General features: G+C 70.1%; 113 protein-coding genes and 1 other RNA gene (1 of these 114 running past the window's edge). 60 read left to right on the top strand and 54 right to left on the bottom strand.

Translation table 11 applies throughout. The features are described 5' to 3' along the window. Both ABE438_RS09460 and ABE438_RS09465 read left to right on the top strand, forming a co-directional pair. On the top strand, nucleotides 1-478 hold a 478-nt coding region (locus ABE438_RS09460), incomplete at its 5' end, for a DNA translocase FtsK (protein ID WP_346502358.1). A gap of 81 nt (nucleotides 479-559) precedes the next feature. Continuing rightward, nucleotides 560-2,023, top strand: coding sequence for an amidase family protein (locus ABE438_RS09465; RefSeq protein ID WP_346502359.1), 1,464 nt, complete (start codon nucleotides 560-562; stop codon nucleotides 2,021-2,023). 3 nt (nucleotides 2,024-2,026) lie between these two features. Here the strand turns inward: ABE438_RS09465 and ABE438_RS09470 are convergent, their stop codons facing one another. After that, nucleotides 2,027-2,551 (bottom strand): RING finger protein, encoded by a 525-nt coding sequence (locus ABE438_RS09470; protein WP_346502604.1) that lies wholly within the window; start codon nucleotides 2,549-2,551, stop codon nucleotides 2,027-2,029. Nucleotides 2,552-2,734: 183 nt separating this feature from the next. Between ABE438_RS09470 and ABE438_RS09475 the strand changes: the two genes are divergently transcribed. The 3 genes from ABE438_RS09475 to ABE438_RS09485 all read left to right on the top strand — a co-directional run bounded on the left by ABE438_RS09475 (nucleotide 2,735) and on the right by ABE438_RS09485 (nucleotide 5,440). Then, nucleotides 2,735-4,111, top strand: coding sequence for an aminotransferase (locus ABE438_RS09475; protein WP_346502360.1), 1,377 nt, complete (start codon nucleotides 2,735-2,737; stop codon nucleotides 4,109-4,111). Nucleotides 4,112-4,318: 207 nt separating this feature from the next. Next, complete coding sequence (locus tag ABE438_RS09480; protein ID WP_346502361.1) at nucleotides 4,319-4,516, top strand: hypothetical protein; 198 nt, start codon at nucleotides 4,319-4,321, stop codon at nucleotides 4,514-4,516. A gap of 30 nt (nucleotides 4,517-4,546) precedes the next feature. Continuing rightward, nucleotides 4,547-5,440 (top strand): metallophosphoesterase, encoded by an 894-nt coding sequence (locus ABE438_RS09485; protein ID WP_346502362.1) that lies wholly within the window; start codon nucleotides 4,547-4,549, stop codon nucleotides 5,438-5,440. Between the two features lie 74 nt (nucleotides 5,441-5,514). On the opposite strand, the gene ABE438_RS09490 is transcribed toward ABE438_RS09485, so the two are convergent. Further along, entirely contained in the window at nucleotides 5,515-6,111 is a 597-nt protein-coding gene (locus ABE438_RS09490; protein ID WP_346502363.1) for a L,D-transpeptidase, read from the bottom strand. Between the two features lie 241 nt (nucleotides 6,112-6,352). On the opposite strand from ABE438_RS09490, the gene ABE438_RS09495 reads away from it, so the two are divergent. Next, nucleotides 6,353-7,282 carry a histone deacetylase family protein gene (locus ABE438_RS09495; protein ID WP_346502364.1) on the top strand — a complete coding sequence of 310 codons (930 nt, stop codon included), beginning with the start codon at nucleotides 6,353-6,355 and terminating at the stop codon, nucleotides 7,280-7,282. 70 nt (nucleotides 7,283-7,352) lie between these two features. Here the strand turns inward: ABE438_RS09495 and ribB are convergent, their stop codons facing one another. Further along, entirely contained in the window at nucleotides 7,353-8,633 is a 1,281-nt protein-coding gene (ribB, locus tag ABE438_RS09500; RefSeq protein WP_346502365.1) for a 3,4-dihydroxy-2-butanone-4-phosphate synthase, read from the bottom strand. Between the two features lie 117 nt (nucleotides 8,634-8,750). After that, the gene (gene aroC / locus ABE438_RS09505) at nucleotides 8,751-9,869 is read right to left on the bottom strand and encodes a chorismate synthase (RefSeq protein ID WP_346502366.1); all 1,119 of its coding nucleotides are present in this window, start codon (nucleotides 9,867-9,869) and stop codon (nucleotides 8,751-8,753) included. A 390-nt stretch (nucleotides 9,870-10,259) separates the two neighbouring features. Here aroC and ABE438_RS09510 point away from each other — a divergent pair, with 390 nt between their 5' ends. After that, a complete protein-coding gene (locus tag ABE438_RS09510) occupies nucleotides 10,260-11,078 on the top strand; it encodes a pseudouridine synthase (RefSeq protein WP_346502367.1) in 819 nt (272 codons plus the stop codon). 63 nt (nucleotides 11,079-11,141) lie between these two features. On the opposite strand, the gene ABE438_RS09515 is transcribed toward ABE438_RS09510, so the two are convergent. Both ABE438_RS09515 and ABE438_RS09520 read right to left on the bottom strand, forming a co-directional pair. Beyond that, a complete protein-coding gene (locus ABE438_RS09515; RefSeq protein WP_346502368.1) occupies nucleotides 11,142-15,155 on the bottom strand; it encodes a Pls/PosA family non-ribosomal peptide synthetase in 4,014 nt (1,337 codons plus the stop codon). A gap of 248 nt (nucleotides 15,156-15,403) precedes the next feature. Continuing rightward, the gene (locus ABE438_RS09520) at nucleotides 15,404-16,000 is read right to left on the bottom strand and encodes a histidine phosphatase family protein (protein WP_346502369.1); all 597 of its coding nucleotides are present in this window, start codon (nucleotides 15,998-16,000) and stop codon (nucleotides 15,404-15,406) included. A gap of 138 nt (nucleotides 16,001-16,138) precedes the next feature. Between ABE438_RS09520 and folP the strand changes: the two genes are divergently transcribed. Genes folP through folK form a run of 3 tightly spaced genes read left to right on the top strand, consistent with a single transcriptional unit; the run spans nucleotide 16,139 to nucleotide 17,851 of the window. Further along, a complete protein-coding gene (folP, locus tag ABE438_RS09525) occupies nucleotides 16,139-16,972 on the top strand; it encodes a dihydropteroate synthase (protein ID WP_346502370.1) in 834 nt (277 codons plus the stop codon). Then, on the top strand, nucleotides 16,969-17,343 hold the full coding sequence (gene folB, locus ABE438_RS09530; RefSeq protein WP_346502371.1) for a dihydroneopterin aldolase: 375 nt from the start codon (nucleotides 16,969-16,971) through the stop codon (nucleotides 17,341-17,343). The genes folP and folB overlap by 4 nt, the downstream gene beginning before the upstream one ends. Further along, nucleotides 17,333-17,851 carry a 2-amino-4-hydroxy-6-hydroxymethyldihydropteridine diphosphokinase gene (gene folK, locus ABE438_RS09535; protein ID WP_346502372.1) on the top strand — a complete coding sequence of 173 codons (519 nt, stop codon included), beginning with the start codon at nucleotides 17,333-17,335 and terminating at the stop codon, nucleotides 17,849-17,851. The genes folB and folK overlap by 11 nt, the downstream gene beginning before the upstream one ends. A gap of 90 nt (nucleotides 17,852-17,941) precedes the next feature. Here the strand turns inward: folK and fabI are convergent, their stop codons facing one another. The 3 genes from fabI to ABE438_RS09550 all read right to left on the bottom strand — a co-directional run bounded on the left by fabI (nucleotide 17,942) and on the right by ABE438_RS09550 (nucleotide 20,311). Further along, entirely contained in the window at nucleotides 17,942-18,781 is an 840-nt protein-coding gene (fabI, locus tag ABE438_RS09540) for an enoyl-ACP reductase FabI (protein ID WP_346502373.1), read from the bottom strand. Between the two features lie 95 nt (nucleotides 18,782-18,876). Beyond that, nucleotides 18,877-19,800, bottom strand: a complete 924-nt coding sequence (locus tag ABE438_RS09545; RefSeq protein ID WP_346502374.1) for a J domain-containing protein — start codon at nucleotides 19,798-19,800, stop codon at nucleotides 18,877-18,879. Nucleotides 19,801-19,891: 91 nt separating this feature from the next. Next, nucleotides 19,892-20,311, bottom strand: a complete 420-nt coding sequence (locus ABE438_RS09550) for an RT0821/Lpp0805 family surface protein (protein WP_346502375.1) — start codon at nucleotides 20,309-20,311, stop codon at nucleotides 19,892-19,894. Nucleotides 20,312-20,496: 185 nt separating this feature from the next. On the opposite strand from ABE438_RS09550, the gene pdxH reads away from it, so the two are divergent. The 8 genes from pdxH to ABE438_RS09590 all read left to right on the top strand — a co-directional run bounded on the left by pdxH (nucleotide 20,497) and on the right by ABE438_RS09590 (nucleotide 25,596). Then, nucleotides 20,497-21,111: a pyridoxamine 5'-phosphate oxidase gene (pdxH, locus tag ABE438_RS09555; protein WP_346502376.1), complete on the top strand. Its 615-nt coding sequence runs from the start codon at nucleotides 20,497-20,499 to the stop codon at nucleotides 21,109-21,111. A gap of 26 nt (nucleotides 21,112-21,137) precedes the next feature. Continuing rightward, a complete protein-coding gene (locus tag ABE438_RS09560) occupies nucleotides 21,138-21,914 on the top strand; it encodes an SDR family NAD(P)-dependent oxidoreductase (protein WP_346502377.1) in 777 nt (258 codons plus the stop codon). Further along, nucleotides 21,911-22,393 carry an NUDIX hydrolase gene (locus tag ABE438_RS09565; protein ID WP_346502378.1) on the top strand — a complete coding sequence of 161 codons (483 nt, stop codon included), beginning with the start codon at nucleotides 21,911-21,913 and terminating at the stop codon, nucleotides 22,391-22,393. Before ABE438_RS09560 ends, ABE438_RS09565 begins: the two co-directional genes overlap by 4 nt. Beyond that, nucleotides 22,390-22,821 carry a TIGR02301 family protein gene (locus tag ABE438_RS09570; RefSeq protein WP_346502379.1) on the top strand — a complete coding sequence of 144 codons (432 nt, stop codon included), beginning with the start codon at nucleotides 22,390-22,392 and terminating at the stop codon, nucleotides 22,819-22,821. The genes ABE438_RS09565 and ABE438_RS09570 overlap by 4 nt, the downstream gene beginning before the upstream one ends. 161 nt (nucleotides 22,822-22,982) lie before the next feature. Beyond that, entirely contained in the window at nucleotides 22,983-23,252 is a 270-nt protein-coding gene (locus tag ABE438_RS09575; protein WP_346502380.1) for a hypothetical protein, read from the top strand. Between the two features lie 216 nt (nucleotides 23,253-23,468). Continuing rightward, complete coding sequence (ygfZ, locus tag ABE438_RS09580; protein ID WP_346502381.1) at nucleotides 23,469-24,356, top strand: CAF17-like 4Fe-4S cluster assembly/insertion protein YgfZ; 888 nt, start codon at nucleotides 23,469-23,471, stop codon at nucleotides 24,354-24,356. Beyond that, a complete protein-coding gene (locus ABE438_RS09585; RefSeq protein WP_346502382.1) occupies nucleotides 24,353-24,991 on the top strand; it encodes a DNA-3-methyladenine glycosylase I in 639 nt (212 codons plus the stop codon). The genes ygfZ and ABE438_RS09585 overlap by 4 nt, the downstream gene beginning before the upstream one ends. A 38-nt stretch (nucleotides 24,992-25,029) precedes the next feature. Next, a complete protein-coding gene (locus ABE438_RS09590; RefSeq protein ID WP_346502383.1) occupies nucleotides 25,030-25,596 on the top strand; it encodes an HD family hydrolase in 567 nt (188 codons plus the stop codon). Nucleotides 25,597-25,653: 57 nt separating this feature from the next. Here ABE438_RS09590 and ABE438_RS09595 read toward each other — a convergent pair whose 3' ends face one another. Beyond that, nucleotides 25,654-25,941: an SH3 domain-containing protein gene (locus ABE438_RS09595; protein WP_346502384.1), complete on the bottom strand. Its 288-nt coding sequence runs from the start codon at nucleotides 25,939-25,941 to the stop codon at nucleotides 25,654-25,656. A gap of 214 nt (nucleotides 25,942-26,155) precedes the next feature. On the opposite strand from ABE438_RS09595, the gene ABE438_RS09600 reads away from it, so the two are divergent. The 5 genes from ABE438_RS09600 (at nucleotide 26,156) to ABE438_RS09620 (ending at nucleotide 31,378) form a co-directional block, all read left to right on the top strand. Beyond that, nucleotides 26,156-26,842 carry an OmpW/AlkL family protein gene (locus tag ABE438_RS09600; protein ID WP_346502385.1) on the top strand — a complete coding sequence of 229 codons (687 nt, stop codon included), beginning with the start codon at nucleotides 26,156-26,158 and terminating at the stop codon, nucleotides 26,840-26,842. Between the two features lie 183 nt (nucleotides 26,843-27,025). Beyond that, nucleotides 27,026-28,624 carry a malate synthase A gene (gene aceB, locus ABE438_RS09605; protein ID WP_346502386.1) on the top strand — a complete coding sequence of 533 codons (1,599 nt, stop codon included), beginning with the start codon at nucleotides 27,026-27,028 and terminating at the stop codon, nucleotides 28,622-28,624. Nucleotides 28,625-28,738: 114 nt separating this feature from the next. Next, a complete protein-coding gene (locus ABE438_RS09610) occupies nucleotides 28,739-29,791 on the top strand; it encodes a DUF3616 domain-containing protein (RefSeq protein ID WP_346502387.1) in 1,053 nt (350 codons plus the stop codon). After that, nucleotides 29,791-30,363: an NUDIX hydrolase gene (locus tag ABE438_RS09615; protein ID WP_346502388.1), complete on the top strand. Its 573-nt coding sequence runs from the start codon at nucleotides 29,791-29,793 to the stop codon at nucleotides 30,361-30,363. The genes ABE438_RS09610 and ABE438_RS09615 overlap by 1 nt, the downstream gene beginning before the upstream one ends. A 124-nt stretch (nucleotides 30,364-30,487) precedes the next feature. Beyond that, complete coding sequence (locus ABE438_RS09620; protein WP_346502389.1) at nucleotides 30,488-31,378, top strand: hypothetical protein; 891 nt, start codon at nucleotides 30,488-30,490, stop codon at nucleotides 31,376-31,378. An 11-nt stretch (nucleotides 31,379-31,389) separates the two neighbouring features. Here the strand turns inward: ABE438_RS09620 and gpmI are convergent, their stop codons facing one another. Together gpmI and ABE438_RS09630 are read right to left on the bottom strand one after the other, a co-directional pair. Continuing rightward, a complete protein-coding gene (gpmI, locus tag ABE438_RS09625) occupies nucleotides 31,390-32,904 on the bottom strand; it encodes a 2,3-bisphosphoglycerate-independent phosphoglycerate mutase (protein WP_346502390.1) in 1,515 nt (504 codons plus the stop codon). A 103-nt stretch (nucleotides 32,905-33,007) separates the two neighbouring features. Next, nucleotides 33,008-33,775, bottom strand: coding sequence for a glucose 1-dehydrogenase (locus ABE438_RS09630; protein WP_346502391.1), 768 nt, complete (start codon nucleotides 33,773-33,775; stop codon nucleotides 33,008-33,010). Between the two features lie 171 nt (nucleotides 33,776-33,946). On the opposite strand from ABE438_RS09630, the gene ABE438_RS09635 reads away from it, so the two are divergent. From ABE438_RS09635 to ABE438_RS09650, 4 genes are all read left to right on the top strand, one after another. Beyond that, complete coding sequence (locus tag ABE438_RS09635) at nucleotides 33,947-34,984, top strand: L-idonate 5-dehydrogenase (RefSeq protein WP_346502392.1); 1,038 nt, start codon at nucleotides 33,947-33,949, stop codon at nucleotides 34,982-34,984. 55 nt (nucleotides 34,985-35,039) lie between these two features. Beyond that, the gene (locus ABE438_RS09640; protein ID WP_346502393.1) at nucleotides 35,040-35,450 is read left to right on the top strand and encodes a low affinity iron permease family protein; all 411 of its coding nucleotides are present in this window, start codon (nucleotides 35,040-35,042) and stop codon (nucleotides 35,448-35,450) included. A gap of 121 nt (nucleotides 35,451-35,571) precedes the next feature. Then, nucleotides 35,572-37,245, top strand: coding sequence for a formate--tetrahydrofolate ligase (locus ABE438_RS09645; protein WP_346502394.1), 1,674 nt, complete (start codon nucleotides 35,572-35,574; stop codon nucleotides 37,243-37,245). A 106-nt stretch (nucleotides 37,246-37,351) separates the two neighbouring features. Next, nucleotides 37,352-39,106 (top strand): sensor domain-containing diguanylate cyclase, encoded by a 1,755-nt coding sequence (locus tag ABE438_RS09650; RefSeq protein WP_346502395.1) that lies wholly within the window; start codon nucleotides 37,352-37,354, stop codon nucleotides 39,104-39,106. A gap of 48 nt (nucleotides 39,107-39,154) precedes the next feature. On the opposite strand, the gene ABE438_RS09655 is transcribed toward ABE438_RS09650, so the two are convergent. From ABE438_RS09655 to ybgC, 15 genes are all read right to left on the bottom strand, one after another. After that, nucleotides 39,155-40,279, bottom strand: coding sequence for an S-(hydroxymethyl)glutathione dehydrogenase/class III alcohol dehydrogenase (locus ABE438_RS09655; RefSeq protein ID WP_346502396.1), 1,125 nt, complete (start codon nucleotides 40,277-40,279; stop codon nucleotides 39,155-39,157). A 37-nt stretch (nucleotides 40,280-40,316) separates the two neighbouring features. Next, nucleotides 40,317-40,601 (bottom strand): metal/formaldehyde-sensitive transcriptional repressor, encoded by a 285-nt coding sequence (locus ABE438_RS09660; RefSeq protein ID WP_346502397.1) that lies wholly within the window; start codon nucleotides 40,599-40,601, stop codon nucleotides 40,317-40,319. Between the two features lie 120 nt (nucleotides 40,602-40,721). Continuing rightward, nucleotides 40,722-41,639, bottom strand: coding sequence for an outer membrane protein (locus tag ABE438_RS09665; RefSeq protein WP_346502398.1), 918 nt, complete (start codon nucleotides 41,637-41,639; stop codon nucleotides 40,722-40,724). Between the two features lie 277 nt (nucleotides 41,640-41,916). Continuing rightward, nucleotides 41,917-43,260, bottom strand: coding sequence for a phosphoglucosamine mutase (gene glmM, locus ABE438_RS09670; RefSeq protein WP_346502399.1), 1,344 nt, complete (start codon nucleotides 43,258-43,260; stop codon nucleotides 41,917-41,919). A 306-nt stretch (nucleotides 43,261-43,566) separates the two neighbouring features. Then, entirely contained in the window at nucleotides 43,567-45,492 is a 1,926-nt protein-coding gene (gene ftsH / locus ABE438_RS09675) for an ATP-dependent zinc metalloprotease FtsH (RefSeq protein ID WP_346502400.1), read from the bottom strand. A gap of 60 nt (nucleotides 45,493-45,552) precedes the next feature. After that, nucleotides 45,553-46,668 carry a tRNA lysidine(34) synthetase TilS gene (gene tilS / locus ABE438_RS09680; protein WP_346502401.1) on the bottom strand — a complete coding sequence of 372 codons (1,116 nt, stop codon included), beginning with the start codon at nucleotides 46,666-46,668 and terminating at the stop codon, nucleotides 45,553-45,555. Then, nucleotides 46,665-47,561, bottom strand: coding sequence for a tol-pal system protein YbgF (ybgF, locus tag ABE438_RS09685; RefSeq protein ID WP_465248597.1), 897 nt, complete (start codon nucleotides 47,559-47,561; stop codon nucleotides 46,665-46,667). Before ybgF ends, tilS begins: the two co-directional genes overlap by 4 nt. 151 nt (nucleotides 47,562-47,712) lie before the next feature. Beyond that, nucleotides 47,713-48,219 (bottom strand): peptidoglycan-associated lipoprotein Pal, encoded by a 507-nt coding sequence (pal, locus tag ABE438_RS09690; RefSeq protein WP_346502403.1) that lies wholly within the window; start codon nucleotides 48,217-48,219, stop codon nucleotides 47,713-47,715. A 192-nt stretch (nucleotides 48,220-48,411) separates the two neighbouring features. Further along, on the bottom strand, nucleotides 48,412-49,770 hold the full coding sequence (tolB, locus tag ABE438_RS09695; RefSeq protein ID WP_465248593.1) for a Tol-Pal system beta propeller repeat protein TolB: 1,359 nt from the start codon (nucleotides 49,768-49,770) through the stop codon (nucleotides 48,412-48,414). Between the two features lie 5 nt (nucleotides 49,771-49,775). Then, nucleotides 49,776-50,918: a cell envelope integrity protein TolA gene (gene tolA, locus ABE438_RS09700; RefSeq protein ID WP_346502404.1), complete on the bottom strand. Its 1,143-nt coding sequence runs from the start codon at nucleotides 50,916-50,918 to the stop codon at nucleotides 49,776-49,778. A 22-nt stretch (nucleotides 50,919-50,940) separates the two neighbouring features. Next, a complete protein-coding gene (tolR, locus tag ABE438_RS09705) occupies nucleotides 50,941-51,390 on the bottom strand; it encodes a protein TolR (protein WP_346502405.1) in 450 nt (149 codons plus the stop codon). A 13-nt stretch (nucleotides 51,391-51,403) separates the two neighbouring features. Beyond that, nucleotides 51,404-52,117 carry a protein TolQ gene (gene tolQ / locus ABE438_RS09710; protein WP_346502406.1) on the bottom strand — a complete coding sequence of 238 codons (714 nt, stop codon included), beginning with the start codon at nucleotides 52,115-52,117 and terminating at the stop codon, nucleotides 51,404-51,406. A 410-nt stretch (nucleotides 52,118-52,527) separates the two neighbouring features. Further along, the gene (locus ABE438_RS09715; RefSeq protein ID WP_346502407.1) at nucleotides 52,528-52,968 is read right to left on the bottom strand and encodes a DUF2852 domain-containing protein; all 441 of its coding nucleotides are present in this window, start codon (nucleotides 52,966-52,968) and stop codon (nucleotides 52,528-52,530) included. A gap of 110 nt (nucleotides 52,969-53,078) precedes the next feature. Continuing rightward, on the bottom strand, nucleotides 53,079-53,708 hold the full coding sequence (locus ABE438_RS09720; protein ID WP_346502408.1) for a TetR/AcrR family transcriptional regulator: 630 nt from the start codon (nucleotides 53,706-53,708) through the stop codon (nucleotides 53,079-53,081). Nucleotides 53,709-53,733: 25 nt separating this feature from the next. After that, entirely contained in the window at nucleotides 53,734-54,138 is a 405-nt protein-coding gene (ybgC, locus tag ABE438_RS09725; protein ID WP_346502409.1) for a tol-pal system-associated acyl-CoA thioesterase, read from the bottom strand. 134 nt (nucleotides 54,139-54,272) lie between these two features. Between ybgC and ABE438_RS09730 the strand changes: the two genes are divergently transcribed. Then, nucleotides 54,273-54,491: a hypothetical protein gene (locus ABE438_RS09730; protein ID WP_346502410.1), complete on the top strand. Its 219-nt coding sequence runs from the start codon at nucleotides 54,273-54,275 to the stop codon at nucleotides 54,489-54,491. Between the two features lie 66 nt (nucleotides 54,492-54,557). Here ABE438_RS09730 and ABE438_RS09735 read toward each other — a convergent pair whose 3' ends face one another. The 4 genes from ABE438_RS09735 to ruvA all read right to left on the bottom strand — a co-directional run bounded on the left by ABE438_RS09735 (nucleotide 54,558) and on the right by ruvA (nucleotide 57,283). Then, nucleotides 54,558-55,070: a YqhG/Tai3 family protein gene (locus ABE438_RS09735; RefSeq protein ID WP_346502411.1), complete on the bottom strand. Its 513-nt coding sequence runs from the start codon at nucleotides 55,068-55,070 to the stop codon at nucleotides 54,558-54,560. A gap of 67 nt (nucleotides 55,071-55,137) precedes the next feature. Continuing rightward, nucleotides 55,138-56,160: a Holliday junction branch migration DNA helicase RuvB gene (gene ruvB, locus ABE438_RS09740; protein WP_346502606.1), complete on the bottom strand. Its 1,023-nt coding sequence runs from the start codon at nucleotides 56,158-56,160 to the stop codon at nucleotides 55,138-55,140. Nucleotides 56,161-56,183: 23 nt separating this feature from the next. Continuing rightward, a complete protein-coding gene (locus tag ABE438_RS09745) occupies nucleotides 56,184-56,669 on the bottom strand; it encodes a GNAT family N-acetyltransferase (RefSeq protein ID WP_346502412.1) in 486 nt (161 codons plus the stop codon). Next, complete coding sequence (gene ruvA, locus ABE438_RS09750) at nucleotides 56,666-57,283, bottom strand: Holliday junction branch migration protein RuvA (protein WP_346502413.1); 618 nt, start codon at nucleotides 57,281-57,283, stop codon at nucleotides 56,666-56,668. The genes ABE438_RS09745 and ruvA overlap by 4 nt, the downstream gene beginning before the upstream one ends. A gap of 88 nt (nucleotides 57,284-57,371) precedes the next feature. On the opposite strand from ruvA, the gene ABE438_RS09755 reads away from it, so the two are divergent. Then, a complete protein-coding gene (locus ABE438_RS09755) occupies nucleotides 57,372-58,583 on the top strand; it encodes an NAD(P)/FAD-dependent oxidoreductase (RefSeq protein ID WP_346502414.1) in 1,212 nt (403 codons plus the stop codon). Here the strand turns inward: ABE438_RS09755 and ruvC are convergent. Then, nucleotides 58,565-59,083 carry a crossover junction endodeoxyribonuclease RuvC gene (ruvC, locus tag ABE438_RS09760; protein WP_346502415.1) on the bottom strand — a complete coding sequence of 173 codons (519 nt, stop codon included), beginning with the start codon at nucleotides 59,081-59,083 and terminating at the stop codon, nucleotides 58,565-58,567. The two genes, ABE438_RS09755 and ruvC, sit on opposite strands and share 19 nt — an antisense overlap. Nucleotides 59,084-59,210: 127 nt before the next feature. On the opposite strand from ruvC, the gene ABE438_RS09765 reads away from it, so the two are divergent. Continuing rightward, nucleotides 59,211-59,990, top strand: coding sequence for a sulfite exporter TauE/SafE family protein (locus tag ABE438_RS09765; RefSeq protein ID WP_346502416.1), 780 nt, complete (start codon nucleotides 59,211-59,213; stop codon nucleotides 59,988-59,990). Nucleotides 59,991-60,052: 62 nt separating this feature from the next. Here the strand turns inward: ABE438_RS09765 and ABE438_RS09770 are convergent, their stop codons facing one another. Further along, nucleotides 60,053-60,799, bottom strand: a complete 747-nt coding sequence (locus ABE438_RS09770) for a YebC/PmpR family DNA-binding transcriptional regulator (RefSeq protein WP_346502417.1) — start codon at nucleotides 60,797-60,799, stop codon at nucleotides 60,053-60,055. Nucleotides 60,800-60,974: 175 nt separating this feature from the next. Here ABE438_RS09770 and ABE438_RS09775 point away from each other — a divergent pair, with 175 nt between their 5' ends. After that, complete coding sequence (locus ABE438_RS09775) at nucleotides 60,975-62,327, top strand: globin-coupled sensor protein (protein WP_346502418.1); 1,353 nt, start codon at nucleotides 60,975-60,977, stop codon at nucleotides 62,325-62,327. Between the two features lie 114 nt (nucleotides 62,328-62,441). Here the strand turns inward: ABE438_RS09775 and fba are convergent, their stop codons facing one another. The 6 genes from fba to tkt all read right to left on the bottom strand — a co-directional run bounded on the left by fba (nucleotide 62,442) and on the right by tkt (nucleotide 68,718). After that, nucleotides 62,442-63,509, bottom strand: a complete 1,068-nt coding sequence (gene fba / locus ABE438_RS09780; RefSeq protein WP_346502419.1) for a class II fructose-bisphosphate aldolase — start codon at nucleotides 63,507-63,509, stop codon at nucleotides 62,442-62,444. 129 nt (nucleotides 63,510-63,638) lie between these two features. Next, the gene (locus tag ABE438_RS09785) at nucleotides 63,639-63,830 is read right to left on the bottom strand and encodes a hypothetical protein (RefSeq protein ID WP_346502420.1); all 192 of its coding nucleotides are present in this window, start codon (nucleotides 63,828-63,830) and stop codon (nucleotides 63,639-63,641) included. Then, on the bottom strand, nucleotides 63,827-65,020 hold the full coding sequence (locus ABE438_RS09790) for a phosphoglycerate kinase (RefSeq protein ID WP_346502421.1): 1,194 nt from the start codon (nucleotides 65,018-65,020) through the stop codon (nucleotides 63,827-63,829). Before ABE438_RS09790 ends, ABE438_RS09785 begins: the two co-directional genes overlap by 4 nt. Before the next feature lie 38 nt (nucleotides 65,021-65,058). Beyond that, entirely contained in the window at nucleotides 65,059-65,535 is a 477-nt protein-coding gene (locus ABE438_RS09795) for a hypothetical protein (RefSeq protein ID WP_346502422.1), read from the bottom strand. 71 nt (nucleotides 65,536-65,606) lie between these two features. Continuing rightward, the gene (gene gap, locus ABE438_RS09800) at nucleotides 65,607-66,617 is read right to left on the bottom strand and encodes a type I glyceraldehyde-3-phosphate dehydrogenase (protein WP_346502423.1); all 1,011 of its coding nucleotides are present in this window, start codon (nucleotides 66,615-66,617) and stop codon (nucleotides 65,607-65,609) included. A 97-nt stretch (nucleotides 66,618-66,714) separates the two neighbouring features. Further along, a complete protein-coding gene (gene tkt / locus ABE438_RS09805) occupies nucleotides 66,715-68,718 on the bottom strand; it encodes a transketolase (RefSeq protein ID WP_346502424.1) in 2,004 nt (667 codons plus the stop codon). 260 nt (nucleotides 68,719-68,978) lie between these two features. On the opposite strand from tkt, the gene ABE438_RS09810 reads away from it, so the two are divergent. The 16 genes from ABE438_RS09810 to ABE438_RS09885 all read left to right on the top strand — a co-directional run bounded on the left by ABE438_RS09810 (nucleotide 68,979) and on the right by ABE438_RS09885 (nucleotide 82,209). Continuing rightward, nucleotides 68,979-69,275 (top strand): DUF4164 domain-containing protein, encoded by a 297-nt coding sequence (locus ABE438_RS09810; RefSeq protein ID WP_346502425.1) that lies wholly within the window; start codon nucleotides 68,979-68,981, stop codon nucleotides 69,273-69,275. 15 nt (nucleotides 69,276-69,290) lie between these two features. Then, the gene (locus tag ABE438_RS09815; protein ID WP_346502426.1) at nucleotides 69,291-69,659 is read left to right on the top strand and encodes a cell division protein ZapA; all 369 of its coding nucleotides are present in this window, start codon (nucleotides 69,291-69,293) and stop codon (nucleotides 69,657-69,659) included. Further along, nucleotides 69,656-70,456, top strand: a complete 801-nt coding sequence (locus ABE438_RS09820; RefSeq protein ID WP_346502427.1) for an alpha/beta fold hydrolase — start codon at nucleotides 69,656-69,658, stop codon at nucleotides 70,454-70,456. Before ABE438_RS09815 ends, ABE438_RS09820 begins: the two co-directional genes overlap by 4 nt. After that, nucleotides 70,453-71,517 carry a D-alanine--D-alanine ligase family protein gene (locus tag ABE438_RS09825; protein WP_346502428.1) on the top strand — a complete coding sequence of 355 codons (1,065 nt, stop codon included), beginning with the start codon at nucleotides 70,453-70,455 and terminating at the stop codon, nucleotides 71,515-71,517. Before ABE438_RS09820 ends, ABE438_RS09825 begins: the two co-directional genes overlap by 4 nt. An 82-nt stretch (nucleotides 71,518-71,599) precedes the next feature. Beyond that, nucleotides 71,600-71,756, top strand: a non-coding RNA gene (gene ssrS / locus ABE438_RS09830) — 6S RNA. A gap of 6 nt (nucleotides 71,757-71,762) precedes the next feature. Continuing rightward, nucleotides 71,763-72,356: a 5-formyltetrahydrofolate cyclo-ligase gene (locus tag ABE438_RS09835; RefSeq protein WP_346502429.1), complete on the top strand. Its 594-nt coding sequence runs from the start codon at nucleotides 71,763-71,765 to the stop codon at nucleotides 72,354-72,356. Between the two features lie 74 nt (nucleotides 72,357-72,430). After that, the gene (locus ABE438_RS09840; RefSeq protein ID WP_346502430.1) at nucleotides 72,431-73,264 is read left to right on the top strand and encodes a TIGR00282 family metallophosphoesterase; all 834 of its coding nucleotides are present in this window, start codon (nucleotides 72,431-72,433) and stop codon (nucleotides 73,262-73,264) included. Beyond that, nucleotides 73,264-74,418: a benzoate/H(+) symporter BenE family transporter gene (locus ABE438_RS09845; RefSeq protein ID WP_346502431.1), complete on the top strand. Its 1,155-nt coding sequence runs from the start codon at nucleotides 73,264-73,266 to the stop codon at nucleotides 74,416-74,418. Before ABE438_RS09840 ends, ABE438_RS09845 begins: the two co-directional genes overlap by 1 nt. After that, entirely contained in the window at nucleotides 74,415-75,071 is a 657-nt protein-coding gene (locus ABE438_RS09850; protein ID WP_346502432.1) for a thiamine phosphate synthase, read from the top strand. The genes ABE438_RS09845 and ABE438_RS09850 overlap by 4 nt, the downstream gene beginning before the upstream one ends. Next, entirely contained in the window at nucleotides 75,068-75,991 is a 924-nt protein-coding gene (locus ABE438_RS09855) for a tetratricopeptide repeat protein (RefSeq protein WP_346502433.1), read from the top strand. The genes ABE438_RS09850 and ABE438_RS09855 overlap by 4 nt, the downstream gene beginning before the upstream one ends. Nucleotides 75,992-76,098: 107 nt before the next feature. Continuing rightward, nucleotides 76,099-76,887 carry an inositol monophosphatase family protein gene (locus ABE438_RS09860; protein WP_346502434.1) on the top strand — a complete coding sequence of 263 codons (789 nt, stop codon included), beginning with the start codon at nucleotides 76,099-76,101 and terminating at the stop codon, nucleotides 76,885-76,887. Between the two features lie 86 nt (nucleotides 76,888-76,973). Next, entirely contained in the window at nucleotides 76,974-77,990 is a 1,017-nt protein-coding gene (locus ABE438_RS09865; RefSeq protein WP_346502435.1) for a flagellar motor protein MotA, read from the top strand. Nucleotides 77,991-78,040: 50 nt separating this feature from the next. Further along, nucleotides 78,041-79,057 carry a peptidoglycan -binding protein gene (locus ABE438_RS09870; RefSeq protein WP_346502436.1) on the top strand — a complete coding sequence of 339 codons (1,017 nt, stop codon included), beginning with the start codon at nucleotides 78,041-78,043 and terminating at the stop codon, nucleotides 79,055-79,057. A 149-nt stretch (nucleotides 79,058-79,206) separates the two neighbouring features. Beyond that, complete coding sequence (locus ABE438_RS09875) at nucleotides 79,207-79,950, top strand: glucosamine-6-phosphate deaminase (RefSeq protein ID WP_346502437.1); 744 nt, start codon at nucleotides 79,207-79,209, stop codon at nucleotides 79,948-79,950. 5 nt (nucleotides 79,951-79,955) lie between these two features. Further along, entirely contained in the window at nucleotides 79,956-80,978 is a 1,023-nt protein-coding gene (locus ABE438_RS09880; protein ID WP_346502438.1) for an N-acetylglucosamine-6-phosphate deacetylase, read from the top strand. A gap of 40 nt (nucleotides 80,979-81,018) precedes the next feature. Then, nucleotides 81,019-82,209: an ABC transporter substrate-binding protein gene (locus ABE438_RS09885; RefSeq protein WP_346502439.1), complete on the top strand. Its 1,191-nt coding sequence runs from the start codon at nucleotides 81,019-81,021 to the stop codon at nucleotides 82,207-82,209. Nucleotides 82,210-82,267: 58 nt separating this feature from the next. Here ABE438_RS09885 and ABE438_RS09890 read toward each other — a convergent pair whose 3' ends face one another. Next, a complete protein-coding gene (locus ABE438_RS09890) occupies nucleotides 82,268-84,055 on the bottom strand; it encodes an ABC transporter transmembrane domain-containing protein (RefSeq protein ID WP_346502440.1) in 1,788 nt (595 codons plus the stop codon). A 146-nt stretch (nucleotides 84,056-84,201) separates the two neighbouring features. On the opposite strand from ABE438_RS09890, the gene rpmE reads away from it, so the two are divergent. Next, a complete protein-coding gene (gene rpmE, locus ABE438_RS09895; protein WP_346502441.1) occupies nucleotides 84,202-84,435 on the top strand; it encodes a 50S ribosomal protein L31 in 234 nt (77 codons plus the stop codon). Between the two features lie 146 nt (nucleotides 84,436-84,581). On the opposite strand, the gene rcdA is transcribed toward rpmE, so the two are convergent. Together rcdA and ABE438_RS09905 are read right to left on the bottom strand one after the other, a co-directional pair. Continuing rightward, a complete protein-coding gene (gene rcdA, locus ABE438_RS09900) occupies nucleotides 84,582-85,109 on the bottom strand; it encodes a protease adaptor protein RcdA (RefSeq protein ID WP_346502442.1) in 528 nt (175 codons plus the stop codon). A 352-nt stretch (nucleotides 85,110-85,461) separates the two neighbouring features. Then, entirely contained in the window at nucleotides 85,462-85,662 is a 201-nt protein-coding gene (locus tag ABE438_RS09905) for a DUF1192 domain-containing protein (RefSeq protein WP_346502443.1), read from the bottom strand. 94 nt (nucleotides 85,663-85,756) lie between these two features. Here ABE438_RS09905 and ABE438_RS09910 point away from each other — a divergent pair, with 94 nt between their 5' ends. Continuing rightward, nucleotides 85,757-86,767, top strand: coding sequence for an NAD(P)H-quinone oxidoreductase (locus ABE438_RS09910; RefSeq protein WP_346502444.1), 1,011 nt, complete (start codon nucleotides 85,757-85,759; stop codon nucleotides 86,765-86,767). A 183-nt stretch (nucleotides 86,768-86,950) separates the two neighbouring features. Next, the gene (locus ABE438_RS09915; protein WP_346502445.1) at nucleotides 86,951-87,682 is read left to right on the top strand and encodes a DUF1013 domain-containing protein; all 732 of its coding nucleotides are present in this window, start codon (nucleotides 86,951-86,953) and stop codon (nucleotides 87,680-87,682) included. Between the two features lie 102 nt (nucleotides 87,683-87,784). Here ABE438_RS09915 and ABE438_RS09920 read toward each other — a convergent pair whose 3' ends face one another. Continuing rightward, on the bottom strand, nucleotides 87,785-89,737 hold the full coding sequence (locus ABE438_RS09920) for a propionyl-CoA synthetase (RefSeq protein ID WP_346502446.1): 1,953 nt from the start codon (nucleotides 89,735-89,737) through the stop codon (nucleotides 87,785-87,787). 260 nt (nucleotides 89,738-89,997) lie between these two features. On the opposite strand from ABE438_RS09920, the gene ABE438_RS09925 reads away from it, so the two are divergent. Together ABE438_RS09925 and ABE438_RS09930 are read left to right on the top strand one after the other, a co-directional pair. Beyond that, the gene (locus tag ABE438_RS09925; RefSeq protein ID WP_346502447.1) at nucleotides 89,998-90,753 is read left to right on the top strand and encodes a sulfite exporter TauE/SafE family protein; all 756 of its coding nucleotides are present in this window, start codon (nucleotides 89,998-90,000) and stop codon (nucleotides 90,751-90,753) included. 102 nt (nucleotides 90,754-90,855) lie between these two features. Further along, nucleotides 90,856-92,484 carry an acyl-CoA synthetase gene (locus ABE438_RS09930; protein ID WP_346502448.1) on the top strand — a complete coding sequence of 543 codons (1,629 nt, stop codon included), beginning with the start codon at nucleotides 90,856-90,858 and terminating at the stop codon, nucleotides 92,482-92,484. Between the two features lie 3 nt (nucleotides 92,485-92,487). Here the strand turns inward: ABE438_RS09930 and ABE438_RS09935 are convergent, their stop codons facing one another. Both ABE438_RS09935 and ABE438_RS09940 read right to left on the bottom strand, forming a co-directional pair. After that, nucleotides 92,488-93,387, bottom strand: a complete 900-nt coding sequence (locus ABE438_RS09935; protein WP_346502449.1) for a sensor domain-containing diguanylate cyclase — start codon at nucleotides 93,385-93,387, stop codon at nucleotides 92,488-92,490. 151 nt (nucleotides 93,388-93,538) lie between these two features. Continuing rightward, on the bottom strand, nucleotides 93,539-93,727 hold the full coding sequence (locus tag ABE438_RS09940) for a YdcH family protein (protein WP_346502450.1): 189 nt from the start codon (nucleotides 93,725-93,727) through the stop codon (nucleotides 93,539-93,541). Between the two features lie 230 nt (nucleotides 93,728-93,957). Between ABE438_RS09940 and ABE438_RS09945 the strand changes: the two genes are divergently transcribed. The 5 genes from ABE438_RS09945 (at nucleotide 93,958) to ABE438_RS09965 (ending at nucleotide 97,328) form a co-directional block, all read left to right on the top strand. Further along, a complete protein-coding gene (locus tag ABE438_RS09945) occupies nucleotides 93,958-94,176 on the top strand; it encodes a YdcH family protein (RefSeq protein WP_346502451.1) in 219 nt (72 codons plus the stop codon). 115 nt (nucleotides 94,177-94,291) lie between these two features. Next, nucleotides 94,292-94,789: a 5-(carboxyamino)imidazole ribonucleotide mutase gene (gene purE / locus ABE438_RS09950; RefSeq protein ID WP_346502452.1), complete on the top strand. Its 498-nt coding sequence runs from the start codon at nucleotides 94,292-94,294 to the stop codon at nucleotides 94,787-94,789. After that, nucleotides 94,786-95,883 carry a 5-(carboxyamino)imidazole ribonucleotide synthase gene (locus ABE438_RS09955; protein WP_346502453.1) on the top strand — a complete coding sequence of 366 codons (1,098 nt, stop codon included), beginning with the start codon at nucleotides 94,786-94,788 and terminating at the stop codon, nucleotides 95,881-95,883. The genes purE and ABE438_RS09955 overlap by 4 nt, the downstream gene beginning before the upstream one ends. Nucleotides 95,884-96,047: 164 nt before the next feature. Further along, on the top strand, nucleotides 96,048-96,281 hold the full coding sequence (rpsU, locus tag ABE438_RS09960) for a 30S ribosomal protein S21 (RefSeq protein WP_346502454.1): 234 nt from the start codon (nucleotides 96,048-96,050) through the stop codon (nucleotides 96,279-96,281). Nucleotides 96,282-96,479: 198 nt separating this feature from the next. After that, nucleotides 96,480-97,328 (top strand): tetratricopeptide repeat protein, encoded by an 849-nt coding sequence (locus ABE438_RS09965; RefSeq protein WP_346502455.1) that lies wholly within the window; start codon nucleotides 96,480-96,482, stop codon nucleotides 97,326-97,328. 258 nt (nucleotides 97,329-97,586) lie between these two features. Here ABE438_RS09965 and ABE438_RS09970 read toward each other — a convergent pair whose 3' ends face one another. Genes ABE438_RS09970 through ABE438_RS09985 form a run of 4 tightly spaced genes read right to left on the bottom strand, consistent with a single transcriptional unit; the run spans nucleotide 97,587 to nucleotide 100,921 of the window. Beyond that, nucleotides 97,587-98,993: an NAD(P)(+) transhydrogenase (Re/Si-specific) subunit beta gene (locus ABE438_RS09970; protein WP_346502456.1), complete on the bottom strand. Its 1,407-nt coding sequence runs from the start codon at nucleotides 98,991-98,993 to the stop codon at nucleotides 97,587-97,589. 7 nt (nucleotides 98,994-99,000) lie between these two features. Next, nucleotides 99,001-99,432: an NAD(P) transhydrogenase subunit alpha part 2 gene (locus ABE438_RS09975; RefSeq protein WP_346502457.1), complete on the bottom strand. Its 432-nt coding sequence runs from the start codon at nucleotides 99,430-99,432 to the stop codon at nucleotides 99,001-99,003. A 24-nt stretch (nucleotides 99,433-99,456) separates the two neighbouring features. Then, a complete protein-coding gene (locus ABE438_RS09980; protein ID WP_346502458.1) occupies nucleotides 99,457-100,596 on the bottom strand; it encodes a Re/Si-specific NAD(P)(+) transhydrogenase subunit alpha in 1,140 nt (379 codons plus the stop codon). 40 nt (nucleotides 100,597-100,636) lie between these two features. Further along, complete coding sequence (locus tag ABE438_RS09985; RefSeq protein ID WP_346502459.1) at nucleotides 100,637-100,921, bottom strand: aa3-type cytochrome c oxidase subunit IV; 285 nt, start codon at nucleotides 100,919-100,921, stop codon at nucleotides 100,637-100,639. A 334-nt stretch (nucleotides 100,922-101,255) separates the two neighbouring features. On the opposite strand from ABE438_RS09985, the gene ABE438_RS09990 reads away from it, so the two are divergent. Next, nucleotides 101,256-101,651 carry a hypothetical protein gene (locus ABE438_RS09990; RefSeq protein WP_346502460.1) on the top strand — a complete coding sequence of 132 codons (396 nt, stop codon included), beginning with the start codon at nucleotides 101,256-101,258 and terminating at the stop codon, nucleotides 101,649-101,651. Between the two features lie 44 nt (nucleotides 101,652-101,695). Here the strand turns inward: ABE438_RS09990 and ABE438_RS09995 are convergent, their stop codons facing one another. From ABE438_RS09995 to argH, 5 genes are all read right to left on the bottom strand, one after another. Further along, complete coding sequence (locus tag ABE438_RS09995; protein ID WP_346502461.1) at nucleotides 101,696-103,054, bottom strand: ABC1 kinase family protein; 1,359 nt, start codon at nucleotides 103,052-103,054, stop codon at nucleotides 101,696-101,698. A 168-nt stretch (nucleotides 103,055-103,222) separates the two neighbouring features. Next, entirely contained in the window at nucleotides 103,223-104,053 is an 831-nt protein-coding gene (locus tag ABE438_RS10000) for an ABC transporter substrate-binding protein (RefSeq protein WP_346502462.1), read from the bottom strand. Between the two features lie 41 nt (nucleotides 104,054-104,094). Beyond that, nucleotides 104,095-104,868 carry an amino acid ABC transporter ATP-binding protein gene (locus ABE438_RS10005; RefSeq protein WP_346502463.1) on the bottom strand — a complete coding sequence of 258 codons (774 nt, stop codon included), beginning with the start codon at nucleotides 104,866-104,868 and terminating at the stop codon, nucleotides 104,095-104,097. Next, complete coding sequence (locus ABE438_RS10010) at nucleotides 104,865-105,758, bottom strand: amino acid ABC transporter permease (protein ID WP_346502464.1); 894 nt, start codon at nucleotides 105,756-105,758, stop codon at nucleotides 104,865-104,867. The genes ABE438_RS10005 and ABE438_RS10010 overlap by 4 nt, the downstream gene beginning before the upstream one ends. After that, nucleotides 105,755-107,170, bottom strand: a complete 1,416-nt coding sequence (argH, locus tag ABE438_RS10015; RefSeq protein WP_346502465.1) for an argininosuccinate lyase — start codon at nucleotides 107,168-107,170, stop codon at nucleotides 105,755-105,757. Before argH ends, ABE438_RS10010 begins: the two co-directional genes overlap by 4 nt. 87 nt (nucleotides 107,171-107,257) lie before the next feature. On the opposite strand from argH, the gene ABE438_RS10020 reads away from it, so the two are divergent. Then, entirely contained in the window at nucleotides 107,258-108,187 is a 930-nt protein-coding gene (locus tag ABE438_RS10020; RefSeq protein ID WP_346502466.1) for a LysR family transcriptional regulator, read from the top strand. A 97-nt stretch (nucleotides 108,188-108,284) separates the two neighbouring features. Beyond that, nucleotides 108,285-108,362, top strand: partial view of a dTDP-4-dehydrorhamnose reductase gene (gene rfbD, locus ABE438_RS10025; protein WP_346502467.1) — the beginning only. It continues 816 nt past the right edge of the window; the window shows 78 of its 894 coding nt (coding positions 1-78); the start codon lies at nucleotides 108,285-108,287; its stop codon lies off the right edge, out of view.

Genomic DNA, 108,362 nt, shown 5'->3' on the forward strand with positions numbered 1-108,362 from the left:
CAAGATCGACAGCCGCACCATCCTGGGCGAGATGGGCGCCGAGCAGCTGCTCGGCCAGGGCGACATGCTCTACATGGCCGGCGGCGGGCGCATCACCCGCGTGCACGGGCCGTTCGTCTCCGACGCCGAGGTCGAGAAGGTGGTGGCCCATCTCAAGACGCAAGGCCGGCCGGACTATCTCGAGGCGGTCACCGCCGAGGAGGATGAGGGCGGCGAGGCGGAGGACGGCGCGGTGTTCGACAAGAGCGCCATGGGCCAGGCCGACAGCGACGATCCCTACGAGCAGGCCGTCGCGGTGGTCCTGCGCGACCGCAAGGCCTCGACCTCCTACATCCAGCGCCGCCTCCAGATCGGCTACAACCGCGCCGCCTCGATCATGGAGCGCATGGAGACCGAGGGCATCGTCGGACCCGCCAACCACGCCGGCAAACGCGAAATCCTCGTCGAGGCCGGGGCGCCGCGCGAGGACCAGGACTGATCGGGAGCCGGCGGGGCTGGCGTTTCGGAGCCGGATGGGCATGCTCGTCAGGTTCCGCCCGCCCAGCCTATGGACGACCGCATGGCCCCGATCGACCTGACCGCCTCCGCCACCAGCCTGCGTGATGGCCTCGCGGCCCGCCGCTTCAGCGCCCGCGACCTGCTGGAAGCGAGCCTCGCCCGCGTCGATGCGCTCAATCCGGCGCTGAACGCCATCGTCGCCGAGGACCGCAGCGCGGCGCGCGCCGCCGCCGACGAGGCCGACCGCCGCATCGCCGCCGGCAGCGCCCGCCCGCTCGAAGGTCTGCCCGTCACCGTCAAGGACGCCTTCGACGTCGCCGGCCTGCCCTCCTCGGGCGGGCTCCCGGCCTATCGCGAACGCGTACCGGGGGAGGACGCCGCCCCCGTCGCCAGGTTGCGCGCTGCCGGCGCGGTGATCTTCGGCAAGACCATGGTCCCGGTCTTTTCCGGCGACTTCCAGAGCTACAACCCGGCGCATGGCGTCGCCAACAATCCCTGGAACCCGGCCTATTCGCCGGGCGGCTCCTCCGGCGGCGCCGCCTGCGCCGTCGCCACGGGGATGAGCGCTTTCGAACTCGGCTCCGATCTCGGCTCCTCGATCCGCTGGCCGGCCCAGGCCTGCGGCGTCTTCGGGCTCAAGACCAGCTGGGGCCTGGTCTCGACCTGGGGCTCGGTGCCGCCGCCGCCGGAGCGCCGCACCCCGCGCAATGCCGACCTGATGGTGGCCGGGCCGATCGCCCGCTCCGCCGCCGATCTCGACCTGCTCCTGCCGATCCTCGCCGGCCCGCGCAGCGCGAGCCAGCCCGGCCCGGCACTCGCCGCCCCGCGCCGCACCACGCCGGAGGGCCTGCGCGTCGCGGTCTGGCTCGACGAGCCGCGCGCGCCCGTCACCGCGGAGGTCTCGAAGGCGGTGCGCGACGCGGCCCGCCTGCTGGCCGAGGCAGGGGCCACGGTCGACGAGCGCGCCCGGCCGGGCTTCCGCTTCGATGAGGCCTTCGAGGTCTTCGCCCTGCTGAACCATGCCGTCGTCGCCTACGGCCTGCCGCCGAAGGTCCGCGCTCGCATCCAGGCCCAGGCCGCCAACTTCGCCCCCGGCGACCTGTCGCACCAGGCCCTGCAGGCGCGCGGCGCGCGGATGACGCCCGGCCTCTACCAGTCGCTGCAGCAGCGCCGGCTGGCGCTGAAGCGGCAATGGCAGCGCTTCTTCACCTCCCATGACGTGCTGCTCTGCCCGCCGGCACCGGTCGGCGCGCTGAAGCACGACCATCTGCCGGACTTCCACGCGCGCCGCCTCAACATCGACGGCACGCCGCGCCCCTATCTCGACTTCCTGCGCTGGGCGAGCCTGGCGACCGGCACCGACCTGCCGGCGGCGGTCGCGCCGGTCGGGTTGTCGGAAGCCGGCCTGCCGCTCGGCGTGCAGATCATCGCCCCACTCAGCGAGGACCGCACCGCGATCGCTGTCGCCGCCATGCTGGAGCGCCTGGGCGGCGGCTATCGCGTGCCGCCTGCGGTGACGGGGTGAGGGTCACGCCGCGAGCTTGACCACCGTCATGCGCAGGCGGCCGCCGGCCGGCTCCTCGCGCAGCGCCAGACGGTCAGCCGGGCCGATCATGCCGAGCTGGACCTCGTGGTCCGGCAGCAGCGCGGTCGCGAGCCGGTTGACGAAGACGATCACCGGCCGGTTGCCGGCCTGGGCCCAGCGCCGCAATTGCGACTGGTAGGGCTCCTTGCGCCAGGCCTGCGCCGCGCCCGGATCGGCCTGGAGGAAGATCCAGCCAGTGCCGGGGTCCATGGTCAGCACGAAGCGCGCCTTGTCCGGCTTCCACTCCGGGCCGAGGAAGCCCTGCGTCATCCAGAGGCAGAAGAAGGCGCGGCAATGCGCGGGCCGTGTCTCGTGGATGGCGCAGCCGCGTCCCGGCAGGCAGTGCCGGCACCAGCTGCCGGCGACGCTCTCCACCGCCGGCACGTCGTAGACCTTGCAGCACAGCGTGCAGCTGCCGCAGTCGCGCCCCGGCGCCGGCCGGTTCACCATGGAGGCGGGATCGATCATCATGCGTTTCCCGACGGCACGGCGCACCGCGCCCGACGCTCCACGATGCCCAGCCGTTTCGACGAGTTCAAGACTGCGCCCGTCCCGCGCCGCGCTCAGGGCGCCTGCGCGCTAAAGTCGCTCAGCAGGCGGGGCCGGCGCAGGCTATGGTCGGGCGACCAAGCCTCTCAAGCGGAGCCCCCAATGCTCACCAATCTCGCCGTTCGCGACATCGAGACCCTGATCCACCCCTATACCAACCTCGCCACCCATCGCGAGGTCGGCCCGCTGGTGCTCGAGCGCGGCAAGGGCGTGTTCGTCTACGACGTCGCCGGCAAGGACTATATCGAGGGCATGGCCGGCCTGTGGTGCACCTCGCTCGGCTATTCCAACGACGAGCTCTGCGACGTCGCCTACGAGCAGATGAAGAAGCTGCCCTTCACCCATATCTTCTCCGGCCGCAGCCATGATCCGGCGATCGAGCTGGCCGAGAAGCTGAAGGAGATCGCGCCGATCCCGATCTCGAAGGTGTTCTACGGCTCCGCCGGCTCCGACGCGAACGACACCCAGGTCAAGCTGGTCTGGTACATGAACAACGCGCTCGGCCGGCCGCAGAAGAAGAAGATCATCTCGCGGATCAAGGGCTATCACGGCGTCACCGTCGCCTCGGCCTCGCTGACCGGCCTGCCGGCGAACCACACCGATTTCGACCTGCCGATCGCCGGCATCCTCCACACCGCCTGCCCCTATCACTACCGTTTCGCCGAGGCCGGCGAGACCGAGCTCGCCTTCTCGGCCCGCCTCGCCGCCGAGCTCGACGCGCTGATCCAGCGCGAGGGGCCGGACACGGTCGCCGCCTTCATCGCAGAGCCGGTGATGGGCGCCGGCGGCGCGATCACCCCGCCGGAAGGCTATTTCGAGGCGATCAACGCCGTCCTCGCCAAATACGACATCCTGTTCATCGCCGACGAGGTCATTACCGGCTTCGGGCGCACCGGCGAGATGTTCGGCACCACCACCTACGGGCTGAACGCCGACACGCTCTCCTGCGCCAAGGCGCTGACCTCGGCCTATTTCCCGCTCTCGGCGGTGCTGGTGAACGAGCCGGTCTACGAGGTGCTGGTCGACCAGAGCCGCAAGATCGGTACCTTCGGCCACGGCAACACCTATGCCGGGCATCCGGTCGGCTGCGCCATCGCGGTTAAGACGCTGGAGATCTACCAGCGCGACCGCATCGTCGAGCGCGTCCGCCAGGTCTCGCCGCGCTTCCTCGCCCGCCTGACCAAGCTGATGGAGCACCCGCTCGTCGGCGAGGCGCGCGGCGTCGGCCTGATCGGCGGCCTCGAGCTGGTGGCCGACAAGGCGACCAAGCAGGCCTTCGACGCCAAGAAGGCGGTGGCGGCCAAGTCGGTGCACTTCGCTCAGGAGGAAGGCGTCATCCTGCGCGCCATGGGCGGCGACCGCGTCGCCTTCTGCCCGCCGCTGATCATCTCCGAGGCGGAGATCGACGAGATGTTCGACCGCTATGAGCGCGCGCTCGCCAAGACCCTGGACTGGGTCAAGGCCGAGGGGCTGATCTGAGCCCGGCCGGCAGAGGGGAACGGTTCGGTGGCGGTTTTGCGGGGAGCCCTCGCGAAATCGCCACAGAGCTTGCCAAGGCCCCGTCATGGCGACGAAATCGTCATGAGAATTCCTTGATGCCGCCGCCGGCAGGACCCGATCGGCTGCGACATTGCTCCTCGCCGGCAGCCAGGAACTGCCGGCGCCCCCGAACCGGAACCGAGTATCATGTTCCCCAGCCAGCAGCGTCAGACCCCGCATCGCCACGCCAGCTTCCACGACGCCAGCGCACGCGAGGCCTATGCAGCCCGTTTTCGCCCGATCGCGATTCCCGCGGTCGCCGCGGGAACCCGTTTCAGCGCTCAGGCGTTGGTCAAGCAGCACAGGGACGTTCCGGCGATCCTGCGCCATGGTTCGGAAGATTGACGAGACCCGGACCTCCTATCGAGACCCTCCATGCTTGACCGGCGAAGAGTCCTAACGGCTCTCGCCGGTCTTTTTCTGTCCGCCTTCAGCGCGGGCGGTTATGGCTACGCCATCGAGGCGACGCGTCAGGAGGTGACGCGCTACCGGCTGCGGCCGGCGAACTGGCCTGCCGGCCGGTCGCTGCGGCTAGCGGTGATCTCCGACCTGCATATCGGCGGGCCGCATGTCCCACTTTCACGCGTCACCGAGATCGTCGCCCAGACCAACAGCCTCGCACCCGACCTCGTGCTGCTGCTCGGCGACTTCATCGCCAGCCGCGACAAGCATCCCGACGATCCGCGCCCGCAGGACTGGGCGGCCGAACTGGCGCGGCTGACGGCCCGCGACGGCGTCTATGCTGTGCTCGGCAATCACGACTGGTGGCATGACGAGCGCGCCCAGCGCGAGCGCCGCGGGCCGACCGAGGTCGCGCTGGTGCTCGAGGCTGCCGGCATTCCCGTGCTGGAGAACCAGGTGCGCCGGCTCGAGACCGCGGCCGGGCCGCTCTGGCTCGCCGGTCTCGGCGACCAGCTCGCCGTCCTGCACCCGCCCCGCGGCACGCGGCGCGGCATCGACGATCTCGCCGGCACGCTCGCCCAGGTCGCGGATGACGGCGCCCCGCTGATCCTGATGGCGCATGAGCCGGATGTGTTCGCACGCGTGCCCTCGCGCGTCTCGCTGACGCTCTCGGGCCACACCCATGCCGGGCAGGTCAGGCTGTTCGGATGGTCGCCGCTGGTGCCGTCGCATTTCGGCAACCGCTACGCCTACGGCCATGTCCGGGAAGACGGGCGCGACCTGATCGTTTCGGCCGGGATCGGCACGAGCAAGCTGCCGATCAGACTCGGCGCGCCGCCGGAGATCGTGCTGGTCGAGCTGGGCTGACAGCGCCCCGGCGACGGCCGCCGGGGAAGCGGGCGTCGTGCGGGGCGCTACGACGCGTCAGGCGCGCGTAATCCTCAGCGGACGATGACGCGGCCGCCGGTGGGAGCGCGATTGTAGAGGTCGATCACGTCGATATTGCGCATCCGGATGCAGCCCGACGAGGCCGAGCGGCCGATGGTCTCCGGCTCGTTGGTGCCGTGGATGCGATAGAGCGTGTCTCGGCCGTTCTGGTAGAGATAGAGCGCGCGGGCGCCGAGCGGGTTGTTCGGCCCGCCTTCCATGCCGCCGGCGACCGGCTTCAGATGCGGCCAGCGCGCCACCATCTCGGCCGGCGGCGTCCAGCGCGGCCACTCGGCCTTGCGCTGCATCACCGCCTCGCCGGTCCAGCCATAGGCTTCCTCACCGGTGGCGACGCCGTAGCGGATGGCCTTCTTGTTCGGCAGGACGAAGTAGAGGAACTTCTCCTTGGTATCGACGACGATCGTGCCCGGCGCCTCGCCGGTCGGATCGGTAATCTCATAGGGAAGATGCGTGAGATGGGTCTCGAATTTCGGGACCAGTGCCATGTATTCGGCGTCGCGCGCCGAGACGTTGGGCGCCGCCAGCGACTTGTACTGGCAACCACCGAGCACGGCCGCAAGGCCGACGACGACAAGCAGGGACCGTATCATGACTTGCACCGTAAACGCCCGGGGGATTGGCGTCCGTTATGATGAATGCAACGTTAAGATTCGGTGACCCGCCGTTCGCCCGCCGGATCGGAATCTGCCCGAAGATGTACGGCTCAACCCGGACACAGGCAACGAAGTTCCGGGATTTCGCGGCGAAAACGCTTCTTGTTGCAGCGCAGTGACAATATGGTCACGCTTGACGGAGCGGCATTCGAATGACGCCCATTGCGAGGACTGCGCCTTGACCACCCTGCTGATCAGCCACCCGAGCAGCCTCGAGCACCAGACGCCGGAAGGCCATCCGGAACGGCCCGACCGGATCCGCGCCGTCGAGGCCGCGCTGGAGGACGAGCGCTTCGCCCTGCTCCAGCGGGTCGAGGCGCCGGAGGCCACCCTCGCCCAGGCCGAGCTCTGTCATCCGGCCCACTACGTCGCCGCGATCGCAGCCGCCTCCCCCGCAGAGGGGCTGGTCGGCATCGACGCCGACACCACCATGTCGCCAGGCACGCTCTCGGCTGCGCTGCACGGGGTCGGCGGGGCGATCCATGCCGTCGACGAGGTGATGGCAGGGCGCGCCGCCAACGCCTTCTGCGCCCTGCGCCCGCCCGGGCACCATGCCGAGCGCGAGCGCGCCATGGGCTTCTGCTTCTTCAACAATGCGGCGATCGCGGCCCGCCACGCCCAGCGCGCCCACGGCGCCGGCCGCGTCGCGGTCATCGACTGGGACGTGCATCACGGCAACGGCACCCAGGACATCTTCTGGAACGACCCGAGCGTGCTCTACGCCTCGTTGCACGAGATGCCGCTCTATCCCGGTACGGGCGCGCCGTCCGAGCGCGGCGAGCACGACACCATCGTCAATGTCGCGCTGCGCGCCGGCGACGGCTCCGAGGCGTTCCGCGAGGCCTTCGACATCGCGGTGCTGCCGCGCATCGCCAGCTTCGCACCGGAGCTGATCGTGATCTCGGCCGGGTTCGACGCGCATTGGCGCGACCCGCTCGCCAATCTCAAACTGCGCGAATCGGATTTCGCCTGGGCGACGCGGGCGCTGATGGAACTGGCCGACCGCCATGCCGGCGGCCGCCTCGTCTCCATTCTCGAAGGCGGCTACGACCTCGAGGGCTTGGCCAAGTCGACCGCCGCCCATGTCGGGGCGCTGATGCGGGGCTGAGCCCCGATCGCGCCGCCGCATCGCTGCGACGTGCTGGACGCGCCTCTGCGCAGGGGCGCGTCGGCCGCGCTCACTCCAGCGGCTCGGTCCCGGCGATCTCGATGCCGAAGCCCGACAGGCCGACATAGGCCCGCGTCGAGGAGGCGAGGTTGACGATCGAAGAGATCCCGAGATCGCGCAGGATCTGCGCGCCGAGGCCGACCTCGCGCCATTGCTGGCTGCGCAGCGAATCCGAGCCGTCCTCGACGCTCTTGATCGGCACGCCGGCCGAGCCGTCGCGCAGATAGACCAGCACGCCGCGGCCCTCCTGCTGGAAGCGGCGCAGCGCGCACTGGATCGAGCCGGCACCGCCGAGCACGTCGGCCACGACATTGGCCCGATGCAGCCGCGCCGGCACCTTCTCGCCGTCGCCGACCCGGCCCATCACAAAGGCGAAGTGCTGCGTGTCGTCGAAGGGCGTGACGTAGACATGCCCGGTCATCTCGCCGAACTCGGTGGCGATCGGGAAGGAGTGCACGCGCTCGACCAGCTTCTCGCGGGCCTGGCGATAGGCGATCAGGTCAGCGACCGTGATCTGCTTGAGGCCGTGCTTCTGCGCGAAGGCGGCGATCTGCGCGCCCTTCATCACCGTGCCGTCGTCATTGGCGAGTTCGCAGATCACGCCGACCGGCGGCAGGGCGGCGAGCTTGCAGAGATCGACCGCCGCCTCGGTATGGCCCGAGCGCATCAGCACGCCGCCATCCTTGGCGATCAGCGGGAAGACGTGGCCGGGACGGACGAAATCGCCGGCGCCCATATTGCCGTTGGCGAGCGCGCGCACGGTGTTGCAGCGCTGCTCGGCCGAGATGCCGGTGGTCAGCCCGTGCTTGACGTCGACGGTGACGGTGAAGGCCGTGCCGAGCGGCGCGTCGTTGGAAGGCACCATCGGGTCGAGCCGCAGGCGGCGGGCCTCGTCGCCGGTCAGCGGCGCGCAGACGATGCCGCAGGTGTTGCGGATGATGAAGGCCATCTTCTCCGGTGTGCAGAGCGAGGCGGCGATGATGAGATCGCCCTCGTTCTCGCGGTCGTCATCATCGGTGACGATGACGATCTCGCCACGCGCGAAGGCATCAATGGTCTCGGCGACGTTGCTCATGCTCATGGCGGCCTCGCGCGGGCCCTGCAGGCCCAAAAAATCGTTGGGAGTGACGGCTCCGCCCGTGGCGGCGGCGATGCGCTCGGCGCTCTCGCGCGAGATCCAGACCTCGGGATCGTTGCAGAGCGCCGTGACGCTGGCCGGCGACAGGCCGACGCTGCGCGCAAAAGCGCTGCGGGCGGTGTTGGTCTGCTTGAGCCAGGCGTCGAGCTTCATGGCCGTAAAGCTAATACGCCGGAGCTTCATCCGCAACGAAGAAGGCGCGCGATTTCAGCAATACTGAAATTCATTCTTCGCAACACCACGGCCGGCGCGCGCCGCGCCGGCGCCGCCTCAGCCCGAGAAGGGCCAGCGCGGCTCGCCGCAGCCCTGCTGGCCGCGATGGCGCAGATACTGGTCGGCCAGCACGCAGGCGACCATCGCCTCGCCGACCGGCACTGCGCGGATGCCGACGCAGGGGTCGTGGCGGCCCTTGGTGAACATCTCCGCCTCGCCGCCGGTGCGGGTCACGGTGGCGCGCGGCGTCAGGATCGAGGAGGTCGGCTTCACCGCGAAGCGCGCGACGATCGGCTGGCCGGTCGAGATGCCGCCGAGCACGCCGCCGGCATGGTTGGAGAGGAAGAGCGGGCGGCCGTCATTGCCGGTGCGCATCTCGTCGGCATTGGCCTCGCCCGTCAGTTCGGCCGCGCCGAAGCCGTCGCCGATCTCGACGCCCTTGACCGCGTTGATGCTCATCAGCGCCGCGGCGATCTCGGTGTCGAGCTTGCCGTAGATCGGGGCGCCAAGCCCCGCCGGCACGCCCTCGGCCACGATCTCCAGCACCGCGCCGATCGAGGAGCCTGACTTGCGGATGCCGTCGAGATAGTCGGCGAAGCGCTCGGCCGCCTTGGCGTCCGGGCAGAAGAAGGGATTGCGCGCGACCTCGTCCCAGTCCCAGTTGGCGCGGTCGATGCGGTGCGGCCCCATCTGGACCAGCGCGCCGCGCACCACCATGCCCGGCACGACCTTGCGGGCGATGGCGCCGGCCGCGACGCGCATCGCCGTCTCGCGCGCCGAGGACCGCCCGCCGCCGCGATAGTCGCGGATGCCGTATTTCGCCTCATAGGCGAAGTCGGCATGGCCGGGCCGGTACTTGTCGCGGATCTCGGAATAGTCCTTCGAGCGCTGGTCGACATTGTCGATCAGCAGGCCGATCGGCGTGCCGGTGGTGACCTGCCCGCCGCTGCGCTCGTCGGCGAACACGCCGGAGACGATGCGGACGCTGTCGGGCTCCTGCCGCTGCGTGGTGTAGCGCGACTGGCCCGGCCGGCGCCGGTCGAGCTCGCGCTGGATCTCCGCCTCGGTCAGCGGGATCAGCGAGGGGCAGCCGTCGATGACGCAGCCGATCGCCGGTCCGTGGCTCTCGCCGAAGGTGGTCACGCGGAAGAGATGGCCGAAGGTGTTGTGAGACATGGTCGCCCGGTCGTTGCTCCCACGGCTCATAAGCCGGATCCGCCCGGCGCGAAACCCTGGCGTGCCGCACAGGCGATTGACAGGAGCGCGTGCCGCGCGCTTCTGGGCGCCATGACGGGCAGCAACATCTGCAGCATGAGCTGCGGCATCGCCGCGGCGGCGCGCACCTGGCGCCCCGGGAGCGTCATCATCGCGGGCGGCTAGCCCCGAACCCGCCCGCGCGGCGCGTTCGGGGACGGCCCGGACCGGCCGCGGTGCCACCGGCGCCCGAAGGTTCACCCCGCCGGCTGCACGATGCCGGGCTCGCCCCGAGCCCCGTCGCGGTCCGTAACCGACCACAGGCCCGCTGCTTTGCGACCATCGTCGCGCGCCGGCCCGGACGTCCCTGCCATGACCCGATCCCGTGCGCCCGCCCCGGCGCCCGTCAGCCTCGCGCGTGCCCTTTCGAAGCTCGGCTACTGCTCGCGCACCCAGGCGGAAGCGCTGGTGCTCGCCGGCCGCGTCGCGCTCGACGGCCGCATCGTCCGCAATCCCACCCACCGCATCGCGATGGAGCGCGCCCGCATCGCGGTCGACGGCGAGCCGGTCGGCGCCGGGCAGCGCCTCTATCTCATGCTGAACAAACCGCGCGGCCTCGTCACCACCCGCGACGATCCCGAGGGACGCGAGACGGTCTATGCCTGCCTGGCGGGGCTGGAGCTGCCCTTCGTCGCGCCGGTCGGCCGGCTCGACAAGGCGAGCGAGGGCCTGTTGCTGATGAGCAATGACAGCCGCTGGGCGCAGCACATCCTCGACCCAGCCTCCGGCATCGAGAAGACGTATCACGTCCAGATCGACCGGCTGCCGGACGAGGCCTTCCTGGCGCGGCTGCGGGCGGGCGCGGTCGATGGCGACGAGACGCTGACCACGCGCGCCGCGACGCTTCTGCGCGCGGGCGAGCGCAACGCCTGGATCGAGATGGTGATCGACGAGGGCCGCAACCGCCAGATCCGCCGCATCGTCGAGGCGGCCGGCGCCGGCGTGCTGCGGCTCGTGCGGGTCGGCATCGGCGGCCTCGCCCTCGGCGACCTGCCGAAGGGCGCGGTGCGCCCGCTCACGCCGCAGGAGGTGGCGCTGCCGCTCGCCAACGCGCGCTGCGGCCCGGTCCAGCGCCAGCGGCCCACCCCACGGGCCACGGGAGGCGCGAAGCGGGTTCATCCGGCGGCGTAAAAGCCGCGCCCCGCAGGCGGCCGTCGTCACGGGCGCGGGCCCGCGACGACGAAAGGGCCGGTGTCAGTGGCCGGCGGCGGCGGGCACGGCCGGCGCGCCTTCCCAGCGCGTATTGGCCGGCAGGTTCTCGCCCTTCATGATGACGGTGAGCAGGCCAATCTGCGCATGGTCGCCAACATGGGTGTCGTAGAGCACGGTCGCCCCCGCCCCGACGCAGACGCCGCGGCCGAGATTGACCCGCCCGACCTTCATCACCCGGTCCTCGTAGAGATGGGTCTGCAGCGCCGAATGGGCGTTGATCTGGCAGAAATCGCCGACCTTCACGCAGTCGAACTCGGTGATGTCGGTGGAGTCCATCCAGACCCCCTCGCCGAACTTCGCCCCGAACAGGCGCAGGAACCAGGGCAGGAAGGGCGTGCCGCGCAGGTAGTCGAGCAGCACCTTGCCGCCGAGACCCCAGTAGAGCACCGCGACCGCCTCGGTCCGCATCGCCCACCACGACCACATCGGCTTCATCACCGGCTTGTAGACGCCCATCAGCATCCACTTCATCAGCGCGCAGATCAGCGCCTGCAGCACCGCGATGACCACCGCGCAGGCCATGAAGGCGAGCAGCAGCCCACTCCAGTCGCGATCGAAGATCTTCTGCTGCAGCACCAGGTCGACGGCGAGCGTGCCGAAGGTAATGAACAGCATCGCCGGGAAGGAGGTGTGCAGCGCCTCGAAGACGCCGCGCCCGAACTGCTTGCCGAAGGAGGGCTTGTAGGTCCAGTCTGCCCCGAGATCGACCTTCTGGCGCGTCGGCAGCCGGATCGGCGGCGAGCCGAACCAGGTGTCGCCCGGCTGCATCTCGGCGCTCGCCGGCGGCTTCGACTTGATGCCGATCAGCACGCGGTCGGGAATGACCGTGCCCGGTGGCACCACGGCGTCGTTGCCGACGAAGACCTGGTCGCCCGTGCGGGTCATGTCGAGGCGCATATAGCCGCGGCGCATGTCCTCGTCGCCGAAGATCACCTCGTCGGCGATGAAGTTGCCGGCGCCGATGCCCGTGACGTCGTAGCGGCCGGACAGGTTGGTCGAGATCTCCGAGCCCTTGCCGATACCAGCGCCCATCATCCGGTACCAGAAGCGCATATAGATCGTGGCGAACAGCGAGGAGAGCGTCTCTAGCGTCACCTCGGTCGCCAGCGCCACCGTCCATTTGCGAGCGTAGAAGCCGGAATGGATCGAGTAGGAGCCCGAATTGACCCGCGGCAGGATGATCCAGCGCAGGGCCGCGATCAGGAACACCGTCAGCGAGATCAGCCCGATCGCCGTCGGCCAGGTCAGCAGCGGCAGGTACCAGTGGTAGCTGATCTCCGACCAGCCGGCGATCCAGTTGTCGATATTGTCGAACAGCCAGAAGGCCGGGAAGATCGGCAGCAGGCTGATCGGCGGCAGCAGGATCAGCATCAGCACGTAGAAGGCGGTCATCGCGCTGCGGCGCGCGCCGCCCGCCTGCGCCTGCGGCGGCAGCGTCTCCAGGTCGACCATGCCGATCTTGCGGGCCGGCGAGCCGTCCCAGATCTCGGCCTCGCCGATCGTCTGCCCGGCCGGGATCGCGGTCAGGTCGCCGATCTCGGCATGGTCGGCGACGGTGCAGCCATGGCCGAACACCACCGAGGAGCCGGCATAGACGTCCTTGCCGATGCTGATCCGGCCGATCACCAGATTGGCGCCGATCGCCTCGGCATTGGCGAAGGTGGTCTTGGAGCCCAGCGTCGTGCCGTCGCCGATCTCGATCAGGTCGACAGCGCCGGCCTCGTAGTCGGAGATGATGACGTCGCGGCCGACCTTGGCGCCGAGCAGGCGCCAGTAGACCCGCATCACCGGCGAGCCCTGCAGCCATTTGATGTGGACGAGGCCCGCGACGCGCGAGGCGAACCACCAGCGGAAATAATAGACGCCCCAGAGCGGGTAGACGCCGGGCTTGGTCCGGCCCAGGACCAGCCATTTCAGGCCGATCGAGATGAAGCCGGTGCTGATGGTGATCGCGACATAGATGCCGAGCAGGGCGAAGACCTGCCCCATGGTCGAGAGATCCTCGCCCGAGAGCAGCATGTAGCTGACGAAGATGCCGAGCCACTGCGCCGTCGACAGGCCGATGATGATCGGCAGGACGGCGGCCTGCGCCAGCCCGCAGAGGAAGCGGCGTAGCAGCGGCGGCGGCGTGAAGGACAAATCCTCCGCCTCGCGCACGCCGCGCGAATCCAGCAGCGCTGCCATGCCGCGCAGCGTGCGCGCGCCATAAACGTCCTGCAGCGTGATGCCGGCATAGGCCGGGGTCTCGCGCACGATCGAGATGAAGCGTGCCGCCAGCAGCGAATGCCCGCCGAGATCGACGAAGAAATCCGCCTCGAAGGGCAGCGCCTGGGCGCCGAGCACGCGCTTGGCCGCGGCGAGCAGCGCGGCCTCTGTGTCGTTGCGCGGCGGCTCCTGCTCCCCGCTCGCCGCCGGCGCGGTCAGCGGCGCCGCCTTGAGCATCTTGCGGTCGACCTTGCCGGACACCATGCGCGGCAACGCGCCGATCGGCTCGAAATGCGCCGGGATCATGTAGGGCGGCAGCTTCTCGCGCAGCGAGGCGCGCAGCACGCTGCCCTCGACCGCCACGCCGGGCTCGCCGACGAAGAAGGCCACCAGCCGCTCGATGCCGTCGTCGCTGCGCAGCACCACGGCCGCTTGGCCGATGCCGGCCTCGTCGGAGAGCGCGGTCTCGATCTCGCCGAGCTCGACGCGGAAGCCGCGGATCTTCACCTGGTCGTCGATGCGGCCGTGGAAGACGATGTTGCCGTCGCCATCGATGCTGACCGCGTCGCCCGAGCGGTAGAGCACCGGGTCGTCGCCGGCGCCGCCGAACGGGTTGGCGATGAACTTCTCGGCCGTCAGCTCCGGGCGCAGGTGGTAGCCCTTGGCCACGCCGGGGCCGCCGATCAGCAGCTCGCCCTGCTGGCCGGGCGCCACCGGCTGTAGCGCCTCGTCGACGACATAGGCGGTGTAGTTCGGGATCGGCCGGCCGATCGTCACGGTCCGGCCCGGCTCGACCTCGGCCGCGGTGGCGACCACCGTCGCCTCGGTCGGGCCGTAGGTGTTGAGGATGCGCCGGCCCGGCCGCGACCATTTCTGCACGGTGGCCGGCGGCAGCGCCTCGCCGCCGAGCAGGATCAGCCGGAGCGAGGGCACGTCGGCCGGCAGGATGCCGAGCAGCGTCGGCACCGTGTCGATCACGGTGACGCCGGCCTCGGCCAGGATCGCGGGGAGCTTTTCCGCGTCGCCCATCATCTCGGGCGTGGCGACGAACAGCGTCGCGCCGACGAGATAAGGCGTCCAGATCTCCTCCATCGACAGGTCGAAGGCGACGGAGGCGCCCTGGAAGACCACGTCCTCCGGCGCCATGCCGTAGAGCGCGTTCCCGGCGCGCAGGAAATGGCAGATGTTGCGATGGCTGATGACGATGGCCTTCGGCACGCCCGTCGAGCCGGAGGTGTAGATCAGATAGGCGGGATGGTCCTGCGTCAGCCCAGGAGCCCGCGCCGGCAGCGCCTCGCCGCCCGCGCCGGCGGCCTGCAGCTCGGCAGATGCCCACAGCGTGCGGCCGGTGGCGCTTGCCTTCGGCTTCCAGTCCTCGCGCGTCACCAGCCCCTTGGCGGAAGCGTCGTCGAGGCAGGTCGCGACGCGCTCGACCGGCGCCTCGGCGTCGAAGGGCAGCCAGGCCGCGCCCGAGAGCGTGATCGCGATCTGCGCGACCAGGAGCTCGATGCCGCGCGGCATCCAGAGCCCGACCATGTCGCCCGGCCCGACGCCGGCCTTGACCAGCCCGCGCGCCTGCGCCTGCGCCTGCGCCCAGACCTCGGCATAGCTCGGCCGCTGCGCACCGGAGATCATCGCCGGATGGTCGGGCCGGAGCGCGACGGTGGCGGCGAACAGCTCGGCCAGGACCTCGTCGCGAAGCAGTTCGGGACGCTTCTCTCCCGCCAGCATGACGGAAGACGGTGCGCCGGCAGCGGGCACACCCGCAGTCACTGTGCTCAATTCGTTCATCTTGCCCTGCCGTGGCCCGGAACCCGGGACGCCGTCGCATTCTTGGGCGATGGCGACGTCCTGGCTCGGAAGCCACATTCCATGCCGGGCCACCGCCTCCCCGCGACGTCGCGCCCGCTCGACTCGCGTCCACGTACCCGCAGCCGCGCGGGAAACTTATAGGACGGCTATATTGTCAAGATGTGACTGAACCGGCGCTGAACGGCAAGTGCCGAGCCGTTTGCGGGGACCGCTTCAAGCCGCCGCAGTCACATCCAGCTCGCCTTGGAGCCCTCGACCACGAGAATCTTGCCCTGCCAGATCTCGACCTTGGCGGCCTCGGCCGGGGAAACCGCGCCGATCAGCGCCAGCACGGCGCGCGCGACGCCGCCATGGCTCACCATCACCGTGTCGGGCGCCATCGCCGCGAGCGCCGGGCCGATGCGGTCGGCCAGCATGCGGTAGCTCTCGCCGCCGGGCGGGACGAAGCCCCATTTGTCCTTCTCACGGGCCTGCGCCAGCTCGCGCTCGCTCTTGCGGATCTCGCGCCAGGTGAAGCCTTCCCACTCGCCGAAGGTCAGCTCGCGCAGGCGGTGATCGGTGGCGTAGTCCGCGACCGGCAGGGCGAGCTCGCGGCGCAGGATCGTCATCGTCTCCTGGGCGCGCTGCATCGGCGAGCAGACATAGTCCAGCGTGGCGAAGCCGGGCGCGATCTCGCGCAGCCGCCGTCCGGCCTCCTCCGCCTGCATGCGGCCGAGCGCGTTCAGTGGAATGTCCTTGCCGCCCTGGAGCCGCCCCTCGCGGTTCCAGTCGGTTTCGCCATGGCGGACGAGGAAGAGGCGCGCGGGAATCGTGAACGTCGTCATGGCTCCAAGCTCATGCACGCTGGCCGCCGGAGCGTCAAAGCCGCAAGCCGCTACGGAGGGCTCGCCGCGGCAACCCGGCTTTCCCTGTGGCCGCGCCGCCACGGCCTGTGTAAGACGCGCTGTCGAAACGAGTTCGCCATGCACGCCACCCTCACCCTGCCCGACGGCCGCACACTGCCGCTCGGGCCGCGACCGCTCCTGATGGGCGTGGTCAACGTCACGCCGGATTCCTTCTCGGATGGCGGGCTGTTCGCCGAGGCGGGCAAGGCCGTGGCGCATGCGCTGGCCCTGGCCGGCGAAGGCGCCGACATCGTCGATATCGGCGGAGAATCGACCAGGCCCGGCCATGCCCCGCTCGACGCGGAGGCGGAAGCCGCGCGCGTTCTGCCGGTGATCCGCGGCACGCTCTCCGGCAGCACCGTCCCGGTCTCGATCGACAGCTACAAGTCTGAGGTCGCGCGCGCCGCCCTCGCCGCCGGTGCCGCCATCGTCAACGATGTCTGGGGCTGCCAGCGCGACCCGGCGATCGCCGCCGTCGCGGCCGAGCATGGCGCGCCGATGATCCTGATGCACAACCGCGAGACGGCGGATGCCGGGCTCGACATCCTTGCCGAGGTGCTGCGCTTCCTCGAGCGCTCGCTCGCCATCGCGACCTCGGCCGGCGTGCCGCGTGCGCAGATCGTCGTCGATCCCGGCATCGGCTTCGGCAAGACGCCGGAGCAGAACCTGCTGCTGATCGACCGGCTCGACCGGCTGCGCGACGCGCTCGGCTGCCCGGTGCTGCTCGGCGCCTCGCGCAAGTCGACGCTGGGCCTGATCACCGGCAAGACCGTCCCCGCCGAGCGGCTGGCCGCCAGCCTGTCGGCGCATCTCTACGGGGTGATGCGCGGTGCCGCCATCATCCGCGCCCATGATGTCGACGCCCATCTCGACGCGTTGAAGGTCTGGGCCGCCATCGGAGCAAGGCCATGAGCGCCACCGGACAGATCTTCATCGAGGCGCTCGACCTCTACGCCTATCACGGCCATTTCGCCGAGGAGGGCCGGCTCGGCCAGCGTTTCTCGATGGATCTGGTGCTCGATTGCGACCTGCGCGCCTCGTCGGTCAGCGACGATCTCGAGGATACGGTCGACTATGGCGCGGTGGTCGCCCTGGTCAGCAAGGTGTTCTCAGCCAGGCGCTTCCGCCTGCTCGAGGCGGCGGCGCGCGCCCTCGCCGACGCCATCCTCGAGGCCTATCCCAAGGTGACGCGCGTCGGCGTCACCCTGCGCAAGCCGGCCCCGCCCATTCCGGGACGGATGGAATCGGTCGGCATCCGGCTGGACTTCACCCGTGAGCGCTGAGGCGGCGCTCGGCCTCGGCGGCAATCTCGGGGACCCGGTCGCAGCCTTCGCCACGGCGCTGCGGCGCCTCGGCGCGACGCCGGGCGTCGCCTTGCGCGCGCGCTCCTCGGTCTGGCGCACCGCCCCCTGGGGCGTCGAGGACCAGCCTGAGTTCCGCAACATGGCGGTTCTGGTCGAGACCACGCTGCCGGCCGAGGAACTGCTGGCGCTGTGCCTGGCGATCGAGCGTGAAGGCGGCCGCGAGCGCCGGGAGCGCTGGGGCCCGCGCACCCTCGACATCGACATCCTCACCTTTGGCGACGCCGCCATTGACCGGCCGGGCCTGCAGATCCCACATCCGCGCATCGCCGAGCGCGCCTTCGTGCTGGCGCCGCTGGCCGAGATCGCGCCCCGAACCGCGATCGGCGGCCGCGCGGTCGCCGATCTGCTGGCTACGCTGGCGGATGCCGAGGTCCGCCGCGACGCAGACGAGACCGCGCGCCTCGCGACGCTGCTCGCCGGCGCCTGAACGGCGAAGGCCGGAGACGGTCTCCCGCCCCCGGCCTCGCGATCTGTCAGAGACCGTCGATGATCGCCGCCGGCCGGGCCGCGTCGCGGCTCACTCGCCCTTGTCGAGGGTGATGTCCGGGGCGGTCGGCACCTTCATGCCGACGACATGGTAGCCGGCATCGACATGCATGATCTCGCCGGTGATGCCGCGCGACATGTCGGAGACGAGGAAGACCGCGGTCTCGCCGACCTCCTCGATGGTGACGGTGCGGCGCAGCGGCGAGTTGTACTCGTTCCAGCGCAGGATGTAGCGGAAATCGCCGATGCCCGAGGCGGCGAGCGTCTTGATCGGGCCGGCCGAGATCGCGTTGACGCGGATCTTCGAGGGGCCGAGATCGGCGGCGAGATATTGCACGCTCGACTCCAGCGCCGCCTTGGCCACGCCCATGACGTTGTAGTGCGGCATCCACTTCTCGGCGCCGTAATAGGTCAGCGTCAGCAGCGAGCCGCCATCCGGCATCAGCTTCTCGGCGCGCTGGGTGATCGCCGTGAAGGAATAGCAGGAGATCAGCAGCGACTTGGTGAAGTTGCCCTCGGTCGTCTCGACATAGCGGCCGGTCAACTCGTCCTTGTCGGAGAAGGCGATGCAGTGGACGACGAAGTCGAGCTTGCCCCAGAGCTTCTCGATCTCGGCGAAGACCGCGTCGATCGAGGCCGGGTCGGTGACGTCGCAATGGCCGACCAGATGCCCGCCGAGCTGCTTGGCGAGCGGCTCGACGCGCTTGCGCAGCGCGTCGCCCTGATAGGTGAACGCCAGTTCGGCGCCGGCATCCGCGGCGGCCTTGGCGATGCCCCAGGCGATCGAGCGGTTGTTGGCGACGCCCATGACGAGGCCGCGCTTGCCCTTGAGGAGATTGGCGGTGTGGGCGGCGCTGCTGGAATCAGGCATCGGAGACCTTCGAACTGGACGAACCGGCGGGAGGGGCCGGAGGGTCTCTTAGCCGAGGCTGCGAAGCTGTGGAAGCCCGCCCGCCGGATTCCTGTTCAGCCCGCCCGCGCCTTCATCAGCGCGGTCAGTTCGGCGTCCTCGGCGGGCATCTCGATGTCGAGCGCGACGAAGAGGTCGCCATGGCCGTCCTTCTTGCCGGTCGGCAGGCCCTTGCCGCGCAGCCGGAACTGCCGCGTCGTGCCCGTCAGCGGCGGCACCTTCATCTCCACCGCGCCCGACAGCGTCGGCACATGGATCGCCCCGCCAAGCACGGCGGTGGCCAGCGGCACCGCCACCCTTGCACGCAGATCGCTGCCGTCGACGGTGAAGCGCGGATCGGGCCTGACCTTGATCGTCATCAGCACGTCGCCGGCCTCGCCGGTCAGCGGATGCAGCTGGCCGAGGCCGCGCAGGCGCATCACCTTGCCGTCGGCGACGCCCTCGGGGATCGTCACCTCGATCTCGCGTCCGCCCGGCAGCTTGACCCGGCGCGTACCGCCATTGGCCGCCTCGGCAAGCGTGACCTCGAGCGTGAACTGCTGCTCGGGCGGCTTGGCCGACTGGTTGGGGCGCTGGCGCCCGCCGCGCCGCGCCGCATCGCCGAACAGCGAGCCGAAGATGTCGGCCGGATCGAAACCCGCCTCCGGCCCGCCGCCGCGGCCGAAGGGCGAGCCGCCCATGTCGAAATGGTATTCGTGGCTGCCCTGTCGCGCCCCGCCGCGCCCGGCGCCCATGCCCTCGAAGCCCGAGAAGCGCGGCTTGCCCTCGGCGTCGATCTCGCCGCGGTCGAACTGCTTGCGCTTCTGCTCGTCGCCGAGCACCTCATAGGCGGTATTCAGCTCGGCGAACCTGTCCTGGGCCTTGGGATCGCCCTGGTTGCGGTCGGGGTGCAAGTCCTTGGCGCAGCGGCGATAGGCCTTCTTGATCTCGGCCTCGCTGGCCGATTTCGCCACACCCAGAACCTGATACGGATCACGCATTCGAAAACCCCGGAAGCATTCCCGGCCCCGTCTGCCCGGAGCCGCCTCCTAGATGGGATGACTGTGGCCTGTTCGCAACAGGCGATCGGGCTCAGCTTTCGCCTTTCCAGGGCTTTGCGTCGCGGATCGACCACTCGCCGCCGGAAGGCCGGCAGGCCGTGCCCTGGAGCCTGACCGGGCCGCTCTGCAGCGCCATCGAGGCCAGGAAGGCCCGGCAGATCTCGTCTTCCTTGAGGAAGGGCCCGCCGACCGGGGTGAAGCGACCCTTCATGCCGCTCTGGGCATTGTCCCAGGAGACCGGCGCGCCATTGCCCTGCGGATCGAGCGCCAGTGCCAGCGCGCCGGAAGCCCTGCGGACATCCTCCGGGCCGAGATCCGGCGCCAGCCCGCCGAGCCCGCCCTCACCAAGACCGCCCGCGCCAAGCCCGCTGCGCGCCGGCAGCACCGAGGCGGTGGTCATCGCGACCTCGTCCTCGGCCTTGCTGGACAGGCCCATGATCGGGAAGGACATGGAGCATCCGCCCGCGGCCAGCCCGCACAGCACCACCGCTGCGAGCGATGTGCGGCGCGCGGCGGTGCCCGCGGCTTCGAGGCTCTGGCTCGCTGGCTCGCAGGCTCTATATATGACTGCCGACTCCAACCACATGACGGATCGCGCTCGCCCGACGCTTCCTGAAACTTCAAAGGACTAAGCACGTGAACCCGTTAACGAGCGGTGACTTCACCGAGGCCGAGGAGCCCTTCGCGCTGTTCGGAACCTGGCTGGAAGAGGCGAAGGCGTCGGAGCCGAACGACCCGAACGGCATGGCGCTCTCGACCGTGGACGCCGACGGCATGCCGAATTCCCGCATGGTCCTGCTCAAGGATTTCGATGCGGACGGCTTCGTGTTCTACACCAACACCCAGAGCCAGAAGGGCCAGGAGCTGCTCGGCCAGGGCAAGGCCGCGGCGCTGTTCCACTGGAAGAGCCTGCGCCGGCAGGTGCGGGTGCGCGGCCCGGTCTCGCTGGTCAGCGACGCCGAGGCGGACGCCTATTTCCGCTCCCGCCCGCGCGACAGCCGCATCGGCGCCTGGGCCTCGCAGCAGTCGCGCCCTTTGGAGAGCAAATACGCGCTGGAGAAGGCGGTGGCGAGCTATGCGCTGAAGTTCGGCGTCGGCGAGGTGCCGCGCCCGCCCCATTGGACCGGCTTCCGCATCGCGCCGGTCTATATCGAGTTCTGGCGCGACGGCGCCTTCCGCCTGCACGACCGCATCGTCTTCCGGCGCCCCTCCCCCGAGGGCGACTGGACCCGGACGCGGCTCTATCCCTGACGCCCCTTCGAGGACACAACGCCGCCATGGCCATGCCGACATTCGATTTCCCCGCGACGGAGCCCGGCAAACGGCCCGTCATGCTGCTGACCGGCGCCAGCCGCGGCATCGGGCACGCCACGGTGATGCAGTTCGCCATGGCGGGCTGGCGCATCCTGTCCTGCTCGCGGCAGGCCTTCTCCGACAAGTGCCCCTGGCCCTCGGGCGCCGACGATCACGTCCAGATCGATCTCGGCGACCCCGAGGACACGATGCGCGGCATCGCCGAGATCAAGAAAAGGCTGGCGGCCGAGGGCGGCAAGCTGCACGCGCTGGTCAACAATGCCGGCATCTCGCCCAAGGGCAGGGAGGGCGCCCGTCTCGGCGCCGCCACGACCTCGTTCAACGACTGGCACAAGGTCTTCCAGGTCAACTTCTTCGCGCCGATCATGCTGGCGCGCGGCCTGCTCGACGAATTGACCGCGGCGAAGGGCACCATCGTCAACGTCACCTCGATCGCCGGCTCGCGCGTGCACCCGTTCGCGGGCGCGGCCTACGCCACCTCCAAGGCGGCGCTCGCCAGCCTGACCCGCGAGATGGCGGCGGATTTCGGCCCTCTCGGCGTGCGCGTCAACGCGATCTCGCCCGGCGAGATCGACACCGCCATCCTCTCCCCCGGCACCGACAAGATCGTCGAGAAGCTGCCGCTGCAGCGGCTCGGCCGCACCGAGGAGGTCGCCAAGGCGATCTATTTCCTCTGCACCGACGCTTCGAGCTACGTCACCGGCGCCGAGCTCCACATCAATGGCGGGCAACACGTGTGAGCGGCGAGGGCGGCCGGGTCATCCGCTTCCCCCACCCGGCGCGGAAGCTGGCGCGGCCGGTGCTGGCCGCCTCGCTCGCCGTCTTCCGTGACGGCAAGGTGCTGCTCGCGACCCGCACCAGCCCCCCGGCCGACCGGCTCTGGTCGCTGCCGGGCGGCAAGGTCGAGGCCGGCGAGAGCCTGGAGGACGCGGCCCTGCGTGAACTGGCGGAGGAGGTCGGCGTCAGCGCCCGCATCGTCGGCTTCAACCGCCATGTCGAGATCGTCGGCCGCGATGCCGGCGGCACGGTCACGCATCATTTCGTCGTCGCCTCCTTCGTCGGGCAATGGCTCTCGGGCGAGCCACGTCCCGGCCCGGAGGCGGGCGAGGTGATGTGGGCGGACCCGCTCAGGCTCGGCGGCCTGCCAACGACGCGCGAGCTCGGCGACGTGCTGCGCCGCGCCGCGGCGATCGCGGCCGAAGCGGCGGCCCTGCCATGAGGCGCGCCATCGCCCTGTTCGTCCTGGCGACGCTGGTCGGGGGCACGCCCGCCCTCGCCCAGCAGCGGCCGGCGAGCCCGCCCGCGCAGAAGCCCGCCGAGGCGACGGCCGAGCCGGAGGCGCCCGCCCCGCCCTACGAGCCGCAATTGCTGTCGCTGGCCGAGCTGATGGGCTCGCTGTCCTATCTGCGCACGCTGTGCGGGGCGCGTGAGGCCGAGGACTGGCGCGAGCGGATGGCGGCGCTGCTGGAGGCGGAGGGGCGCAGCCCCACTCGCAAGGCCCGGCTGAGCGGCGCCTACAACCGGGGCTTTCGCGCCTATGCCGCGACGCACCGCGTCTGCGGCGAGGGCAGCCGCGAGGCTGCGGCACGGCTGGCGCGCGAGGGCGAGGTGCTGGCGCGGGCGCTGGCGGGGCGCTTCGGCGGCTGATCCGGCCGGTTGCGCCGAATTATCCCCCGGCCGTTAACCTTTCTTAAAGACCATGATGGCGCGCCCGGAACTGCCGCCTTATGGTTTCCGACAGATCACCGGGATGGTCGTGTTTCACGTCGATCCCGCCCTGTCCGCCAGCGCCCGAGTTGTCCGTTTTCATGTCCGTTCTCTCCGACGATCTGCCGCTCGATCCGACGCTCGCCGAAGATGTCCGTGACGCGCGTCGCGTGGCCTATTGCTATATCGAGGACGCCTTCACCGAGGCGCAGCAGGACGGGCTCGATTCCGACGCGCTCGCCCATGCCGCCCTGTTCGCGGCGATGCGGACGCTGGTGGAGACCTATGGCGAGGACGCGACTGCCGTCTTCGCCGAGGGCCTGGCCGAGAAGATCCGCACCGGCACCTTCTCCACCGGTACCCGCCACTGAGGCGCACCGCCTGACGGGCCGCCTCGCGGCCGAGTTCCCCGAAGCTGCCACCCCGGCCGGCACCCGTTTTCCGGGCGAGCGGTTGAGCCGGCGCGCGAAGCCTCCTATAGCGTCGGGCCGCGATACGGGCCGGGCTTGCCGGCCCCCGTCGATGCGCGGACCATCCCCTCCGGCGGCGGCCAGCAGCTCCGCCGGCCGACAACGGAAGAGGCCCCCATGCCGGCAGCGAGACTGGTCGACCGTGGCGTGATTCGGGTCGGCGGCGCGGATGCCCGCGACTTCCTGCAGAACCTCGTCACCAACGAGATGTCCGAGGTCACGGCCACTCGCGCAGGCTATGGCGGGCTCCTGACACCGCAGGGCAAGATCATCGGCGATTTTCTGGTGGTCGCCGTGCCCGATGAGGAGGGCGGCGGCTTCTTGCTCGACTGCCAGCTGCTGCGTGTGCCCGACCTGATGAAACGCCTGAAGCTCTACAAGCTGCGCGCCAAGCTGACGCTCGACGATCTGATCGAGGCGACCGCCGTGCTCGCCAGCGACGACGGCGCCCCGCTGCCGGCCGATGCCGGCGTGGTCTATGCCGATCCGCGCCTGCCGGCGCTGGGCGAGCGTGCCATCTGCGATCGCGACGGCGTCGAGGAGATTGCCACCGGCAGCGCCGACGCCTATCACGCCCGGCGCATCGCCCTCGGCATCCCGGATGGCGGACGCGATTTCCTCTATGACGACACCTTCCCGCACGAGGCGCTGTTCGACCAGCTCGGCGGCGTCTCGTTCAAGAAGGGCTGCTATATCGGCCAGGAGGTCGTCTCGCGCATGCAGCACCGCGGCACGGCCCGCACCCGCATCGTGCCGATCGTCTTCCCCGAGGGGCTCCACCCGGAAGACGGGATCGAGGCCAGCGCCGGCGGCAAGACGCTCGGTCGCGTCGGCGGCTGCGCCGGCGGCCGGGCGCTCGCCATGCTGCGGCTCGACCGCGTCGCCGACGCCATCGCGGCCGGGCAGACGCTGGATGCCGGCGGCATCGCCTTCACCCTGGCCGAGAAGCCCGGCTTCCTGCGCTTCCCCTATCCGGGCGAGGCCGGCTTCGGGGAGCGCGCATGAGCGGGCGCAACATGAGCGGGCGCGAGGCCATTCCCGGCCCGGACGGGCGCTATCGCTGCATCTGGCCGGGCACCGACCCGCTCTACCTCGCCTATCACGACGAGGAATGGGGCGTGCCCGAATATGATTCGCGCGCGCTCTGGGAGAAGCTGATCCTCGACGGCTTCCAGGCCGGGCTCTCCTGGATCACCATCCTGCGCAAGCGCGACGCCTTCCGCAGCGGCTTCGCCGGCTTCGATCCGGAGGCCGTCGCCCGCTTCGGCGAGGAGGACGTCGCCCGCCTGCTCGCCGATGCCGGCATCGTGCGCCATCGCGGCAAGATCGAGGGCACAATCCGCAATGCGCAGGCCTATCTGCGCATCAGCGAGAAGGAGCCCTTCGCCGACTTCCTCTGGCGGCGGCTCGACGGGCGCGTGCTGCAGAACGGCTTCCGCACCCATGAGGAGGTCCCGGCCGAGACGGCGCTGTCCAAGGCGATCTCCAAGGACCTCAAGACGGCCGGCTTCACCTTCTGCGGGCCGACGATCGTCTACGCCTTCATGCAGGCCTGCGGGCTGATCAACGACCACCTCGCCGGCTGCTTCCGCTTCGAGGAATGCCGGGTGCTGGCGCGCGATACGCGGCCCGGCGGCTGATGGCCCGCCCGCCTGCCCCGCCCCGGGCCTGGCAGCGCATGCTGTCCGGCCGCCGGCTCGACCTGCTCGATCCTTCCCCGCTCGACGTCGAGATCGAGGACATTGCGCACGGGCTCGCCCGCGTGGCGCGCTGGAACGGCCAGACCCGCGGCGCCCATTCCTTCTCGGTGGCGCAGCACTCGCTGCTGGTCGAGGCGATCGCCGCTCATCTCAACCCGGACTGGCCGGCCGGCTGGCGGCTGATGGCGCTGCTGCACGACGCCCCGGAATATGTGATCGGCGACATGATCTCGCCGTTCAAGGCGGTGATGGGCGACGCCTACAAGGGCGTCGAGACCAGGCTGCTGGCGGCGATCCATCTGCGCTTCGGCCTGCCGCCCGCGCCGCCGGCGCTGCAGAAGCGCAAGACCAAGCAAGCCGACATGATCGCGGCCTTCCTCGAGGCGACCGAGCTCGCCGGCTTCGCCCGCGAGGAGGCGCTGCGCTTCTTCGGACGCCCGCAGCCACTGCCGCGTCCGGTGCTGGCCCTGGTCGAGCCGCTGCCGACGCAGGCCGCCGAGGCCGCCTTCATCGCCCGTTTCGAGGCGCTCTCCGCGGCCGCCTGAGCCTGCCAAACCGGGCGCCGGCCGGCATGGCGCCCGCGGCCTCTCAGCGGCCGCGGCTCAGTAGCAGGAGATGAATTCGCGATAGACCCAGCCGACGATATGGGCCGAGCCGCGCGGGCTGATCAGCACCCAGGGCCGGCCGCGCTCGTCATGGCCGCTGTTGACCACGCGCACGCCGGCGCCGTTGCGGACGCGGCCGATGATGTCGCCGTTCGGCGTCTCGCGGATGTTGAGCGGCGTGCCGGTCGGGTCGGTGACGGCGCAGCGGTTCTGGGCCAGCGCGGGCGAAGCGGTGAGGCCCGTCAGCACAAGGGCGGCGAGGAGCGCCGGGCGGGTGGCGGTCATGGAATGGTCCTTCGATCGGCGCCGGAACGCGCCTTTCCACGCCATGTCCGGGTCAGGCCGGTTTTCGCCACGCCACTGTCACAGGAATGCCACGGTCGCGCCCGCGCTACGGCGACGGGCCGCTTGTTTGATCCAGGTCAAAGTCGCGCCCCTGCGCGCCATGGTGGAAAGGCCGCGTACCGCCGCTGCGGCCTCTCGCTCAGGAATCACTTCGATGACGCGCAACCTTGCCCTCGCCCCGCTCGCCGCCCTGCTGCTGGGCACGACGGTGCTCGGTGCCGCCGCCGCCGACCTCCCCTCCCGCAAGGGTGCGCCGCTGGCGCCGGTGGTCGACATCTGGAACCCCTGGATGATCCGCGGCCGCGCGCTCGTCGTCGTCCCGCAGGAGCAGGCCAAGCTGCGCGCCGGCGGCGCCCCGATCGTCGGCGGCGACGTCAGCATCTCGACCTCGGTCGTCCCCGAGCTCGACATCACCTACTTCTTCACCAAGAACTTCGCCGCCGAGCTCATCCTCGGCGTGACCCCGCACAATGTGAAGGGCGCGGGCGCCCTCGCCGGCGCCAAGATCGGCTCGGCCTGGCTGCTGCCGCCGACCCTGACCCTGCAGTACCATTTCGACCCGATCGGCGCGTTCAAGCCCTATGTCGGCGCCGGCGTGAACTACACCGTCTTCTTCAACGAGAAGGCCAAGGGCGGCTTCACCAGCTTCGATCTGAAGGACTCGTTCGGCCTCGCCCTGCAGGCCGGCGTCGACATCATGCTGGACCGCCATTGGGGCATCAACTTCGACGTGAAGAAGATCTTCCTGGAGCCCAAGGTGAAGGTGAACAATGGCGCCGTGACCGGCAAGGTCCGCATCGATCCCTGGATCTTCGCGACCGGCGTCACCTACAAGTTCTGATCGCGCGTTTCGCGCATCCGGCCCCTTTGCGGGTCGCCGAACCGATCATGCCGTCGCCGCGAGGCGGTGGCATGATTGTTTCCGGATTGGAACAGGTCCTCGGACATCCACTCGTCTTCCGGATAAAATCCTGAGCGGGCAGAGTACCTCCGGCATCGCAGATGCGTTCAGGAGGAAACCGACATGTCCAGCCTCACCCCGCCCGCCGGCGTCGTGGTCAAGGGCGCGCTCGCCGCCCGCTATGACGAGATCCTGACGCCCGAGGCGCTGGCCTTCGTCGCCGAGCTGCATCGCCGCTTCAACGAGACCCGCAAGCGCCTGCTGGCGCTGCGTGTCGAGCGGCAGAAGCGCTTCGACGGCGGCGAGACACCCGACTTCCTGGCCGAGACCCGCCATATCCGCGAAGGCGACTGGACCGTCGCGCCGATCCCGGCCGACCTGCAGGACCGCCGCGTCGAGATCACCGGTCCCGTCGACCGCAAGATGATCATCAACGCGCTGAACTCGGGCGCCAAGGTGTTCATGGCCGATTTCGAGGACGCCTCCTCGCCGGTCTGGTCCAACATGATGGACGGCCAGCTCAACCTGAAGGACCGCTGGGCCGGCACGATCGACTTCACCGACCCGGTCAGCGGCAAGGCCTATGCGATCAAGGACAAGCCCGCCGTCCTGATCATCCGTCCGCGCGGTTGGCACCTGCCGGAGCGTCACATCCTGATCGACGGCGAGGAGGCCTCCGGCTCCCTGGTCGATTTCGGCCTCTACCTCTTCCACAACGCCAAGGCGGCGCTGGCGCAGGGCTCGGGCCCCTATTTCTACCTGCCGAAGCTGGAGAGCCATCTCGAGGCGCGGCTGTGGAACGACGTCTTCGTCGCGGCGCAGGACGCGCTCGGCCTGAAGCGCGGCACCATCAAGGTCACGGTGCTGATCGAGACCCTGCCGGCCGCCTTCGAGATGGACGAGATCCTCTACGAACTGCGCGAGCACATCGCCGGGCTGAATTGCGGCCGCTGGGACTACATCTTCTCCTTCATCAAGAAGCTGGCCCGCAACAAGGCCTATGTCCTGCCCGACCGCTCGCAGGTCGTGATGAGCAAGGCCTTCCTGCGTGCCTATTCGCTGCTGCTGATCAAGACCTGCCATCGCCGCGGCGCCTTCGCCATGGGCGGCATGGCGGCGCAGATCCCGGTAAAGAACAATCCCGAGGCCAACGCCGCCGCCTTCGCCAAGGTCAAGGCGGACAAGGAGCGCGAGGCCGGCGACGGCCATGACGGCACCTGGGTCGCCCATCCCGACCTCGTCCCGGTCGCGATGGAGGTGTTCGACCGGCTGATGCCGCAGCCGAACCAGCTCGGCAAGCTGCGCGAGGACGTGCAGGTGGGCCGCGAAAACCTGCTCGAAGTGCACGAGGGCACCCGCACCGAGGAGGGCTTCCGCGAGAACATCCGCGTCGGCGTCCAGTATATCGAGGCCTGGCTGCGCGGCCGGGGCGCGGTGCCGATCTACAACATGATGGAGGACGCGGCGACCGCCGAGATCAGCCGCGCCCAGATCTGGCAGTTCGTCCAGTACGGCGTCACGCTGGAGGGCGGCGTCACGGCCGATGCCGCGCTGTTCCGGCGCTGCCTGCCGCAGGAGATGGAGCGCGTGCGCGGCGAGCTTGGGGCAGAAGCCTACGACAAGGGCCGCTTCCCGGAGGCGATCGCGCTGTTCGAGGCGCTCTCGCTGGCGCCGCGCTTCGAGGAGTTCCTGACGGTCCCGGCCTACGCCAAGCTGGCCTGACCTGCCCCTCCGTCACGCATGCGAGCGGGCGTCGCCTCAAGGCGGCGCCCGCTTCGCTTTGACATCGGCCCGGCGGCGCCGCTTAATCCGGCGCAGCCCCCACCCGGAATCGCCATGTCGCCCCGCCTGATCGCCCTTCTGCTCGCCTCGGTCCTGCCCGCTTTGCCGGCCGCGGCCGAGACCCTGACGCCCTATCAGCGCCTGCGCGCCGATGGCGACTTCTCGGGCAGCAAGGCGGGCGGCAAGCCGGCGGTCGATCTCAGCGGCCTGGCCTGCATGCCGGCGGCCACCGGTACGCTGCGCTGCCTCGTCATCAACGACGAGGGCTCCTTCGCCCAGTTCGCCAGCATCGCCGAGAACCGGGTCAAGCCCGGCGCCACGGTGCCGCTGATCGGCGACGAGGCCTCGGATGCGACGCTCGGCACCCCGCCGCGCGATCTCTGCCGCGCGCCCGGCCCCTTCGCCGAATTCGACGGCGAGGCGGTCACCTATGCCGAGGGCGCCTTCTACATCGCCGGCTCGCACGGCTGCTCGCGCCGCAAGGGCGAGTTCCGGCTCTCCGCCTTCCATCTCGCCAGGCTCAAGGTCGACGAGGCCGGCGCGCCCTCCGGCAAGGTCGAGCTGACCTACCGGCTCAGCGACGTTCTGCGCCGTGCCGACGAGGTCTCGGGCTATTTCGGCAAGGATCTCGACGGCGAGAACGGCCTCAATGTCGAGGGGGTCGCCGTCACCGGCGCCACGCTCTGGGCCGGGCTGCGCGCGCCCTCCCTGACCGACCGGGCCTATCTCGTCGGCGCCCCGGTCGAGGCGCTGTTCGCGCCCGGCAAGGCGGCCGCCACGGTGATGCCGACGGTGCTCGCCATTCCCGCCGGCAAGGACCGCGGCGTGCGCGATCTCGCAGCGCTGCGCGACGGCCGGCTGCTGGCGCTGGTCGGGCCGAGCCAGGAACAGGCGCAGCCCTACGCGCTGCTGCTGGTCGATCCCGCCCGGCCGACCGGCTCGCGCCTGCTTGGCACCCTGCCCTCCCGCCCCGGCCACAAGGCCGAGGCCGTCACCATTCTCGGCCAGCGCGGCAGCAGGCTCGACGTGATCGTCGGCTATGACGGCGCCCGCAATGGCGGGTTCGAGCATTATCGCATCCCGCTGCCGGAGGCGGCCGCCCGCTGATGAGCACCGCCTTCCCAGCCCGGCTCGAGACCGCGGTCTCGCGCTATCTCGCCGAGGTCGCGACGCCGCGCCGCGAGCATCTCTCGCTGCTGCGCTGGCAGATGGCGCAGGGCCATGTGCTCGACAGCCGCGAGACCTTCCCCGGCCACGTCACCACCAGCGCCTTCGTGCTCTCGCCCGACCATGCGCAGGTGCTGCTGATCGACCATGTCGTGATCGGCCGCTGGCTGCAGCCCGGCGGCCATTACGAACCGGCCGAGGCCTTCCACCTTTCGGCCGCGCGCGAGGCGGTGGAGGAGACCGGCGTGGCGGGCCTTCGGCTGCATCCCTGGCATGCCGGGCAGGACCTGCCCTTCGCCATCGACAGCCACGACGTGCCCGGCAAGCCGGCGCGCGGCGAGCCGGCGCATGTCCATCACGACCTGCAATATCTCTTCCTCGCCGACCCCGCCCTGCCGCTGGTGGCGCAGGAGGAGGAGGTTCACGCCGCGGCCTGGACAGAGCTCTCCGCGCTGGCCGAGATCGCGCCGGTCGCCTTCGCCCGGCTGGCCGGCGTCACCCCGCCCGGCTGAACCGCTATTGCGGCGCCGCAACACCGCGGCGCAATGCGCGGCGAGCGCCACGCGCCCCCTGCCCAAATCGCCTGAAGCGGCGCAGTCTGCCGCGGCTCGCAACCGCATGCCGCGCAGGTGGCCGATGGCGCCGAACCACGTTGTCCCGATCCTGGCCGCCCTGGCCTGGCTCTCGCCCGCTGTCGCCGCCGACCCGCCCTCTCCTTCCCCCGCGCCGCAGGCCGCCTCGGCCTGCACCGAAAGCGCCGGCATCCCGACCGACGCCTTCGGCTTCACCAGCGGCTCGGACGTCGCCGTCAAGGGCTCCTTCGGCACCAGCCTGAGCTATGGCGGCGGCTTCGGCGCCCGCGACGGCCGCATGCCGCTCCACGCGCTGCAGTTGCAAGGCTCATATGGGCTGGCGCCCTGCCTCGAGATCGGCCCCTATCTGCTCGGCGGCCATGCCGGCGGGCGCATTGCCGGCGCCGGGATCGACGCGACCAGCGGCGGCGCCGGGATCGAGATGAAGTACCGGCTGCTCGGCCGCGACCTCCACGGCATCGGCCTCACCGCCGTGGTCGATCCGAGCGTCACCCGCACCGACCCGTCGGGCGCGGTGCCCTTCACCGGCTACAATACGGGGCTTCGCCTCTATGCCGACGCGGCGCTGCTGCCCGGCCGGCTCTTCGCCGCGCTCAACCTCTCGCAGGATCTGAGCTGGACCGGCCCCTCGCCCTATCTGCGCTCCTCGACGCTGACGCTGGGCGGCTCGCTCGCCTGGCAGGTCGCGGACGGGCTCTATCTCAGCGCCGAGGCGCGCCATCAGCGCCGCTACGCCACGCTCGGATTCGACAAGGAGGTCGGCCATGCCAGCTTCGCCGGGCCGGGCGTGTTCTGGCAGGCGACGCAGGCGCTCGCGCTCTCGGCCGCCTACAATGTGCAGCTCGCCGGCCACGCCAGGGGCGTGCCCGGCCGCATCGATGTCAGCAATTTCAGCCAGCACCTCGTCAAGGTGAAGGCGGCCTACGGCTTCTGAGCGCGGCGCCTTCAGCGCAGCAGCGAGGTTCCCGTCATCTCCGCCGGCTGGTCGATGCCGAGCAGCGCCAGCAGCGTCGGCGCGACATCGGCGAGGCGGCCCTCCGCCAGCGCCGTCGCGCCGCTGCCGATCACCATGGCCGGCACCGGGAAGGTGGTGTGGGCGGTATGGGGATTGCCGGTCACCGGATCGGTCATCAGCTCGCAATTGCCGTGGTCGGCGGTGACGAACAGCGCGCCGCCCTTGGCCAGGATCGCCTCGGCGATGGCGCCGAGCCCGGCATCGACGGTCTCGACCGCCTTGATCGCGGCCGCAAGCACGCCGGTATGGCCGACCATGTCGGGATTGGCGAAGTTCAGCACGACCAGGTCGTAGCGCCCGCTCTCGACCGCCTCGACCACCTTGCGGGTCAGCTCCGGCGCGGACATTTCAGGCTGGAGATCATAGGTCGCGACCTTGGGCGAAGGCGTCATGCTGCGCTCCTCGCCGGCGAAGGGCTCCTCGCGCCCGCCATTGAAGAAATAGGTGACGTGCGGGTACTTCTCGGTCTCGGCGAAGCGGATCTGCGCCAGCCCGGCCTTGGACACCGTCTCGCCGAGGCCGTTGGCCAGGCTCTGCGGCGCGAACAGCGCCGGCATCACGCGATCGAGCTCGGAGCTGTAGGAGGTCATGCCCACAGCCGCGACGAGCTTAGGCCGCCGCGGGCGCGCGAAGCCGCTGAAGGCGTCGAACAGCAGCGGCGCCAGGATCTCGCGGATGCGGTCGGCGCGAAAATTGAAGCTCAAGAGCCCGTCGCCGTCGCGCATGCCGGCATAGCCGCCGGTCACCGCCGGCTTGATGAACTCGTCGCCGATGTCCGCCGCATAGGCCGCCTCGATCGCGGAGGCCGCGCTCGGCATCGCCGGCCCCTCGCCCAGCGCCAGCGCCCGCCAGGCCAGTTCCACCCGCTCCCAGCGGTTGTCGCGGTCCATGGCGTAGTAGCGGCCGCTCAGGGTCGCGATGCGCGCGCCCTGCGGCAGTGCCGCCTCGAGCGCGGCGACATAGTCCGCGCCCGAGCGCGGCGGCGTATCGCGCCCGTCGGTGAAGACATGGACGGCGACCGGGATGCCGGCCTCCGTCACCAGCCGCGCCAGCGCGACCGCATGGTCCTGATGGGCGTGGACGCCGCCGGGCGAGACCAGGCCGAGCAGATGGCAGGTGCCGCCGCTCGCCCTCAACGCGTCGATCAGCCCGCTTCCTGCCAGCGCCTGGCGCAGCGTGCCGTCGATGATCGCCTGGTTGATGCGCGGCAGGTCCTGCATCACCACGCGGCCGGCGCCGAGATTGAGATGGCCGACCTCGGAATTGCCCATCTGCCCCTCGGGCAGGCCGACATCGAGCCCGGAGGTGCGCAGGAAGGCATGCGGGCTCGAGGCCCAGAACCGGTCGAAATTCGGGGTATTCGCCAGCCGGACGGCGTTGCTGGTCCGCTCGTCGCGCCAGCCCCAGCCATCGAGGATCATCAGCATGACGGGGCGGCTCGGCATCGGTCTGTCCTCGGGCGGGCGTGAACTGCCGCAGCAGATATCACGCCCGGCCCAGCCAAGGCGAGCGCAGCCTTGGTCAGGCTGCCCCGCCTCGCGCGCCGCGTCAGACGACGGCGGTCATGCCGCCATCGACCATCAGCAGATGGCCGTTGACGTAGTTCGAGGCCTCCGAGGACAGGAAGATCGCCGCGCCCGCCAGTTCCTTGGTCTCGCCCCAGCGCCCGGCCGGCGCGCGGCTCTTCACCCAGCTGGAGAAGGCCTCGTCGGCGATCAGCGCCTTGTTCAGCTCGGTGGCGAAATAGCCCGGCCCGATGGCGTTGACCTGGATGTTGTGCTTGCCGAGCTCGGCGGCGACGCCCTGCGTCATCAGCGCGACGGCCCCCTTCGAGGCGGCATAGGGCACGATGCTCGGCCGGCCGAGCTTGCTCTGCACCGAACCGATATTGACGATCTTGCCGCGGGCGCGCGGCACCATGCGCTTCGCCACGGCCTGCGTCACATAGAAGACCGAGTGCAGGTTGGTCGCCATCAGCGCGTGCCAGTCCTCGACGGGGAAGTCGACGAAGGCGTTGCGCTTCTGCGTGCCGGCATTGTTGATCAGGATGTCGATCGGGCCGATCTCGGCCTCGATGCGCGCCACCCCGGCCTCGACGGCCGCCTGGTCGGTGACGTCGAAGGCGGCGACCGAGGCCTTGAGGCCCTCGGCGGCCAGCGCCGCGCGGGCCTTGTCCAGCTTGCCGGCATCGCGCCCATTGAGCACGAGATGCGCACCGGCGGCCGCCAGCCCTTCCGCGATGGCGAGCCCGATGCCCTGGCCGGAGCCGGTCACCAGCGCGATCCTGCCGTCGAGCTTGAACAGATTGAGCGACATCCTATCCTCCCGGTCGCGATGAGCCTCGCCAGCGCCCCGCTTCACCGGCATGGCGCGCGTGAGGCTTTGCAGGTCTCGGGGGCTTGGGCAAGCCCTTTAAAACGATTAGACAACTGCGATGAAGAGACACCGCGCCGGCTTCTCGCCGGGCGGCTTCCGGGAGAACAACGCATGCGCGCCGTCGTCATCCATGCCGAGAAGGACCTGCGGGTCGAGGAGATGGCCGTGCCGGATCTCGGCCCGCTCGACGTGCGCGTGCGCATGAAGGCCGGCGGCATCTGCGGCTCGGACCTGCATTACTACCTGCATGGCGGCTTCGGCACGATCCGGGTGCGCGAGCCGATGGTGCTCGGCCACGAGATCGCCGGCATCGTCGAGGCGGTCGGCGCCGAGGTCTCGCGCGTCGCGCCGGGCGATCTCGTCGCAGTCAATCCCAGCCGCGCCTGCGGCCAGTGCCGCTACTGCCAGAGCGGGCAGCAGCAGCACTGCACCGACATGCTGTTCTACGGCAGCGCCATGCGCTTCCCCCATGTGCAGGGCGGCTTCCGCCAGCAGCTGGTGATCGAGGAACGCCAGGCGGTGAAGCTGCCGAACGCGGTCGGCGCGGCGCAGGCCGCCTTCTGCGAGCCCTTCGCGGTCTGCCTGCACGCGGTGAAGCGCGCCGGCGCGCTGCTCGGCCGCAGGGTGCTGGTCACCGGCTCGGGCCCGATCGGCGTGCTGACCGTGGTGGCGGCGCGCGCCGCCGGCGCCGCCGAGATCGTGGTGACCGACGTCGCTGACGGCCCGCTGCCGACCGCGCTGGCGATGGGCGCGACCGCGGCGATCAACGTGATGGCCGAGCCCGAGCGGCTGAAGGCGGAGTACGGCGCCGAGAAGGGCAGCTTCGACGTAATGTTCGAATGCTCCGGCAACCAGCACGCGCTGACCGGCGCCTTCGACGCGCTGCGCCCCGGCGCGGTGATCGTGCAGATCGGGATGGGCGGCAACTTCACCATCCCGATGAACGTGGTCGTCGCCAAGGAATTCGACCTGCGCGGCTCCTTCCGCTTCCACGAGGAGTTCGCCTGGGCCGCCAGCCTGATCGGCTCCGGCCGCGTCGATCTCTCGCCGCTGCTGACCGCGACCTTCCCGATCGAGCAGGCGGTCGAGGCCTTCGACCTCGCCGCCGACAAGTCGCGCGCCATGAAGGTGCAGCTCTCCTTCGACTGAGCCGGAACGGCTTCGCCCCTGCCCGGTTGATCCCCGCATCTCACGGGGATCGACCATGGCATCCGCAAGCATCCTGTCCTCCGGCAAGCGCTCGCTCTTCACCCGCCTGTCGCAGGCGACGGCGCGCTGGGCCGGCAAGCCGCAGACCTTCTTCATCGCGCTCGGCGCCATCGTGCTCTGGGCCTTGTCGGGGCCGTTCTTCGGCTTCAACGACACCTGGCAGCTGGTGATCAACACCTCGACGACCATCGTCACCTTCCTGATGGTCTTCATCATCCAGAACAGCCAGAACCGCGACACGGCGGCCATGCAGATCAAGCTCGACGAGCTGATCGACAAGGTCGAGCACGCGCGCGAGGAACTGCTCGACCTTGAGGAGCTCGACGAGGAGGATCTCGAGCGCATCCGCCAGGAATTCGAGGCGCTGGCCCGCAAGGCCCGCGAGAGAGCGAGCCGCCCCGGTTGAGCCGATCGGCGCCGGGGATGGCGGCGCGCCCCCGGCTGGCGATCCGCGCGATTTTCTGCAAACTGTCGCCGAGGGGTGCGACCGGCAGGACGTCCCGCAGAACAGACAAGCGAGGGGCGGCATGCCGACCGATATCGAGATCGCCCGCGCGGCGACGCTGAAGCCTGTTGCGCTCGTCTCCGTCGAGGCCGGCATTCCCGAGGACGCCCTCCAACCCTATGGCAAGCATGTCGCCAAGGTCGCGACCGACGCGATCCCCGGTTTCGCCGAGCGTCCCGACGGCAAGCTGATCCTCGTCACCGCCATCAGCCCGACGCCGGCCGGCGAAGGCAAGACCACCACCACCGTCGGCCTCGGCGACGGGCTGCGGCGCAGCGGGCGGCGCACCATGATCGCGCTGCGCGAGCCCTCGCTCGGCCCCTGCTTCGGGCAGAAGGGCGGCGCCGCCGGCGGCGGCCACGCCCAGGTCGTGCCGATGGAGCAGATCAACCTGCACTTCACCGGCGACTTCCACGCCATCACCAGCGCCCACAACCTGCTCGCGGCGATGGTCGATAACCACATCTACTGGGGCAACGCGCTCGATCTCGACACGCGCCATGTCAGCTGGCGCCGCGTGCTCGACATGAACGACCGGGCGCTGCGCGCCATCGTCTCCTCTCTCGGCGGCCCCGGCAACGGCTTCCCGCGCGAGGACGGCTTCGACATCACCGTCGCCTCCGAGGTGATGGCCATCCTCTGCCTCGCCTCGGATGCGCGCGACCTCGAGGAGCGCCTCGGCCGCATCGTCGTCGGCCGCACGCGCGACAAGCGCCCCGTCACCGCAGCCGAGCTCAAGGCGCACGGCGCGATGAGCGTGCTGCTGCGCGACGCGCTGATGCCCAATCTGGTCCAGACGCTGGAAGGCACGCCCGCCTTCGTCCATGGCGGCCCCTTCGCCAACATCGCCCATGGCTGCAATTCGGTGATCGCGACGCGCGCCGCGCTCAAGCTCGCCGACTACGTCGTCACCGAAGCCGGCTTCGGCGCCGATCTCGGAGCCGAGAAGTTCTTCGACATCAAGTGCCGCAAGGCCGGGCTGAAGCCGGCGGCCGCCGTCGTCGTCGCCACCGTCCGCGCCCTGAAGATGCATGGCGGCGTCGCCCGCGACGCGCTCGGCACCGAGAATCTGGCGGCCCTGCGCGAAGGCCTCGCCAACCTCTCGCGCCATGTCGCCAATATCCGCAAGTTCGGCGTGCCGCCCATCGTCGCCATCAACCATTTCGCCGGCGACACCGAGGCCGAGCACGCGCTGATCCGCGAGCATTGCCGCACCCAGCTCGGCGTCGAGGCGGTGATCTGCCGCCACTGGGCCGAGGGCGGCGCCGGCACGCAGGAACTGGCCGAGCGGGTCGCCGCGCTGGCCGATGGCGACGAGGCCGATTTCCGCCCGCTCTATCCCGACGCCATGCCGCTGCGCGAGAAGATCGAGACCGTCGCCCGCGAGATCTACGGCGCCGCCGGCATCGCAGCCGACGGGCGCATCGCGTCGCGGCTCGCGGAGCTGGAAGCCGCCGGCCATGGCACGCTGCCGGTCTGCATCGCCAAGACGCAGTACTCGTTCTCGGCCGACCCGGCCCTGCGCGGCGCCCCGAGCGGCCATGTCGTGCCGGTGCGCGAATTGCGGCTCTCGGCCGGCGCGGGCTTCGTCGTCGCCATCTGCGGGGACATCATGACCATGCCGGGCCTGCCGCGGCATCCGGCGGCAGAGCGCATCCACATCGACGCGGCCGGCCATGTCGAGGGGCTGTTCTGAACATGCATCAAGCGGATTGCGGCGCGCGTAACCTGCTGTAAACCGTCTGATCCCACGGTGTTTCGCTGCGCGCGCCGATGGAGAGGGCGCCGCCGGAGACTGGACGATGCGATTGCTGACGGCCTGGCGGGAATCCGGCCTCAAGGTGCGGGTGCTCGTGTTCGTCACCGCCGCCATGCTGGCGATCGCCGTCCCCGCCTCCGGCATCTTCATGTGGATCGTCGACCGGACGGTGGTGAAGCTCGGCACGCTCTTCGCCGAAAAGCAGATCCTGTTCGACCGCTTCCGCGGGCTGGAGGCGCTGATGCGCGAGGTCTCGCTGGCCGAGACGGTGGCACGCGCGCCCGCCATCATCGAATGGGCGCAGGACGAGACGGACCCGGAGAAGGCGCGCCGCGGCCTCGCCGAGCTCGAGCACTATCGGCTCTCCTTCACCGATCGCAGCTATTTCGTCGTGCTCGACAAAAGCGCGAACTATTATTTCAACGACCGCAGCAACGCCTATGAGAAGGAGCGGCTGCGCTACACCCTCTCCCCCGACGATCCCAAGGACGCCTGGTACTACAAGACCCGCGCGCTCGGCTCCGGCTGCCATCTCAACGTCAACCGCGACGAGGTGCTCAACGTCACCAAGGTCTGGATCAACTGCATCATCAGCAAGGACGGCGTCACGCTCGGCGTGATCGGCACCGGCGTCGACTTGACCCAGTTCATCCGCGAGGTGGTCGAGTTCCCGCAGACCGGCGTGCAGAGCATGTTCGTCGACCTGCAGGGCGCCATCCAGGCCCATCGCGACCCGCGCGTCGTAGACTTCCACAGCCTCACCAAGGAGATCTCCAGCAAGCGCACCATCTTCCGCCTGCTGGAGAAGGACGCCGACCGCACCGCCATGGCGGAGATGATGCGCAAGGTCGCGACCGGCGAGCCGCTGGTGCTCTCGCGCTTCATGACGCTGAACGGCAAGGAGGTGCTGATCGGCGTCGGCTTCCTCGACCGGCTCGGCTGGTTCAACGTCACGGTGATGGACATCGACGCCATCATCGACCGCCGACTGTTCGCGCCGATCGCCGGGCTGATGGTGGCGATCCTGCTGGCCATGGCGCTCCTGATGACCATCCTGTTCAAGCGCCATGTCCTCGACCGGCTGAAGCGGGTCGAGCGCGGCGTCGAGCGGGTGCGGGCCGGCGAGTTCGGCGCGATCGAGGCCGAGGTCGGCAATGACGAGATCGCCCGGCTGTCGCGCTCCTTCCGCGACATGGCCGACGCCGTCGGCGACAATACGGTGCGGCTGGAGACCATGGTCCGCGAGCGCACCGAGAAGCTCGAGCGCCTGGCGCAATACGACCCGCTGACCTCGGTGCTCAACCGGCGCGGCTTCGAGGAGGCCTATCTGCGCGAGCGCAACCGCGCCCAGCGCGAGGGCCGCCGCTGCGGCCTCATCCTGGTCGATCTCGACCGCTTCAAGGCGATCAACGACGAGTTCGGCCATCACGCCGGCGACGAGGTACTGATCGCCTGCGCCCGGCGGATGCAGTCCTCGCTGCGCGGGCACGACGCCTGCGCCCGCTGGGGCGGCGACGAATTCATCGTGATGATCGCCGATTGCGACCAGGCGGCGCTGGAAGCCGCCTCGGCCCGGATCCTCGGCCTGATCCGCGGCACGCCGATCGCGCTCAGCGATGGGCGGGCGGTGGCGATGACCGTGAGCCTCGGCGGGGCGCTGGCCGGCCCGCAGGAGGACATCGACGAGGTGACCCTGAACGCCGACGCCGCCCTCTACCAGATCAAGCGCAGCGGCCGCGACGGCTACGCCCTGCACGATCCCGAACGCGCAGCGGCGCGGGTGGTGCGCGCGGACTGAGCCGCCCGGCGGCTGGAACGGGGGCGCCGGAGCGCCCCCGAAGGCCGGTCAGTAGACCACGACCGACCGGATCGACTTGCCCTCGTGCATCAGGTCGAAGCCGTGATTGATCTCGTCGAGCGAAAGCTTGTGGGTGATCAGGTCGTCTATGTTGATCTTCCCCTCCATGTACCAGTCGACGATCTTCGGCACGTCGGTGCGCCCGCGCGCGCCGCCGAAGGCCGTGCCCTTCCAGACGCGGCCGGTGACGAGCTGGAACGGGCGGGTGGCGATCTCCTTGCCGGCCTCGGCGACGCCGATGACGATCGACTCGCCCCAGCCGCGATGGCAGCATTCCAGCGCCTGGCGCATGACGTCGGTATTGCCGGTGGCGTCGAAGGAGAAGTCGGCGCCGCCGCCGGTCAGGTCGACGATGGCCTGCACGACCTTGTCGTTGCCGATCTCCTTCGGATTGACGAAGTCGGTCATGCCGAACTTGCGCGCCATCTCCTGCTTAGCCGGGTTGATATCGACGCCGATGATCTTGTCGGCGCCGACCATGCGCGCACCCTGGATCACGTTGAGGCCGATGCCGCCGAGCCCGAAGACCACGACATTCGCGCCCGGCCAGACCTTGGCGGTGTAGATCACCGCGCCGATCCCGGTGGTCACGCCGCAGCCGATATAGCAGATCTTGTCGAAGGGCGCGTCCTCGCGGACCTTGGCCAGCGCGATCTCGGGCAGGACCGTGAAGTTCGCGAAGGTCGAGCAGCCCATGTAGTGGAAGATCGTGCCGTCGCCCTGGACGCCGTCGCAGGAGAAGCGCGAGGTACCGTCCGGCATCAGGCCCTGGCCCTGCGTGGCGCGGATCGAGGTGCACAGATTGGTCCGGCGCGACAGGCAGGATTTACAGCTGCGGCATTCGGGCGTGTAGAGCGGGATGACGTGGTCGCCCGGCTTCAGCGAGGTGACGCCGGCGCCGACCTCGCGCACGATGCCGGCGCCCTCATGGCCGAGGATGGCCGGGAACTTGCCCTCGGAATCCAGCCCCGACAGCGTATAGGCGTCGGTGTGGCAGATGCCGGTCGCCATCACCTCGACCAGGACCTCGCCGGCCTTCGGCCCGCCGATCTCGATCGTCTCGATGGTGAGCGGCTTGCCGGCCTCCCAGGCTACGGCTGCGCGCGTCTTCATGTCTGTCCTCCTTGAAAACGATGTCGGGTCCGCGCGCCTATTTGAGATAGGTGCGCAGCATGCGGATGAGTTCGTCGAGATCGTCGCCGCGGTCGCGGTCCTGGGGCCCCGGCCCGCCGGCCGCCCCGAAGGTCTCGCGCAGATGGCCTTCGAACACCTCGGCCATCAGCCCGTTCGTCGCCCCGCGCAGCGCCGCGATCTGCTGCAGCAGCGCGCCGCAATCGGTGCCGGCCTCGACTGCGCGCTCCAGCGCCTCCGCCTGCCCCCTGATCCGGCGCAGGCGCGAAATGGCACGCTTCTTCTCGTCGGGCGTGTGCGGCATGGCTCACCCTTAGGGTACTAGAGGGGAGTATGTCAATTACGGATCGGCCGGGGCCCAGAACGCGAAAGCCCGCGCCTGCCGGAGCAGACGCGGGCTTTCGATGTTGGAAGAGGACTGCGCTCAGTACTTGCGGATCACGTGCGGGGCCGGCTCGTAGGCCACCGGCTGCTCCTTCACGCCGCAGCAGTTCGGATCGTTGAAGTTCCAGCGCATGCCGATGCGGAAGTCATGGCTGTCGATGCGCTTGAAGCGCACCGCCGAGCTCGGGTTGACCAGCGCGCCGGCGGCACCGTTGAGGCCGATCGTCGGGCCGTCGCCCATGTTGAGATAGCGATAGCCGACATCGAGCTTCAGGCTCGAGGTCACGTCGTAGGAGACGCCCGCCATCAGCGCCCAGGCCAGGTTGGTCTTGCTGGCCGAGTCGCCATAGGCATAGGAGATGTTGTCGAACTGCTGGCCGGCCGGACGGTTCAGGCCCGTATCGGTGAATCCGTTGATGCGGTGATTGGCGAAGCCGATGCCCGCGCCGAGATAGGGCGTCAGGCAGTTCCAGGTGCCGAGATCGACATAGGCGTTCACCAGGCCGACGAAGGTCGCGATGTCGGCGCGGTAGTTGTTGATCTGCTGGACCGGGAGGCCGCCGACACCGAGGTACTCGACATGGTCGCGGCCGTTGAACGCGGCCCCGCGATACTCGCCGGTGACGTCGACGCGGAACCAGCTGTTGAACTGGTAGCCCACGCCGAGGCCGGCGAAGGTGGCGACGCTGCGCTGCGGGGCGACCGTGCGGAACGAGGTGACGCTGGCCAGCACCGCCGGGTTGACCCCGTTCACGGTCACGTCGAGCTTGTCATAGGACTGCGCACCGACGCCGACATCGCCGCGCAGATACCAGCCTCCCCCGACGGCGCCGCGCAGGGCGACCGGCTCGGGCGGCGGAGGCGGCGGCGGTGCGACGGGGAAATCCGCGGCCTTGGCGGCAGTGAAAGCGCCCACGGCCATGGCGCTGGCGAGCGCGAGGGTTTTCAGGCTGCCCATGGCAGTGTCCTTCGTTCAGTGCGCGAAACGAGACGCAGCCCGCGCGAGTTACTGTCGAAGGAACTCTGCCAGTCAGGGGTTAAACGACACTTAACCCTAACGGCTAACCTTATTTTTTGTTGAACGGGCGCGCCGCCGGCAAGATGGGATGCCCATCCGACGACCGCCGGACGTTAGGGCAGAGCCGAGGGCCGGGAGGCCGCGCAGACCGGCCTCGGCTGCGGCGACGTTGGCGGAGAGCGGACAGGCGCGCCGCAGTACCGGCGCGCCTCCGGCGTCAGGCGGCGGCCTTGGCGACGGCCGCGACGACCTCGTCCACGGCACGCAGGACGATATCGTGATCATCACCCTCGGCCATGACGCGGATGACCGGCTCGGTCCCGGAGGGCCGGATCACCAGGCGCCCGCCATCGCCGAGCATCTGGCGGGCGGCCTCGATCGCGCTGATCACCGGCTTCTCCTCGAGCGGACGGCCGGCCTTGTAGCGCACGTTCTTGAGGATCTGCGGCAGCGGCTCGAAGCAGTGGCAGACCTCGGAGACCGGCCGCTCCTTGCGCTTGACCACCGCCAGCAGCTGCAGCGCCGCCACCAGCCCGTCGCCGGTGGTGGCGTAGTCGGAGAGGATGATGTGGCCGGACTGCTCGCCGCCGAGGTTGAAGCCGTTGGCGCGCATGTGCTCGAGCACATAGCGATCGCCGACCGCGGTGCGCGCCAGCGACAGGCCGAGCCCGCCGAGGAAGCGCTCCAGGCCGAGATTGGACATCACGGTCGCGACGATGCCGGGCGCCGAGAGCAACCCGTCCTCGTGCCAGCTGCGGGCGATCACCGCCATGAGCTGGTCGCCGTCGACCACCTGCCCATTCTCGTCGACGATCAAAACGCGGTCGGCGTCGCCATCGAGCGCGATGCCGATATCGGCGCGCAGCTCGCGCACCTTCTGGCTCAGCGCCTCCGGCCGGGTCGAGCCGACGTCGCGGTTGATGTTGAAGCCGTCGGGCTCGACGCCGATCGCGATCACCTCGGCGCCGAGTTCCCACAGCGCCTCGGGCGCGACCTTGTAGGCGGCGCCATTGGCGCAATCGACGACGATGCGCAGGCCTTCGAGGCTGAGATTGCGCGGCAGGGTGCGCTTGGCGAACTCGATATAGCGCGCATCGGCGCTCTCGATGCGCTTGGCCCGGCCGAGCATCGCCGAGCCCGAAAGCTGCTTGCCGAGATCGGAATCGATCAGCCGCGTGATCTCGGTCTCGACCTCGTCGCTGAGCTTGTAGCCGTCCGGGCCGAACAGCTTGATGCCGTTGTCCTCGTAAGGGTTGTGCGAGGCCGAGATCATCACGCCGAGATCGGCGCGCATCGAGCGCGTCAGCATCGCCACCGCCGGCGTCGGCATCGGGCCGAGCAGCAGCACGTCCATGCCGACCGAGGTGAAGCCAGCCACCAGCGCGTTCTCGATCATGTAGCCCGACAGACGGGTATCCTTGCCGATCACCACCCGGTGGCGGTGGTCGCCGCGCCGGAAGGCGATGCCGGTCGCCTGACCGACGCGCAGGGCGAGATCGGGCGTGATGACGCCATTGGCGCGCCCGCGGATACCATCGGTGCCGAAATACTTGCGTGTCATGCGCTGGTCGTCGTCCCTGCCCCGGCTCGCTGCCGCCGGACGCTCTTACAGCGTCGCGCCCGGCTGAGCTTCTCACAAATTATGTCGAAGCATATCCGCATGCGGGTGGACAAGCCGTTTGCGCGCGCGGCGGTGGCAGAACGGCAGCTGCGCCGAAGCCGCACGGCGCGGACGCTCCTCGACGGCATCGCCCGCCTGACGCATCGCCAGCGGCGGCGAGCGGCGGGCTCCCCAGTGCAACTGCGCCACCACCCACGAAAAAGGGCGGCCGCGAGGCCGCCCTGATCCGATCGATACGCGCCCGGCTCAGGCCTGGGGCTGGGGCTCCAGCCCGGCATCGGGCTCGTCGCGCTTGCGGCCCTTGCCGGCGCTCGGCACGGCGGGACCACGCGGGGCGTGCGGGGTGTCGTCGGCGTCGCGCTGCGGCTTCTTGCCGGCGATCAGGTCGCGGATCTCGTCACCCGTCAGCGTCTCGTATTCGAGCAGCGCCTCGGCGACCATGACGAACTCGTCATGGTGCTTCGTGATGATCTCCTTGGCGTCGAGATAGCCTTGGTTGACCAGGCGGCGCACCTCGCTGTCGATCTTCTGCGCCGTCGCCTCGGAGAGGCTCTGGCTGCGGCCCATCGACATGCCGAGGAAGACCTCCTCCTGATTATCGCCATAGGCGACGAGGCCGAGCTCCTCGGAATAGCCCATCTGGGTGACCATGGCCTTGGCCATCTTGGTCGCCTGCTGGATGTCGCCCGTGGCGCCGGAGGTGATGTTCTCCTTGCCGAAGGTCAGCTCCTCGGCGACGCGCCCGCCCATGGCGACCGCGAGCTGGGAGGTGAACTCCTTGAACTTCATCGAGTAGCGGTCGCCCTCGGGCAGGAACTTGACCATGCCGAGCGCGCGGCCGCGCGGGATGATCGTCGCCTTGTGCACCGGCACGCCGGCCGGGACGTAGAGGCCGACGATGGCGTGGCCGGCCTCGTGATAGGCGGTCAGCTTCTTCTCCTCCTCCGACATGGCCATGGACTTGCGCTCGGCGCCCATCATGACCTTGTCCTTGGCGTCCTCGAATTCGAGATGCGTCACCATGCGCTTGCCGCGGCGGGCGGCGAGCAGCGCGGCCTCGTTCACGAGGTTCATCAGGTCCGCGCCGGAGAAGCCGGGCGTGCCGCGGGCGAGAATGCGCAGATCGACATCCGGCGCCAGCGGCACCTTGCGGACATGGACGCGCAGGATCTTCTCGCGGCCGGCGACGTCGGGGTTTGGCACCACGATCTGCCGGTCGAAGCGGCCCGGGCGCAGCAGCGCGGGGTCGAGCACGTCGGGGCGGTTGGTGGCGGCGATGATGATCACGCCCTCGTTGGCCTCGAAGCCGTCCATCTCGACGAGCAGCTGGTTCAGCGTCTGCTCGCGCTCGTCATTGCCGCCGCCGAGGCCGGCGCCGCGATGACGGCCGACCGCGTCGATCTCGTCGATGAAGATGATGCAGGGCGCGTTCTTCTTGGCCTGCTCGAACATGTCGCGCACGCGGCTGGCGCCGACTCCGACGAACATCTCGACGAAGTCGGAGCCCGAAATCGTGAAGAACGGCACGTTCGCCTCGCCCGCGACGGCCCGCGCCGTCAGGGTCTTGCCGGTGCCGGGCGGGCCGACCAGCAGCACGCCGCGCGGAATGCGCCCGCCCAGCCGCTGGAACTTCTGCGGATCGCGCAGGAACTCGACGATCTCCTGCAGGTCTTCCTTGGCCTCATCGATGCCGGCGACGTCCTCGAAGGTGACGCGGCCATGCGCCTCGGTCAAAAGCTTCGCCTTGGACTTGCCGAAGCCCATCGCCCGGCCGGCGCCGTTCTGCATCTGGCGGGACATGAAGATCCACAGGCCGATGAAGATCACGAAGGGCAGCGAATTGACCAGCAGCGCCATGAACCACGGCGTGCCTTCGGACGGCGCGCGGGCCGAGACCTGCACGCCCTTCTGGGCCAGCGTCTTCAGCAGCGCCGGGTCGCCATATGGCGCATAGGTCACGAAGCTGCGCCCGTCGGTGAAGGTGCCGGAGATCTCCTGTCCGGCGACCACCACGCTGGTGATACGGCCGGCATCGGACTCGTTGATCAGCTGGCTGTAGGGGATCTCGTTGGTGCTGGCGCGCTGGCTCGGGCTCTGGAACAGCGTGACCAGTGCGAGCACCAGCAGGAAGATCACCACCCAGAGGGCGAAATTGCGGAAATTCGGATTCATCAGGGTTCCGATCCGCCCGCCAGCGGAGATGCGGCGAGCCTGTGATAATCAGGGTCTAATCTAGGTGGCTGACAGGTCGTTGCCAAGGGAAGCCTTGCGCGACCTCGCGTCCCGCCCCGGCTTCTTCCCGTCAGGGTGAACGCCTCTGCGTCGCTGCGGCTCGGCGCCGACGACGAGGCGCCCCTGCCGGGAGAGACCGAGCATCAGGCCGCCCAGCGTCCGCCGCAGGGACCTCCCCTGCCGCGCCGCTTCGGCGAGCGCCAGCGCGCAGGCCTCCAGCCGCGCCAGCCGCGCCGGCGCCGCCGTCTCCTCATCCCCGTCAGCGAGAACATGACCGAGCAGGCGGATCACGATCTCGTCCGGCTCGGCGGCGAGTGCGGCCATGTCGACGATACGCTCCGCGCCACGAGGCGCGCACAGCCGCGGCAGCAGCACGGCGACCCGCTGCTCCAGCGCGGCATCGGCCCGCGCGAGCCGGCCGGCCAGCGTCGCGAGCCGGCCCGCGGTCAAACCCTCGCGGGCCAGCAACGGCGTCAGGGCCCGCCAACGCACCCGGGCGAAGCGCGGATCGTCATTCGATGGATCGCGCGCAGAGGGCAGCCCGCGCGCCGCGCAACTCGCGACCAGCCGCGCCTTGGCGATGCCGAGCAGCGGCCGCAGAATGGTGACACCGTCGCGCCGGCTGCATGCACGCATGCCCGCGAGGCCCGCCGGCCCCGACCCGGCAGCCATGCGCATGAGCAGCGTCTCGGCCTGGTCGTCCAGCGTATGCGCCGTCACCAGCGCCGCCCCGCCGAGGGCGCGCGCCGTCTCGGCGAGCAGCGCGTAGCGGGCCTGGCGCGCCCGCGCCTGCAGCGCCGTATCGACCGGGCCATCGGCCTGCCAGCGCAGGATGCGGTGCGGCAAGCCGAGCCGGGCGCAGAGCGCGGCGACGGCCACCGCCTCCTCGGCGGCTTCCGGGCGCAGCCCATGATCGACGGTCGCGGCATGGAGCAGCGGGCGCCCCTGCCCTGCCACCGCCCATTCGGCGAGAAGGGCGAGCAACGCGACGGAATCCGGGCCGCCCGACACCGCGACGAGGAGGCTCGGCTCGGCCGCGAGCGATGCGAACAGGATTTCAGCCTCGGCGGCCGTGAGGGCGCCGGCCGAAGCAGCCGGACGCAGCTGCGCGCTCAAGCGCAGCGGGCGCGGCGCTGTTCGCGCAGGAGGCTCTGACGCACGGAGCTCGAGGCCGCGGGATAATCCGAGCCGAGCTTGGCGAAGGTGGCGCAGGCTTGGTCGCGCGCGCCGAGGCCGTTCAGCGACATGCCGAGCTTCAGCATGCTGTCGGCGCCCTTGCCGGCCTTGGGATAGTCACGGCTGATCCGCAGGAACTGCTCGGCCGCCTCGCGGTAGAGCTGGCGCTGGAAATAGCTCTCGCCGAGCCAGAAGGTGGCGTCGGGCGCCAGCCGGTCGCGCGGATAGCTCTGCAGGAACTGGCGGAAGCCCATCTCGGCCTGCTCGTATTCCTTGCGTACGACATGGGCGTAAGCGGCGTCGTAGATGGCGCGCGGAGAGGCGGCCTGCCCCGTCGCGGCGACGCTGGGCCCGGCCTGGGCAGCCGGCGGCAGCGCCCCCTGCGGCACGGCGCGCCCGACACCGGAGATGTCGAGCGGGCCCTGCCCAGGTGTCGGATTGCCGGAGAACTCGTCGTCGATGATCTGGCCGATCTGCCCCATCTGGCGCGGCGCACCGGGCGAACCCGGCTGCATGGCCGGGTCCGAGAGTTCGCTGCGGCGATCGCGCGCCGGCTGGCGCGGCGGAGCGGCCGGCGCGGCGCCGGGCTTGCCGCCCTGCTCCGACAGCCGGAACTCGACGTTCTCCTGGAACTTGCGCAGCTGGTCGGTCAGCCGGCGGTTCTCGAACTGCAGCTGCTCGATCTGGCCCGAGAGCTGGCGCAGCTGGTTCTCCAGCCGCGTGGTCCTGACCAGCAGGTCGGCCGCGTCCTGCGCGGCCACCGGCGGCGCGCCCAGCGCCAGCGCGGCGAACGCCACGCCGAACCCCAGCCCGAGCACCTTCCGTTTCAACAGCGAAACGCCCATCGCAAACACCGTCATCGTTCGAGACACCGCATCCTGTTCGTCATCGAGCCTACCATGGCGCGCCGACGCGGCCAAAATGTGAAAGGGCCGGCGCCGCGGCAGCGGCACCGGCCCGTCTTGGGCGGGCGGGTCGCCGTGATCAGACGCCGCCGGCGCCGTCGAGTACGGTGACCGCGCGGCGGTTCTGCGACCAGCACGAGATGTCGTTGCAGACCGCGACCGGGCGCTCCTTGCCATAGGAGATGGTGCGCATGCGGTTCGCCGGCACGCCGCGCGAGGCGAGGTAGTCGCGGACGGTCTGGGCGCGGCGGGCGCCGAGCGAGAAGTTGTATTCGCGGGTGCCGCGCTCGTCCGCATGCCCCTCGATCGTGAAGGTGTAGCGCGGATAGCGGCCCAGCCACTGCGACTGCTTGTCGAGCGTGGCGACGGCGGTCGGCGTCAGGTCGGTCGAGTCGGTCTCGAAGAAGACGCGATCGCCGACGTTCACGACGAAGTCCTGGGCCGTGCCGGGCGTGGCGGCACCGCCGGCGCCGAAGCCGCTGGCGTTCTGGTCGTTGGTCTTGGCGCAGGCGCCCAGCGCGAGCGCCCCGACCAGGGCGAAGGCGAAGCGGGCTGGACGAGCGCTGGCGGCGAAGGACGCGAGCATGTGAAATCTCCGGGCTGTCGAACGCGGGGCGTGCCCTGTACCGGCGACGCGCGTTCGAGCATCAATGATGTGTCAACCTAAACGAGACCTTGCCAAATCAAGTCGAAATGGCGGCATTGCGGCGCATGGTTAACGAATTGTGGCGGAGGCCCGCATTCCCGCGAGCGTTGCGGGAATGCCACAGCCACACGGTCAGCGCGCCGCCGTCAGCAGCGGCGACCAGGTCGGGTCCGAGGCGAAGTTCGGCGTCGGCACCGGCACCTCGACGCGCCCCGTGACGTCGACCATGTAGAGCTTGCCGCCCGACTGCCCGCCCGGATCGCGGAAGAACATGATGTACTGGCCGTTCGGGGCCCAGTTCGGCGCCTCGTTGTGGAAGCCCTCGGTCAGGATGCGCTCGCCCGAGCCGTCCGGCTTCATCACGCCGATCGAGAAGGCGCCGCCGCCCTGGCGGGTGAAGGCGATCAGGTCGCCGCGCGGCGACCAGGTCGGCTGCGAATAGGAACCCTGGCCGAAGGAGATGCGCTGCCCCTCCCCGCCGCCGGCGCCCATCAGATAGAGCTGCTGCGAGCCGCCGCGATCGCTCTCGAAGACGATTTGCGTCCCGTCGGGCGAGAAGGAGGGCGAGGTGTCGATCGCCGGCGTCGAGGTCAGCCGCGTCGTGGTGCGCGAGCCGATGTCGATCAGGTAGAGATTGGCGTTGCCGCCCTGCTGCAGGCTGAGCGCGATGCGCGCACCGTTCGGCGAAAACCGCGGGCTCGAGGTCATGTCGGGGAAGTTGCCGACGACCTGGCGCTGGCCGGTCTCGATGTTGAGCACATGCACGCGCGGCTGCTCGCCGGTGCGCTGCGCCATGTAGGTGACCTCCTGCGCCACCGGCGAATAGCGCGGCGTCACCACCGAGACCTCGCCCGCGGTCAGATAGCGCACATTGGCGCCGTCCTGGTCCATGATGGCGAGGCGCTTGCGGCGGTTCTCCTTCGGCCCCGACTCGTCGACGAAGACGACGCGCGTGTCGAAGAAGCCGCCGAAGCCGGTGACCTTGCTGAACACCGCGTCCGAGATGATGTGGCCGACGCGGCGCGAATTGTTCGGATCGGTGAAGTATTGCTGCCCGTCGATCTGCTGGCCGGCCAGCACGTCCCAGAGCCGGAACTCGGCGCGCAGCCGGCCGCCATCGCGCGAGACGCGGCCGGTGACCAGCGCCTGCACGCCCGCCGCCCTCCAGGCGTCGAATTGCGGAGCCGCGTCGAAAGGCGGGTTCTTCTCGGGATGGCGCGCCTTCTCGATCGGCAGGAAATAGCCGCAGCGCTTGAGATTGTTGGCGATGATGCCCGAGACGACGCTGCCGGACTCGCCGGCGAAATCGGCGATGGCGATCGGCATGGGCTGGAAGGTGCCGCGGCGCAGGTCGATCACCAGCTCGGAGCGGGCGGCCGGCACCATCAGCGTCGGCGCGGCGAGCGCGGCGCCGCCGAGCGCGAGCAGATGGCGGCGGGTCGGCGTGGCAAGCAGCGGCCGGCGGGCGGAAATCGCGGGAATTCTGTCCATGGCGGTCACAGTACGTCCCTGGCATCGAAATTGACGATGACGTCGCGCCAATCGTCGTAATAGGCGGCGAACTGCGCGGGAATGCGCAGCGGCGAGCAGAGCCGGGTTGCCGTCAGCGCCGAGTTGGCGGCGACGCGGAAGAGCGGGTCCGACGAGGAGTTGGTGACGCTGGCCTGGCCGACGAGCGAGCCGTCGGTGTCGAGGCGCATGCGGACCTGCGGCACGATCGGCCGCGGCGCGTTCTGCAGGGCGATCGGCACGCTCCAGCACTTGTGGAGCTGTTCCTCGATGATGCCGATCAGCTGGGCGCGCAGCGAGGGCGAGAGCTTCTGCGAGGAGCCGGTGCGCGTACCCAGCGAGGCGGTGCGGTTGGGCTGCGGCGCGCTGGAGCCGGTGGAGCGCGCCTGCTCCTTGGACTGCAGCAGCTTCTCGATATCGTTGGCGTTGAAGTTCTTGGCGAGTTCGGCCTCGCGCTTGGCCTTGGCTTCCGCCTCGCGCTTCGCCTTGGCCTCGGCGGCGATCTTGGCCTTCTGCTCGGCCTCGGCCTTGGCGCGGGCTTCCGCCTGCGCCTTCTCCTTGGCGGCCTTGGCGGCTTCCACCTTGGCGCGCGCCTCGGCTTCCGCCTTCGCCTTGGCGGCGGCCTTGGCCTCTTCCTCGGCCTGCTTGGCCTTGCTCTCGCGCTCGGCCTCGTCGGCCAGGCGCGCCAGCTCCTCGCGGCGTTCCTGTTCGGCCTTCTGCGCCGCCGCCTCGGCCCGCTTCGCCTGGGCGGCGGTGTCGGCCGGCGGGGTCGGACGCGGCGTCGGCCGGGCCGGCGGCATCGGCGCGGCGGCGTTCTCCTCGGCGACCTTGAGCTCGGCCGGGCGCGTCGGCGGGGCCGGCGTGTCCTGCTTCTCCTCGCCGGGCTCCTTGCGCTCGACCACTTCCGACTGGCGCTCGGCGCGCGGCACCGGCTGCTCCTGGACCTTCTCGGCCTTGCGCTCGCCGCGCGTCACCTGGTTAATCGCGGAGGGATCCACCACCTCGACCGCGATGGTCTCGATATGCTCCGGCAGGGGCGTCGTCGACGAGAACGCCACCAGCCCCGCGACCAGGAAGGTCACGTGGCCGAGGGCGGAAATCGCCAGACCCGGTTCGGAACGCGAGATCATCACCGCGACGCGATCCTCTCGTTCAACGCGAATTGGGCTCTGTCACCAGGGCCACGCGCTTGAACCCGGCGCTGGTGATGGTCGCCATCACGGAGGCGACGCGGCCATAGTCGACCTGCTTGTGACCGCGCACATAGATGCGCTCGTCGAAGCCCTGGGCCGCGATGGCCTGCAGCTTCTGCACGAGGTCGGGCTCCAGCGTCGGCTGGTCCTGCAGGAAGATCTGGCCCTTATCGTCGATGGCGATGGTGATCGGCTTCTGGTCGACATTGATCGGCTTGGCGCCGGTCTGCGGCAGATCGATCGGAACGCCCGTCGCCAGCAGCGGCGCGGCCACCATGAAGATGATGAGCAGCACCAGCATGACGTCGATGAACGGCGTCATGTTGATCTCGGCGATGGCGCCGTGGCGGCGGCTGCGCCGCCCGCGGCGTCCCCCGGCCTTGGCGCCGGATGCGACTGACATGCCCATGCTGCGACGCCCCTTACGCGGCCAGCCGCTCGTCGATCTGCCGCGACAGGATCGCGGAGAACTCGTCGGCAAAGGCTTCGAGGCGGCCCTGGGCCTTGGCGACTTCGGCCTGCAGCTTGTTGTAGGCCATCAGGGCGGGAATCGCGGCGAACAGGCCGATCGCGGTGGCGAACAGCGCCTCGGCGATGCCGGGGGCGACGACGGCCAGCGAGGAATTCTTGGAGACCGCGATGGCGGTGAAGGAGTGCATGATGCCCCAGACCGTGCCGAACAGGCCGATGAAGGGCGCCGCCGACGCCACCGTCGACAGCACGAGCAGCTTGGATTCGAGCCGCTCGGTCTCACGCTGGATGGTGACGTCGAGCACCTTGTCGATGCGCTGGGACAGGCTGGCGACCGAGCGGCCGCCATTCTCGAAGGAGCGCTTCCACTCGCGCATCGCCGCGACGAAAATGGCCGCCATGTCGTTCACCGGGCGGTTGGACAGCTCGCGATAGAGTTCCTCCAGCGAGCGACCCGACCAGAACACCTCCTCGAAGGCATCCATGTCGCGGCGGGTGCGCCGATAGAGCAGGGTCTTGTCGACGATGATGGACCAGCACCAGACGGATGCGCCGAGCAGGCCGAGCATGACGATCTTCACGACGATGTGAGCGTGCCAGAACAGGGTCCAGAACGACATGTCGATCTGCGGCGCAGCCTGCGCGATCTCCGCAGCGGGGTTCATCCTCACATCCTTCTGCCTGACCGGTGCGAACACATCCGGTGTCCGCACAGCCAACTGGGCGCGACGTGAGGTCACGTCGCTGCCCGATCTGCGCTCCGGGGATATGCCGAGGCCATCAATCACCCCTGATTCCGGCGAAAGATGGGCCGAACGGCGTCTGTTCGGTGCGCCAAAGGCCCCGTTTCCGCTTAAGGCCCCGTGAAGGTTAACGACCTGCGTGGTTAATATCCCGTTATGGCAATGCTGCCCTGCAGCAGAGTCGTGGCGGCAGGGTCCTCGCGAACAGCGCAGGTCGCAGGCGGCCGTGCCGACCGGCGACTCAGGGGCGGACCCGGAAACGCAAACGGCCCGCCTCCGGAGGGAGGCGGGCCGCCGCGGTCGTCACGGCAGGCGCCGGGTCGGCTGGTGTCTCAGGCGCTGGTCGCGGTCTCGGCCACGTCGCCGCCGCGGCGGCGATCGTTCATGAACTGGTCGAACTCGGCCTTGTCGCGGGCCATGCGCAGCCGCTCCAGGAAGTCGCGGAACTCGCGCTGCTCGTCCTCGAGCCGGCGCAGCGTCTCCTCGCGGTACTCGTCGAAGGCGCGGTTGCCGCTCGAGGGCGGGCCGCCCCAGCGGCCGAAGCCGCGCGGCTCGCCGCCCATGCGCTCGCGCAGGCGGTCCATCTTCTCCTGCAGGCGGCTCATCTTGTGCTCGTAGCGGCCAGCGCCGCCCATTCCGCATGCCATGCGTCCGGATCCCCACATAAAGGCCAGGGTCGCCAGACCCAGCGGCCACCACAGGATGAAGCCCAGCACCGCGAAGGCAAGCCAGGCCCCTTTTCCATATTCGTCAAGCTTCATCACGATCGGCATCGACGCCCTCGCTCGGTTCAGGTGCCACATCCCAGTTCGCGACCATGTCAATGTTAGTCACATTCACATAGCTAGGAGCGGCTGGTTTCGCTGTCAAGATGGGGAGGCATTCAGTCCCTGACCAGACCCAGGCCCTGCAGATAGATCAGCATGTTGGCCTCCAGCAGCTCGGCCGAAGACATCGGCAGCACGCGGCGCCCGCCATCGGCGCGCTCGAACAGGCTGGCGATGCCATGGGCGCTGGCCCAGGCATGCAGCGCCACCATCAGCGCCGGCGGCCGACGCTCCGCGGGCAGCGTGCCGATCAGCACCTCGGCGGCATGGCGCAGCACCTGGAAGCTGCGATCGGCGGCGAGGCGCAGCGCGGGCGCGGCCTCCATCGGCACGCCGGCCTCGAACATCGCGGAGTAATAGGCCGGCTCCTCGCGGGCGAAGGCGATATAGGCCTGTCCCATGCGCCGGAACGCCTCCCAGGGCTTGGGCCGGCCATCGTCCCAGGCCTTCTGCAGCGCCGCTTCAAAAGCGCCGAAGCCGCGCGTCGCCACATCGGCCATCAATTCGGTCTTGTCGCGGTAATGGCGGTAGGGCGCGGTAGGGCTGACCCCGGCCAGGCGCGCAGCTTCCGCGACGGTGAAGCCGCTCGGCCCCTTCTGGGAGATCAGGTGGAGCGCGGCGCGCACCAGCTCCTCCTTGAGGTTGCCGTGATGATAGCCGCGCCGTTCGCCGTCGAAAGGTCTCATGTGAGGATCGCTAACATGCCGGCGATCAGCTCTCCAGCCCGAGCCGCTGGCGCAGCCCGTCCGGAATCCGCCGCGGCCGGCCGCCGCCGACGCAGGCGACGGTCACGGCGGCGGTCACCAGCACCTCCTCGCCGCGCAGCACGCGCTGGGCGAGCTCCATGGTGGCGCCGCGCGCCAGCGTCGCCGTGGTCTCGATGGTGAGCAGGTCGTCCATCACCGCCGGGCGCAGATAGTCGATCGCCATCCGCCGCACCGCGAAGCCGAGCGCGTCGGCGCCGTCGAACAGCTCGCGCTGGGCGATGCCGAGCGCGCGGATCAGCTCGGTGCGCCCGCGCTCCATGAAGCGCAGATAGGAGGCGTGATAGACCACGCCGGAAAAGTCGGTGTCCTCGTAATAGACGCGGACGGAGATGCGGTGCGTGTCGGCCATGTCGGCTCCCGGGCAGGCGGCGGCGCCGCGCTGTGTAGCCCGCCCGCCGCCATCCGAACAACCGCCGCTACACCTCCCGCTACGGAACACGCGCGCTCTTCGCCGGTTGAAACCGCGAGAGGAGACGAAACACGATGAAGAAACTGAAGCAGGCGACCCAGCTCGAGAAGGCCCGCCGGGCCCTCAAGATGAAGCAGGCGGCCGAGGCCGAGACCCAGGCCGAGATCCCCGAAAGCCGCACGCCCAACGAGGGCATGCAGCCCAATCCCAACGAGAAGACCGCGCCCTCCGGCGCCCTCGACCATGCCGGCCAGCATCCGGCGATGCAGCGCGCCAAGTTCGCCCGGCAGTGACGCTCATGATGACGGACCGCGCGGCCCGCCTATCCCCTGGAGAGGGCGGCTGCGCCGGCCGGAGCGTCAGCGCTTGCAGGGCTTGTGCATGAAGGAGCCGCAATCATAGGGCTGCGACAGGTCGCGGCGGATGCTGTCCTTGCCGGTGCCGATATCGTCGATGCGCCAGCCGGCCTCGTCGACCAGGCTGAACACCACCGAGACCGGCTTGCCGAAGCTGACGAAGCGCGCCGTCACCTGCGCCTTGCCGGCGGCCGGTGCGCGCGTCACCGCGAGCTTGAGGTTCTTTACCTCGCCATCCTGCCGCTGGATGAAGGGGTCGGCACCGATATGGCCCATCTCGCCGCTCTCGTCCTGGTAGAGGTCGTCGCGGGCGAACAGCTCCGCGAGCCCCTTGCTCATCAGCGCGTCGCGATGCGGCGGGCGCCAGGGCGGCTCGCCGCCGCCGTCCAGCGTCTTGCGCGTGATCTCATAGGCCTTGCGCACGGTCGCGTCCGGCGTCGGCTCGGCCGCGCCTGCGGCGCTTGCTGCGAACAGCAGAGCGCCAGCGAGCAGCGCCGGCGAAACAGGCGATCTCATCGCAATCCCTCCATGGACCCGGTCTCGACAGCAGCCAGCTTGTCGGCGTCAGGGCGCGTCTCCGCTGTCAGTCGCCCGGCTCGTCGGCGAAGAGGCCGAACTGCCCGGCTTCGCGCGACGGTTCAGGCAGGCCGAGATGGCGGAAGGCGTGCGGCGTCAGCAGGCGCCCGCGCGGCGTGCGCTGGATGAAGCCCTGCTGGAGCAGGAAGGGCTCGATGATCTCCTCGATCGCGTCGCGCGGCTCCGACAGCGAGGCGGCGATCGTCTCGATCCCCACCGGGCCGCCGCCGAATTTCAGCGCCACGCTGGTGAGATAGCGCCGGTCCATCTGGTCGAGGCCGATTCCGTCGACGTCGAGCAGGCCGAGCGCCTTGTCGGCGACCTTGCGCGTCACGATGGCGTCGCCGTCGACGATGGCGAAGTCGCGCACCCGTCTCAGCAAGCGCCCCGCGATACGCGGCGTCCCGCGCGAACGGCGGGCGATCTCGTTGGCGCCGTCATCCGACATCGGCACGCCGAGCACGCGGGCGCCGCGCGCCACGATGCCCTGCAACTCCTCCACCGTGTAGAACTGCAGCCGGATCGGGATGCCGAAGCGGTCGCGCAGCGGCGTGGTCAGCAGGCCGGCACGCGTCGTCGCCCCGACCAGGGTGAACTTGGGCAAGTCGATCTTGACCGAGCGCGCCGCCGGGCCCTCGCCGATGATCAGGTCGAGCTGGTAGTCCTCCATCGCCGGATAGAGGATTTCCTCGACCGCCGGGTTCAGCCGGTGGATCTCGTCGATGAAGAGCACGTCTCGCTCTTCGAGATTGGTGAGTTGGGCTGCGAGGTCGCCGGCCTTGGCGATCACCGGCCCCGAGGTCGAACGGAAGCTGACGCCGAGCTCGCGCGCCACGATCTGCGCCAGCGTTGTCTTGCCGAGGCCGGGCGGGCCGACGAACAGCACATGGTCGAGCGCGTCGCCGCGGCTCTTGGCGGCATTGATGAAGACCTGAAGATTGGCGCGTGCCGCCGCCTGGCCGGTGAAGTCGGCGAGCGAAAGCGGCCGCAGCGAGACGTCGCCATCGTCCTCCCGCTTCTCCGCCGTCATCAGACCCGCCCGCTTCGGCTCGCTCACAACCCGATCTCCAGCTCCAGCGCGTCGCGCACCGGGATGTCCTGATAGCCCGTCTTGATGATCGTCGGAATCACCGATCGGTAGGTGTCGATCGCCTCGACATAGAGCGCCGAGAAGCGGAAGCCCTGCTTCTGGTAAAAGGCGAGCCCCGGCATGTTGTCGTTGGTCAGCATCGCCCGCAGCTTGCGGGCACCGCTGCGGCGCGCGGCGATCTTCACCTGCTCGAGCAGCCGGACGGCCGCGCCCTGGCCTTCGGTGAGCGCATGCAGGGCGCAGAGCACGGCGATCTCGCCATCGGGCGACCAGCTCGCCGCCGCGAGCAGCCTGCCCTCCGCCGAGAACAGGCCGAGCAGGGGCAGCTCGGCGCAGTCATACAGGCGCAGCCCGATCATCATGCGATGCGAGCCCCATTGCCGCATCATCACGGCGAGGAACGCATCCTTGTCGACGATCTCGCGGACCTGCTCGTCGTCCCGCGTCATTTCGCGAGTTCCTTGAGCCCCTGCCTGATCAGCTGCGCCGTGCCTGCCGTGTCGCCCAGTTCGCGCGAGGCGGCGGCGACCGCGGCCACGGCCTGCGCCTGCGGATAGCCGAGATTGACCAGGGCGGAGACCGCGTCGGCCACCGGCTGCGGCAGGCGCTTGTCCTCCAGCGCCCCCGCGAGCTGCGCCACACCGGGATCGACATGGCCGAAGGCCGGCGCCTTGTCCTTGAGCTCGGCGCAGATGCGCTGGGCGAGCTTGGGGCCGACGCCCGGCGCGCGCGCCACGGCCGCCTTGTCGCCGCTGGAGATCGCGGTGGCCAGCGCCGCCGGCTCCAGCGTCGAGAGGATCGCCAGCGCCACCTTGGCCCCGACGCCCTGCACCATCTGCATCATGCGGAACCAGTCGCGCTCGACATCCGAGAGGAAGCCGTAGAGGCGGATGGCGTCCTCGCGGACATGGGTCTCGATCGAGAGCGACGCCGCCTCCCCGATCGCCGGCAGGCGCTGCAGCGTCCGCGACGAGCACTGCACGACATAGCCGACGCCCTGGACGTCGACGATGACGAAGTCCTCGCCATAGGAATCGATGAGGCCCTTGAGCTTTCCGATCATGCACGACTGATAGCATGGTTGCGGCGCCGTCATCAGGCGGATCAAACCCGCGGGCCGCGCGTTCTCCACCGCGAATGGGGGGAGCATCATGCTGACCAGACGACGCGACCTGCGCACGGGGCGCAGCCCGTGGCAGGACAGGCGCCTGCCCGCGATCGAAACCACGCGACTGAGCGACAAGGCCGAGGCCGACGTCGTGGTGATCGGCGCCGGGATTTCCGGCGCGATGGTCGCCGACGCGCTCAGCGACGCCGGGCTCTCCGTGCTGATCGTCGACCGCCGCGGCCCGGTGAAGGGCTCGACGGTGGCGAGCACCGCCCTGCTGCAATACGAGATCGACCAGCCGCTGACCCTGCTCTCCCGCCAGATCGGTGAGGCCGATGCGGTCCGCGCCTGGCGCCGCTCGCGGCTAGCGCTGGACGGACTCGGCGCCCGCATCCGCGATCTCGGCCTCAGCCCGATGCGCCCGCGCGACTCGCTCTACCTCGCAGGCGACGTGCTCGACGCCACCGGGCTCGAACGCGAGGGCGAGGCGCGCCGGCGCGCCGGGCTGGAGACCCGCTTCCTCGACGCCGCGGCGCTGAAGGCCCGTTTCGGCATCGCCCGCGAAGCCGCTTTGCTCGGCTTCGACAATATCGAGCTCGACCCGCGCCTGCTCGCCGCCGGTTTCCTGCGCGCGGCGATCGCACGCGGCGCGCGGCTTTCCTGCCCGGTCGAGATCGTCGAGGCCGATACCGGCCCGCGCTCGGTCCGGCTGAAGACAGATGCCGGCGGGCTGATCCGCGCCCGCCATGCCGTGTTCTGCACCGGCTACGAGATCCCGCTCGGCAAGGCGCCGAAGGGCCATCAGGCGATCTCGACCTGGGCGATGGCGACCGTGCCGCAGACGCGCCGGCTCTGGCCCGAGCGCTGCTTCATCTGGGAGGCGTCCGATCCCTATCTCTACATGCGCACAACCAGTGACGGCCGCATCATCTGCGGCGGCGAGGACGAGGATTTCGTCGACGAGGACAAGCGCGACGCGCTGATCGCCGAGAAGACGAAGACCCTGCAGCGCAAGCTCGCCGCCCTGCTGCCCGGGGTCTCGACCGAGGTCGACTATGCCTGGACGGGGACGTTCGGCGCCTCCGGCAACGGCCTGCCGACCATCGGCCCGCTGCCCGGCCTCGACAATTGCTGGGCGGTGATGGGCTTCGGCGGCAACGGCATCACCTACAGCCGCATCGGTGCCGAGATCGTCCGCGCGGCGCTGACCGGCCGCGACGATCCCGACCGCGACCTCTACGCCTTCAAGGCCTGATGCCGCGCCAGCAATTCGCGCGCGCCGCGATGCTGGGCATGGCAGATGGCGATAGCGAGCGCGTCGGCCGCGTCGGCGCTGGTCGTCACCGCCTTGGGCAGCAGCACGCGGATCATCGCCTGCACCTGCTTCTTGTCGGCATGGCCGACGCCGACCACGGTCTTCTTGACCAGATTGGCGGCGTATTCGGCGACGTCGAGCCCGGCGAGCGCCGGCACCACCAGCGCGATGCCCCGCGCCTGGCCGAGCTTCAGCGCCGATTGCGGATCGCGGTTGACGAAGGTCTCCTCGACCGCGACCTCGTGCGGCGCCTGGGCCTTGATGACACTCTCGAGCCCGGCATGGATCTGGCGCAGCCGCTCGGCCAGCGGGCGCTTGTCGTCGCTCTCGACGACGCCGCAGGCGCCGAAGGACAGCCTCGTCCCCTCGCTGACGACGAGGCCCCAGCCGGTCTTCCGCAGGCCGGGATCGAGGCCGAGAATGCGAATCGCGGCGGTCATGGCCGCTAGCTAAAGCACGCCCGCGCCGCCGGCGCGATGCGGAAGGCACATCGCCCCGCCACGCCGGAGGGGGTTGCCGGCGCCCGCGCGAGGCCGGAGGGTGTCCGCCCCCCAACGGACGGACCCCATGCCGGCGGCCTTCTCCCTCTTCTTCCCGGGCCTCTCGGCGGACGGCATCGCCTGGCTCGCCTTCGCCACGCTGCTCGGCGGGCTGGTGCGCGGCTTCACCGGCTTCGGCTTCGCCATGGTGTTCATGCCGCTCGCCTCGACCGTGCTCGGGCCGGTCGGCGCGCTCGCGCTGATCTGGGTGGTCGATGCGCCGTTTTCCCTACCGCTCGGCCTGCGCTCCGCGCGCAAGGCGGAATGGGGCGAGGTCGTGCCGCTGCTGGTCGCCGCCACCGTCACCATCCCGATCGGGCTGTCCCTGCTGGTCTGGCTCGCCCCGGGGACGATGCGCTGGCTGCTCGCCGCCATGGTGCTGGCGGCCGTCGCGGTGCTCGCCTCGGGCTGGCGCTACCATGGCCGGCCGGGCGTGCCGCTCTCGCTGGGCGTCGGCGCGCTCTCGGGTCTGTTCAACGGGCTCGCCAGCGTCGGCGGCATACCGCTCGCCGTGTTCTGGCTCGGCGCCCAGCGCAACGACCGCTTCAAGACCCGCGCCAACCTCCAGACCTATTTCGGCCTGGCCACGCTGATCAGCGGCGCGATGCTGGCCGCCAAGGGCATCCTGACCATGGCGGCGCTGACGATGGCGCTGCCGCTCTTCCTGCTCTACGGGGCCGGGCTCTGGGCCGGCACGCACGCCTTCGGCCTCGCTTCGGAGACCACCTTCCGGCGCATCGCCTATGCGCTGATCCTGATGAGCGCGCTGACGAGCCTGCCACTCTGGGACGGGTTTTCCTGGCGCTGAAACGCAAAAAAGGCCGGGACGAGGCCCGGCCTTTGCGAAATCCGTCTGCGCCGGTCGGCGGCTCAGCCGCTGAGCTTCGCCATGACGTCGTCGGCGATCTCGAAATTGGCGAAGACGTTCTGCACGTCGTCGTCATTGTCGAGCGCCTCCATCAGCCGCATCATCGAGGCGGCCTTGTCCTCGTCGAGCGGCGCGGTCGTGGTCGGGCGCCAGACCGGCTTGGCGGAGGCCGGCGCGCCGAGCGCGGCCTCGAGTGCCTTGGAGACATCGTTCAGGCTGTCGAAGGCGCACAGGATGGTGTGGCCGTTCTCGTCGCTCTGCACGTCGTCGGCGCCGGCCTCGATCGCGGCCTCCATCACCGTGTCGGCATCGCCGGCCTCCGGCGGATAGCTGATCTCGCCGACCCGGTTGAACATGAACGAGACCGAGTTGCTCTCGCCCATCGCGCCGCCGGACTTGGTGAAGTAGGAGCGCACGGCGGACGCGGTGCGGTTGCGGTTGTCGGTCAGCGCCTCGACGATGACGGCGGCGCCGCCGGGGCCATAGCCCTCGTAGCGAACCTCGTCATAGTTCTCGCCGTCCGCACCGGCGGCCTTCTTGATGGCGCGCTCGATATTGTCCTTGGGCATGTTCTCGGCCCGCGCGGCGAGAACCGCCATGCGCAGGCGCGGGTTCATGTTGACGTCGGGCATGCCCATCTTGGCGGCGACGGTGATTTCGCGGGCCAGTTTCGAGAACAGCTTGGAGCGCACCGCATCCTGCTTGCCCTTGCGGTGCATGATGTTCTTGAACTGTGAATGGCCGGCCATGCGCCCCGATCTCCGCGGTTTCGCTCGCGCGGCTTATACCCAGCCGGCTCGGTACGAGGCAAGCGCGGCGGCCCGATTTCCGCGCGCGTCGTTGTCGGCGCGAGGCTTAAGCCTTTGTTCGCGAACTGCGCACAGTGTCCCGAGCGAGACCGCTGACTGGACCATCCCTGTGCGCATGACGAACGCCATCGTAGAGCATGCCACACGCCTGAAGGTCTTCCGGATCGACGAGGTCGACCTCGGCCTTCTCCGGCAGCAGGCCGGCTTCGCACGCAGCCGTCTGCCGACGCTCCTGACGGAGCTGCATGCGCAATTCGAGCCCTGGCCGGAGGTCAAGGCCGCGATGCAGCGCCCGGCGGTCCACGCGCTGCGTCTCTCGCACTGGATCAGGCTGCTCTCGGGCGATCTCGACCACGGCTATGTGGAATCGGCGCGCGCTCTGGCGACGATGTTCAACGACAATGGCGTCCAGCCGCATGCGGTGGCGATCTGCCATGCCATCGTGGTCAACGCGATCGGCAACGAGCTCGGCCTGCTGCGCGACGGCCTCGCCGGGCTCAGCCATCTCTGGAATGCTCGCGAATACGACCGCCGCATCGCCCTGCGCGCCGCGCTGCAGAAGGCGGTGCAGCTCGACCTCGAATTGCTGCTGGAGACCTATACCCACGTCCAGCGCGAGAACCGCGAGCGCATCCGCAGCGAGATCGCCGCCTTCGAGGTCACGGTCAGCGACGTCGTCGGCGCGGTGACCGACAGCGCCCGCATCGTCGAGACCATGGCGCACACCATGAACGGCGTCGTCGCGGAGACCGGCATGCAGGCGGTCGCCGCCGCCCGCTCCTCCGACGAGGCCTCCGACAATGTCGGCAGCATCGCCAACGCCGCGGGCGAACTCTCGACCTCGCTGACCCAGATCTCCGGCGAGGTCGCGCGCGCCACCACCAAGGCCCACGCCGCCAGCACGGCCGCGCGGCGCACCGAGGCGATCGTCAAGGAGCTCGCCCAGTCGGCGCAGACCATCGGCTCGATCGTCGGCCTGATCCGCGACATCGCCGAGCAGACCAACCTGCTGGCGCTCAACGCCACCATTGAGGCCGCACGTGCCGGCGAGGCCGGGCGTGGCTTCGCCGTCGTGGCGCAGGAGGTCAAGCAGCTCTCCTCGCGCACCGCGCGGGCGACCGACGAGATCGCGGCGCAGGTGCCCGCCATGCAGTCGGCGACGCAGGAGGCCGTCCAGGCGATCGAGAGCATCGTCGGCTTCGTCGGCGACATGGACCAGACGACCCTGACGATCGCCAGTTCCGTTGAGGAGCAGCGCGCCGCCACCAGCGAGATCGCGCGCAGCATCAGCTCGGCCTCGCAGGGCACGCAGGAGGTCGCGCAGGCTATTGCGAGCGTCAACGATTCCGCGCAAGCCGCCGGCGCAGGCATCGCCGAAATGCTCGCCCTCGCCCGCACCCTTGCCGAACGCGCCGGAACGCTGGCCGAGGCCTTCGAGTCGCTCAGCCGGCAGAACCGCGTCGCCTGATCCCGGACGGGCTTTCGCCTTCAACACCTCTCCCGAAACGACGAACGCCCGGCCTGACGGCCGGGCGTTGCTGTCTTGGCCTGCCGCGCCGCGCGCGGCTCGGCGCGCGACGGCTCAGCCCATCGCCGGGTCGAGTTCGCCCTTGGCATAGCGCCTGGCCATTTCGGCCAGGGTCGCGACGCGCTTGATCTTCGAGGCCTGGCCGGCGGTGTTGAACTCCTGCAGGCGCTGCTTGCACAGGGCGGTCATCGCCTCCATGGCGGGCTTGAGATACTTGCGCGGATCGAACTCGCCGGGGTTCTCGGACAGGATCTTGCGGATCTGCCCGGTCATCGCCATGCGGTTGTCGGTGTCGATGTTGATCTTGCGGACGCCGTGCTTGATGCCGCGCTGGATCTCCTCGACCGGCACGCCCCAGGTCTGGGGCATCTTGCCGCCATACTGGTTGATCACGTCCTGCAGGTCCTGCGGCACCGAGGAGGAGCCGTGCATCACCAGATGCGTGTTCGGCAGCTTGCGGTGGATCTCCTCGATGACGTGCATGGCGAGGATGGCGCCGTCCGGCTTGCGGGTGAACTTGTAGGCGCCGTGCGAGGTGCCCATGGCGATGGCCAGCGCGTCGACCTTGGTCTCGGCGACGAACTTCACCGCCTCATCGGGGTCGGTCAGCAGCTGGTCGTGGCTGAGCTTGCCCTCGAAACCGTGGCCGTCCTCCTTCTCGCCCTCGCCGCTCTCCAGCGAACCGAGCACGCCGAGCTCGCCCTCGACCGAGATGCCGCCGAGATGGGACATCTCGACCACCTTGCGGGTGACGCCGACATTGTAGTCCCAGTCGCCGGGCGTCTTGCCGTCGGCCTTGAGCGAGCCGTCCATCATCACCGAGGTGAAGCCGGCCTGGATCGCGGTCATGCAGGTCGAAGGCTCGTTGCCATGGTCGAGATGCACGCAGACCGGAATGTGCGGATAGATCTCGGTCACCGCGTCCATCATGTGCTTCAGCATGACGTCGTTGGCGTAGGAGCGCGCCCCGCGCGAGGCCTGGATGATCACCGGAGCGTCGGTGGCATCGGCGGCCGCCATGATCGCCAGCGCCTGCTCCATGTTGTTGATGTTGAAGGCGGGCACGCCGTAGTCGTTCTCGGCGGCATGGTCGAGCAGTTGGCGAAGCGTAATCCGAGCCACTTGTGTCCTCCCGTTCAGCACTGGTCGTTCAGGCAGGGATGTAGGGCCATCCCTGCGGTTTCGCAAAGGGCGAGCGGCGGAAAGGTGAATGGCGACAGGCGAATACCGCGCCCGCCGCCGCCCTCTCCGTCAGGCGAACCAGCGCCGGTAGAGCCGCTCGCCCAGCGCCGGCATCACCGGCGCGAGCATGAAGGCCACGGCCCCGATCGCCAGCCAGCGCGGGCCCTGCCAGCCGGTCAGATCGGCGGTCACCAGGACGGCGAGAGTGGCCATCCCGGCGACGAGGACATGAAAACCGCCGATGACGAGGTGGCGCTTCACCGCGCCCGCAGCGCTTCGACGCCCGGCAGGGCCTTGCCTTCCATCCATTCGAGGAAGGCGCCGCCGGCGGTCGAGACATAGGTGAGGTCGTCGGCCACGCCGGCATGGTTCATCGCCGCGACCGTGTCGCCGCCGCCGGCGACCGCGACCAGCGTGCCGGCCCTGACCTTCTCGGCCACGGCGCGCGCCACGGTGACCGTCGCGGTGTCGAAGGGCGGCAGCTCGAAGGCGCCGAACGGACCGTTCCAGACCACGGTCTTCATCGTCGCGAGCTTCAGCACCACCTCGGCGACGCTGAGCGGGCCGGCGTCGAGGATCATCTCGTCGGCCGCGACCTCGCCGACCGGCACGACGCGATGGCCGGGATGGGCCTTGAACTCGCGCGCCACCAGCGCATCGACCGGCAGCAGGATCTCGCAGCCGGCCTCCTTCGCCTTCGCCTCGATCTCGCGGGCGGTGCCGACGAGATCGTGCTCGCAGAGCGACTTGCCGACATCGACGCCGCGGGCGGCGAGGAAGGTGTTGGCCATGCCGCCGCCGATGACCAGCACGTCGACCTTCTTCACCAGGTTGCCGAGCAGGTCGAGCTTGGTCGAGACCTTGGCGCCGCCGACGATCGCCATCACCGGCCGCGACGGGTTGTCGAGGCCGGCCGAGAGCGCTTCGAGCTCGGCCTGCATGGTGCGCCCGGCATAGGCCGGCAGCACATGGGCGAGGCCTTCCGTCGAGGCATGCGCGCGATGGGCCGCCGAGAAGGCATCGTTGACGTAGAGATCGCCATTGGCGGCCAGCGCCCGGACGAAATCGGGATCGTTCTTTTCGTCGCCGGCGTGGAAGCGGGTGTTCTCCAGCAGCAGGACCTCGCCGTTCTTCGCCGCCGCGATCGCCTTGGCGGCCGCCTCGCCGATGCAGTCCTCGACGAAGATCACCGGCTGACCGAGCGCATGGGCCAAGGCCGGCACGACCTGCTTTAGGCTGTTCTTGTCGTCGCGGCCCTTGGGCCGGCCGAAATGCGCGAGCAGGACGACCTTGGCGCCCTTCTGCGACAGCTCGCGGATCGTCGGCAGGATGCGATCGATGCGGGTGGTGTCGCTGACCGCGCCGTTCTCCATCGGGACGTTGAGATCGACACGCACCAGCGCGCGCTTGCCGGCGAGATCGGCGTCGTCGAGTGTACGGAAGGCAGGCATGTCGGACGTCCCCGGCGCTGGCGGTCTCGAGAGGTGGATCAGGGGCGGACGACCGGGCCGAGCAGGCCGGGCACGCCGTATTTCAGGGCGAGCACCGTCAGCAGCACGGTGATCAGCGCCGTGACGACGCCGGTCAGCAGCAGCGCGCCGAAGCGCGGCGTGGCGTTGACGCGCTGGCGCAGCGCGGTGAATTCCTCGCGCAAGCCGGCGAAGTCGAGCGCGCCGGCGGCGAGATCGACCTTCTGGGCGCTGCGCTCCAGCGAGGTCTCGGCGCGGGTCAGCACCGCCTCGTAGCGCGCGAACTTCTCCTCGATGCGGGCCGCCTTCTCCTCGATCCGCGAGAGCTGGTCGAGCTTGCGCGGATCGCTCTCGCCCGGGCGCGCCTCGGCGGCGCGGGCGGCGGTCTCGGCCATGCTCGGCGCCGGGGGCGGCGCGGGCGGCACGATCACAGCCTCGGAGGATGCCGGGCCCGAGGCCTTGGCCGGCGGGGTGACGGTCGGCTCGATCTTGTTCATCACGCGCTCCGTGGCTGGCTGAAACGTCGGAGGCCGCGCCGTTTCGGGCGCGGCCTCCGGGCAGGCTCTGGTCAGATGAACTTCGCCATGGCGACGGCGGTGTCGCTCATGCGGTTCGAGAAGCCCCACTCGTTGTCGTACCAGGACAGGACGCGCACGAACTTGTCGTCCATCACCTTGGTCTGGTCGAGCGCGAAGGTCGACGAATGCGGGTCGTGGTTGAAGTCGATCGAGACGTTCGGCTCCTCGGTCACGCCGAGGATGCCCTTGAGGGCGCCGCGCTTGGCCGCCTTCAGGATCGCGCCGTTGATCTTCTCGACCGTGGTCTTGCGCTTGGCGATGAACTTGAAGTCCACCACCGAGACGTTCGGGGTCGGCACGCGGATCGAGGTGCCGTCGAGACGGCCCTTGAGCTCCGGGATGACCAGGCCGATCGCCTTGGCGGCGCCGGTCGATGTCGGGATCATCGACATCGCCGCGGCGCGGCCGCGGTAGAGGTCCTTGTGCATGGTGTCGAGCGTCGGCTGGTCGCCGGTATAGGCATGGATCGTGGTCATGAAGCCCTTGTCGATGCCGACGGCGTCATGCAGCACCTTGACCACCGGCGCGAGGCAGTTGGTCGTGCAGGAGGCGTTCGAGACCACGAGGTGCTCGGGTCCGAGCTGCTCGTGGTTGACGCCGTAGACCACCGTCAGGTCGGCGCCGTCGCAGGGCGCCGAGACCAGCACGCGCTTGGCGCCGGCGGCGAGATGGGCGGCGGCCTTCTCGCGCGTCGTGAAGATGCCGGTGCATTCCAGCGCGATGTCGACGCCGAGCGCCTTGTGCGGCAGGTCCTTGGGATCGCGGATCGCGGTCACCTTGATCGGGCCGCGGCCCACGTCGATCGTATCGCCGGAGACGGTCACCGTGCCGGGGAAGCGGCCATGAACCGAGTCGTAGCGGAACAGGTGGGCATTCGTCTCGACCGGGCCGAGATCGTTGATCGCCACGACCTCGATGTCCTTGCGCTTCGACTCGATGATCGCGCGCAGCACGTTGCGTCCGATACGGCCGAAACCGTTGATCGCCACCTTGACCGTCATCTCAGTCCTCTCCTTCGCCGGCTTCCGGCGTTCCTGCCGTCATTCACGCGGGCAAATCGGCCAAACCAAGGCGAGCCCCGGCCCGGCCGCCGTTTTCTCAGCCGTTATGGCGCTTCATCGCGGCCTCGGCCACCGCCTCCGGCGTGATGCCGAAGTGCTTGTAGACCTCCTTGTACGGGCCGCTGGCGCCGAAGGAGGCCATGCCGACGAAGGTGCCGTCGGCGCCGATCACCGCATCCCAGCCGAAGCGGACCGCGGCCTCGACCGCGACCTTCACCGGCGCCTGGCCGATGATGGCGGCCTTCGCCTCCTCCGGCTGCTCCAGCAGCAGCTCCAGCGAGGGCACCGAGACGACGCGGGCGCGCACGCCCCTCTCGGCAAGAAGCTTGCGTGCCGCGACCGCGATTTCGACTTCGGAGCCCGAGGCGAAGAGCGAGACCTGGGCCTTGCCGCCCTCGGCCGGCAGCAGCTCGTAGCCGCCCTTGGCCGAGCGGTTGGCCGGCGTGCCGTCCTTGCGCAGCGCGGCGAGGTTCTGGCGCGAGAGCGCCAGCACGGTCGGCCCGTCGGTGCGCTCGAGCGCGATCTGCCAGGCTTCCGCCGTCTCGATCGCGTCGGCCGGGCGCAGCACGCGCATGTTCGGCATCGAGCGCAGCGAGGCGAGATGCTCGACCGGCTGGTGCGTCGGGCCGTCCTCGCCCAGGCCGATCGAGTCGTGCGTCATCACGTAGACGACCGGCAGGCCCATCAGCGCCGCCAGGCGCATGGCCGGGCGGGCATAGTCGGCGAAGACCAGGAAGGTGCCGCCGGCAGTGCGGAAGCCGCCATGCAGGGTGATGCCGTTCATCGCCGCCGCCATCGCGTGCTCGCGGATGCCGTAGCGGACATAGCGGCCCTTCGGGGTCTTCGGCGTGAAGTCCTCGAGGCCCTTGGCCTTGGTGTTGTTCGACGGGGTCAGATCGGCCGAGCCGGAGACCAGCTCCGGCATCACCGGCACGACGGCGTCGAGCGCCAGCTCGGAGGCCTTGCGGGTGGCGATGGTCGGGGCGTCGGCGGCGAGCGCCTTCTTGTGGGCGGCGATCGCCTTGGCGAGCTTGGCCGGCGGCACATGGCCGAGGCGACGCTCGAACTCGCCGCGCTTGCGCTCGGAGAGGCGAGCGAGGCGCTCGTCCCAGGCCTTGCGCTCGGCGGCGCCGGCGGCGCCGAAGCCCTGCCAGGCCTTCAGCAGGTCGGCGGCGACCTCGAAGGCCCCGCCGGTGATGCCGAGCTGCTTCTTGGCGGCGGCGAGCTCCTCCGCGCCGAGCGGCTCGCCATGCGCCTTGGAGGTGCCGGCCTTCTTCGGCGCGCCGAAGCCGATCACCGTCTTGCAGGCGATCATGGTGGGCTTGCCGGACTTCTGGGCGCGGCGGATCGCGGCCTCGATCGCCTCGGGATCATGGCCGTCGACGCGCTCGGAGCGCCAGCCACAGGCCTTGAAGCGCGCGACCTGGTCGACCGAGTCCGAGATCGAGAGCGGGCCATCGATCGAGATGCCGTTGTCATCCCACAGCACGATCAGCTTGTTGAGCTTGTGATGGCCGGCGAGCGCGATCGCCTCCTGGCTGATGCCCTCCATCAGGTCGCCGTCGGAGGCGAGCACATAGGTCTTGTGGTCGACGATCTTCTTGCCGAACTCGGCGGCGAGCATGCGCTCGGCCATCGCCATGCCGACTGCGGTCGCCAGCCCCTGGCCGAGCGGGCCGGTGGTGGTCTCGACGCCGGCGGTCATGAAGTTCTCCGGATGGCCCGGGGTCTTCGACTCGAGCTGGCGGAACTTCTTGAGGTCGTCGAGGGTCAGCCCGCCGGTGCCGGTGAGATAGAGCAGAGCGTAGATCAGCATCGAGCCGTGGCCGGCCGACAGCACGAAGCGATCGCGGTCGGGCCAGCGCGGCTGCGAGGCGTCGTACTTCATCACGCGGGTGAACAGCACGGTCGCGATGTCGGCGGCGCCCATCGGCAGGCCTGGATGGCCGGACTTGGCGGCCTCGACCCCGTCCATGGCGAGGGAGCGGACGGCGTTGGCCAGCCGGTCGTGCAGGGCGCGGTCGATCGCGGGCGTGGTCATGGCTTCACTCCGGAGGGCACTGGCGCCTTCCGTCACCGCCCGGGCGGGCCGGCAGGACGAAAGGCTGGGGAACGGATCTGGACGCGCGTTCGATAGGCTGACGGCTCAAGCAGTGTCAATTCGGCAAATTGCGCCCGATAACCAGCCGATCCGCCGGTTTTTCCCCAAGGAGAACCGCAAGCGGCTTTCATGGCCGCGCCGGCTGACATAGGGTTCCGAATCGGATGTGCCGGTCGGGACCGGCAGGAGAAGGACGAAACGTGGCGTTTCCGGTGCTGGATCGCGCCCTGTCGCGCCTCGACGGCGCTTTGGGCCAGCTCGAATCGGCCGCCCGCAGGCGGATCGAGGCCGAGCGTGGCCGCTCCAATCTCGAAACCGAACTGACGCTGATGCAGGACGACCGTGCACGGCTCGCCGTCGAGCTCGACGGCACCATGGCCAGGCTGGTCCATGTGCAGGGCGCCGCGGAGGAGGTCGATCGCCGCCTCGACAAGGCGATGACCACCCTCACCCGCATGATCGAGCAGGCCGGCGACGCGCCGGACGCGAGCGACTGAGGACGGACGACGCGCATGCCGCAGGTGAACGTCACCATTTCCGGCAAGGCCTACCGCATGGCCTGCGGCGACGGCGAGGAAGCCCATCTCGAGGAACTGGCCCGTTTCTACGACGCCAAGATCGATGAGATGCGCCAGGCCTTCGGCGAGATCGGCGACATGCGCCTGCACGTCATGGCCGCGCTGATGGTCGCCGACGAGGTCTCGGAGCTGAAGAAGACCGTCGCCAAGCTCGAAGGCAGGCTGGAGTCGCTGCAGGGCGACGCCGGCTCGGCCGACCAGCGCGCCGGTGAGGTCGAGGAGCGCGCCGCCGCGGCGATCGACGCCGCCGCCGCGCGCATCGAGGGCGTGGCGAAAAGCCTGCTGCCGAGTTCCGCGGGGTGAGCGAGCCGCCGGCGCCGGTGCCCGACGCCACCGCGCGGCGGGCGATCGTGCTGCTGCCCGGCCTCGACGGGACCGGCCGGCTGCTGGCGGATGTCGCCGCCGCCCTCGCGCCCGACTACGACGTCGCGATCATCGCCTATCCGACGCAGGAGCCGCTCTCCTACGACGCGCTCGTCGCCTATGTCCGCCAGCGCCTGCCGCAGCGGCCCTTCCTGCTGCTCGGCGAATCCTTCTCCGGCCCAGTGGCCTTACGGCTCGCGGCGGAAGCGCCGCCGCTGCTGGAGGCCGTGGTGATCTGCGCCTCCTTCGCGCGGCTCGACATCGCGCTGAAGCCGATGCTCGCCGCGCTCGCGGGCATTGTGTCGCCGCGCCTCGTGCCCACGGCGCTGCTCGACCGCCTCCTGGCCGGGGGACGCGCGCAGCCCGCGCTCCTCGCAGGCCTGCGTCGATGCCTGTCCGACGTCGCAGCGCCGGTGCTGGCGGCCCGCCTGCGCGAGGCGCTGCGGGTCGACCTGCCCGCCGCGGGCGTCGCGGTCGGCCAGCCCCTGCTCTATCTGCGGGCGACCGACGACCGGCTGATGCCGGCGAGCGCGCCGGACACGGTCGCCGCCATCGCCCGCGACATGCACATCACCGCCATTCGCGCCCCGCATTTCCTGCTCCAGAGCGAGCCGGCCCGCTGCGCCGACGCGATCCGCGCCTTCGACCGCGAGCGCCTGGCGGCTCCGGCGTCATCAATCCGCCCCGTTCCAAGCCGAACCGCCTCGGGCCACGCTCACCAGGACCATCGACCATGACCGACAGAACGCGCGTCGCCATCCTATTCGGCGGCAAGTCCTCCGAGCACGAGGTCTCGCTGATGTCGGCCGCCAATGTGATCGCCGCCATCGACAAGGCGGTCTACGACGTCGTGCCGATCCTGGTCACCCGCGAGGGCGCCTGGCGCCTGGTCGCGCTGGAAAACGGCCACCTCCCCTCGCCTCTGCCGGCGGACGGTCCCGGCGCCTGCCTTCTGCCGGGCGGGCGTGGCCGGATGATCGCGCTCGATGCCGAGGGCCGGGCGACGCCGCTGCCGCCGGTCGACATCCTCTTCCCGGTCCTGCACGGGCTGAACGGCGAGGACGGCTCCGTGCAGGGGCTCGCCGCGGTCGCCGGCCTGCCGCTCGCCGGCTGCGGCATCACCGGCTCCGCCAACGCGCTCGACAAGGATCTCGGCAAGCGCCTGCTGCGCGAGGCCGGCGTGCCGGTCGCCCGCTCGCTCACCGTGCGGCCCGACGCGGTGCCGCCCTTCGCCACCGTCGCGGCCGAGCTCGGCCTGCCGGTCTTCGTCAAGCCGGTGCGGCAGGGCTCCTCGGTCGGCGTCAGCAAGGCGGGCACCGAGGCCGAGTTCGCCGCCGCCCTCGCCGAGGCCTTCCGCCACGATCCCAAGGTGCTGGTCGAGGAGTTCGTCCAGGCCCGCGAGATCGAGTTCAGCGTGCTGGAGCAGGCCGACGGCGAGACCATCGTCTCGCTGCCGGGCGAGATCGTCACCGCCGCCAGCCACGGCTTCTACAGCTACGAGGCGAAGTATCTCGACGCCGACGGCGCCGCCGTCGTCGTGCCGGCCGTGCTGCCTGAGGACACCGTCGCGACGCTTCGGGACACGGCGCTGCGCGCTTTCCGCGCCATGGGCTGCGACGGCATGGCCAGGGTCGACTTCTTCCTGAAGCCGGACGGCACCGCGCTGGTCAACGAGATCAACACCATCCCCGGCTTCACCAATATCAGCATGTACCCCAAGGCGCTCGCCGCCAGCGGCATCGACTATCCGGACCTGATCGACCGGGTGATCCGCCACGGGCTGGCGCGCGGCGCCTGAGCCGGCGGCCGCCCGCAAATTTTCTCGTGGCCGGCGCCCCGCGCCTCTGGCGCTTTGCCGGCGCGCACCCTACCTTGCCGCGGCGGGGCTGCCTGGCGCGTGAGAGACATGTATCCCTGGGCCCATACGATCCCATCGGGAGCTGTCCCTGACCGGGTCCCTGGACCCGGACATATGGCGCCCACCTACTTCCGTAGGTGCCCCAGGATCGAAAACTCCACGGCCGAGGTGGCTCCGCACACCCCATGACGACTGAAGCCGCCATCCCGACGCCGGCTGCCGACAAGGCGGCCCTGCGCCGCGCGGCGCTGGCGCGGCGCGACGCGCTGGCGCTGGACGACCGGCTCGACTGGGACAAGGTCCGCAGCGAGCGCCTGCTCGCGCTGCCCGCCCTCGCTGCGGCGACGCCCGCCGACGGGCCGGTCTCCGGCTACTGGCCGATGCGTTCGGAAGCCGATCCCCGCCCCGTGCTCGAGGCGCTGCAGGCGCGCGGCCTACCGCTCTGCCTGCCGGCGATCGTCACTGGCCGCATGCTGTTCCGGCGCTGGGCGCCGTGGGAGGCGATCGTGCCCGGCGGCTTCGGCACGCTGGTGCCGGCACCGGAGGAGCCCGAACGCCGGCCCGCGAGCATGCTGGTGCCGCTCGCCGCCTTCGACCGGCGCGGCTACCGCATCGGCTACGGCAAGGGCTATTACGACCGCGCCATCGCCGAGCTTCGTCCCGCGCTGACGATCGGCGTCGCCTTCGCGGCGCAGGAGATCGAAGCGGTGCCGGCCGAAGCCCACGACCGGCGGCTCGACTGGGTGGTGACGGAGCGCGAAAGCATCCGCTGCGGTTGATTCGCGCAGCGGATCGCGCCATCAGACCGTTTCGCCCCGGCCCTTCCGCGCCGGGCCAGCCAGCGGACCCTGCCATGCGTCTCCTCTTCCTCGGCGACATCGTCGGCCGCTCCGGCCGCATCGCGGTGCAGGAGCGCCTACCGGAGCTGCGCCAGCGCTGGACGCTCGACTGCGTCGTGATCAACGGCGAGAACGCCGCCGGCGGCTTCGGCATCACCGAGGCGATCTGCGAGGACGTGCTCGCCGCCGGCGCCGACGTGGTCACGCTCGGCAACCACTCCTGGGACCAGCGCGAGGCCCTCGTCTTCATCGAGCGGCAGCCGCGGCTGATCCGCCCCGCCAACTATCCCTCCGGCACGCCCGGCCGCGGCGCCACCGTGATCGAGGCGCGCAACGGCGCCCGCGTCCTCGTGGTCAACCTGATGGGCCGGCTGTTCATGGACCCGCTCGACGATCCCTTCGCGGCGGTCGAGCGCGAGCTCTCCGCCTGCCCGCTCGGCGAGGTCGCCGACGCGATCATCGTCGACATGCACGCCGAGGCGACCAGCGAGAAGCTCGCCATGGGCCATTTCCTCGACGGGCGCGCCACGCTGGTCGTCGGCACCCACACCCATGTCCCGACCTCCGACACCCGCATCCTGCCGGCCGGCACCGCCTACCAGTCCGATGCGGGCATGTGTGGCGACTATGATTCCGTGCTCGGCATGCAGAAGGACGAGGCGATCCGCCGCTTCATCGAGAAGACGCCGGGCTCGCGGCTGGAGCCCGGCCTCGGCGAGGCCGCGCTCTCGGGCATCGCGGTCGAGACCGACGACCTGACCGGCCTCGCCAAGGCGGTCTGGCCGGTGCGGCTCGGACCCGGCCTGCAGGAATCCTGGCCGGTCGCCTGGGACGCGCGGAGCGCCTGATGTCCCAGCTCGTCTCGGCTCTGGTCGCGACCTTCGTCGGCTTCGCCGCCTCGGTCGCCGTGGTGCTGGCGGCGGCGCAGGCGCTCGGCGCCACGCCGGGCCAGACGGTCTCCTGGGTGGCGGGCCTGGCGCTGGCCAAGGGGATCGCCAGCCTCTGGCTGTCCTGGCGCCACCGCATGCCGATCATCTGCGCCTGGTCGACGCCGGGCGCCGCCCTGATCGCGGCCGCCAGCGGCGTCGACATGGCGGCCGCCGTCGGCGCCTTCCTCGCCGCCGCGGTGCTGATGATGGCGACCGCCGCCTTCCGCCCGCTCGGCGCGCTGGTCGAGCGCATCCCGATGAGCATCGCCGCCGCCATGCTGGCCGGGGTGATCTTCCGCTTCGTCGTGGCGGTCTTCGACGAGATGCGGGTCGAGCCGGTGATGGTCGCGATCCTGCTCGCGGTCTTCCTGCTGGCGCGGCTGCGCAATCCCTTCCTCGGCGTGATCGCGGCGCTCGGCGCCGGCCTGATCCTCACCTTCGCCACCGGCCAGGCCGGCCTGCCGGCGGGCCCGCCGACGCTGACGCAGATCGAGCTGATCATGCCGCGGCTCGATCCCGCGGCGCTGATCGGCGTCGGCGTGCCGCTCTATCTGGTGACGATGGCGGCGCAGAACCTGCCCGGCTTCGCCGTGCTGCGCGCCGCGGGTTACACCCCGCCCGCCGCCGCCTGTCTGTTCGTCACCGGGCTGATGTCCTTCCTCACCGCGCCGACCGGCGCGCATATGGTCAACATGGCCGCGATCAGCGCCTCGATCTGCACCGGCCCCGACACCCATCACAATCCGGGCGAGCGCTGGAAGGCCGGCCTCTGGTACGGCCTGTTCTGGCTGACCATCGCGGCCTCCGCCGGACTGCTGCTGGCGCTGATCGTCGCCATGCCGAAGGCGCTGATCGTCGCGGTCGCCGGCCTCGGCCTCGTCGGCTCGCTGACGGGTGCGCTCGGCCAGGCCATGGCCAATGAGCGCGAGCGCTTCGCCGCGGTGGTCGCCTTCGCCGTCGCGGCCTCGAGCCTGTCGCTGTTCGGGGTCGGCTCGGCCTTCTGGAGCCTCGCCGCCGGGCTGGCGGTCTTGACATTGGACGGTCTCGCGGGCCGTCTGCGCGCACGATCATGAGCACATCCAAACCACGCCCCCGCCTGATGCTGGTGACGCCCCGAGTGGTCGATCCCGGCGCCCTGTCCTTTCGCCTGATGCAGGCCTTCGCCGGCGGCGATGTCGCCGCCGTGCTGCTGCGCCTCGCCCCGGCCGACGACCGCACCCTGACCGAGCGCGTCAAGCAGCTCGCCGCGCCCGTGCAGGCGCAGGACGTCGCGCTGGTCGTCGAGACCAGCTCGACCCAGGTGGTCAGCCGCGGCGGCGCCGACGGCATCCACCTCGCCGAGGGGACCGCCGGCATCGCCGAGATCCGCGCCAGCCTGCGCAACGAGCGCATCCTCGGCGTCGGCGGCCTGCGCTCGCGCCATGACGCGATGGACGCCGGCGAGGCGGGCGTCGACTACGTCGTCTTCGGCGAACCGCGCCCGGACGGCTCGCTGCCGCCGCTGCCGGCGGTGATCGAGCGCGCGAGCTGGTGGGCCGAGATCTTCGAGACGCCCTGCGTCGCCTATGCGCCCGACGCTGCCTGCGTGCCGGCGCTGGTCGAGACCGGGGCGGAATTCGTCGCGCTCGGCGACTGGGTCTTCGCCGAGGATGTCGACATCCGCGCCGCCGTCGCCGAGGCCGACGCCGCGATCACCGCGCACATGGCCCGGAAGGCCGCCCGGTGAAACGGGCCGCAGCCCTGCTGGCGCTGCTCCTGCCGGCGGCCCCGCTCGCGGCCGCGCAGCCGGACCTCGCCTATGGCTCCTACCAGGCCGGGCATTACCGCAAGGCGCAGGCCGAGGCGCTGAAGCGCATCGAGGCCAACCCCAAGGACGCCGCCGCCATGACCCTGCTCGGCGAGCTCTATCGCCAGGGGCTCGGCGTGCGCGAGGACCAGACGGCGGCCGCCGAATGGTACCGACTCGCGGCAGCGCGCGGCGACCTCAACGCCATGTTCGCCTATGCGATGGCGCTGATCGAGGGCAAGGGCGTCGCCAAGGACGCCGCCGCCGGCGGCAAGCTGCTGGAACAGGCCGCGGCGGCCGGGCATCCCTCCGCGAACTACAATCTCGCGCTGGCGCTGCTGGCCTCGGGCGAGCCCGCCAACGAGAAGCGCGCGGTCGCCTGCCTGCGCATCGCCGCCGATGCCGATCTCGGCGACGCCCAGTACGCGCTCGGCGCGCTCTACAAGCTCGGCCGTGCCGTGCCGAAGGACAAGGCGCAGGCCGCCGCCTGGATCGCCAAGGCCGCCGCCGGCGGACATGTCGCCGGCGAGGTCGAATACGCGATCATGCTGTTCAATGGCGACGGCGTCGCCAGGAACGAGCGCGCCGCCGCCAGCCTCTTCCTGCGCGCCGCCTACAAGGGCAACGCCATCGCCCAGAACCGGCTGGCCAAGCTCTACCAGTTCGGCCTGGCGCTGCCGCCCGACATGGCGGAGGCCGCCGCCTGGCACATGGCGGCCCGCGCCCAAGGGCTGGCCGACACCGCGCTGGACGAGTTGCTCGAGCGGCTGACGCCCGAGCAGCGCACCGCCGCGGCACGCCTCGCGGCAGACCGGATCGAGGCCACGGCCTTGACGACGCCGAGCCAACCGAGCAAGTGACGCTCTGAACCCTTTCCGCGCGACCGTGGATGCAGGCCCCGCCACAGAAGGGACCGGCGCACCCGGCGCAGCACCACGCCGCCTCGCGCGGCACCGAGGTAATCCAGATGATCCGCTCCCCCCTGATGACCGTGATGGTCGATGCCGTGATGAAGGCGTCGCGTTCGCTGAAGCGCGATTTCGGCGAGGTCGAGAACCTGCAGGTGCTGGCCAAGGGCCCCGGCGACTTCGTCTCCAAGGCCGACCACAAGGCCGAGGAGATTCTGCGCGCCGCCCTCGAGAAGGCGCGGCCGGGCTACGGCTTCGTCATGGAGGAGAGCGGCGTCGTACAGGGCACCGACGAGAGCAATCGCTGGCACATCGACCCGCTCGACGGCACCCACAACTTCCTGCGCGGCATCCCGCACTGGAACATCTCGGTGGCGCTGGAGCGCGACAACCAGTTCTATGCCGGCGTGGTCTACGACGCCGCCAAGGACGAGCTCTTCGTCGCCGAGAAGGGCAAGGGCGCCTATGTCAACAACCGCCGCATGCGCGTCTCCGGCCGCCGCGAGCCGGCCGAGATGCTGATCGGCATGGGCGTGCCGCATATCGGCAAGGGCGGCCATCCGCTCTTCCTGCGCGAGCTCGCCTCGGTGATGCCGCGCTTCGCCAATGTCCGCCGCATGGGCTCGGCCGCGCTCGACATCGCCTATGTCGCCGCCGGCCGCATGGACGCCTATTGGGAGCGCGGGCTCAACACCTGGGACTTCGGCGCCGCCGCCGTGATGGTACGCGAGGCGGGCGGCACCTTCGGCACGCTGGACGGCAAGCAGCCGACCTCCGCCACCGACGTGATCTGCGGCAACGAAGCCGGCGAACCGGCGCTGCGCGCCGCGCTCAAGACGGTCGTCTGACGCCCTCGCTCCGTTTTCGTGCTTGATCCCGGCCGGGCGGGAGGCGACAGTCCCCGCCTGGATCAGGCGGAGAGCGGGCAGCACGGATGGCGAGCGACGACACCGCGCCGGAGACCGGGGCGCAGGACAGGCCGGGTGCGCCGGCGCGGCCGGCCACCGAGCTCCAGCGCTTCTCCCGCCCGCTGCGCTACTTCATCCGGGCCTTCGTCTTCCTGGCGCTGCTCGGCTTCCTCGCCTTCATCCTGCAGGGCGGGCTCGTCTCCGCCTTCATGACCAATCCGGGCCTGAACGGCCTGATCGTCGGCTCGCTGCTGGTCGGTATCCTCGTCGCCCTGCGCGAGCTCTGGCGCATCCATGCCGAGGCCGGCGCCGCGATGCGGCTGGCGGCCGATCCGGACGGCGCGCCGCTGCTGCGCCAGCAAATCCTCAGCCCGCTCGATGCGGTGCGCCCGGCGCTCGCCCGCGACGCCCTGCCGGCCGCGCAGGCCGCTTCCCTGCTCGAATCGATCGCGGTCCGGCTCGACGAGGGCCGCGAGGTGCTGCGCTACCTCACCGGGCTGCTGATCTTCCTCGGCCTGCTCGGCACCTTCTGGGGCCTGCTCGAAACCGTCTCCTCGGTCGGCAACGTCATCCGCACCCTGCGCACCGGCGCCGAGGCCGGCGTGCTGTTCGACGAGCTCAAGGCCGGCCTCGCCGCGCCGCTCGCCGGCATGGGACTGTCCTTCTCGTCCTCGCTGTTCGGCCTCGCCGGCTCGCTGATCCTCGGCTTCCTCGACCTGCAGCTCGGCCAGGCGCAGCGCCGCTTCCGCAACGAGCTGGAAGGCTGGCTCGGCGCCCGCACCGCGATCGCGACCGCGGTCGTCGACCCCACCGGCCTCGGCGAGCGCCTCGACCGGCTGCAGACCGCGCTGCAGGACGGCGCCAACAGCCGGGCCGCGGCCCAGGCCATGGCGAACCTCGCCGAGGGCATCCAGGGGCTGGTGCAGCACATGCGCTCCGAGCAGCAGCTGATCCGCGACTGGGTCGAGGCCCAGGCGGCGCGCGAGAAGGACCTGAAGCGCTTGATCGAGCGCCTCACCGCCGACCGCATGCAGGAGCCGTGACCATGACGGGCGCCGCCATGCCGGCCGCCGGGCGCTGAGGGGAACCGCTCATGGCCCTGTCGCGCTCGCATCGCCGGGAGGAACAGAACTACTGGCCGGGCTTCGTCGACGCGCTCTCGACGATGCTGATCGGCATCGTCTTCCTGCTCTCGGTCTTCGTGCTCGGCCAGTTCTTCCTGTCGCAGGAGATCTCCGGCAAGGACACGGTGCTCGACCGGCTCAACCGCCAGATTTCCGAACTGACCGACCTGCTGGCGCTGGAGCGCGCCTCCGGCAAGGAGGCGCGTGATTCGCTCGCTTTGCTGCAATCCTCGCTGACGGCCGAGCGGGCCGAGCGCGGCCGCGTGCAGGCCCTGCTCGGCGGCGCCGCCGCGAGCGGCCCGGCCAGGCTCGCCGAGACCGAGAAGGCGCTGGAGGCCGAGAAGCAGCTCTCCGCCCGGGCGCAGGCCACAGTCGACCTCGTCAACCAGCAGATCGCCGCGATGCGCCGCCAGCTCGCGGCTCTGGAGGAGGCGCTCGCCGCCTCGGAGGCCAAGGACAAGGAATCGCAGAGCCGCATCGCCGAGCTCGGCTCTCGCCTCAACGTGGCGCTGGCCCAGCGCGTGCAGGAGCTGGCGCGCTACCGCTCCGACTTCTTCGGCCGGCTGCGGCAGGTGCTCGGCATGCGCCCCGACATCCGCGTCGTCGGCGACCGCTTCGTCTTCCAGTCGGAGGTGTTCTTCGACGGCGGCCAGGCGGTGCTCAAGCCCGAGGGCCGCGAGGAGCTCGACAAGCTCGCGGCGATCATCGTCGATCTCGGCCGCGAGATGCCTCCCGACCTGCCCTGGATCCTGCGCGTCGACGGCCACACCGACAACCGGCCGATCCGCTCGGCGCAGTTTCCCTCGAACTGGCATCTCTCGACGGCGCGCGCCGTCGCGGTGGTCGAGTATCTCGTCTCCAAGGGCATCCCGGCCGACCGCATCGCCGCCACCGGCTTCGGCGAGTACCAGCCGCTCGACGTCGCCAACAATGACGAGGCCTGGCGCCGCAACCGCCGCATCGAGTTCAAGATCACCGAGCGCTGAGGCCCGCCGGGCGGCGCCCGCCCCTGCCGCGATCGCGCATGCGCCATGCCGGCGCGGAGGGTGCGTTCGCGCAGGCGCGTGCTAGCCTTCGCGTCCGAGACGCAAACCGCCGGCAGCCCATCATCGCCGGGGAAGGAAACGCCAGACTCATGATCGATATCCGCCTCGTCGCCGACAAGACCGAACTGGGCCGCCAGGCCGCTGCGCTGGGTGCGGACACCATCCGCGCCGCGCTGAAGGCCCATGGCGAGGCGACGATCATCGTCGCCACCGGCGCCAGCCAGTTCGAGATGCTCGAAAACCTCGTCGCGGCACCGGACATCGACTGGTCGAAGGTCACCGCCTTCCATCTCGACGAATATGTCGGCCTGCCGCAGAGCCACCCGGCCAGCTTCCGCCGCTATCTCGCCGAGCGCTTCGTCGCCCCGCTGGGCGGCAAGGTCGCGTTCGTGCCGGTCGACGGCGAGAAGGACGCCGCCGCCGAGGCCAGGTCGCTCGGCGAGAAGATCGCTGGCCGCCGCATCGATCTCTGCTTCGCCGGCATCGGCGAGAACTGCCATCTCGCCTTCAACGATCCGCCGGCCGATTTCGACACCGAGGAGCCCTATATCGTCGTCACCCTCGACGAGGCCTGCCGCCGCCAGCAATATGGCGAGGGCTGGTTCGAGACGCTTGACGCTGTACCGCGGCAGGCGATCTCGATGAGCATCCGCCAGATCATGAAGAGTGCCCGGATCATCCTGTCCGTGCCGGATGCGCGCAAGGCGCCAGCCGTGCGCGACGCGCTCGAGGGCGAGATCTCGCCGCAGCACCCGGCCTCTATCCTGCAGCGCCACGCCGACACGGTGCTCTTCCTCGATCCGCCGGCCGCCTCGCTGCTGCGCAAGGGCTGAGCGCGATGCCGCGCTCGCAAGGCCTGATCGACCTGCAGGTCAACGGCTTCGCAGGCGTCGACTTCAACGATCCCGCGATCGGCCCGGACGATCTCGACCGGGCGCTGGAGGCGATGCTGGCGACCGGCGTCACCTTTTGCCTGCCGACGATCATCACCGCCCATCCCCACGAACTGGCCGCGCGCTTCGCGGCGCTCGACGCCGCCGTCGCCGGCAGCCGGCTCGGCCCGCTGATGTGCCCGGGCTACCATCTCGAAGGCCCGTTCCTGAACCCGGCGCCGGGCTATCACGGCTGCCATCCGCCGCAGGCGATGACCGCCGCCAGCGCCGATCTCGTCCTGGCGCTGGAGAAGCCGCTCTCCCGCCCGATCCTGATGATGACGCTGGCGCCGGAGGTCGAGGGCGCGCTGGCGGCGACACAAGCGCTGGCGCAGGCCGGCAAGACGGTCGCGATCGGCCATTCGGCCGCCGACTTCGCCCAGGTGGCCGCCGCGGCGCGCGCCGGGCTCTCGCTCTCGACGCATCTCGGCAACGGGCTGCCGCAGACCCTGCCCAAGCTCGCCAACCCGGTCTTCGCCCAGCTCGCCACCGACGGGCTGATGGCGGGTTTCATCGCCGACGGTATCCATCTGCCGCCGGAAGCGCTCAAGGTGCTGATCGCGGCGCGCGGGCGTGAGAACGCCATCCTGGTCACCGACGCGGTGCTGGCCGCCGCCGCCCCGGTCGGCGCCTACAGCTTCGCCGGCATGGCGATCGAACTGCGGCCGGACGGCTCGGTGCGCCAGTCGGAAGGGCTGCTGGCCGGCTCGGCGCTATGCCTCGACGCGGCGGTGCGCAACCTCGTCGGCTGGGGCATCGCGACGCCGGAGCAGGCGCTCGCCATGGCCTCGGACCATCCGCTCGCCGCAATCCGCCGTAGTCTCGACGCCCACGGCATCACGCTCGCGCCGAGCACGGTCGACTGGTCGGACGATCTCGCGGTCCGGCGGATCCGCCTCGGCGCGCAGGACCGCAGCTACACAACCTGATCGCCCCGAGGCGGGCGGCACGGACTGGAGGGGAAGCCAGATGACGAAAGACCTCACACATATCGACCGCCGCGTGGTGCTCGGCGGCCTCGGCGCGCTCGCCGCCACGGGACCGGCCTTCGCCGCGGCCCCCCCGCTGCCGACGAGCCCTGTGGCGATCAACGTGATCGACGTCGGCGGCGCGCTGGCGCTGATGCAGAAGGCCTTCGAGGACTATCGCGCCGCCAATCCCAAGCTGGTCTCGCGCATCACCTTCGTGAAGGCGCCCGCCCCCGAACTCGCCAGCAAGATCAAGGCGCAGCAGGACGCCGGCCGCTCGGATCTCGACCTCGTCCTGACCGGCAGCGACGGCCTCGCAGCCGGCCTTGAGCAGAACCTCTGGCAGAAGATCCTGCCCGATTTCGCCGACAAGTTCCCGAAGATCGAGGAGAACTACGAGCCGGCGGCGCTCAATTTGCATCGCGCCCAGGGCGCCGGCTACGGCGTGGTGGTCAACTACTACCCCTCCGGCCCACTGCTCGAATACATGCCCGACCGGGTGAAGACCCCGCCGACCACGGCCGAGGAACTGCTGGCCTGGGCCAAGGCGAACCCCAACCGCTTCCTCTACGCCCGCCCGACCAATTCCGGCCCCGGACGCACCTTCATGATGGGCCTGCCCTACATCCTCGGCGACAAGGATCCGCAGGATCCGGTCAATGGCTGGGACAAGACATGGGCCTATCTCCAGGAGCTCGGCCAGTACATCGAGTACTACCCGGCCGGCACCGGCGCGACGATGAAGGAGCTCGGCGAGGGCTCGCGCGACATCATCATCTCGACCACCGGCTGGGACATCAATCCGCGCGCGCTCGGCATCGTGCCGAAGGAAGCCAGGATCCAGACGCTCAAGGGCTTCCACTGGGTCTCGGACGCCTTCTTCATGTGCGTGCCGAAGGGCATCCCCAACGACCGGATGGCCGTGGTGCTCGACCTGATGGCACATCTGCTGACGCCGAAGATGCAGGCCTATTCCTATGACGAGGGCTATCTCTATCCCGGCCCGGCGGTGAAGAACGTGCCGCTCTCGCTGGCGCCGGAAGCCAGCCAGAAGGTCATCGCCGAGTTCGGCCGGCCGGAATATGCCGATCTGATCGCCAACAACCCGATCGAGCTGCCGCTGAAGCCCGACAGGATGGTCGTCGCCTTCCGCAAATGGGACGAGCTGGTCGGCGCCAAGCGCAAGCGCTGAGGACACGCGACGGCGCCGGAGCGCGAGCCCCGGCGCCGGTCGAATACCATACCGCCCCTCAGGCGGCTTCCAGGCCGAATTGCAGCCGTGCCAGCCGGGCATAGAGCCCGCCCTTGGCGACGAGGTCGGCATGCGTGCCTTCCTCGACCACCCGGCCTTCCTCCATCACCAGGATGCGATCGGCCGAGAGGATGGTGGCGAGGCGGTGCGCCACGACCAGCGTGGTGCGCCCGCGCATCAGCCGGTCGAGCGCGTCCTGCACCGCGCGCTCGCTCTCGGAATCGAGTGCCGAAGTCGCCTCGTCGAGCAGGAGGATCGGCGCGTCGGTCAGCAGGGCGCGCGCGATCGCCAGCCGCTGGCGCTGCCCGCCCGACAATGTCACGCCGCGCTCGCCGATCACCGTGTCGTAGCCCTGCGGCAGGGCCCGCACGAACGTGTCGGCGGCAGCGAGCCTGGCCGCCTCCTCGATCTCGGCGCGGCTCGCCTGCGGGCGGCCATAGGCGATGTTATCGGCGACCGTCACCCCGAACACCGTCGGCTCCTGCGGCACCAGCGCGAAACGGCTGCGCCATTGCGCCGGATCGGCCTCGGGACCGGCGACGCCGTCGACCAGCACCCGCCCGGCGAAGGGATCGTAGAAGCGTAGCGCCAGTTGCAGCACCGTGCTCTTGCCCGCGCCCGAGGGGCCGACCAGCGCGACGCGCTCGCCCGGTCGCACCGCGAGGTCGAGATCGGCCAGCGCCAGCTGCTCGCGGCCGGGATAGCGGAAGGCGACGCCCTCGAAGGCGAGCGCGCCCGACGCCGGCTCCGGCAGCGGCCTGGGATGCGGCGGGGCGGCGATGGCCGGCTTCGTCGCGAGGATCTCGCCCAGGCGCCCGGCGGCGCCGGCCGCAGCCGAGATGTCGCCATAGACCTCGGAGAGCTGGCCGAGCGAGCTCGCCGCCAGCACGGCATAGAGCACGAATTGCGACAGCCGCCCGCCAGTCATCCGCCCGGCGAAGACCTCGGTCGCGCCGACCCAGAGCACCAGCACCACGCTGGCGCTGACCAGGAAGATCGCCACGCCCGACAGCCAGGCGCGCGAGCGCGTCGCGTCGCGGGAAGCGCCATAGGCCTCCTCCGAGGCGCCCTCGAAGCGCGCCGCCGTGGCGCGCTCCGCCCCGAAGGACTGCATGGTGCGGATCGCGCCGAGCGCTTCGGAGGCGAAGGCGGAGGCGTCGGCCAGCCGGTCCTGCGCCGCCCGCGCGCGCTTGCGCACCGAGCGGCCGGAGAAGACCAGCGGCAGCACCACCAGCGGGATCGCGCCGACGACGATCGCCGAGAGCCGCGGGCTGGTCGCGACCATCAGCCCGAGCGCACCCAGGAACATGATGACGTTGCGCAGCGCGATCGAGGCGGTCGAGGCGAAGGTCGACTTGATCTGCGTGGTGTCGGCGGTGAGCCGCGACACCAGGTCGCCGGAGCGGCTGGAGTCGAAGAAGGCCGGCTCCAGCCGCGTCAGGTGCCGGAACACGTCGGCGCGCAGGCTCGACACCACGCGCTCGCCGACCGTCATCACGAAGTAGAATCGGATCGAGCTGGCCAGCGCCAGCACCGCCACGACGCCGATCAGGATGGCGAAATAGGAATTGGCGAGCTGCGACTCGCCGGCGGAGAAGCCGACATCGATCACCCGGCGCACCGCGATCGGCAGCGCCAATGTCGCCCCCGACGCGACCAGCAGCGCCGCCAGCGCGATCGCGATCCGGCGCTTCTGCGCCAATGCATAGGGCCAGAACGACCTCAAGGCCGCGAAATCCGGTCGGCTGCCGGAGCTGCCCTTGTCGTTGCCGTCGTCTTTAGCCACGCTTATCGATCCTGAAATGCTTGCACCTGCCGCCGGGCTGCGCTATGGCCACCCGACTTCACGACAGGCTCGTACGAATTGTTCGAAGAGCCGGCGATGCGCGCCGCGTTCCGGCCGCCCGCTTTTCGACGATTGAGGATTTCGCCATGAAGACCGGCATTCATCCCGACTACCACACCATCAAGGTCGTCATGACCGATGGCACCGAATACTTCACGCGTTCGACCCTCGGCAAGGAGGGCGACACGCTGAACCTCGACATCGATCCGAACACCCACCCGGCCTGGACCGGCGGCACCCAGCACATGCTGGATCGCGGCGGCCGCGTTTCGCGCTTCAACTCGCGCTTCGGTTCGCTGGGCGCCCTCGGCAAGAAGTGAGGCCTGGCGGGCGACAGCCCGCCTCGTCCCGCGACGAGACAAAAAACCCGGCCTCGCGGCCGGGTTTTTCGTATGCGCGCCTGGTCCGCGTCCGACCTCGCGCCCCCGCGGGCGGCAAGGTCGGGCAGGAGGCTGCGGGAGCGCCCTCAGCGGGCGCCGGCCAGCCTGGCCTGCAGGGTCTGCAATTGCCCCAGAACGGGATTCAGCCGCGGCGCCGACCGGGCGCCCGACATCTGCTCGTCGAGATGGCGGATGCGCTCCTGCAGCCGCAGGGAATGGGCGATCAGGTCGCGCAGGCGCTGCGGCAGGCGAGCCGCCTCGGCCGAGCTCGGCTGCAGCATCGCCTCGTTGAGCTTGACCTTGTTGTTCTCGGCGCGGGCCTGCTCGGAGGTCATCTCACCCTCGGCGACCGCGCGCTGGACCAGCAGCCAGGAGGCAATCTGCATCAGCCGGGTGGTGAGGCGCATGCTCTCTGTGGCGTAGGTCAGCGAGACCTCGCGCGGCAGCGCCGCGGATTCAGCCCGGCCCTCGCTGTCGAGATAGCCCGCCGTCGCCTCGACCAGCCCCATTCCCTCGCGGAACAGCGTCATGAAGGCGTCCGACTTGACGAAGCCGCGGGCGAACGGGATCGCCCCTTCGCCATCGGTCTGGAGCTGAAGCGTCACATCGGTCATCTCGGCGTCTCCATTCGGCACAATGGCGTGCGCACGCGGGACGCAACGCCGGATCGTGCCGGAAACAGCGCAAGGATAGCGCCATGCGCGACCGTCGGTCCGTTAAGGCGGCGTTAACCCTAACGGTGGCAGGTTCGCGGCCACCTCTCCTGCTTATCTGCTCGGGATGTCGGCGCCCCCAAAAAAAGAGCCGCCCCGTAGGCGGCTCGAAGGTCAACAGGGAGGCGTCAAACAGAGTGGGCAGGAGCCACTCGACATCCAGCGAAACTGGATGATCCGATTCATAATCTGGAATCCTTAAACGGCCGTTAACGCGGGCCGGCCGGCGATGTGCCGCGCCGCCGCCGCGACCTCAGCCCTTCAGGCGGAAGACCGCGTCCGCCGCCGAGCGCGAGGCCGCCTTGTGGGCGCGCGCCTGCTCCAGCCTGACGATCTCCTGCCGCAGCAGAGCGATGCGCTCGTCGAGCTCCGCCACAGCGAGCGTCGACAGGTCCTGCCCGATCTCGTGGGCGCGCTTCGGCGCCGGGCGGTCGTCCTCGAGAAATCCAGCCATGGCCACCTCGCCTTGCATCCGGGGGGAGGCGGAGCTTAATCGGGGACCGGCACGGGCGCCACCGGCCCGGCCCCGCCAGCGAGGAAGCGAAGCCATGACCGTCCAGAGCCCCGCCCTGCCCCGCATGATGACCGCGATCGGCTTCACCGAGCCCGGCGGCCCCGAGGTGCTGGTGCCGCAGCAGCGCCCGGTGCCGGCGCCCGGCCCGGGCCAGCTACTGGTCAAGGTCGCGGTCGCCGGGGTCAACCGGCCCGACGTGCTCCAGCGCCAGGGCGGCTACGCCCCGCCCAAGGGCGCCTCCGACATTCCCGGCCTCGAATTCTCCGGCACGGTCGTAGCGCTCGGCGAAGGCGTGGTGCGCTACGGCGTCGGCGACCGGGTCTGCGGCCTCGTCGCCGGCGGCGGCTATGCCGAATACGCCGTGGTGCACGAGGACAACGCCCTACCGATCCCGGCCGGCTTCTCCGATGAGGAGGCCGGCGCCGTGCCCGAGACCTATTTCACCGTCTGGACCAACGTCTTCCAGCGCGGGCGCCTCGCCGCCGGCGAGACCTTCCTGGTCCATGGCGGCTCGTCCGGCATCGGCACCACGGCGATCCAGCTCGCCAAGGCCTTCGGCGCGACCGTGATCGCCACCGCCGGCTCGCGCGACAAATGCGAGGCCTGCCTGGCGCTCGGCGCCGACCACGCCATCAACTACCGCGAGGCCGATTTCGTCGCCGGCGTGCAGGCGGCGACCCAGGGCCACGGCGCCGACCTGATCCTCGACATGGTCGGCGGCGACTATGTCGACCGCAATTACGAGGCGGCGGCGGAGTCCGGACGCATCGTGCAGATCGCCTTCCTCAACGGCGCCAAGGCCAGCGCCAATTTCGCCCGGCTGATGATGAAGCGGCTGACCCATACCGGCTCGACGCTGCGCCCGCGCACCGTGGCCGAGAAGGCCGTTATCGCGCGCGAACTCGAGGAGAAGGTCTGGCCGCTCTTCGCGCTCGGCCGCTGCAAGCCGCAGATCCACGCCCGCTTCCCGCTGGCGCAGGCGGCCGAGGCGCATGCGCTGATGGAGAGCAGCAGCCATATCGGCAAGATCGTGCTGACGGTGTGAGGGCCTGCGGTGCCGGGCGCCCGCCGGTGCCGGGCGCCCCGCACGCTTTCCGTGGACAGCCTGCGCGGCTTTGCCTATAACGCGCCGATCCTCCTCATCGTCGATGATTTGGATGACCGGCCGGGGCGGCCGGTCGGCGCATGAGAGCTATTGCCCGCGACACATCCTTCAGGAGACGAGCCCGTGTCACAAACGCCGCTGATGCCCAAGGCCACCGCGGTCTGGCTGGTCGAGAACACTTCGCTGACCTTCGAGCAGATCGCCGACTTCTGCAAGCTGCACCCGCTCGAGGTGCGCGGCATCGCCGATGGTGAGGTCGCCGCCGGCATCAAGGGCCTCGACCCGATCACCTCGGGCCAGCTCACCCGCGAGGAGCTCGAGCGCGCCGCCAAGAATCCGCAGCACCATCTGCGCCTCGCCGAGCGCAAGGTGAAGGTGCCCGAGGTCAAGCGCGCCAAGGGGCCGCGCTACACCCCGGTCTCCAAGCGCCAGGACCGGCCGAACGCCATCCTCTGGCTGCTGCGCAACCATCCCGAGCTCAAGGATTCGCAGATCATCCGCCTGGTCGGCACCACCAAGTCGACCATCGCGCAGATCCGCGACCGCACCCACTGGAACACCCAGCAGCTGACGCCGATCGACCCGGTCAGCCTCGGCCTCGCCTCGCAGATCGATCTCGACTTCGAGGTCGCCCGCGCCGCCAAGGACCGTCCGGCCGCCGTGCTGCAGGACACCGGCTCGACCCTGCTCTCCGCCGAGGAGACCACCGCGCCGGCGCCGTCCGCCCCCGTCCAGCCCTTCGCCGACATGAGCCGGCCGAAGCGTCAGGAGGAAGAGGCGATCGACGTCGATTCGGTCTTCGCCAAGCTGAAGCAGCTGAAGCGCGACGACGCTGAGGAGGACGACGAGGGCTGAAGCCCTGTCGCAACCGCCCCGGGACACGAAAAAGAGGCGCCGGCGAAGCATCGCCGGCGCCTCTCGCATTCTGCAAGGGCGCACCGCGCCGTGGAAGCGTCCTCAGCCGAGGCCGCGTCCTTTCAGGGCCTCGCCGATCTCGTCGAGCACCGCGGCGTCCTCGATCGTCGCCGGCACGGCATAGTCCTGCCCGTCGGCGATCTTCTTCATCGTGGCGCGCAGGATCTTGCCGGAGCGGGTCTTGGGCAGCCGGCCGACCGTGATCGCCAGCTTGAACGCCGCGACCGGCCCGATCTTCTCGCGCACCAGCGCCACCAGCTCGCGCTCGACCATGTCGGGCGTGCCGCCCTGCCCCGCCTTGAGCACCACGAAGCCGCAGGGCTGCTCGCCCTTGAGGGGATCGTGGATGCCGACCACGGCGCATTCCGCCACCGCCGGATGCGAGGCCAGCACCTCCTCCATCCCGCCGGTGGAGAGGCGGTGGCCGGCGACGTTGATGATGTCGTCGGTGCGCCCCATGATGAAGACGTAGCCGTCCTCGTCGATGAAGCCGGCATCCGAGGTGTTGTAATAGCCCGGATAGGTCTCGAGATAGGCGCTGCGGAAGCGCGCATCGTCCTGCCAGAGCGTCGGCAGCGCGCCGGGTGGCAGCGGCAGCTTGACCACGATCGCCCCCATCGTGCCGGGCGGCACCGGCCGCCCGCCCTCGTCGAGGCACTGCACGTCCCAGCCCGGCAGCGGCACCGTCGGCGAGCCGTGGCGCACCGGCAGCATGCCGAGCCCGACCGGATTGCCGGCGATGCAGGAGCCGGATTCGGTCTGCCACCAATGGTCGACCACCGGCCGATCGAGGATGGTCTCGGCCCATTTCAGCGTGTCGGGGTCGGCCCGCTCGCCGGCGAGGAACAGCGTCCTGAACTGCGACAGGTCGTGGCCGGCGAGATGGCGCGCTTCGGGATCCTCCTTGCGGATCGCGCGGAAGGCGGTCGGCGCGGTGAACATCGCCACCACCTTGTGCTCGGCGATGACCCGCCAATAGGCGCCGGGATCGGGCGTGCCGACCGGCTTGCCCTCGTAGAGCACCGTCGTCGCCCCCTGCAGCAGCGGGCCGTAGACGATGTAGCTGTGGCCGACCACCCAGCCGACATCGGAGGCGGTGAACATCACCTCGCCGGGGCGCACATCGTAGAGCTGGTCCATGGTGGCGATCAGCGCGACCATGTGCCCGCCATTGTCGCGCACCACGCCCTTGGGGCGCCCGGTCGTGCCGGAGGTGTAGAGCACGTAGAGCGGGTCGGTCGCGGCGATCTCGGCGCAGTCGGCCTGCCGCCCCGCCGCCCTGGCGGCCGCGACCGCCTCGCGCCAGTCGCGGTCGCGCGGCGCCACGAGTTCGGCCGCGAGCTGCGGCCGCTGCAGCACCAGGCAGGCGTCGGGCTTGTGCGCGGCCAGCGCGATCGCGCCGTCGAGCAGCGGCTTGTAGGCGACGACGCGCGACGGCTCGATGCCGCAGGAAGCGCAGAGGATGACTTTCGGCGTGGCGTCGTCGATGCGCGTCGCGAGTTCCCTGGCCGCGAAGCCGCCGAACACCACCGAATGGATCGCGCCGATGCGGGCGCAGGCCAGCATGGCGAAGGCCGCTTCCGGGATCATCGGCATGTAGACGATGACGCGGTCGCCCTTGCCGACGCCGAGATCCTCCAGCACGGCGGCCAGCGTCGCCACCTCGTCGCGCATCTGCGCATAGGTGAAGGAGGCCTTCGTCCCGGTCACCGGGCTGTCGTGGATCAGTGCCGTCTGCGCGCCGCGCCCGTCGCGGACATGGCGGTCGAGCGCGTTGAAGCAGGTGTTGCAGGTCGCGTCCGGGAACCAGCGGCCATAGACCCCGGCCTGCGCGTCGAAGATGCGCGTGGGCGGCCTGATCCAGTCGATCCCGCGCGCGATCTCGCCCCAATAGCCTTCCGGATCGCGCTGCCAGGCGGCATAGGTCTCGTCGTACCGGCTGGTGCGGCGGTTCGGCTGCGCCCCGTCGCGGGCGCCGGCATGACGGGCAGGCATTGACGCGTTCCTCTTCCCCGGGGCCGGCCGCGGCCGCCGCACCGGACCGCGGCACGGAAGACGAGGGCCCCTGTCGTTTTTATCGGATCGCATAGTCCCGAATGGCGTTTCGGCGCCGGAAGACGATGCGATAGGGCTTCTGTCCGGCGCCGGTTCCCTCATGATCCCGGCGCCGGCGCGGATCGTGCCCCTGCGCGGCCTCTCTGCGCAACCCGGTCGGGCGTCAGACTTTCAGCGCAGCGCGAGTGGTCCGGCCGGCGATGATCTTCGACACGACCTTCTTCGCCGTCATGGTCCCGGCCGTGATCCTGATGGGGCTGTCCAAGGGCGGCTTCTCGGGGCTGGGCCTGCTCTCGCTGCCGCTGATGGCATTGATCGTCTCGCCGGTGCAGGCGGCGGCGATCATGCTGCCGATCCTGATCGTGCAGGACGTCGTCACCGTCTGGTCCTATCGCCGCGAATTCGACCGCCGCACCCTGGCGACGCTTTTGCCCGGCGCCGGGCTCGGCATCCTCGCCGGCTACCTGCTGGCGGCCCGGGTCTCCGACGCCATGGTCGGCCTCGTCGTCGGCGTCATCTCGATCGGCTTCGCGCTGCGCCGCCTGCTCGCCGGCAGGGCGCAGGCCACGCCGGCCCGACGGCCGGCCTGGGCGGCGGGAACGCTCTGGGGCTGGGTCTGCGGCTTCACCAGCATGATCGCCCATGCCGGCGGCCCGCCTTTCCAGATCTACGTCATGCCGCTGCGCCTGGCGCCGCCGGTCTTCGTCGGCACCGGCGCGATCTTCTTCGCGCTGATCAACTGGATCAAGGTCGTGCCCTATATCGCGCTCGGCCAGTTCACCGGCGAGAATCTGGCCGCCTCGGCCGTGCTGTTCCCGGTCGCGATCATCTCGACGCTGGCGGGCGTCTGGCTGGTGCGGCGCATCCCGGCCGAGCGCTTCTATGCGCTGATCTACTGGCTTCTGGTCGCGGTCGGGCTCAAGCTGGTGGTCGAAGGCGTGCGCGCGCTGGCCTGAAGGCCCCGCATGAGGCGAAAGGCCGCTCGGCCGAAAGACGATAATGACGCCCGCCGGCCGCTTCGGCTAAGCCTGCGGCGCGACTGGGGAGACGAGACCGCGATGACGAAGAGCGCCTACGACACCGATCTCGACCGCAATCCGGCCAATTTCCAGCCGCTCTCGCCGCTGCCCTTCCTCGCCCGCGCCGCCGAGGTCTTCCCGCAGCACACGGCCATCGTCCACGGGCCGCTGCGGCGCGATTATGCCGCGTTCTACGCCCGCGCCCGCCGGCTGGCCTCTGCGCTGGCCCGCCACGGCATCGGCAAGAACGACACCGTCGCGGCGATGCTGCCGAACACGCCCGCCATGCTGGAATGCCATTACGGCGTGCCGATGTGCGGCGCGGTGCTCAACACGCTGAACACCCGGCTCGACGCCGCGATCATCGCCTTCTCGCTCGACCATGGCGAGGCCCGCGTCATCATCACCGACCGCGAATTCTCCGCGACGGTGCGCGAGGCGCTGACGCTATGCAAGGTCAAGCCGCTGGTCATCGACTATGACGACCCGGTCTATGACGGCCCCGGCGAACGCCTCGGCAGCATCGAGTACGAGGACTTCCTCGCGGGAGGCGATCCGGATTTCGACTGGGTGATGCCGGGCGACGAATGGGACGCCATCGCGCTGAACTACACCTCCGGCACCACCGGCGATCCCAAGGGCGTGGTCTACCACCACCGCGGCGCCAACCTGCTGGCGACCTCGAACGTCGTCACCGGCAATCTCGGCCGCCACCCGGTGTATCTGTGGACGTTGCCGATGTTCCACTGCAACGGCTGGTGCTTCCCCTGGACGATCTCGCTGGCGGCCGGCACCCATGTCTGCCTGCGCCAGGTCCGGGCCAAGGCGATGTACGACGCGCTGGCCGACCATGGCGTCACCCATATGTGCGGCGCGCCCATCGTGATGTCGACGCTGCTCAACGCGCCCGAGGCCGACCGCCGCACCTTCGACCAGAAGGTCTCCTTCTTCACCGCCGCCGCGCCGCCGCCGGAGGCCGTGCTCGCCGCCATGGCGGCCGCCGGCTTCTCGGTGGTGCATCTCTACGGGCTGACCGAGGTCTACGGCCCGGCTGTCGTCAACGAGTGGAACACCGATTGGGACGCCCTGCCCCCGGCCGAGCAGGCCGCGCTCAAGGCGCGCCAGGGCGTGCGCTACCCGGCGCTCGAGGCGCTCGACGTGCTCGATCCCCAGACCATGCAGCCCGTCCCGCGCGACGGCCAGACGCTGGGCGAGGTGATGTTCCGCGGCAATGTCGTGATGAAGGGCTACCTCAAGAACCCCAAGGCGACCGAGGCCGCCTTCGCCGGCGGCTGGTTCCATTCCGGCGACCTCGGCGTCATCCACCCCGACGGCTATGTCCAGCTCAAGGACCGCTCCAAGGACATCATCATCTCCGGCGGCGAGAACATCTCGTCGATCGAGGTCGAGGACGCGCTCTACAAGCATCCAGCGGTGCAGGCGGCCGCCGTGGTCGCCCGCCCGGACGAGAAATGGGGCGAGACGCCTTGCGCCTTCGTCGAGCTGCGTCCCGGCCAGAGCCTGACCGAGGCCGAGGTCGTCGCCTGGTGCCGCCAGCACCTCGCCGCCTTCAAATGCCCGCGCATGGTGATCTTCACCGAGATCCCCAAGACCTCGACCGGCAAGATCCAGAAGTTCCTGCTGCGCGAGATGGCGCGCCAGGCCTGAGCCTCAGGCGATCATCAGCCGGCCGCGGCCGCTGAACTTGGCGTCGTAGAGCGCGGCATCGGCGCGCTTGTAGACGTCCTGCACGGTGTCGCCCGGCTTGATCTCGGTCAGCCCGGCCGAGAAGGAATACTGCAGCTCCGGCTGCTGCGGCAGGCGGCCGGGCCGCGCCAGCAGGCGCAGCAGCCTCTCGATGAAGAGCTCCGCCCCGCCCGGCGTGATGCGCGGCATCACCAGCATGAACTCCTCGCCGCCGACCCGGCCGAAACAGTCGGCGATGCGGATGTTCTGCTGCACCACCCGGCTGAAATCGACCAGCACGGCATCGCCGAACTGGTGGCCGAAACGGTCGTTGATCGCCTTGAAGCGGTCGATGTCGAGCAGCGCCACGCAGACATGGCCGCCGGTGATGTTCACCCGCTCGACCATCTGCGCCAGCACCTCCATGGCGTGGCGGCGGTTGGAGATGCCGGTGAGGTCGTCGGTCTGCGAGGCCTTGAAGGCGCTGTCGCGCGCCTGCCGCAGCAAGCGCTCGCTGGAGCGCAGCTCGGTGACGTCGGAGGCGACGCAGAGCATCCAGCCCTCGTCCGAGACCGTCTCGGTCATCCAGAGCCAGCGCCCGTCGGTGGTGTCGGTCTCGAAGGCGCGATAGGGCACCTTGCCGCGGCGGGACTTGGCCGAGAGCAGCCAGCGTTCGAAATCGGCCTGCGAGAAGGCGACACCGCTGCCCTGCTCGAAATTGCGCCGGACGATCTGCGACCAGGTGATCGCCTCGCCCTCGACGACGCCGTAGACGCGGCGGAAGGCGGCATTGGCCCAGCGCAGCACGTCCTGGGCATCGAAGATCGCGACCAGCGTGCCCGACGCCTCGAACAGCGGTTGGGAGAACTCTCCGAAGGCCTGCACGTCGACATCCTCTCGCGGTGCCCGGTCACCCGGTCCGCGGATCCTTCCCCCGCACACATGAATACCACATGGCTGCACCGACGAAAAAGCCGGCCCATCAGGGCCGGCTGGCATCGATGCGAGCTCCGTGGGCCGGAGCGCGGGGGCGCGGTCAGTGCAGCGTCTGGTGCGGCATCGCCTGCCTGACACGCTGGATCTCATCCTTGAGCGCCAGTTTCTTGCGCTTCATCTCGAGCACGTCGAGACCGTCCGCGGAGGGCTGGGTGGCGGCCTTGGCGATGGCTTCCTCGAGCTGACGATGCTTGCGTTCGAGCTCGACGAGATGGGTCTGCAGCGACATCTGGATCCTCCTGATGAGCATTCCGACTGGGCCAGTCTGGCACAGAGCCGGCTCATCGTCTCCGGGGTATCCGTGCAGCGCATCATGAGATTTCGTGATGGCTGACGTTTGGTTTCCCGAAGCGCGCAAATACGAACCGGCATCCCTGCTCAGGCCGGATCGACGCTCTTGCCGCGTCGCCCCGGCCTGAGCATAGTCGCGGCCGATCGCGGCAATGATGAGACGGCTTCATGGGATTCGAGCTGAGCGCGGAGGAGGTCGAAGCCGTCCAGACAGAGCTGGCGCGGCTGCGCGAGGAGCATCGCGACCTCGACACCGCCATCGAGGCGCTCGAAAGCCTCGGCCCGATCAACCAGATCCAGGTCCAGCGCCTGAAGAAGCGCAAGCTCTACCTGCGCGACCGCATCTCGCATCTCGAGGACCAGCTGACCCCGGACATCATCGCCTGAGCGGTTTTGCCGCATCGGGGCGTGCCGTCCCGCCCGGTGGCGCGAATCTCCTTGCCGCGTCGGCGGTGGCGGTCTAGACCGCGCGCTTCAATTCCCCCCGCCGGGACGCGCATTCATGGCCGAGTCGACCCCACCCGTCGCCATCATCATGGGCAGCCAGTCGGACTGGGCGACCATGCGCCATGCCGCCGAGACTCTGGCCGGGCTCGGCATCGCCCATGAGGCGAAGATCGTCTCCGCCCACCGCACGCCCGAGCGCATGGTCACCTTCGCGACCCAGGCGCGCGACGCCGGCGTCAAGGTCATCATCGCCGGCGCCGGCGGCGCCGCCCATCTGCCGGGCATGACCGCGGCGCTGACCCCGCTGCCGGTCTTCGGCGTACCGGTCGAATCCAAGGCGCTCTCCGGCCAGGACAGCCTGCTCTCCATCGTGCAGATGCCCGCCGGCATCCCGGTCGGGACGCTCGCCATCGGCCGGGCCGGCGCGGTCAACGCCGCTCTGCTCGCCGCCGCCGTGCTGGCGCTGAACGATCCCGCGCTGGCGCAGCGGCTCGACGCCTATCGCGCCCGCCAGACCGCCTCTGTCGCCGACGCGCCGCAGGACGACGCATGAGCGAGCGGCAGCAGCCCCTCGGGCCCGGCACCGTCCTCGGCATCCTCGGCGGCGGGCAGCTCGCCCGGATGATCGCGCTCGCGGCCGCCGATCTCGGCATCAGGGCCCATGTCTATGCGCCCGAGGCCGAGAATCCGGCCTATGACGTCTGCGCCCGCCGCACGGTCGCCGCCTATGAGGACGAGGACGCGCTCGCCGCCTTCGCCGCCGCGGTCGACCTCGTCACCTACGAGTTCGAGAACGTGCCGGCCGCCACCGCCGCCTTCCTCGAGGCGCGGACCCTGCTGCGCCCGGGCGCGGCGGCGCTCGCCGTCACCCAGGACCGGCTGAGCGAGAAGCGCTTCGTCGCAGGCCTCGGCCTCGCCGTCGCCCCCTTCCGCCAGGTCGACGGCGCCGAGGATCTCGCCGAGGCGATCGCCGCACTCGGCCGGCCCAGCGTGCTGAAGACCCGCCGCTTCGGCTATGACGGCAAGGGCCAGGTCAAGATCGGCGCCGACACCCGGCCGGACACCGCCTTCGCCGAGATCGGCGCAGCCCCCGCCATCCTCGAAGGCTTCGTCGCCTTCGCCCGGGAGGTCTCGGTCGTCGCCGCCCGCGGCCCCGACGGCGCCTTCGCCGCCTTCGACGTCTGCGAGAACGAGCATCGCCACCACATCCTCGCCGAGACCCGCATCCCGGCGCGCATCGAGCCGGGATGCGCCGAGGCGGCGATCGACGCGGCCCGGCGCATCGCCGAGGCGCTGGGCTATGTCGGCGTCTTCGCGGTGGAGTTCTTCCTGGTCGAGGACGCGGCCGGCCAGCGCATCGTCGTCAACGAGATCGCGCCGCGCGTGCACAATTCCGGGCACTGGACCAGCGAGGGCGCCGAGACCTCGCAGTTCCACCAGCATGTCCGCGCCGTCTGCGGCCTGCCGCTCGGCTCGGCCGCGCGCTGCGGCGACGTGGTGATGAACAACCTCATCGGCGACCAGGCGGACGACTGGCTGGCGATCCTCGCCGATCCGGGCGCGCATCTGCATCTCTACGGCAAGGGCGCCTCCCGCCCCGGCCGCAAGATGGGCCATGTCACGCGGGTCTCGCGCCGGGCCGACTGAGCCCCGGCGCGCGGCACCGCCAACCGCGCGAAATTTCTCCGCGACGCAACGGCTGCCACATGGACAGGTTTTCGGCTTTCTGATATCGCCACGCGCGCTGCGCCGATCTCCCTGCAAGGACCTCGTCGCCCCGATCCGGTCAACCCGAAACGACGGACAAACACGTGCAGGTTCTCGTTCGCGAAAACAATGTCGACCAGGCGCTGCGCGCGCTGAAGAAAAAGCTGCAGCGCGAGGGCATCTTCCGCGAGATGAAGCTCCGCGGCCATTACGAGAAGCCTTCGGTCAAGAAGGCGCGCGAGAAGGCCGAGGCCGTCCGCCGCGCCCGCAAGCTGATGCGCAAGAAGCTGCAGCGCGAGGGCCTGCTCCCCGCGCCGGTCAAGCCCAAGCGCCCCTGAGGGCCGGGGCGCGGACACGCTGCCGCGCCTTCGCCACATCGGTTCGACATGACGGAAGGCGCCTGGGGAGATCTCCGGGCGTCATTGCATTTGCGGCGGCGTTAACCAAGTGTTGTCACCGTTGGGGCGTTGTGTAGGCCCTTCAAGGCCGCCTGCCGGGCGGCCCCGGCGATGGTCACGGAAGCGATGGGAACGAGCATGCTCTCAGGCAGGAACTGGCTGGTGGCGACGAGCCTTGCGGTGGCTCTGGCCGGCTGCGAGACGGTCGCCGGCGGCGGCGGCACCGGCGTCGCCGTGCTCCAGACCGAGAACACCGAGGCGGCGAAGGTCAATATCGGCTCGCTGAGCGAGGTGGTGAACCGCAACCCCAACGACCCGCAGGCCTACAACACCCGCGGCGCGGCCTATGCCCGCATGGGGCGCTTCTCGGACGCGATCGCCGACTTCACCAAGGCGGTGCAGCTCGACCAGAATTTCGCGCCGGCCTACACCAACCGCGCGCTCGCTCTGCGCCAGACCGGCCGCAACGACGCCGCGATGCAGGACTTCAACCGCGCCACCACGGCCGATCCGAACTATGCGCCGGCCTTCGTCGGCCGCGCCAACCTGCTGCGCGTGCAGGGCAACAGCCAGCAGGCACTCGCCGATCTCAACACCGCCATCCGCCTGCATCCGGAATCGGCGGAGGCCTTCCACGCCCGCGGGCTGGTCTACCAGAAGGAAGGCCAGCACCAGAACGCGGTGACCGATTTCGACTCGGTGATCGACCGCAACCCCTACAACGCCCCGCCCTATATCGCGCGCGGCCAGAGCCTGAACGCGCTCGGCAAGTACGATTCCGCGCTGGAGGACTTCACCGCCGCCCTGAACGTCGACAACCGCAACGCCGATGCCTGGGCCGGACGCGGCTTCGCCTTCGAGAAGCTCGGCAAGAAGGCCGAGGCCTCGGAGGCCTATCAGCGCGCGCTCGGCCTCGACGGCTCGAACCAGACCGCCCGTGCCGGCCAGGCCCGGCTCGGCGGCGGTGGCGGCATGTTCCGCCTCTGAGGCGCCCGCAGGCCCAACACCCTGTTTGTTCGCAGTCCCGACGCCCCGCCCTCCCGGCGGGGCGTTCTGCTTTGGGCGCTTGCGCACATCAGTCTGCGCGCCCGTCACATCGATCGCCGGCGAGACCGGCAGCGCTGCCGCGCAGTGCGGCCCGTCTCGCACTCACCCCCCGCATAGCGTTCGTCGCCGCTGCAGCGCCCACGAAAAAAGGGCCGGCTCGCGCCGGCCCTTTCGGAATGTCCCGCAGAGGCGCGGCGCTCAGTGCGCCATCGCCTTGACGATCTCGTCGGTGACCTTCTTGGCGTCGCCGAACAGCATCATCGTGTTGGGCATGAAGAACAGCTCGTTCTCGACGCCGGCATAGCCGGAGCCCATGCCGCGCTTGATGAACAGCACCGTCTTCGCCTTCTCGACGTCGAGGATCGGCATGCCGAAGATCGGCGACTGCGGATCGGTCTTCGCCGCCGGGTTGGTGACGTCGTTGGCGCCGATGACGAAGGCGACGTCGGCCTGGCCGAATTCCGAGTTGATGTCCTCGAGCTCGAAGACCTCGTCATAGGGCACGTTGGCCTCGGCCAGCAGCACGTTCATATGGCCCGGCATGCGGCCCGCCACCGGATGGATGGCGTATTTGACCTCGACGCCCTCCTTCTTGAGCAGGTCGGCCATCTCGCGCAGCGCGTGCTGTGCCTGGGCCACCGCCATGCCGTAGCCCGGCACGATGATGACCTTGCCGGCGTTCTTCATGATGTAGGCTGCGTCGTCCGGCGAGCCCTGCTTGACCGGGCGCGCCTCCTGGGCCCCGGCGCCGCCGGCGGCCGCGGTCTCGCCGCCGAAGCCGCCCAGGATCACCGAGATGAAGGAGCGGTTCATGCCCTTGCACATGATGTAGGACAGGATCGCGCCCGAGGAGCCGACCAGCGCACCGGTGATGATCAGCGCCATGTTGCCCAGCGTGAAGCCGATGCCGGCCGCCGCCCAGCCCGAATAGGAGTTGAGCATCGAGACGACGACGGGCATGTCGGCGCCGCCGATCGGCACGATCAGCAGCACGCCGAGCGCCAGCGAGATCGCAACGATCAGCCAGAAGGCGGCGTGGCTCTCCGTCTTCATGAAGATCAGCAGCATCACGACCAGCGCGATGCCGAGGCCGATATTGATGCCATGGCGCTGCGGCAGCATGATCGGCTTGCCGCTCATGCGCCCGTCGAGCTTCAGGAAGGCGATGATCGAGCCGGTGAAGGTGATAGCGCCGATCGCGACGCCGAGCCCCATCTCGAACAGGCTGGCGCCCTTGATGGTGCCGACCGCGCCGATGCCGAAGGCCGCCGGCGCATAGAGCGCCGCCGCCGCCACCAGCACGGCCGCGAGGCCGACCAGCGAGTGGAAGAAGGCCACCAGCTGCGGCATCTGCGTCATCTGCACGCGCTTGGCCATGAAGGCGCCGATGCCGCCGCCGAGCGCGATGCCGAGCACCACCAGCAGCCAGCCGGAGAAGGCCGCCGGCGGGTGGAAGATCACCGTGGTGAGCACGGCGATCGCCATGCCGACCATGCCGTACAGATTGCCCTGGCGCGAGGTCGTCGGATGCGAAAGCCCCCGCAGCGCCATGATGAACAGGACGCCGGCGACGACGTAGAGCAGAGCGGAAAGGTTCGCTGCCATGATCCGCTCAGCCCTTCTTCTTGTACATGGCGAGCATCCGCTCGGTGACCAGGAAGCCGCCGAAGATGTTCACCGAGGCGAGGACCAGCGCGACGAAGCCGAAGACCTTGGCCCAGACCGGGCCGTCGCCGAGCGCCGGAGCAGCCTCGACGCCGACCGCGAGCAGCGCGCCGACCACGATCACCGAGGAGATCGCATTGGTGACGGACATCAGCGGCGTATGCAGCGCCGGGGTGACCGACCAGACGACGTAGTAGCCGACGAAGACCGCCAGCACGAAGATGGCCAGGCGGAAGACCGTCGGGTCGACGCCGGTGGCGACGCCGGCGGCGGTGGCCGCCTGCTCGGCATATTTCTCGGCGAGCTCGGCCGCCTGCCGCGCCAGCGCGGCGGCGGAGCGGGCCTGCTCGAGAGCCTGTTCGGGTGTCGGATTAGCCATGATGTGACACTCCCCTCCTCGCCGTCAGGCCTTCGGAGCGAAATTCGGATGGATGACGGCGCCATCCTTGGTGAGGGCGGTCGCCTTGACCAGCTCGTCGTCCCAGTTCACCGCGAGCTTCTTCTCGCCCTTGTCGATCATCGTCTCGACGAAGGCGAAGAGGTTCTTGGCGTAGAGCGCCGACGAGGTCGCGGGCAGACGGCCCGGCACGTTGAGATGGCCGACGATCTTGACGCCGTTGGCGGTCGTCACGACCTCGCCGGGCCTGGCGAGCTCGCAATTGCCGCCACGCTCGACCGCGAGATCGACGATCACCGAGCCGGGCTTCATGCTCTCGACCATCGCGGTCGAGACCAGCTTCGGCGCCGGGCGGCCCGGGATCAGGGCGGTGGTGATGACGATGTCCTGCTTGGCGATGTGGCTCGCCGTGAGCTCGGCCTGCTTGGCCTGATACTCCTTGGACATCTCCTTGGCGTAGCCGCCGGCGGTCTGCGCCTGCTTGAACTCCTCGTCCTCGACGGCGAGGAACTTGGCGCCGAGCGACTCGACCTGCTCCTTGGTGGCCGGGCGCACGTCGGTGGCGGTCACGATGGCGCCGAGGCGGCGCGCGGTCGCGATCGCCTGCAGGCCGGCGACGCCGACGCCCATGACGAAAATGCGCGCGGCCGGCACCGTGCCCGCCGCCGTCATCATCATCGGCAGCGCCCTGCCATACTCCGCCGCCGCGTCGATCACGGCGCGGTAGCCGGCGAGGTTCGCCTGCGAGGACAGCACGTCCATGACCTGCGCGCGGGTGATGCGCGGCATGAACTCCATGGCGAAGGCGGCGACATTGGCCTTGGCCAGCGCCTCGATCTGCGCCTCGTTGCCATAGGGGTCCATCGTCGCGACGACGAGGGCGCCGGCCGGCAGGCCGGCGATCTCGTCCTGCGACGGACGGCGCACCTTCAGCACGATCTGCGCGCCGGCGAGCGCCTCGGCCGCGGTGGCGGCGATGCTGGCGCCGGCCGCCACATAGTCGGCGTCGGGAATGCCGGAGGCCTTCCCGGCGCCGGTCTCGATCACCATGGTGGCGCCGAGGCCGATGAACTTGCGGACGGTTTCCGGCGTCGCAGCGACGCGGGTCTCCGCCCCTTGCGTTTCCGCCGGGACAGCGATGCGCATGACAATCAGCCTTTCAGGCGTAGGTGGGCGAAGCGGTCGATCAGTAGAGCAGCAGGGCGAGCAGCATCAGCCCGAACGGCACAGCGGTGGCGCGCCAGCCGATCGAGGGGGCGGCGATGCCGATGCCCGTGCCGACCAGGGTCAGAAGCGTGCCGACCACGGCGGTGCCCCAGGCATGCTTGGTGCCGCCGACGGCGAGCGCCGTTACGATGGTCAGGCAGGCGAGCGTGCCGACTTCCGCGAAGTGCACGAAGCCGTTGTAGGTCTTCTCGTGCTCCGGATAGTCCATCTGCGGAATGTCGTGGGCGTGTCCGTGGTTGGCCATGAAGATGATCCCGTATTCTTGCGCGTTCCTGACGCCCTGTACCGCACCTGACGGGGGTCGGCAACGCGGCGCCGCAGCATGGCCGCGGCCGCCTCAGGATCCGCCTACCCTTCCCTTAGGAAAAACCAGCCAGGACGTCAATTAAATCGATTTAGATTTAGAGCTGTCGCAGAGCGGCTCTGCATCAGGCGCCGAGGGGCATCGCTGTCGCCGCGAGGCGGCTTCGCACCCCGCCCTGCCAACCCCGCCTTACCCCGTTCGGGTCATGCGCGGACCGCGACGATACGCTCAGCTGTCCCCGCCCCTTTCGGGATTGAAGACGAGGACGAGATCCATGATGCGCGTGCTGCTCCCCTTTATCGCCGGCTTCGCCGCGCTGACGGCTTCGGCGCCGGCAGCCCAGGCCCAGAGCACCGACAGGAACGGCTGCTACAGCGCGCCGCCCAAATGCGTCCGCGGCCAGGTGCAGTGGCGCGAGAACGGACGCCTGCTCTCGGCCCGCATGACCAATAATTGCGGCTCGCGGGTCTACATCAAGTTCTGCATCCATCGCACCAGCGGCGCGCCGGATTGCGGCGCCGACGGGCTGCCGCCCGGGCAGACCAAGGTCTGGAACACCTACAATGCCGACAAGCGCATGATCGCCCGCTTCCGCTATATCGGCTCGCTCCGCACCGACCAGGACTGGGTCTGCGCCGGCCGTTCGCCGGGCTGGAACGCACCGCTCTGAGCGGGCGCCGGCCGCACGCAGCCGGGCCGGGCCGGGCCGGGCGGTCAGGCCAGCCCGACCCGGCCGAGCGCTTCCGCCTGCACGGCGGCGACGTGCTCGACCGAAAATCCCTCGATCTCCGCTTCGAACATGCGGTGGAAGTTCAGCTCCGCGTCGAGATGCAGGAAGACGCCGCCCAGCCCGATCGCGGCGCGGTCCATGAAGACGAATTCGCGCGGCACCGTCACCGGGCCGCGCTGCTTCAGGGCCTGGTGCACCTGGAAGGCCTGCTTGCGGCCGTACTCGGCCGGGCTGACGCCCTCGGCGATGCGGCGGGTACGGTCCTCGAGCAGCGGGCCGTAGATGAAGCGCGCCCAGATGTTGAGGATGTCGATCAGCTCGCGGGTCAGGCCCTTGAAGCCCCAGACCTCGTAGGCGTGGACGATGCGCGCCTCGTCGCCTTCCAGCAACCCGCGATAGAGGTCGACCACGCCGCCGACGAAGCTCGGCGGGAAGATGCGGATGCAGCCATAGTCGAGCAGGTTGATGCCCTGCGGCGCGCCGTCCTCGGAGAACACGGTGTAGTTGCCGAGATGCGGATCGCCGTGGATCACGCCGTAATGGCTGAACGGTCGCCACCAGGCCTTGAACATCGCGGTCGAGAGCCGGTCGCGCACCACCTGCTCGGCGCCCTTGTGGTTGAGGATCTTGTCGCCCTCCAGCCAGCCCATGGTCAAAAGCCGCTTTGTCGAGAGCGTCGCTACCGGCGCGGGCACGCGGATCTCCGGCGTCGTCGCCAGCATCAGCCGGTAGAGCTCGGCGTGCTGCGCCTCGCGGCGGTAGTCGAGCTCCTCGCGGACGCGGGCGCTGATCTCCTTGACGATCTCGCTGGTGTCGATCACCGCGCCCATGCGCCGGTGCAGCGAGAACAGCACCTCGAGCTGCGAGAGATCGGCCTCGACCGCCGATTCCATGTCGGGATACTGCAGCTTGCAGGCCAGCGGCGTGCCGTCATGGGCCACCGCCTTGTGCACCTGGCCGAGCGAGGCGGCGGCCGAGGGCTTCAGGTCGAATTCGGCGAAGCGCTCGCGCCAGCCGGCGCCGAGTTCGGCCATCATCCGGCGCTTGACGAAGGCCGCCCCCATCGGCGGCGCCTCCGATTGCAGCTTCTGCAGTTCGGCGGCGTATTCCGGCGGCACCACGTCGGGAATGGTCGCGACCAGCTGCGCGACCTTCATCAGCGGCCCTTTCAGCCCGCCCAGCGCCTTGGCCAGCGCCTCGGCGTTCGAGGCCTCGCGCCCCTCCAGCCCGAACAGCCGCGTGCCGGCGATACGGGCTGCGACGCCGCCGACATTGGCGCCGACCCGGACATAACGGGCGGCACGGGCGGAAAACCGGTTGGCTTCGTCATCGCGGTCGGACATGGGTCTCGCTCGCTCTCCTGCGCACACCAGACCATGTAGGACGCCCGCGCCCGGATGTCAGTGCGGCGCAGTCGCCGCGCGCCCCAAACGAAAGCCCTCCCGGCAGCGGGCGCTGCCGGGAGGGGTCGATCGTCCTCGGGACGGCGCCGGCCTTGCGGCCCGCCGGCCTCACTCGCCCTGGTTGAGCGAGATCGGCTTCAGCGCATTGCTCGGCTGCGCGTATTTGGCGATCAGCGCGTCATAGGTGCCGTTGGCCTGCAGGCGATCGAGCGCGCCCTTGACGGCGTCGCGCAGCTGGTTGCCCTCGGCAGTCTTCGGGAAGGGGATGCCGGTCAGCGAGCGGGTGAAGGGCTCGCCCAGCGGGATGTAGGTGTTGGGCTCGAGCTTCTGGAAATGGCTCATGGTCTCGCTGCCCTGGACGCCGGCCTGGAGGCGCTGTGTCTTGAGCTGGGTGCGGGCGTCGACCGAGCCCTCGGTGCCGACCACGGTGATGGCCGGCTTGCCCTTGGCGACGCAGTTCGCCTCGCTCCACTCGCCGATCTGGCGCGGCCAGTTGGTCGAGCGGCTGGCGCCCACGGTCTTGCCGCAGAGATCGTCCGGGGTCTTGATCTCCTTGGCGAAGGCCGTGACCGTGTAGAACTGCGCGCCCGAGACCATGTAGTCGACGAAGTCGACCGTCTCGCGCCGCGCCGGCAGGTCGCTCATGCCGGCCATGACCATGTCGACGCGGCCGGTCTGGAGCGAAGGCAGCATCTGGGCGAAGGCGGTCTCCTGCCACTCGGCCTTCACGCCGAGCTCCTTGGCGATGGCCTCGCCGAGATCATAGTCGAAGCCGGTCATCGCGTTGCTCGCCGGGTCCTTGTAGACGATCGGCGGATAGTTCGGCTGGGTGGCGATGACGATCTTGCCGGCCTTCTGGATGCGCTCCGGCAGGGCCTGGGCCTGCGCGGCGACAGCGGTGCCGGCGATGAGCGCGGCGGCGAGCGACAGACGAAGCATGCGTGTCTCCTTCGATGAGATGCGGATTGCGGATAGGCGCTTCAGGTGAGGACGGCGGCAATGAAGTCGCGGGTGCGGGCTTCGCGCGGGGCGACCAGCACCTGCGCGGGCGCGCCGCGCTCGACGATCTCGCCGCGGTCCATGAACACCACGTCGCCCGCCACCTCGCGGGCGAAGCCGAGCTCGTGGGTCACGACGATCATGGTCATGCCGGTGGCAGCGAGGTCGCGCATCACGCTGAGCACCTCGCCGACCAGCTCGGGATCGAGCGCCGAGGTCGGCTCGTCGAACAGCATCAGCTTCGGCTTCATCGCCAGGGCGCGGGCGATGGCGATGCGCTGTTGCTGGCCGCCCGACAGCTCGATCGGGTAGGAATCGCGCTTGTCGGCGAGGCCGACGCGGGCGAGCAGGGCCTCGGCCTCGGCGATCGACTCGCGGCGCGGCCGCTTCAGCACGGTGACCGGGCCCTCGATGATGTTCTGCAGCGCGGTCATGTGGTTGAACAGGTTGAAGCGCTGGAAGACCATGCCGGTCGTCAGGCGCTGCCGGGCGATCTCGGCGTCGCTCAGCTCGTGCAGCTCGTCGCCGACGCGGCGATAGCCGATCAGTTCGCCCGCCACCTCGATCGCGCCGCGATCGATCTTCTCGAGCTGGTTGATGCAGCGCAGCAGCGTGCTCTTGCCCGAGCCGGACGGGCCGATGATGCACTGGACCGTGCCGGGCATGATCGACAGCGAGACGTCGTTCAGCGCCTTGAGCTGGCCGAACTGCTTGGTGACGTTGGCTGCGACGACGATCGGGGCCTTGTCGCTCATGCTGCGCTCTCCCCGGCCGGCGCCGCCTTGGCCCGGCGTTCGCCCCGCCCCTTCGAGAAATGCCGTTCGAGGAAGAACTGGCCGACCTGCAGGATGGTGACCACCATCAGGTACCAGGCCGCCGCCACGATCAGCAGCTCGATCACCCGGGCATTGGCGTAATAGACCGTCTGCGCGTTGCGCAGGATCTCGGAGTACTGGATCACGCTGGCGATCGAGGTCAGCTTCACCATGCTGATCACCTCGTTGCCGACCGGCGGAATGATGACGCGCATCGCCTGCGGCAGCACGATCCGGCGCAGCGTGGTCAGCCGCGTCATGCCGATCGCCTTGGCGGCCTCCGTCTGCCCGACATCGACCGACAGGATGCCGGAGCGCACCACCTCGGCGGTATAGGCGCCCTGGTTCATGCCGAGGCCGAGCAGCGTCGCCATGAACGGGCCGATCACGTCGATCGTGCGCCATTCGACCACGCCGGGGATGCCGATCGTCGGGAAGACCAGCGCCAGGTTGAACCAGAGCAGCAGCTGCAGCAGCAGCGGCGTGCCGCGGAAGAACCAGATGTAGAGCAGCGCCACGCCGCGCAGCACCGGGTTCGGCGACATGTACATGATCGCGAACACCACGCCGAGCAGGATGCCGAGCGCCATGGCGCAGGCGGTCATGATCACCGTGTTGACCAGGCCCGAGAGGATGGCCGGGGCGGTGAAGAACTGGCGCACCACCTCCCAGGCGATCTGACCGTCGGCGAAAGCCTTCACGATCCAGGCCAGTACCAGCAGGATCAGCGCCGCGGCGACCCAGCGCCCGTAATAGCGGCGCGGCACGATGCGCAGCCCGGCGATCTCCCCGAGGCGACGCGGCGGTGGCGTCGTTGCGGCCTCGCTCATGCCCTGCGCTCCTTCGTCCAAGCCTCGAATTCCGCCAGCCGGTGGCGGAAGCGCGCGACCTGCTCGCGCACCCGCTCCGGCGCCGTGCCGCCATGGCCGCAGCGCGCGGCGACCGCCGCATCAAGCGTCAGCACCGCGCGCACGTCTGCGTCGAGGCGCGGATCGATCGCGGCCAGCGCGGCGGGATCGAGATCCTCGAGCTCGCGGCCGGCCTCCTCGCAATGGCGCACCAGCGCGCCGGTGATCTCATGGGCCTCGGCGAAGGGCACGCCCTTGCGCGCCAGATAATCGGCCACCTCTGTCGCCAAGGCAAAACCCGCGCCGGCCTGCGCCCGCATTACCTCGGGCTTCGCCGCCATGGTCTCGACCAGCCCGGCGAAGGCCGGCAGCACCTCCGACAGCACGTCGACCGCGTCGAAGGCGGCACGCTTGTCCTCGGCGAGGTCACGGTTATAGGCCAGCGGCAGGCCCTTGAGCGCGCCCAGCATGGCGACGAGATCGCCGATGAGACGCGCCGCCCGCCCGCGCGATAGTTCGGCGATGTCGGGGTTCTTCTTCTGCGGCATGATCGATGAGCCGGTGGCGAAGGCGTCGTCCAGCACCACCCAGCCGAACTGGCGCGAGGTCCACAGCGTGACCTCCTCGGCCAGCCGCGACAGGTTCGTCGCCAGCATCGCCGCGACGAACAGGAATTCCGCGACATGGTCGCGCGCACCGACAGCGTCGACGGAGTTCTCGCAAGGCCCGTCATAGCCCATCGCCGCGGCGCTGAGCTCGGGCCGCAGCGCGATCGCCGAGCCCGCCAGCGCCGCCGCGCCCAGTGGCGAGAGATTGGTACGCTTCTCCCAGTCCTGCAGGCGCGAGGCGTCGCGCGCCAGCGCCTGGCCATGCGCCATGAGCCAATGGCCGAAGGTCACCGGCTGGGCGCTCTGCAAATGGGTGAAGCCCGGGCAGACCGAGCCCGCATGCGCCTGCGACTGGTCGGCGATCGCCGCCAGCAGCGTGGCGAGCAGCCCGCCCAGCGCCCGCGCCTCCTCGCGCAGATAGAGCTTGAGATTGTTGGCGGCCTGGTCGTTGCGCGAGCGCCCGGCCCGCAGCTTGGCGCCCGTGGCACCGATCCGCGCCACCAGGACGCGCTCGACGAAGGTGTGGATATCCTCGTCGCCGGGCCCCGGCGCCAGCGTGCCGGCCGCCACTTCCTGCGCGATGGCGTCCAGCGCCGCGGTGATGGCCTGCGACTCCGCGGCGGTGAGCAGCCCCGCGCGGGCGAGCTCGGCCGCATGAGCCTTGCCGCCGGCGATATCCTGCGCCGCGAGGCGGATGTGCGCGCCGGCCGCGCTGGACAGGCGCATCATGCGCGGGTCCGGCGGCTTGCGGAAACGCCCGCCCCAGAGAAGAGTAGCCTGGCTCATGAAGTTCTCCCGGCCGGACACTGCCCCTTGACCCCGCGACCGGCAAACGAAACGATCTCCTCGGGATAGTCGTTTCAGGAATACCCTTTGACCCACCGCCCCCGCAGCCCGCGCGGCCCGCGCGGCCCGCTGCCCTCCACCACTGCGCTGCGGGCCTTCCTCGCCGTGGCGCGGTGGGGCTCGACCGCGCAGGCGGCCCGCGAGGTCAATCTGACCCAGAGCGCGGTCTCCAAGCAGATCCAGACGCTGGAGGAGCATCTCGGCACCACGCTGTTCGAGCGCAGCCCGACCGGGCTCAAGCCCACCGACGCCGGCGCGCTCTACCGCCCTTATGCCGAGGCGGCGATCGAGCAGATCGAGCGCGGGGCGCGCCGGCTCGCCGAGCGGGCGGCGCTGTCGCGGCCGATCCGCCTGCACATGCTCGCCATCGTCGGCGAGCGCTGGCTGATGGAGCGCTTCCCGCATTTCGCCGAGGCGCATCCCGGCATCGACGTGCAGTTCACCAATTTCGTCAGCGAGGTCGACATCGAGGAGGCCGATCTCGACATCGTCCACGGCGTCGGCCCCTGGCCCGGCCGCGACTCGCATTATCTCTTCGGCCGCGAGGTCGCGCTGGTCGCCGCCCCCTCGCTGCTGGAGCGCATGGGCGGTTTCGCACGGCCCGCCGACATCCAGACCATGACCCTGCTCCAGCATTTCCAGATGCCGGCCTACTGGGCGGAGTTCACCGAGGCGCACGGGCTGCGCGGCGCCGTGCCGGCCCATACCGTGCGCTACGGCTATTATTCGGTGATCATCCGCGCCGCCGTCGCCGGCCTCGGCCTGGCGCTGACACCGCGCTGCTTCGTCACCGAGGAACTGGCCTCGGGCGCGCTGGTCAATCCACTCGGCCTCGGCTTCGAGAGCGCCGCCGGCTGCTGGCTTACCGTCAATCCGCAGAGCCGCCAGAGTGCCGACCGCGACACGCTGCTGGCCTGGCTGAAGGCGGAGGCGCGCGACTTCGAGCGCAGCGCCTGAGCGGCGCAGTCTTCGGCGCGAGAAGTGGTTTCCACCGGCCGCGGCGATGCTGTAGACCCGCCGAAGCTTCCCCTGCCTGCCCGATGGCGAAGGCCCGATGCGCATTGCCGTGACCGGACGGACCGGACAGGTCGTCCAATCCCTGATCCAGCGCGGCCCGCAGGCCGGCGCGACC

Source organism: Allobosea sp. TWI1241 (assembly GCF_039673065.1).
GTDB lineage: Bacteria > Pseudomonadota > Alphaproteobacteria > Rhizobiales > Beijerinckiaceae > Allobosea.

What these genes read in the sequence shown, in the direction of transcription:
- ABE438_RS09550 (WP_346502375.1), bottom strand. Translation starts at nt 20,311, where the DNA reads ATGTCCTTCCCGATCATGGGCCTGTCCAGCAAGGCCGAGGACGAGGTC.
- ABE438_RS09570 (WP_346502379.1), top strand. Translation starts at nt 22,390, where the DNA reads ATGAGGCGCGCCATCGCCCTGTTCGTCCTGGCGACGCTGGTCGGGGGC.
- folP (WP_346502370.1), top strand. Translation starts at nt 16,139, where the DNA reads ATGCACGCCACCCTCACCCTGCCCGACGGCCGCACACTGCCGCTCGGG.
- tolA (WP_346502404.1), bottom strand. Translation starts at nt 50,918, where the DNA reads ATGATCTCGCGTTCCGAACCGGGTCTGGCGATTTCCGCCCTCGGCCAC.
- ABE438_RS09545 (WP_346502374.1), bottom strand. Translation starts at nt 19,800, where the DNA reads ATGCGTGATCCGTATCAGGTTCTGGGTGTGGCGAAATCGGCCAGCGAG.
- gap (WP_346502423.1), bottom strand. Translation starts at nt 66,617, where the DNA reads ATGACGGTCAAGGTGGCGATCAACGGTTTCGGCCGTATCGGACGCAAC.
- ABE438_RS09885 (WP_346502439.1), top strand. Translation starts at nt 81,019, where the DNA reads ATGACGAAAGACCTCACACATATCGACCGCCGCGTGGTGCTCGGCGGC.
- ABE438_RS09920 (WP_346502446.1), bottom strand. Translation starts at nt 89,737, where the DNA reads ATGCCTGCCCGTCATGCCGGCGCCCGCGACGGGGCGCAGCCGAACCGC.
- gpmI (WP_346502390.1), bottom strand. Translation starts at nt 32,904, where the DNA reads ATGCCGAGCCGCCCCGTCATGCTGATGATCCTCGATGGCTGGGGCTGG.
- ABE438_RS09515 (WP_346502368.1), bottom strand. Translation starts at nt 15,155, where the DNA reads ATGAACGAATTGAGCACAGTGACTGCGGGTGTGCCCGCTGCCGGCGCA.
- tkt (WP_346502424.1), bottom strand. Translation starts at nt 68,718, where the DNA reads ATGACCACGCCCGCGATCGACCGCGCCCTGCACGACCGGCTGGCCAAC.
- folB (WP_346502371.1), top strand. Translation starts at nt 16,969, where the DNA reads ATGAGCGCCACCGGACAGATCTTCATCGAGGCGCTCGACCTCTACGCC.
- ABE438_RS09645 (WP_346502394.1), top strand. Translation starts at nt 35,572, where the DNA reads ATGCCGACCGATATCGAGATCGCCCGCGCGGCGACGCTGAAGCCTGTT.
- ABE438_RS09600 (WP_346502385.1), top strand. Translation starts at nt 26,156, where the DNA reads ATGACGCGCAACCTTGCCCTCGCCCCGCTCGCCGCCCTGCTGCTGGGC.
- argH (WP_346502465.1), bottom strand. Translation starts at nt 107,170, where the DNA reads ATGAGCCAGGCTACTCTTCTCTGGGGCGGGCGTTTCCGCAAGCCGCCG.
- ruvC (WP_346502415.1), bottom strand. Translation starts at nt 59,083, where the DNA reads ATGACCGCCGCGATTCGCATTCTCGGCCTCGATCCCGGCCTGCGGAAG.
- ABE438_RS09635 (WP_346502392.1), top strand. Translation starts at nt 33,947, where the DNA reads ATGCGCGCCGTCGTCATCCATGCCGAGAAGGACCTGCGGGTCGAGGAG.
- ABE438_RS09735 (WP_346502411.1), bottom strand. Translation starts at nt 55,070, where the DNA reads ATGAGATCGCCTGTTTCGCCGGCGCTGCTCGCTGGCGCTCTGCTGTTC.
- rpmE (WP_346502441.1), top strand. Translation starts at nt 84,202, where the DNA reads ATGAAGACCGGCATTCATCCCGACTACCACACCATCAAGGTCGTCATG.
- ABE438_RS09875 (WP_346502437.1), top strand. Translation starts at nt 79,207, where the DNA reads ATGATCGATATCCGCCTCGTCGCCGACAAGACCGAACTGGGCCGCCAG.
- ABE438_RS09485 (WP_346502362.1), top strand. Translation starts at nt 4,547, where the DNA reads ATGCTTGACCGGCGAAGAGTCCTAACGGCTCTCGCCGGTCTTTTTCTG.
- ABE438_RS09765 (WP_346502416.1), top strand. Translation starts at nt 59,211, where the DNA reads ATGCCGGCGGCCTTCTCCCTCTTCTTCCCGGGCCTCTCGGCGGACGGC.
- ABE438_RS09980 (WP_346502458.1), bottom strand. Translation starts at nt 100,596, where the DNA reads ATGCGCATCGCTGTCCCGGCGGAAACGCAAGGGGCGGAGACCCGCGTC.
- ABE438_RS09650 (WP_346502395.1), top strand. Translation starts at nt 37,352, where the DNA reads ATGCGATTGCTGACGGCCTGGCGGGAATCCGGCCTCAAGGTGCGGGTG.
- tolR (WP_346502405.1), bottom strand. Translation starts at nt 51,390, where the DNA reads ATGGGCATGTCAGTCGCATCCGGCGCCAAGGCCGGGGGACGCCGCGGG.
- ABE438_RS09955 (WP_346502453.1), top strand. Translation starts at nt 94,786, where the DNA reads ATGAGCGAGCGGCAGCAGCCCCTCGGGCCCGGCACCGTCCTCGGCATC.
- ABE438_RS09730 (WP_346502410.1), top strand. Translation starts at nt 54,273, where the DNA reads ATGAAGAAACTGAAGCAGGCGACCCAGCTCGAGAAGGCCCGCCGGGCC.
- ABE438_RS09520 (WP_346502369.1), bottom strand. Translation starts at nt 16,000, where the DNA reads ATGACGACGTTCACGATTCCCGCGCGCCTCTTCCTCGTCCGCCATGGC.
- ABE438_RS09715 (WP_346502407.1), bottom strand. Translation starts at nt 52,968, where the DNA reads ATGCCGATCGTGATGAAGCTTGACGAATATGGAAAAGGGGCCTGGCTT.
- ABE438_RS09660 (WP_346502397.1), bottom strand. Translation starts at nt 40,601, where the DNA reads ATGCCGCACACGCCCGACGAGAAGAAGCGTGCCATTTCGCGCCTGCGC.
- ABE438_RS09585 (WP_346502382.1), top strand. Translation starts at nt 24,353, where the DNA reads ATGAGCGGGCGCAACATGAGCGGGCGCGAGGCCATTCCCGGCCCGGAC.
- ABE438_RS09970 (WP_346502456.1), bottom strand. Translation starts at nt 98,993, where the DNA reads ATGGCAGCGAACCTTTCCGCTCTGCTCTACGTCGTCGCCGGCGTCCTG.
- ABE438_RS09940 (WP_346502450.1), bottom strand. Translation starts at nt 93,727, where the DNA reads ATGTCGCTGCAGACCCATCTCGTCGAGCTCGAACGCAAGCATCGTCAG.
- ABE438_RS09620 (WP_346502389.1), top strand. Translation starts at nt 30,488, where the DNA reads ATGGCGCCGAACCACGTTGTCCCGATCCTGGCCGCCCTGGCCTGGCTC.
- ABE438_RS09510 (WP_346502367.1), top strand. Translation starts at nt 10,260, where the DNA reads ATGACCCGATCCCGTGCGCCCGCCCCGGCGCCCGTCAGCCTCGCGCGT.
- fabI (WP_346502373.1), bottom strand. Translation starts at nt 18,781, where the DNA reads ATGCCTGATTCCAGCAGCGCCGCCCACACCGCCAATCTCCTCAAGGGC.
- ABE438_RS09995 (WP_346502461.1), bottom strand. Translation starts at nt 103,054, where the DNA reads ATGTCCGACCGCGATGACGAAGCCAACCGGTTTTCCGCCCGTGCCGCC.
- tolQ (WP_346502406.1), bottom strand. Translation starts at nt 52,117, where the DNA reads ATGAACCCCGCTGCGGAGATCGCGCAGGCTGCGCCGCAGATCGACATG.
- aceB (WP_346502386.1), top strand. Translation starts at nt 27,026, where the DNA reads ATGTCCAGCCTCACCCCGCCCGCCGGCGTCGTGGTCAAGGGCGCGCTC.
- ABE438_RS10010 (WP_346502464.1), bottom strand. Translation starts at nt 105,758, where the DNA reads ATGAGCGAGGCCGCAACGACGCCACCGCCGCGTCGCCTCGGGGAGATC.
- ABE438_RS09490 (WP_346502363.1), bottom strand. Translation starts at nt 6,111, where the DNA reads ATGATACGGTCCCTGCTTGTCGTCGTCGGCCTTGCGGCCGTGCTCGGT.
- ABE438_RS09755 (WP_346502414.1), top strand. Translation starts at nt 57,372, where the DNA reads ATGCTGACCAGACGACGCGACCTGCGCACGGGGCGCAGCCCGTGGCAG.
- ABE438_RS09930 (WP_346502448.1), top strand. Translation starts at nt 90,856, where the DNA reads ATGACGAAGAGCGCCTACGACACCGATCTCGACCGCAATCCGGCCAAT.
- ABE438_RS09615 (WP_346502388.1), top strand. Translation starts at nt 29,791, where the DNA reads ATGAGCACCGCCTTCCCAGCCCGGCTCGAGACCGCGGTCTCGCGCTAT.
- ABE438_RS09825 (WP_346502428.1), top strand. Translation starts at nt 70,453, where the DNA reads ATGACCGACAGAACGCGCGTCGCCATCCTATTCGGCGGCAAGTCCTCC.
- ABE438_RS09845 (WP_346502431.1), top strand. Translation starts at nt 73,264, where the DNA reads ATGTCCCAGCTCGTCTCGGCTCTGGTCGCGACCTTCGTCGGCTTCGCC.
- ABE438_RS09775 (WP_346502418.1), top strand. Translation starts at nt 60,975, where the DNA reads ATGACGAACGCCATCGTAGAGCATGCCACACGCCTGAAGGTCTTCCGG.
- ABE438_RS09860 (WP_346502434.1), top strand. Translation starts at nt 76,099, where the DNA reads ATGATCCGCTCCCCCCTGATGACCGTGATGGTCGATGCCGTGATGAAG.
- rcdA (WP_346502442.1), bottom strand. Translation starts at nt 85,109, where the DNA reads ATGACCGATGTGACGCTTCAGCTCCAGACCGATGGCGAAGGGGCGATC.
- aroC (WP_346502366.1), bottom strand. Translation starts at nt 9,869, where the DNA reads ATGTCTCACAACACCTTCGGCCATCTCTTCCGCGTGACCACCTTCGGC.
- ABE438_RS09610 (WP_346502387.1), top strand. Translation starts at nt 28,739, where the DNA reads ATGTCGCCCCGCCTGATCGCCCTTCTGCTCGCCTCGGTCCTGCCCGCT.
- ABE438_RS09835 (WP_346502429.1), top strand. Translation starts at nt 71,763, where the DNA reads ATGACGACTGAAGCCGCCATCCCGACGCCGGCTGCCGACAAGGCGGCC.
- ABE438_RS09865 (WP_346502435.1), top strand. Translation starts at nt 76,974, where the DNA reads ATGGCGAGCGACGACACCGCGCCGGAGACCGGGGCGCAGGACAGGCCG.
- tolB (WP_465248593.1), bottom strand. Translation starts at nt 49,770, where the DNA reads ATGGACAGAATTCCCGCGATTTCCGCCCGCCGGCCGCTGCTTGCCACG.
- ABE438_RS09745 (WP_346502412.1), bottom strand. Translation starts at nt 56,669, where the DNA reads ATGACGCGGGACGACGAGCAGGTCCGCGAGATCGTCGACAAGGATGCG.
- ABE438_RS09870 (WP_346502436.1), top strand. Translation starts at nt 78,041, where the DNA reads ATGGCCCTGTCGCGCTCGCATCGCCGGGAGGAACAGAACTACTGGCCG.
- ygfZ (WP_346502381.1), top strand. Translation starts at nt 23,469, where the DNA reads ATGCCGGCAGCGAGACTGGTCGACCGTGGCGTGATTCGGGTCGGCGGC.
- ABE438_RS09480 (WP_346502361.1), top strand. Translation starts at nt 4,319, where the DNA reads ATGTTCCCCAGCCAGCAGCGTCAGACCCCGCATCGCCACGCCAGCTTC.
- ABE438_RS09655 (WP_346502396.1), bottom strand. Translation starts at nt 40,279, where the DNA reads ATGAAGACGCGCGCAGCCGTAGCCTGGGAGGCCGGCAAGCCGCTCACC.
- ABE438_RS09925 (WP_346502447.1), top strand. Translation starts at nt 89,998, where the DNA reads ATGATCTTCGACACGACCTTCTTCGCCGTCATGGTCCCGGCCGTGATC.
- ABE438_RS09475 (WP_346502360.1), top strand. Translation starts at nt 2,735, where the DNA reads ATGCTCACCAATCTCGCCGTTCGCGACATCGAGACCCTGATCCACCCC.
- ABE438_RS09880 (WP_346502438.1), top strand. Translation starts at nt 79,956, where the DNA reads ATGCCGCGCTCGCAAGGCCTGATCGACCTGCAGGTCAACGGCTTCGCA.
- ABE438_RS09975 (WP_346502457.1), bottom strand. Translation starts at nt 99,432, where the DNA reads ATGGCTAATCCGACACCCGAACAGGCTCTCGAGCAGGCCCGCTCCGCC.
- ABE438_RS09720 (WP_346502408.1), bottom strand. Translation starts at nt 53,708, where the DNA reads ATGAGACCTTTCGACGGCGAACGGCGCGGCTATCATCACGGCAACCTC.
- ABE438_RS09905 (WP_346502443.1), bottom strand. Translation starts at nt 85,662, where the DNA reads ATGGCTGGATTTCTCGAGGACGACCGCCCGGCGCCGAAGCGCGCCCAC.
- ruvA (WP_346502413.1), bottom strand. Translation starts at nt 57,283, where the DNA reads ATGATCGGAAAGCTCAAGGGCCTCATCGATTCCTATGGCGAGGACTTC.
- ABE438_RS09795 (WP_346502422.1), bottom strand. Translation starts at nt 65,535, where the DNA reads ATGAACAAGATCGAGCCGACCGTCACCCCGCCGGCCAAGGCCTCGGGC.
- ABE438_RS09790 (WP_346502421.1), bottom strand. Translation starts at nt 65,020, where the DNA reads ATGCCTGCCTTCCGTACACTCGACGACGCCGATCTCGCCGGCAAGCGC.
- ABE438_RS09985 (WP_346502459.1), bottom strand. Translation starts at nt 100,921, where the DNA reads ATGGCCAACCACGGACACGCCCACGACATTCCGCAGATGGACTATCCG.
- ABE438_RS09640 (WP_346502393.1), top strand. Translation starts at nt 35,040, where the DNA reads ATGGCATCCGCAAGCATCCTGTCCTCCGGCAAGCGCTCGCTCTTCACC.
- ftsH (WP_346502400.1), bottom strand. Translation starts at nt 45,492, where the DNA reads ATGAATCCGAATTTCCGCAATTTCGCCCTCTGGGTGGTGATCTTCCTG.
- glmM (WP_346502399.1), bottom strand. Translation starts at nt 43,260, where the DNA reads ATGACACGCAAGTATTTCGGCACCGATGGTATCCGCGGGCGCGCCAAT.
- ABE438_RS09575 (WP_346502380.1), top strand. Translation starts at nt 22,983, where the DNA reads ATGTCCGTTCTCTCCGACGATCTGCCGCTCGATCCGACGCTCGCCGAA.
- ABE438_RS09990 (WP_346502460.1), top strand. Translation starts at nt 101,256, where the DNA reads ATGATGCGCGTGCTGCTCCCCTTTATCGCCGGCTTCGCCGCGCTGACG.
- pal (WP_346502403.1), bottom strand. Translation starts at nt 48,219, where the DNA reads ATGCTCGCGTCCTTCGCCGCCAGCGCTCGTCCAGCCCGCTTCGCCTTC.
- ABE438_RS09595 (WP_346502384.1), bottom strand. Translation starts at nt 25,941, where the DNA reads ATGACCGCCACCCGCCCGGCGCTCCTCGCCGCCCTTGTGCTGACGGGC.
- ABE438_RS09590 (WP_346502383.1), top strand. Translation starts at nt 25,030, where the DNA reads ATGCTGTCCGGCCGCCGGCTCGACCTGCTCGATCCTTCCCCGCTCGAC.
- ABE438_RS09665 (WP_346502398.1), bottom strand. Translation starts at nt 41,639, where the DNA reads ATGGGCAGCCTGAAAACCCTCGCGCTCGCCAGCGCCATGGCCGTGGGC.
- ribB (WP_346502365.1), bottom strand. Translation starts at nt 8,633, where the DNA reads ATGAAGCTCGACGCCTGGCTCAAGCAGACCAACACCGCCCGCAGCGCT.
- ABE438_RS09630 (WP_346502391.1), bottom strand. Translation starts at nt 33,775, where the DNA reads ATGTCGCTCAATCTGTTCAAGCTCGACGGCAGGATCGCGCTGGTGACC.
- ABE438_RS09850 (WP_346502432.1), top strand. Translation starts at nt 74,415, where the DNA reads ATGAGCACATCCAAACCACGCCCCCGCCTGATGCTGGTGACGCCCCGA.
- ABE438_RS10005 (WP_346502463.1), bottom strand. Translation starts at nt 104,868, where the DNA reads ATGAGCGACAAGGCCCCGATCGTCGTCGCAGCCAACGTCACCAAGCAG.
- ABE438_RS09840 (WP_346502430.1), top strand. Translation starts at nt 72,431, where the DNA reads ATGCGTCTCCTCTTCCTCGGCGACATCGTCGGCCGCTCCGGCCGCATC.
- ABE438_RS10000 (WP_346502462.1), bottom strand. Translation starts at nt 104,053, where the DNA reads ATGCTTCGTCTGTCGCTCGCCGCCGCGCTCATCGCCGGCACCGCTGTC.
- ABE438_RS09470 (WP_346502604.1), bottom strand. Translation starts at nt 2,551, where the DNA reads ATGATCGATCCCGCCTCCATGGTGAACCGGCCGGCGCCGGGGCGCGAC.
- ABE438_RS09815 (WP_346502426.1), top strand. Translation starts at nt 69,291, where the DNA reads ATGCCGCAGGTGAACGTCACCATTTCCGGCAAGGCCTACCGCATGGCC.
- ABE438_RS09945 (WP_346502451.1), top strand. Translation starts at nt 93,958, where the DNA reads ATGGGATTCGAGCTGAGCGCGGAGGAGGTCGAAGCCGTCCAGACAGAG.
- ABE438_RS09910 (WP_346502444.1), top strand. Translation starts at nt 85,757, where the DNA reads ATGACCGTCCAGAGCCCCGCCCTGCCCCGCATGATGACCGCGATCGGC.
- purE (WP_346502452.1), top strand. Translation starts at nt 94,292, where the DNA reads ATGGCCGAGTCGACCCCACCCGTCGCCATCATCATGGGCAGCCAGTCG.
- ybgC (WP_346502409.1), bottom strand. Translation starts at nt 54,138, where the DNA reads ATGGCCGACACGCACCGCATCTCCGTCCGCGTCTATTACGAGGACACC.
- ABE438_RS09560 (WP_346502377.1), top strand. Translation starts at nt 21,138, where the DNA reads ATGGCCATGCCGACATTCGATTTCCCCGCGACGGAGCCCGGCAAACGG.
- ruvB (WP_346502606.1), bottom strand. Translation starts at nt 56,160, where the DNA reads ATGACGGCGGAGAAGCGGGAGGACGATGGCGACGTCTCGCTGCGGCCG.
- ABE438_RS09465 (WP_346502359.1), top strand. Translation starts at nt 560, where the DNA reads ATGGCCCCGATCGACCTGACCGCCTCCGCCACCAGCCTGCGTGATGGC.
- ABE438_RS09770 (WP_346502417.1), bottom strand. Translation starts at nt 60,799, where the DNA reads ATGGCCGGCCATTCACAGTTCAAGAACATCATGCACCGCAAGGGCAAG.
- ABE438_RS09965 (WP_346502455.1), top strand. Translation starts at nt 96,480, where the DNA reads ATGCTCTCAGGCAGGAACTGGCTGGTGGCGACGAGCCTTGCGGTGGCT.